At 44.6% G+C, this 114043-nt stretch carries 122 protein-coding genes and 1 pseudogene (1 of these 123 running past the window's edge); 90 read left to right on the top strand and 33 right to left on the bottom strand.

The features are described 5' to 3' along the window. The 35 genes from ACT3IB_RS04860 to ACT3IB_RS04690 form a co-directional block, all read left to right on the top strand. Positions 1–330 carry the 3' portion of a hypothetical protein gene (locus ACT3IB_RS04860; RefSeq protein WP_095606383.1) on the top strand. Its footprint begins 30 nt before the window's first position, so only the last 330 of its 360 coding nucleotides appear in the window; the start codon falls outside the window, past its left edge; its stop codon occupies positions 328–330. Beyond that, entirely contained in the window at positions 302–766 is a 465-nt protein-coding gene (locus ACT3IB_RS04855; RefSeq protein WP_095606384.1) for a hypothetical protein, read from the top strand. Before ACT3IB_RS04860 ends, ACT3IB_RS04855 begins: the two co-directional genes overlap by 29 nt. Continuing rightward, a complete protein-coding gene (locus ACT3IB_RS04850) occupies positions 763–1122 on the top strand; it encodes a hypothetical protein (protein WP_095606385.1) in 360 nt (119 codons plus the stop codon). The genes ACT3IB_RS04855 and ACT3IB_RS04850 overlap by 4 nt, the downstream gene beginning before the upstream one ends. Before the next feature lie 108 nt (positions 1123–1230). Continuing rightward, positions 1231–1701, top strand: a complete 471-nt coding sequence (locus tag ACT3IB_RS04845; RefSeq protein ID WP_095606386.1) for a hypothetical protein — start codon at positions 1231–1233, stop codon at positions 1699–1701. A gap of 120 nt (positions 1702–1821) precedes the next feature. Continuing rightward, positions 1822–3189: a TolC family protein gene (locus tag ACT3IB_RS04840; protein WP_491537883.1), complete on the top strand. Its 1368-nt coding sequence runs from the start codon at positions 1822–1824 to the stop codon at positions 3187–3189. Between the two features lie 29 nt (positions 3190–3218). After that, the gene (locus tag ACT3IB_RS04835; protein WP_095606447.1) at positions 3219–4478 is read left to right on the top strand and encodes an efflux RND transporter periplasmic adaptor subunit; all 1260 of its coding nucleotides are present in this window, start codon (positions 3219–3221) and stop codon (positions 4476–4478) included. A 39-nt stretch (positions 4479–4517) separates the two neighbouring features. Continuing rightward, positions 4518–7622, top strand: a complete 3105-nt coding sequence (locus ACT3IB_RS04830; RefSeq protein ID WP_095606388.1) for an efflux RND transporter permease subunit — start codon at positions 4518–4520, stop codon at positions 7620–7622. A 57-nt stretch (positions 7623–7679) separates the two neighbouring features. Next, positions 7680–8000 carry a P-II family nitrogen regulator gene (locus ACT3IB_RS04825; RefSeq protein WP_095606389.1) on the top strand — a complete coding sequence of 107 codons (321 nt, stop codon included), beginning with the start codon at positions 7680–7682 and terminating at the stop codon, positions 7998–8000. Between the two features lie 81 nt (positions 8001–8081). Continuing rightward, the gene (locus ACT3IB_RS04820) at positions 8082–8648 is read left to right on the top strand and encodes a helix-turn-helix domain-containing protein (RefSeq protein ID WP_491537882.1); all 567 of its coding nucleotides are present in this window, start codon (positions 8082–8084) and stop codon (positions 8646–8648) included. Positions 8649–8847: 199 nt separating this feature from the next. Then, positions 8848–9216 carry a SpoIIAA family protein gene (locus tag ACT3IB_RS04815; protein ID WP_095606391.1) on the top strand — a complete coding sequence of 123 codons (369 nt, stop codon included), beginning with the start codon at positions 8848–8850 and terminating at the stop codon, positions 9214–9216. A gap of 6 nt (positions 9217–9222) precedes the next feature. Next, a complete protein-coding gene (locus ACT3IB_RS04810) occupies positions 9223–11160 on the top strand; it encodes a heavy metal translocating P-type ATPase (RefSeq protein ID WP_255233366.1) in 1938 nt (645 codons plus the stop codon). Positions 11161–11540: 380 nt separating this feature from the next. Then, on the top strand, positions 11541–11876 hold the full coding sequence (locus tag ACT3IB_RS04805) for a hypothetical protein (RefSeq protein ID WP_141239907.1): 336 nt from the start codon (positions 11541–11543) through the stop codon (positions 11874–11876). A gap of 135 nt (positions 11877–12011) precedes the next feature. Beyond that, positions 12012–12512, top strand: coding sequence for a DUF411 domain-containing protein (locus tag ACT3IB_RS04800; RefSeq protein ID WP_491537881.1), 501 nt, complete (start codon positions 12012–12014; stop codon positions 12510–12512). A gap of 8 nt (positions 12513–12520) precedes the next feature. Continuing rightward, entirely contained in the window at positions 12521–12808 is a 288-nt protein-coding gene (locus ACT3IB_RS04795) for a hypothetical protein (protein ID WP_095606394.1), read from the top strand. 84 nt (positions 12809–12892) lie between these two features. Continuing rightward, positions 12893–13474: a TlpA disulfide reductase family protein gene (locus ACT3IB_RS04790; protein WP_095606395.1), complete on the top strand. Its 582-nt coding sequence runs from the start codon at positions 12893–12895 to the stop codon at positions 13472–13474. Between the two features lie 28 nt (positions 13475–13502). Next, positions 13503–15302 carry a protein-disulfide reductase DsbD family protein gene (locus ACT3IB_RS04785; protein WP_095606396.1) on the top strand — a complete coding sequence of 600 codons (1800 nt, stop codon included), beginning with the start codon at positions 13503–13505 and terminating at the stop codon, positions 15300–15302. Between the two features lie 211 nt (positions 15303–15513). After that, positions 15514–17580: a heavy metal translocating P-type ATPase gene (locus ACT3IB_RS04780; protein WP_491537880.1), complete on the top strand. Its 2067-nt coding sequence runs from the start codon at positions 15514–15516 to the stop codon at positions 17578–17580. Between the two features lie 10 nt (positions 17581–17590). Next, positions 17591–17935, top strand: coding sequence for a P-II family nitrogen regulator (locus tag ACT3IB_RS04775; RefSeq protein ID WP_491537879.1), 345 nt, complete (start codon positions 17591–17593; stop codon positions 17933–17935). Positions 17936–18029: 94 nt separating this feature from the next. Further along, entirely contained in the window at positions 18030–18416 is a 387-nt protein-coding gene (locus tag ACT3IB_RS04770) for a DUF302 domain-containing protein (protein ID WP_491537878.1), read from the top strand. A 44-nt stretch (positions 18417–18460) separates the two neighbouring features. Then, complete coding sequence (locus tag ACT3IB_RS04765) at positions 18461–18931, top strand: hypothetical protein (RefSeq protein ID WP_491537877.1); 471 nt, start codon at positions 18461–18463, stop codon at positions 18929–18931. 2 nt (positions 18932–18933) lie between these two features. Continuing rightward, positions 18934–19149: an SHOCT domain-containing protein gene (locus ACT3IB_RS04760; protein ID WP_265767934.1), complete on the top strand. Its 216-nt coding sequence runs from the start codon at positions 18934–18936 to the stop codon at positions 19147–19149. 15 nt (positions 19150–19164) lie between these two features. Then, entirely contained in the window at positions 19165–19353 is a 189-nt protein-coding gene (locus tag ACT3IB_RS04755) for a hypothetical protein (protein WP_265767935.1), read from the top strand. A 14-nt stretch (positions 19354–19367) separates the two neighbouring features. After that, positions 19368–19667, top strand: a complete 300-nt coding sequence (locus ACT3IB_RS04750; protein ID WP_491537876.1) for a DUF5676 family membrane protein — start codon at positions 19368–19370, stop codon at positions 19665–19667. Positions 19668–19727: 60 nt separating this feature from the next. Next, complete coding sequence (locus tag ACT3IB_RS04745; RefSeq protein WP_142715557.1) at positions 19728–21077, top strand: APC family permease; 1350 nt, start codon at positions 19728–19730, stop codon at positions 21075–21077. A 235-nt stretch (positions 21078–21312) separates the two neighbouring features. Next, positions 21313–21465, top strand: coding sequence for a hypothetical protein (locus ACT3IB_RS04740; RefSeq protein WP_185958444.1), 153 nt, complete (start codon positions 21313–21315; stop codon positions 21463–21465). A gap of 165 nt (positions 21466–21630) precedes the next feature. Beyond that, on the top strand, positions 21631–22719 hold the full coding sequence (locus tag ACT3IB_RS04735; protein WP_142715556.1) for a site-2 protease family protein: 1089 nt from the start codon (positions 21631–21633) through the stop codon (positions 22717–22719). 134 nt (positions 22720–22853) lie between these two features. After that, complete coding sequence (locus ACT3IB_RS04730; protein WP_142715555.1) at positions 22854–23069, top strand: SHOCT domain-containing protein; 216 nt, start codon at positions 22854–22856, stop codon at positions 23067–23069. 18 nt (positions 23070–23087) lie between these two features. Continuing rightward, entirely contained in the window at positions 23088–24119 is a 1032-nt protein-coding gene (locus ACT3IB_RS04725; protein WP_142715554.1) for a type II glyceraldehyde-3-phosphate dehydrogenase, read from the top strand. Between the two features lie 51 nt (positions 24120–24170). Then, positions 24171–24824 carry a methyltransferase family protein gene (locus ACT3IB_RS04720; protein WP_491537875.1) on the top strand — a complete coding sequence of 218 codons (654 nt, stop codon included), beginning with the start codon at positions 24171–24173 and terminating at the stop codon, positions 24822–24824. 40 nt (positions 24825–24864) lie between these two features. Then, the gene (locus ACT3IB_RS04715; protein WP_491537874.1) at positions 24865–25710 is read left to right on the top strand and encodes an ATP cone domain-containing protein; all 846 of its coding nucleotides are present in this window, start codon (positions 24865–24867) and stop codon (positions 25708–25710) included. Positions 25711–25718: 8 nt separating this feature from the next. Next, positions 25719–26006: a glutaredoxin family protein gene (locus ACT3IB_RS04710; RefSeq protein ID WP_491537873.1), complete on the top strand. Its 288-nt coding sequence runs from the start codon at positions 25719–25721 to the stop codon at positions 26004–26006. Between the two features lie 106 nt (positions 26007–26112). After that, positions 26113–26946, top strand: coding sequence for a c-type cytochrome (locus ACT3IB_RS04705; RefSeq protein ID WP_491537872.1), 834 nt, complete (start codon positions 26113–26115; stop codon positions 26944–26946). Continuing rightward, positions 26921–27778: a patatin-like phospholipase family protein gene (locus tag ACT3IB_RS04700; protein WP_491537871.1), complete on the top strand. Its 858-nt coding sequence runs from the start codon at positions 26921–26923 to the stop codon at positions 27776–27778. Before ACT3IB_RS04705 ends, ACT3IB_RS04700 begins: the two co-directional genes overlap by 26 nt. A 21-nt stretch (positions 27779–27799) precedes the next feature. Beyond that, positions 27800–28507 (top strand): hypothetical protein, encoded by a 708-nt coding sequence (locus ACT3IB_RS04695; RefSeq protein ID WP_491537870.1) that lies wholly within the window; start codon positions 27800–27802, stop codon positions 28505–28507. Between the two features lie 41 nt (positions 28508–28548). Then, positions 28549–29190: a class I SAM-dependent methyltransferase gene (locus tag ACT3IB_RS04690; protein ID WP_491537869.1), complete on the top strand. Its 642-nt coding sequence runs from the start codon at positions 28549–28551 to the stop codon at positions 29188–29190. On the opposite strand, the gene ACT3IB_RS04685 is transcribed toward ACT3IB_RS04690, so the two are convergent. Further along, positions 29187–30632 carry a sensor histidine kinase gene (locus ACT3IB_RS04685; protein ID WP_491537868.1) on the bottom strand — a complete coding sequence of 482 codons (1446 nt, stop codon included), beginning with the start codon at positions 30630–30632 and terminating at the stop codon, positions 29187–29189. The genes ACT3IB_RS04690 and ACT3IB_RS04685 overlap by 4 nt on opposite strands. Next, entirely contained in the window at positions 30625–31347 is a 723-nt protein-coding gene (locus tag ACT3IB_RS04680; RefSeq protein WP_491537867.1) for a response regulator transcription factor, read from the bottom strand. The genes ACT3IB_RS04685 and ACT3IB_RS04680 overlap by 8 nt, the downstream gene beginning before the upstream one ends. 156 nt (positions 31348–31503) lie before the next feature. Here ACT3IB_RS04680 and ACT3IB_RS04675 point away from each other — a divergent pair, with 156 nt between their 5' ends. The 31 genes from ACT3IB_RS04675 to ACT3IB_RS04525 all read left to right on the top strand — a co-directional run bounded on the left by ACT3IB_RS04675 (position 31504) and on the right by ACT3IB_RS04525 (position 58883). Beyond that, positions 31504–33306, top strand: a complete 1803-nt coding sequence (locus ACT3IB_RS04675; protein ID WP_491537866.1) for a copper resistance system multicopper oxidase — start codon at positions 31504–31506, stop codon at positions 33304–33306. A 64-nt stretch (positions 33307–33370) separates the two neighbouring features. Continuing rightward, positions 33371–34129 (top strand): copper resistance protein B, encoded by a 759-nt coding sequence (locus ACT3IB_RS04670; RefSeq protein ID WP_491537865.1) that lies wholly within the window; start codon positions 33371–33373, stop codon positions 34127–34129. 138 nt (positions 34130–34267) lie between these two features. Continuing rightward, positions 34268–34483 carry an SHOCT domain-containing protein gene (locus ACT3IB_RS04665; protein ID WP_221930077.1) on the top strand — a complete coding sequence of 72 codons (216 nt, stop codon included), beginning with the start codon at positions 34268–34270 and terminating at the stop codon, positions 34481–34483. Positions 34484–34512: 29 nt separating this feature from the next. Further along, positions 34513–36051, top strand: a complete 1539-nt coding sequence (locus ACT3IB_RS04660) for a multicopper oxidase family protein (protein WP_491537864.1) — start codon at positions 34513–34515, stop codon at positions 36049–36051. Positions 36052–36238: 187 nt separating this feature from the next. Beyond that, the gene (locus ACT3IB_RS04655; protein ID WP_491537863.1) at positions 36239–36535 is read left to right on the top strand and encodes an NADH-quinone oxidoreductase subunit A; all 297 of its coding nucleotides are present in this window, start codon (positions 36239–36241) and stop codon (positions 36533–36535) included. Between the two features lie 3 nt (positions 36536–36538). Further along, a complete protein-coding gene (locus tag ACT3IB_RS04650; protein ID WP_491537862.1) occupies positions 36539–38527 on the top strand; it encodes an NADH-quinone oxidoreductase subunit D-related protein in 1989 nt (662 codons plus the stop codon). Then, a complete protein-coding gene (locus ACT3IB_RS04645; RefSeq protein WP_142715539.1) occupies positions 38528–39430 on the top strand; it encodes a complex I subunit 1 family protein in 903 nt (300 codons plus the stop codon). After that, positions 39427–39951, top strand: coding sequence for an NADH-quinone oxidoreductase subunit J family protein (locus ACT3IB_RS04640; protein ID WP_142715538.1), 525 nt, complete (start codon positions 39427–39429; stop codon positions 39949–39951). Before ACT3IB_RS04645 ends, ACT3IB_RS04640 begins: the two co-directional genes overlap by 4 nt. Before the next feature lies 1 nt (position 39952). Further along, positions 39953–40258, top strand: coding sequence for an NADH-quinone oxidoreductase subunit NuoK (nuoK, locus tag ACT3IB_RS04635; RefSeq protein WP_142715537.1), 306 nt, complete (start codon positions 39953–39955; stop codon positions 40256–40258). Between the two features lie 114 nt (positions 40259–40372). Continuing rightward, a complete protein-coding gene (locus ACT3IB_RS04630; RefSeq protein WP_491537861.1) occupies positions 40373–42256 on the top strand; it encodes an NADH-quinone oxidoreductase subunit 5 family protein in 1884 nt (627 codons plus the stop codon). Between the two features lie 36 nt (positions 42257–42292). Further along, the gene (locus ACT3IB_RS04625; protein WP_491537860.1) at positions 42293–43750 is read left to right on the top strand and encodes a complex I subunit 4 family protein; all 1458 of its coding nucleotides are present in this window, start codon (positions 42293–42295) and stop codon (positions 43748–43750) included. Positions 43751–43993: 243 nt separating this feature from the next. After that, positions 43994–45352 carry an NADH-quinone oxidoreductase subunit N gene (locus ACT3IB_RS04620; protein ID WP_491537859.1) on the top strand — a complete coding sequence of 453 codons (1359 nt, stop codon included), beginning with the start codon at positions 43994–43996 and terminating at the stop codon, positions 45350–45352. 89 nt (positions 45353–45441) lie between these two features. Then, entirely contained in the window at positions 45442–45687 is a 246-nt protein-coding gene (locus ACT3IB_RS04615) for a DUF6364 family protein (RefSeq protein ID WP_142715533.1), read from the top strand. Then, positions 45684–46103: a PIN domain-containing protein gene (locus ACT3IB_RS04610; protein ID WP_491537858.1), complete on the top strand. Its 420-nt coding sequence runs from the start codon at positions 45684–45686 to the stop codon at positions 46101–46103. The genes ACT3IB_RS04615 and ACT3IB_RS04610 overlap by 4 nt, the downstream gene beginning before the upstream one ends. 70 nt (positions 46104–46173) lie before the next feature. Further along, complete coding sequence (locus ACT3IB_RS04605; protein WP_491537857.1) at positions 46174–47175, top strand: ion channel; 1002 nt, start codon at positions 46174–46176, stop codon at positions 47173–47175. Positions 47176–47273: 98 nt separating this feature from the next. Then, a complete protein-coding gene (locus ACT3IB_RS04600; RefSeq protein ID WP_491537856.1) occupies positions 47274–48344 on the top strand; it encodes a DUF2231 domain-containing protein in 1071 nt (356 codons plus the stop codon). 16 nt (positions 48345–48360) lie between these two features. Beyond that, positions 48361–48813: a nuclear transport factor 2 family protein gene (locus tag ACT3IB_RS04595; protein ID WP_491537855.1), complete on the top strand. Its 453-nt coding sequence runs from the start codon at positions 48361–48363 to the stop codon at positions 48811–48813. 88 nt (positions 48814–48901) lie between these two features. Further along, positions 48902–49657 (top strand): DUF8832 domain-containing protein, encoded by a 756-nt coding sequence (locus ACT3IB_RS04590; protein WP_491537854.1) that lies wholly within the window; start codon positions 48902–48904, stop codon positions 49655–49657. A 120-nt stretch (positions 49658–49777) separates the two neighbouring features. Then, positions 49778–50122: a heavy-metal-associated domain-containing protein gene (locus tag ACT3IB_RS04585; protein ID WP_491537853.1), complete on the top strand. Its 345-nt coding sequence runs from the start codon at positions 49778–49780 to the stop codon at positions 50120–50122. Between the two features lie 3 nt (positions 50123–50125). Next, positions 50126–50557: a hypothetical protein gene (locus ACT3IB_RS04580; protein WP_491537852.1), complete on the top strand. Its 432-nt coding sequence runs from the start codon at positions 50126–50128 to the stop codon at positions 50555–50557. 34 nt (positions 50558–50591) lie between these two features. Continuing rightward, entirely contained in the window at positions 50592–50801 is a 210-nt protein-coding gene (locus tag ACT3IB_RS04575) for a heavy-metal-associated domain-containing protein (protein ID WP_491537851.1), read from the top strand. 3 nt (positions 50802–50804) lie between these two features. Continuing rightward, on the top strand, positions 50805–53234 hold the full coding sequence (locus tag ACT3IB_RS04570; RefSeq protein WP_491537850.1) for a heavy metal translocating P-type ATPase: 2430 nt from the start codon (positions 50805–50807) through the stop codon (positions 53232–53234). Between the two features lie 23 nt (positions 53235–53257). Next, on the top strand, positions 53258–53827 hold the full coding sequence (locus ACT3IB_RS04565) for a DUF7482 domain-containing protein (RefSeq protein WP_491537849.1): 570 nt from the start codon (positions 53258–53260) through the stop codon (positions 53825–53827). Between the two features lie 70 nt (positions 53828–53897). Then, complete coding sequence (locus tag ACT3IB_RS04560; RefSeq protein WP_491537848.1) at positions 53898–54314, top strand: hypothetical protein; 417 nt, start codon at positions 53898–53900, stop codon at positions 54312–54314. Between the two features lie 25 nt (positions 54315–54339). After that, a complete protein-coding gene (locus ACT3IB_RS04555) occupies positions 54340–55209 on the top strand; it encodes a hypothetical protein (RefSeq protein ID WP_491537847.1) in 870 nt (289 codons plus the stop codon). Between the two features lie 22 nt (positions 55210–55231). Continuing rightward, the gene (locus ACT3IB_RS04550) at positions 55232–55729 is read left to right on the top strand and encodes a heavy-metal-associated domain-containing protein (RefSeq protein ID WP_491537846.1); all 498 of its coding nucleotides are present in this window, start codon (positions 55232–55234) and stop codon (positions 55727–55729) included. A 30-nt stretch (positions 55730–55759) separates the two neighbouring features. Continuing rightward, entirely contained in the window at positions 55760–56218 is a 459-nt protein-coding gene (locus ACT3IB_RS04545; RefSeq protein WP_491537845.1) for a MerR family transcriptional regulator, read from the top strand. A 106-nt stretch (positions 56219–56324) separates the two neighbouring features. Further along, complete coding sequence (locus tag ACT3IB_RS04540; RefSeq protein WP_491537844.1) at positions 56325–56705, top strand: ArsR/SmtB family transcription factor; 381 nt, start codon at positions 56325–56327, stop codon at positions 56703–56705. Beyond that, positions 56702–57319: a mercuric transport protein MerTP gene (gene merTP / locus ACT3IB_RS04535; RefSeq protein WP_491537843.1), complete on the top strand. Its 618-nt coding sequence runs from the start codon at positions 56702–56704 to the stop codon at positions 57317–57319. Before ACT3IB_RS04540 ends, merTP begins: the two co-directional genes overlap by 4 nt. A 3-nt stretch (positions 57320–57322) precedes the next feature. Then, positions 57323–57532 carry a GDCCVxC domain-containing (seleno)protein gene (locus tag ACT3IB_RS04530; protein WP_491537842.1) on the top strand — a complete coding sequence of 70 codons (210 nt, stop codon included), beginning with the start codon at positions 57323–57325 and terminating at the stop codon, positions 57530–57532. Between the two features lies 1 nt (position 57533). Further along, the gene (locus ACT3IB_RS04525) at positions 57534–58883 is read left to right on the top strand and encodes a dihydrolipoyl dehydrogenase family protein (protein ID WP_491537841.1); all 1350 of its coding nucleotides are present in this window, start codon (positions 57534–57536) and stop codon (positions 58881–58883) included. A 718-nt stretch (positions 58884–59601) separates the two neighbouring features. Here ACT3IB_RS04525 and ACT3IB_RS04520 read toward each other — a convergent pair. The 3 genes and pseudogenes from ACT3IB_RS04520 to ACT3IB_RS04510 form a co-directional block, all read right to left on the bottom strand. Further along, positions 59602–59760 (bottom strand): annotated as a pseudogene (locus ACT3IB_RS04520) (nucleotidyl transferase AbiEii/AbiGii toxin family protein); the annotation flags it as partial. A 29-nt stretch (positions 59761–59789) separates the two neighbouring features. Then, positions 59790–60554: a type IV toxin-antitoxin system AbiEi family antitoxin gene (locus ACT3IB_RS04515; protein ID WP_491537840.1), complete on the bottom strand. Its 765-nt coding sequence runs from the start codon at positions 60552–60554 to the stop codon at positions 59790–59792. 121 nt (positions 60555–60675) lie between these two features. Continuing rightward, complete coding sequence (locus ACT3IB_RS04510) at positions 60676–61293, bottom strand: type IV toxin-antitoxin system AbiEi family antitoxin domain-containing protein (RefSeq protein ID WP_491537839.1); 618 nt, start codon at positions 61291–61293, stop codon at positions 60676–60678. A gap of 188 nt (positions 61294–61481) precedes the next feature. Between ACT3IB_RS04510 and ACT3IB_RS04505 the strand changes: the two genes are divergently transcribed. Together ACT3IB_RS04505 and ACT3IB_RS04500 are read left to right on the top strand one after the other, a co-directional pair. Next, a complete protein-coding gene (locus ACT3IB_RS04505; RefSeq protein WP_491537838.1) occupies positions 61482–61763 on the top strand; it encodes a helix-turn-helix domain-containing protein in 282 nt (93 codons plus the stop codon). A gap of 2 nt (positions 61764–61765) precedes the next feature. Further along, on the top strand, positions 61766–62446 hold the full coding sequence (locus tag ACT3IB_RS04500) for a glycine zipper family protein (RefSeq protein WP_491537837.1): 681 nt from the start codon (positions 61766–61768) through the stop codon (positions 62444–62446). Positions 62447–62487: 41 nt separating this feature from the next. On the opposite strand, the gene ACT3IB_RS04495 is transcribed toward ACT3IB_RS04500, so the two are convergent. Then, complete coding sequence (locus ACT3IB_RS04495; protein WP_491537836.1) at positions 62488–63198, bottom strand: hypothetical protein; 711 nt, start codon at positions 63196–63198, stop codon at positions 62488–62490. A 262-nt stretch (positions 63199–63460) separates the two neighbouring features. On the opposite strand from ACT3IB_RS04495, the gene ACT3IB_RS04490 reads away from it, so the two are divergent. Both ACT3IB_RS04490 and ACT3IB_RS04485 read left to right on the top strand, forming a co-directional pair. Further along, positions 63461–63907, top strand: coding sequence for an excisionase family DNA-binding protein (locus tag ACT3IB_RS04490; RefSeq protein WP_491537835.1), 447 nt, complete (start codon positions 63461–63463; stop codon positions 63905–63907). Further along, positions 63876–64463, top strand: a complete 588-nt coding sequence (locus tag ACT3IB_RS04485) for a PIN domain-containing protein (protein WP_491537834.1) — start codon at positions 63876–63878, stop codon at positions 64461–64463. The genes ACT3IB_RS04490 and ACT3IB_RS04485 overlap by 32 nt, the downstream gene beginning before the upstream one ends. Before the next feature lie 27 nt (positions 64464–64490). Here ACT3IB_RS04485 and ACT3IB_RS04480 read toward each other — a convergent pair whose 3' ends face one another. Beyond that, a complete protein-coding gene (locus ACT3IB_RS04480; RefSeq protein WP_491537833.1) occupies positions 64491–64724 on the bottom strand; it encodes a hypothetical protein in 234 nt (77 codons plus the stop codon). Positions 64725–65068: 344 nt separating this feature from the next. Here ACT3IB_RS04480 and ACT3IB_RS04475 point away from each other — a divergent pair, with 344 nt between their 5' ends. Next, complete coding sequence (locus ACT3IB_RS04475; protein WP_491537832.1) at positions 65069–66133, top strand: hypothetical protein; 1065 nt, start codon at positions 65069–65071, stop codon at positions 66131–66133. A 176-nt stretch (positions 66134–66309) separates the two neighbouring features. On the opposite strand, the gene ACT3IB_RS04470 is transcribed toward ACT3IB_RS04475, so the two are convergent. Genes ACT3IB_RS04470 through ACT3IB_RS04450 form a run of 5 tightly spaced genes read right to left on the bottom strand, consistent with a single transcriptional unit; the run spans position 66310 to position 74752 of the window. Further along, positions 66310–67476: a hypothetical protein gene (locus ACT3IB_RS04470; protein WP_491537831.1), complete on the bottom strand. Its 1167-nt coding sequence runs from the start codon at positions 67474–67476 to the stop codon at positions 66310–66312. A gap of 26 nt (positions 67477–67502) precedes the next feature. Beyond that, positions 67503–70643 (bottom strand): type I restriction endonuclease subunit R, encoded by a 3141-nt coding sequence (locus ACT3IB_RS04465; protein ID WP_491537830.1) that lies wholly within the window; start codon positions 70641–70643, stop codon positions 67503–67505. A gap of 52 nt (positions 70644–70695) precedes the next feature. Continuing rightward, on the bottom strand, positions 70696–71724 hold the full coding sequence (locus ACT3IB_RS04460; RefSeq protein ID WP_491537829.1) for an SIR2 family protein: 1029 nt from the start codon (positions 71722–71724) through the stop codon (positions 70696–70698). Between the two features lie 3 nt (positions 71725–71727). Then, positions 71728–73068: a restriction endonuclease subunit S gene (locus ACT3IB_RS04455; protein WP_491537828.1), complete on the bottom strand. Its 1341-nt coding sequence runs from the start codon at positions 73066–73068 to the stop codon at positions 71728–71730. Continuing rightward, the gene (locus ACT3IB_RS04450) at positions 73058–74752 is read right to left on the bottom strand and encodes a class I SAM-dependent DNA methyltransferase (RefSeq protein WP_491537827.1); all 1695 of its coding nucleotides are present in this window, start codon (positions 74750–74752) and stop codon (positions 73058–73060) included. Before ACT3IB_RS04450 ends, ACT3IB_RS04455 begins: the two co-directional genes overlap by 11 nt. A 227-nt stretch (positions 74753–74979) precedes the next feature. Between ACT3IB_RS04450 and ACT3IB_RS04445 the strand changes: the two genes are divergently transcribed. Both ACT3IB_RS04445 and ACT3IB_RS04440 read left to right on the top strand, forming a co-directional pair. Then, complete coding sequence (locus ACT3IB_RS04445) at positions 74980–75732, top strand: hypothetical protein (RefSeq protein ID WP_491537826.1); 753 nt, start codon at positions 74980–74982, stop codon at positions 75730–75732. Between the two features lie 2 nt (positions 75733–75734). Further along, positions 75735–77711 (top strand): 7-cyano-7-deazaguanine synthase, encoded by a 1977-nt coding sequence (locus tag ACT3IB_RS04440; RefSeq protein WP_491537825.1) that lies wholly within the window; start codon positions 75735–75737, stop codon positions 77709–77711. 41 nt (positions 77712–77752) lie between these two features. Here ACT3IB_RS04440 and ACT3IB_RS04435 read toward each other — a convergent pair whose 3' ends face one another. From ACT3IB_RS04435 to ACT3IB_RS04405, 7 genes are all read right to left on the bottom strand, one after another. Then, entirely contained in the window at positions 77753–78883 is a 1131-nt protein-coding gene (locus ACT3IB_RS04435; RefSeq protein WP_491537824.1) for a DUF6161 domain-containing protein, read from the bottom strand. A gap of 19 nt (positions 78884–78902) precedes the next feature. Further along, complete coding sequence (locus ACT3IB_RS04430) at positions 78903–81014, bottom strand: GmrSD restriction endonuclease domain-containing protein (protein ID WP_491537823.1); 2112 nt, start codon at positions 81012–81014, stop codon at positions 78903–78905. Positions 81015–81784: 770 nt separating this feature from the next. Beyond that, positions 81785–82777, bottom strand: a complete 993-nt coding sequence (locus ACT3IB_RS04425; RefSeq protein ID WP_491537822.1) for a DUF6371 domain-containing protein — start codon at positions 82775–82777, stop codon at positions 81785–81787. Between the two features lie 119 nt (positions 82778–82896). Beyond that, complete coding sequence (locus ACT3IB_RS04420; RefSeq protein ID WP_491537821.1) at positions 82897–84333, bottom strand: DNA primase family protein; 1437 nt, start codon at positions 84331–84333, stop codon at positions 82897–82899. Positions 84334–84589: 256 nt separating this feature from the next. Then, positions 84590–84790, bottom strand: coding sequence for a helix-turn-helix transcriptional regulator (locus ACT3IB_RS04415; RefSeq protein ID WP_142715850.1), 201 nt, complete (start codon positions 84788–84790; stop codon positions 84590–84592). An 88-nt stretch (positions 84791–84878) separates the two neighbouring features. Further along, positions 84879–85688: a hypothetical protein gene (locus ACT3IB_RS04410; protein WP_491537820.1), complete on the bottom strand. Its 810-nt coding sequence runs from the start codon at positions 85686–85688 to the stop codon at positions 84879–84881. Between the two features lie 11 nt (positions 85689–85699). After that, entirely contained in the window at positions 85700–86986 is a 1287-nt protein-coding gene (locus tag ACT3IB_RS04405) for a tyrosine-type recombinase/integrase (protein WP_491537819.1), read from the bottom strand. A 584-nt stretch (positions 86987–87570) separates the two neighbouring features. Between ACT3IB_RS04405 and ACT3IB_RS04400 the strand changes: the two genes are divergently transcribed. From ACT3IB_RS04400 to ACT3IB_RS04370, 7 genes are all read left to right on the top strand, one after another. After that, positions 87571–88152 (top strand): TetR/AcrR family transcriptional regulator, encoded by a 582-nt coding sequence (locus ACT3IB_RS04400; protein WP_491537818.1) that lies wholly within the window; start codon positions 87571–87573, stop codon positions 88150–88152. A gap of 108 nt (positions 88153–88260) precedes the next feature. Then, positions 88261–88830: a carboxymuconolactone decarboxylase family protein gene (locus ACT3IB_RS04395; protein ID WP_491537817.1), complete on the top strand. Its 570-nt coding sequence runs from the start codon at positions 88261–88263 to the stop codon at positions 88828–88830. Between the two features lie 261 nt (positions 88831–89091). After that, complete coding sequence (locus ACT3IB_RS04390) at positions 89092–89631, top strand: peroxiredoxin family protein (RefSeq protein WP_491537816.1); 540 nt, start codon at positions 89092–89094, stop codon at positions 89629–89631. A 2-nt stretch (positions 89632–89633) separates the two neighbouring features. Further along, positions 89634–90302, top strand: coding sequence for a cytochrome c biogenesis CcdA family protein (locus ACT3IB_RS04385; RefSeq protein WP_491537815.1), 669 nt, complete (start codon positions 89634–89636; stop codon positions 90300–90302). A 146-nt stretch (positions 90303–90448) separates the two neighbouring features. Further along, on the top strand, positions 90449–90946 hold the full coding sequence (locus tag ACT3IB_RS04380) for an RNA polymerase sigma factor (protein ID WP_491537814.1): 498 nt from the start codon (positions 90449–90451) through the stop codon (positions 90944–90946). A gap of 2 nt (positions 90947–90948) precedes the next feature. Next, on the top strand, positions 90949–91614 hold the full coding sequence (locus tag ACT3IB_RS04375) for a hypothetical protein (RefSeq protein ID WP_491537813.1): 666 nt from the start codon (positions 90949–90951) through the stop codon (positions 91612–91614). Positions 91615–92167: 553 nt separating this feature from the next. Beyond that, the gene (locus tag ACT3IB_RS04370; protein ID WP_491537812.1) at positions 92168–92584 is read left to right on the top strand and encodes a DoxX family protein; all 417 of its coding nucleotides are present in this window, start codon (positions 92168–92170) and stop codon (positions 92582–92584) included. A gap of 62 nt (positions 92585–92646) precedes the next feature. On the opposite strand, the gene ACT3IB_RS04365 is transcribed toward ACT3IB_RS04370, so the two are convergent. The 6 genes from ACT3IB_RS04365 to ACT3IB_RS04340 all read right to left on the bottom strand — a co-directional run bounded on the left by ACT3IB_RS04365 (position 92647) and on the right by ACT3IB_RS04340 (position 97665). Then, positions 92647–93330: a haloacid dehalogenase type II gene (locus tag ACT3IB_RS04365; protein WP_491537811.1), complete on the bottom strand. Its 684-nt coding sequence runs from the start codon at positions 93328–93330 to the stop codon at positions 92647–92649. Further along, the gene (locus ACT3IB_RS04360; protein ID WP_491537810.1) at positions 93327–94631 is read right to left on the bottom strand and encodes a rhodanese-like domain-containing protein; all 1305 of its coding nucleotides are present in this window, start codon (positions 94629–94631) and stop codon (positions 93327–93329) included. Before ACT3IB_RS04360 ends, ACT3IB_RS04365 begins: the two co-directional genes overlap by 4 nt. Positions 94632–94682: 51 nt before the next feature. Continuing rightward, entirely contained in the window at positions 94683–95627 is a 945-nt protein-coding gene (egtD, locus tag ACT3IB_RS04355) for an L-histidine N(alpha)-methyltransferase (RefSeq protein WP_491537809.1), read from the bottom strand. Between the two features lie 199 nt (positions 95628–95826). After that, positions 95827–96582, bottom strand: coding sequence for a flavodoxin family protein (locus tag ACT3IB_RS04350; RefSeq protein ID WP_491537808.1), 756 nt, complete (start codon positions 96580–96582; stop codon positions 95827–95829). Positions 96583–96624: 42 nt separating this feature from the next. After that, entirely contained in the window at positions 96625–97086 is a 462-nt protein-coding gene (locus ACT3IB_RS04345) for a DUF302 domain-containing protein (protein WP_491537807.1), read from the bottom strand. A gap of 18 nt (positions 97087–97104) precedes the next feature. Then, positions 97105–97665 (bottom strand): peroxidase-related enzyme, encoded by a 561-nt coding sequence (locus tag ACT3IB_RS04340; protein ID WP_491537806.1) that lies wholly within the window; start codon positions 97663–97665, stop codon positions 97105–97107. Positions 97666–97847: 182 nt separating this feature from the next. On the opposite strand from ACT3IB_RS04340, the gene ACT3IB_RS04335 reads away from it, so the two are divergent. Both ACT3IB_RS04335 and ACT3IB_RS04330 read left to right on the top strand, forming a co-directional pair. Beyond that, entirely contained in the window at positions 97848–99212 is a 1365-nt protein-coding gene (locus ACT3IB_RS04335; protein WP_491537805.1) for a sensor histidine kinase, read from the top strand. Positions 99213–99236: 24 nt separating this feature from the next. Further along, positions 99237–99722 (top strand): hypothetical protein, encoded by a 486-nt coding sequence (locus ACT3IB_RS04330; protein ID WP_491537804.1) that lies wholly within the window; start codon positions 99237–99239, stop codon positions 99720–99722. A 22-nt stretch (positions 99723–99744) separates the two neighbouring features. On the opposite strand, the gene ACT3IB_RS04325 is transcribed toward ACT3IB_RS04330, so the two are convergent. Together ACT3IB_RS04325 and ACT3IB_RS04320 are read right to left on the bottom strand one after the other, a co-directional pair. Then, positions 99745–99987: a hypothetical protein gene (locus ACT3IB_RS04325; RefSeq protein WP_491537803.1), complete on the bottom strand. Its 243-nt coding sequence runs from the start codon at positions 99985–99987 to the stop codon at positions 99745–99747. Between the two features lie 58 nt (positions 99988–100045). Continuing rightward, entirely contained in the window at positions 100046–100699 is a 654-nt protein-coding gene (locus ACT3IB_RS04320; RefSeq protein WP_491537802.1) for an RNA polymerase sigma factor, read from the bottom strand. 43 nt (positions 100700–100742) lie between these two features. Here ACT3IB_RS04320 and ACT3IB_RS04315 point away from each other — a divergent pair, with 43 nt between their 5' ends. Genes ACT3IB_RS04315 through ACT3IB_RS04305 form a run of 3 tightly spaced genes read left to right on the top strand, consistent with a single transcriptional unit; the run spans position 100743 to position 103428 of the window. Then, a complete protein-coding gene (locus tag ACT3IB_RS04315; RefSeq protein WP_491537801.1) occupies positions 100743–101864 on the top strand; it encodes a DUF3179 domain-containing protein in 1122 nt (373 codons plus the stop codon). Between the two features lie 16 nt (positions 101865–101880). Continuing rightward, positions 101881–102639 carry an alpha/beta hydrolase family protein gene (locus ACT3IB_RS04310; RefSeq protein WP_491537800.1) on the top strand — a complete coding sequence of 253 codons (759 nt, stop codon included), beginning with the start codon at positions 101881–101883 and terminating at the stop codon, positions 102637–102639. Positions 102640–102669: 30 nt separating this feature from the next. Beyond that, positions 102670–103428, top strand: coding sequence for a YiiX/YebB-like N1pC/P60 family cysteine hydrolase (locus ACT3IB_RS04305; protein ID WP_491537799.1), 759 nt, complete (start codon positions 102670–102672; stop codon positions 103426–103428). A 6-nt stretch (positions 103429–103434) separates the two neighbouring features. On the opposite strand, the gene ACT3IB_RS04300 is transcribed toward ACT3IB_RS04305, so the two are convergent. Both ACT3IB_RS04300 and ACT3IB_RS04295 read right to left on the bottom strand, forming a co-directional pair. Beyond that, entirely contained in the window at positions 103435–103644 is a 210-nt protein-coding gene (locus tag ACT3IB_RS04300; protein WP_491537798.1) for a GDCCVxC domain-containing (seleno)protein, read from the bottom strand. Between the two features lie 33 nt (positions 103645–103677). Next, the gene (locus ACT3IB_RS04295; protein ID WP_491537797.1) at positions 103678–105048 is read right to left on the bottom strand and encodes an FAD-containing oxidoreductase; all 1371 of its coding nucleotides are present in this window, start codon (positions 105046–105048) and stop codon (positions 103678–103680) included. 152 nt (positions 105049–105200) lie between these two features. On the opposite strand from ACT3IB_RS04295, the gene ACT3IB_RS04290 reads away from it, so the two are divergent. The 3 genes from ACT3IB_RS04290 (at position 105201) to ACT3IB_RS04280 (ending at position 107325) form a co-directional block, all read left to right on the top strand. Continuing rightward, entirely contained in the window at positions 105201–106034 is an 834-nt protein-coding gene (locus tag ACT3IB_RS04290) for a helix-turn-helix domain-containing protein (RefSeq protein ID WP_491537796.1), read from the top strand. A gap of 248 nt (positions 106035–106282) precedes the next feature. Continuing rightward, entirely contained in the window at positions 106283–106723 is a 441-nt protein-coding gene (locus ACT3IB_RS04285) for a hypothetical protein (RefSeq protein ID WP_491537795.1), read from the top strand. Between the two features lie 44 nt (positions 106724–106767). Next, positions 106768–107325, top strand: a complete 558-nt coding sequence (locus ACT3IB_RS04280) for a carboxymuconolactone decarboxylase family protein (protein ID WP_491537794.1) — start codon at positions 106768–106770, stop codon at positions 107323–107325. A gap of 479 nt (positions 107326–107804) precedes the next feature. Here ACT3IB_RS04280 and ACT3IB_RS04275 read toward each other — a convergent pair whose 3' ends face one another. The 4 genes from ACT3IB_RS04275 to ACT3IB_RS04260 all read right to left on the bottom strand — a co-directional run bounded on the left by ACT3IB_RS04275 (position 107805) and on the right by ACT3IB_RS04260 (position 112637). Beyond that, positions 107805–109028 carry an acetate/propionate family kinase gene (locus ACT3IB_RS04275; RefSeq protein ID WP_491537793.1) on the bottom strand — a complete coding sequence of 408 codons (1224 nt, stop codon included), beginning with the start codon at positions 109026–109028 and terminating at the stop codon, positions 107805–107807. A gap of 211 nt (positions 109029–109239) precedes the next feature. After that, positions 109240–109566 carry a hypothetical protein gene (locus ACT3IB_RS04270; protein WP_491537792.1) on the bottom strand — a complete coding sequence of 109 codons (327 nt, stop codon included), beginning with the start codon at positions 109564–109566 and terminating at the stop codon, positions 109240–109242. A gap of 588 nt (positions 109567–110154) precedes the next feature. After that, the gene (locus ACT3IB_RS04265; RefSeq protein WP_491537791.1) at positions 110155–112164 is read right to left on the bottom strand and encodes a monovalent cation:proton antiporter family protein; all 2010 of its coding nucleotides are present in this window, start codon (positions 112162–112164) and stop codon (positions 110155–110157) included. Positions 112165–112484: 320 nt separating this feature from the next. After that, positions 112485–112637 carry a hypothetical protein gene (locus ACT3IB_RS04260; protein ID WP_491537790.1) on the bottom strand — a complete coding sequence of 51 codons (153 nt, stop codon included), beginning with the start codon at positions 112635–112637 and terminating at the stop codon, positions 112485–112487. A 405-nt stretch (positions 112638–113042) separates the two neighbouring features. On the opposite strand from ACT3IB_RS04260, the gene ACT3IB_RS04255 reads away from it, so the two are divergent. Continuing rightward, positions 113043–113696 carry an RNA polymerase sigma factor gene (locus ACT3IB_RS04255; RefSeq protein WP_491537789.1) on the top strand — a complete coding sequence of 218 codons (654 nt, stop codon included), beginning with the start codon at positions 113043–113045 and terminating at the stop codon, positions 113694–113696. Between the two features lie 109 nt (positions 113697–113805). Beyond that, on the top strand, positions 113806–114003 hold the full coding sequence (locus tag ACT3IB_RS04250) for a hypothetical protein (protein ID WP_491537788.1): 198 nt from the start codon (positions 113806–113808) through the stop codon (positions 114001–114003). Positions 114004–114043 lie beyond the last annotated feature (40 nt).

Raw genomic sequence — 114043 nt, 5'->3', positions numbered from 1 at the left:
CAAAAATACAAGGAACTGATTGTCACCACGATCATTTGCCTGTTTTTGACCGGCATCTACGATTCCATCAATAATCAGACCGCCGAAATTAAGAAATGGTATGAGCTGATGATTGGCATTAACGAGAAAGTGAAGGTACAGGCTGATAACCTAAGCAAATTGGAAAAGAGCCTGGAAACCCATGTCCAGCGTACGGACAGTCGCTTTGACGATCATAACCAGCGAATTCGATCTATCGAATTTGAACTCATCCCACGCCGGATCAACCGATTAAAATCCCCAACCTCAAAAGACACTACTGATGCACAAAATACTAACTCCGATAATTAAGGCGGTCCCCACCTTAATTGGTCTTTTCAAAAAAAGAACGCCCGAAAAAGGTAGGGGAATCGTAAAAAGCGGGATAGCCAGTCTCACCATTTCCGGACTACTGTCGACAGGTAGACTCTCTGCCTCTAGTATTGATACCACCCTACTGCTCATTCTCTCCATCCTGGAGATAATCGGATATCTCTATGGGATGGTCGCTATCTCATCGGGGGCCACGCAGACCTATCCTGTTGATGAGCTACTAAAAGGAAAAGGCGATGGCTTATCCGACCATCAAGCCAAGGTTTTAGGGCAACAGTGGCTAAAACAAATGCAAAAGAATCAAAGTCACAGGATTCCCGGTAACTCCTTGTTTGATGATGACTACTCTGATCTAAAAGTCAAAGTCGAAGATATTTCCCACTACAAATCCCATAAATCAAAGAAAAAACGATGATTACAATTCTATCTTTCTTATTCATTTTAGTTCTACTCAGTACAGATTGGCTATCAGGCCTACTGGTTCCAAATAATTTGGCCGAAATTGGGGTGGTTATCCTCGGCATGATTGCACTGTCTGCCTCGGTTCAAATCCGTGCCTTATTTGAAAAAGCCCAAAGAATTCTTCGCTTGTATGCCCAATACACAGATCCTAAAAGCGAGAAAGGAAGCAAGCTCTCTCCCAAAGAAAAAGGACGCCTGCTAGATCTGTTCCTACATGAACTGCGAATTACAATTGATCAGTTTGGTGGAAAAATATTGATCCGTGTAGGTGGATTAATTCGGAAGGTATTTAATAAATTATTTGGGTGACATAATCCCTTCTTAAAAAAGGCAGTCTCATTTAACAAAGACTGCTTTTTTGCTTTTTTCCCTCTCAGCTATTCCGTAACTTTGGGTTTGATTTAAAAGATTTCACAAATGCAGCAGATTAAATCCACATACAAGAAAAGCCTCAAGGGCATAACGCTTGCCCTCCTTTTCCTGTTTGGATTGCATTTTTTAAGCATCCACGGATTTGTTGATAGCCTTGTTTATTGCTTTGAAGAAGATGGGCAAATCAATATCGAGTCTGAGGCCGGCTCCCTCTTGAGCATTCCTTCTGAAGATGTGATACACGCCAAAGATGCACATCAACATACTACTCCTACTCTAAAGGCAGATCTCGACAACCATCATGATTTACCGTTGTCGCTGAACTGTGCAAAAGAACAACAAACAACACGTTTTGATCAGGAACGCACGCTCAAGTTTCTTGATGGAATTTTGAACAGTAAGGTTGAAAACCTCCCGCAATCACGGGTCTTTCAACTTGTTTCTTACGTCCCTCCCTTGATTGAGGATACGATAACAGCTTCGCTCAAGACGGTTGTCCGTATTCTATACAACTAAGTAGTTCCAGCCCTTTCCATATCGCCATTTCACTTGCAAGTCATGTAATCAGGTAAGGAATAGTTATATCCTGCCGGTTCTGCTTGCCCCTCTATAACAGCAAAAATTGGCTGGAAACACATGAAATTATTAAACCCACTACTGGCCCTCGGCATGCTCGTGCTTGCTGCCGGATGTGCCACAGAAGAAACCGTTATTGAACCACCTTCAGAAAGCACGCTGGGAGACCAAACCTATGAGACGTCTCCCGCCTTAAATCAGAATGTGAACCCACAGGATACCGCATCCAGGGTCACTATTTCGGATACATTGACCTTCTCGGATGCGCTGTCCAAAGCCCTGCTCGAAAATCCCCGGCTGCAAAGCTACGGCTGGCAGGTGCGCGTGAAGGAAGCCGAACGCATTCAGGCTTCCCTGCTTCCAAATCCGCAGCTCAATGCCGAAATGGAAAACTTTGGCGGAACGGGTCCCTTTGAAGGCTACGGCGGCCGAGAAGTGACCGTCAAATTGGGACAGAAAATCCTGCTCGGTGCTGATCGCCTCAAGCGCAAACAATTCGCTGGTGCCACCAAAGAGCTGGCCGGATGGGACTATGAAGCCCAACGGCTGGACGTGCTTACCGGCGTGACCAAAGCCTACATCTCAGCACTGGAAGCTCAGCGCCAGTGGCAGCAGCAAAAAGATCTGGTTGATGTGGCCCAAAACCTGTACAACTCTATCTCTGCCCAAGTAAAGGCCGGAAAAGTCTCCAAGCTGGCTCAGACCAAAGCACAGGTTGAGCTTTCCCGCGCAAAAATTGATCTGGAAAATGCCCGCAACCAATGGGAGTCCGCTCGTAGTTCACTGGCCTCCTATTGGGGGAGCGAGCAACCACAGTTCAAGCAGTTAAAAGGTGAGCTGAGCATGCCTTCTGACATCCCCGAATACGCCAAGGTGCAAACCTATATCCAGCGAAATCCGGATGTGGCGCGGTGGGCTACCGAATTGCAGCAACGCGAATCAGCTCTTGAACTGGCCCAAGCTAGAGGCATTCCCGATATCACCGTGAGCGGGGGATACAAACGTGCGGAGGATTTAGGTGCCAGCGCCGCCATTGTAGGCGTTTCTATTCCACTGCCCTTCTTTGATCGCAATCAGGGGAATATCAAGGCGGCGAAGTATGAGCTCAGTCGCGTGCAGACCCAACGGGAAGCGGCCGTCACCCAAACCTACAAGGCCCTGCAAGCAGCTTACAACCGGCTGGATGCAGCTGCTCACGAAGTCAATCAGCTGCAAAAACAAGTATTACCCGGCGCCAAGACAGCTTTTGAGGCAGCCCAAACCGGCTACCGGCAGGGTAAGTTCGATTACCTGGAAGTACTGGATGCCCAGCGCACGCTGTTTTCGACGCGTACTCGCTACATCCAGGCCTTGGCCGAATACAATCGGGCCGTAGCCGAAGTAGAACGCCTCATCGGCACGCCTCTCTCTGAAATTTCTGCAAACTAATTTTTTGAATGAATATGGAATCACCAACCATGAAGAATTTAACAATCTTAACACTTACCGGACTTCTGTTAGGAAGTCTTTTAACAGGCTGTGGATCTAATTCAGGTTCCCAAGCCCACACGCAAACCGAACAACATCAACAAGAATCTCAAAACAGCGGAGAAACCGAGCAGCATACTGAGGAAGCTGGACAACACAATGAAGAATCCGGACAGCATGCCCGTGAAGTGCATCTAACTCAGCAGCAAGAAGGTAACCTCGGCATCAAAGTGGAAACACTGTCCGAAGGAAGTGCCTCCTCAACCATTTCACGACCCGCCAGCGTTGGATACGATCTGGATCAAATTGCCAAAGTCGGCCCCCGTATTGAGGCAAAGGTTGTTGAAGTCATAAAAGACCTGGGAGAACGCGTCAAAAAAGACGAGCCGATTGCCCTCATGAGTAGTGTGGGCTTGGGGAAAGCCAAGGCCGAATATATTCGACTTCGGGCCCGACTCAAAGCCGAAGAGGCACGCTACAAACGTGAGCAGTCGCTGTATGATCAGGAAATATCTTCACAAGCCGAGCTGCTGGATGCCGAGGCCAATTACCAGGAAGCCAAAGCCGAACTGAATTCTGCGGCTGAGGCTCTACGCCTCTATGGGTTGTCAAGAAAGGACATCGAAAATATACAAGCGGGCAGCGATGAGCCCCTGTCCCACTTTTATCTGACGAGTCCGCTCGACGGAGTGATCCAGGAGCGAGATATTTCGCCCGGGCAAACAATCAGTCCTAGCGAGACGCCCATCCGCGTAGCGAACCTCTCCAAAATGTGGGTCATGATCGATGCCTACGAGCAGGATATCCGGTATCTGGACAAAGGACAAAACGTAAGCCTTTCGGTTCGAAGCATCCCCGGAGAAACCTTTGAGGGAAAAACAGACTGGGTCTCTTATAGCCTCGAAAAGCAGACGCGCACCATGCCGGTTCGCGCAGTTGTTGAAAACCCTAATCGAAAGCTGAGGGCCGGGATGTTCGGTACCGCTCGTATATCAACAGGGAAAGAACGGAACGTAGCCATGATTCCCATTGACGCCGTACAAACGATTGAGGGTGAGCAAGTGGTGTTTGTCCCTGGCAACGAGAATGGCAGCTACAAACCGGTCGAGGTCATGCTGGGCAGTGAAAATGAGGGCTATGTGGAAATTGCATCGGGCCTGAAACCCGGCCAGCAAGCTGTTATCGCCGGAGCCTTTGACCTGAAGTCCGCTCTTACCGCTCAGGGACGAAGCGCATCTCATGGACATTAACTGCTCGTTGCAACATCGAATTTCTTAAATGACAGACTTATGCTTCAACAAATAATAGACAAAGTATTAAAGAATCGTTTGACGATCCTCATTCTGGTGGCGGCCGTTGGCGTCTATGGATACTTCTCTTTTGAGGATGTTCCCATCGACTCCTTCCCGGACGTATCGCCCACCATGGTGCAGGTTTTTACTTCCAGCCCCGGTCTTTCTCCGGTGGATGTGGAAACGCAAATTAGCTACCCCATCGAAATCTCGATGTATGGACTGCCCAAGCTGGATCGCGTGCAAAGTACCTCTATCTTCGGGCTTTCGCGCGTAAACATATACTTCGAGGATGGCACCGACATCTATTTTGCCCGAAGATTAGTCATGGAACGACTCTCCAAAGCAAAGGAATCCATTCCTGATGGGCTGGGACAACCGCAACTGGGTCCTATTACTACGGGACTCGGGACGATCATGATGTACGAAGTAACCAACACTGATACCGCCGACCATTCCCTGATGGAACTTCGCACGGCCCAGGACTGGATCGTAAAGCCCCAGCTGCGAACCGTACCCGGCGTTACCGGCGTGCTCTCCCTTGGCGGAGATGTCCGTCAGTTCCAGGTCAATGCCGATATGAACGCTCTAATTTCACGCGGACTTACCCTTGAGGATCTGGAAAAAGCCATCAACAGTAACAACCGAAATGTGGGTGCTTCTTTTCTGGAACGCGGTGGGGAAGAATACCTCGTCCGCGGCTACGGCTGGATTAAGCCAGACAAGCAGGGGCTGGAGGATATCCGAAACATCATTGTCAAGAACTCTGATGGTACGCCCATTTACGTAAAGGATGTCGCCAAGGTGGAATTCGGCTCCGAGATTAAGCGGGGGACCCTTATTAAAGATCAAGAGGAATCGGTTGGTGGTTTTGTGTTAAAGCTCATTGACACGAACACGCAGGACCTGCTGGCGCAGGTGGATCAAAAGATCGATGCCATTAATAAAGCACTGCCCGACGGCATGGTTATGAAGCCCTTTTACTCGCAGGGACAGCTCGTCAGCAAAGCCGTGGGTACAGTCAGCAATGCTCTGTACATCGGGGCCATTCTAGTGCTAGTCATTCTCTACTTTTTTATGGGGGACCTTCGCTCGACACTTATTATTATATCCACCGTTCCCATTGCATTTTTGATTGCCTTCATTGGGATGAACCTCATGGGCATATCGGCGAACTTGATGAGTCTGGGGGGCTTGGCGATCAGCATTGGTATGATCGGGGATAGTGCCACCGTGATCGTGGAAAATACCTATCGCCTGCTGGAAGAACGGGATACTGAAAATGTATCTCTGGTGCGGGTGGTAGGCGAAGCTGCACGCGAAGTGATACGCCCGGTGATCTTTGCGACCAGCATTATTATTATCGTATTCATCCCGCTCTTTTCGCTGGAAGGCGTCGAGGGTAAAATGTTTAAGCCCCTGGCCTATACCATTACCTTTGCACTGGGCGGAGCCATCTTTCTAGCCCTGACTTACATCCCGGTCATTTCCAGTTTCATCCTGCCGGATAAGGGGATGGACAAAGAGCCGTGGTTGGTCCGCAAGGTGAAAGGATACAGCCGCCCGCTGATTGAAAAAGCCACGAAATTCCCCAAGATGGTCTTTGGTGGAGCTCTCGTGCTGTTTGCCGCAAGTATGGCGGTATTCCCCTTCCTGGGAACCGAGTTTCAGCCGACCTTGCGGGAAGGTACCTTTGCAGTACGCTCTGTACTGCCACCGGGCGCTAACCTTCCGACCACCAAAGAATACACGAAGCGTATTCAGGAGTCGATGCAAACCTTTCCCGAAGTGCAAGGGATCTATTCCCGCGTAGGACGTGCCGAAGTAGGCGGCGATCCCGAGCCGGTGAACGTGGTCTTCAATGTCGTGAACCTAAAACCCCTCGATGAGTGGGAAGCCGGACGCAGCTATGAAGAGCTGCAGTCGGCGATGGCTGAAAAACTGCAGGAAGATCTGCCGGGCGTGGCTTCCAACTTTTCTCAGCCTATCCAGCTTCGTACGGATGAGCTACTCAGTGGCGTTCGCGCCCAGGTCGTTGCCAGCTTGTATGGTGATGATCTCGATACCCTGGCTCAAAAGGCCCAAGAGATTGCGGAGGTTGCCAAAAGCGTAGAAGGAGCCGTGGATGTCCGTGCCCAACAACAGGGTGGCAAACCACAAATCCTTGTGCGACCCGATCGCGAGCAGCTGGCACGACTGGGCATCAGCATCGACGACTTTCTGAAAACCGTAGAAACCGGTATTGGGGGCTCGGTAGCCGGTCAGGTATTTGAGGGTATTCGCCGCTTTGATATCTTCGTTCGCCTGCAGGAAAACCAACGCAAACGCATTGAGCAAGTGCGAGAGTTGCCCGTTCGAACGGCAAAAGGTTCCCTAATACCGCTCTCCCAGATCGCAGATGTGGAGGTCTTTACCGGTCCCAAACAAATATCCCGCAACAAGGCCAGTCGACGTACATACGTGCAACTGAACGTACGCGGTCGGGATATGGGGAGCGTCGTCAACGAGATTCGCCAAAAAGTAGACCAGCAAGTAGATCTGCCCGCCGGGTACTTTACCGAATACGGCGGACAGTTTGAAAACCAACGGCGTGCGATGAACCGGCTGATGGTGGTGGTTCCCATTACCCTGGGACTGATCTTCTTTATGCTGTTTTCCACCTTTGGAAGCTGGCGCTATGCGGTACTTATCTTCCTGAATATTCCGTTTGCCACCATCGGGGGCATCTTTGCCCTCTGGATTTCCGGGCTATACCTGTCGGTACCGGCTGCGGTAGGCTTTATCGCGATCTTCGGTATTGCGGTGCTTAACGGACTGGTGATTGTATCCTATATCAATCAGCTGCGAGAGGAAGGCATGTCCACCGAGAAGTCAGTCGTACGGGCTTCGCTGCTGCGCCTGCGTCCCGTACTGATGACCGCCTTGACCACCGGTTTGGGCCTGTTGCCGCTACTGCTAGCCAATGATATCGGCTCCAACGTGCAGCGCCCGCTGGCGGCCGTGGTTGTAGGTGGATTGTTTACCTCTACCCTACTTACGCTGGTGGTACTACCGACCATCTACAAGTGGTTTGCCGAACCAGTCACCCACGCCGAACTGTAAATTTCTAATACAACTTGGCCAGTTTTTGAAACTGGCCAAGTCTAAACCAAGATTATTATGAAAGAGATCAAAGCTTTTATTCGAACCAACATGATCGATTATGTTATTGACGCCCTTGAAAATCTTGAGGATGCCCCCGGCATCACGCTCAGTGACGTGCGCGGCTGGGGACATGCCCAAGAAAAAGAAGCGGCTCAACTAGTCCAACGCATTAAGCTAGAAACTGTCGTACCCACAAATAGAGTTGATGAAATAATTTCGGTGATCGTTGAAAAGGGGCACACTGGAAACTACGGAGACGGAAAGATATTTGTATCCAACGTAGAAAAAGCTGTACGAATCCGAACCGGGGAAACCGATGACGATGTCATACGATAACCAACGTCCCATCACTATCCCCGAGACTGTCACTGCTTGACCGCAGTGACAGTTTTCTCAAATTATCATACCTTTTAAGTTATGGATCACAAACATTTTCATATTAAAAACATGGTGTGCAGCCATTGTGCTGAAGTTCTGCAGGAAAAACTCACCGATGCCGACTTCGAGGTCCAAAAGATTGAACTCGGCGAACTTTACCTATCCGAAACTGTTACCGAAAAAGATTATGAGCGATTGGTATCCATTATTCGCAATAATGGCTTTGACATCATCGATGATGAAAATAGCCGTACTGTAGAACAGATTAAGCAGCTCATTATTCAGCAAGTTCGGTCAGAAGAACCATTAGAAAAGAACCTGTCGGATTATCTCTCTGAGAACATCCACAAAGACTATCAACACCTTAGTCGCCTGTTTTCGGGAGTCGAAGGCAAGTCTATCGAGCGTTACTTTATACTACAGAAAATTGAACGGGCCAAAGAACTCATCGTTTATGATGAAAAGACGCTTGGCCAGATTGCTCTGGAACTTGACTATAGCAGCCAGCAACATTTCTCCCGGCAGTTCAAAAAAGAAACCGGGTTGTCGCCGTCGCATTTCAAAGAGATCAAAGAGAACAAACGAAATTCAATTGATCGGCTATGAGCAACATTGCTGTTAACAGGATCCGCTTCTGCTCAAACCACTGTCGGGCCTGCTGTCCGCATGACACCTTAAAACCCGCTGTCCCAAACTCATTGTCCGCATAATTTTGCACAAGATTCACATAAAGATGCAAGCACTCTTTGCGACCGGCAGTTATCTTGGAAGTAGAATTTGAAGTCGAAGAAAACAATTTCATGCTATGATTGAAGTAAATGCTCATACTAATGACGATATTCTTGCCATCAAGGCATCCGGCAAGCTTTCAAAAGAAGACTTGGATGACCTAGAACCGGCTTTAAACAAGTTTGCAACTGCATCTGATGACCCCCATTTAATCATGATACTGGAAGATTTTGGGGGATGGCAGGATACCGCAGCATTTTGGAAAGACTTGCAGCTTGATGCCGAATACATTGGATATTTTGATCGAATTGCGGTAGTGGGAGATAAAAAATGGCAAGAGTGGGGTACGAAGCTCGTCGATCCCATCACCAAGGAAGAGATGCAATTCTTTCCCATTGATCAAGCCGAGAGTGCGTGGGAATGGCTCAAACAAAATCACAACTGAATAATCATGACATTTATAAAAAAATATAAAGAGGCCATTGCCAGCGCCCTGTTTTTAGCAGCGGCCTTGATTGTTGAACACGCGTTTTCGTTTTCCAGTCAGGCCTATGTGTATTTGCCACTATATGGACTTTCATATATTGTTGTCGGCGGACCGGTGTGGATGAAAGCGTTCAAGTCTATAAAAAGCGGCACCATATTCAGTGAGTTCTTGCTGATGGGCATTGCCACTGTTGGTGCTTTTGCCATTGGCGAATATGCTGAAGGGGTAGCCGTCATGCTCTTCTACATGGTAGGCGAATACGCCCAGGATGGAGCGGTGAACCGGGCAAAGCAATCCATTAAGAGCCTGATAGATCAACAACCGGACACGGCTACGGTAGAGCGCAATGGGACAACGGAAAGCGTCCATCCCTCCAAGATTGAAACAGGTGAAATCATCCAGGTAAAACCCGGCGAAAAAGTACCACTTGATGGCGAGCTCCTTACCGAAAAGGCTTCCTTTAATACCGCAGCCCTGACCGGTGAATCAAAACCCATGAGTCGGGAATCGGGTGAAGAGGTATGGGCCGGTTCAATCAACCAGGACCGACCGGTCCGCATTAAAGTAACCAGCGGCTATGAGGATACAAAGCTATCCAACATTTTAACGATGGTCCAGGAAGCTTCCAAGCGAAAAGCCCCGACGCAACGGTTTATGACGAGGTTTGCCAGTATCTATACCCCCATCGTCGTTTGGCTGGCGGTAGCTCTTACATTCGTCCCGTATTTTGTGGTTGAAAACTATGTCTTTCAGGATTGGTTTTACCGAGCCCTTATTTTCCTCGTTGTCTCTTGCCCATGTGGATTAGTTATTTCCATTCCCCTCGGTTATTTCGGTGGTATCGGGGCAGCCTCCCGAAACGGCATTCTGCTTAAAGGTTCGGATTTCCTTGATCAGCTGCGAAAGATGAAAACCCTGTTCATGGACAAAACGGGCACGATGACCGAAGGCAGCTTTGAGGTTCGCTATATCCATCCCGTGAATGGATATAGCCAGGAAGAATTGCTTAGACTGGCCGCTTCCCTGGAACAGGACTCCACTCATCCGATAGCAAAAGCGATCCTCAACCGCACCAATGGGCAACAGCTGCACCCCGTAGAAAATCAGCAGGAAATTTCCGGCAAAGGATTAAAAGGCAGCGTCAACGGGAAAACTGTTGTCGTCGGAAACAGTGACCTATTAAAACAGGAGGGTATCAGCATTTCTTCCACCGATGTTGATGATCCTTATACCTATGTACATGTGGCCGAGGATGGCATACATGTTGGTACCATCAGCATTGCCGACCAGATCAAGGAGGATAGCAAGCAAGCTATTGAGGACCTTCGAAAACATGGTGTCAACGAAATCGTGATGCTGTCCGGAGATAACCAAGAAGTGGTCGACCATGTATCTCGAAAGCTGGGGTTGGATCATGCGTATGGAAGCCTGTTACCTGACGAAAAATATCGACACGTCGAGCAAGCGCTAAGCCCATCCAAAACAGTAGGATTTATTGGAGATGGGGTCAATGATGCTCCAGTCATTACACTGGCCGACATCGGGATAGCCATGGGCGGTATTGGATCGGATGCGACCGTTGAAACGGCCGATGTGGTTATTCAAACCGATCAGCCATCCAAGATACCAATGGCTATTGAGATCGCAAACTTTACGCATCGCATCGTATGGCAAAACATCGGTTTTGCGTTGGGGATTAAAGTCCTGGTGATGGTCCTGGCTACCCTAGGAATGGCTACCATGTGGGAAGCTATATTTGCTGATGTTGGTGTAGCCCTTATTGCTATCGGCAACGCCATCCGCATCCAGAATAAGTACTCCGATAAGGGATTTAGCCTTACTGCTAAAAGCGATTCTACAAGTCAAGTAGAAGAGCAAGCTAACGCTTGTTGTGAAATCTAAGAATTTAGTCATTAGGTCTCGGTACTACAAAAAGTACTATATTATCTTGCTAAGATCTTTACTCCATCTATTTATTACTTATGTATTTGATCAATCGATGTTAGAGACCAACTACGCTTAGTATTAAACTGAATAGACCATCTTAGAAACTTTATTCTGAAATTCTCTCCTGAACTAATCCATAGCAAACAGGTTTGGTGTTCCCTCAATTTATTATGGCCACCTAGTTTCTTATCTTCTTGTAGCTATTTTACAACTAACGTAACCTATTGACAGCAAACATCAGGAAATACCGACATGCTATATTGTTCCTGCTGATTACCTTGGCAGCAAATATAGTTTTGCCTTCCGCACTTCATGCGGTCAACCTGTTCTGTCAAATGGCGAGCACGCCACAAGTTGTGGCTAATGTTTCTAATGAGTCTGTAGAATGCTGCCCGAAGATTAACGCAGAAAATACGGACAGTTCCACAAACAAAGATCAGATAGACAGTTGCACCTTCAGGGAAGTTTGCCAGCAAGCTTTCTCCCATTCCTTTATTGACCTGACGAGCCTGTTGCCCGTAGAAAAATTGTTTACTGAAGCTATCGGGCCGATCCAAACAGTTTCCCATCACATTCAGGGTAACGGACTATTCATAAACCTTCCGCTGGATAATTCGTTATCTTATTCTACTCCTCCCATCTTCTTGATAAACAGCACTTTTCTGAATTAGCAACTCTTCTCTAAGCGATACTATTAGGAGGGCTTTCCATATCCTCGCATCTAATTACATAGCCTTAGCTCCTAACCAAATAGTATCCAATCCACCTCACTGATTTTTAATTCAATAACTCTATATCCTTTAAAAATGAAATACAAAATTACACGATCATATTTCTTGGCAGTTCTCGTCCTGTTTATCGGCATTATTGGCTGCTCCCAGGGAAAACAAGATAAAACCAATACAACAGATGATGTAGCCCTTGCACAACCCAAACCGATCAATGTGACGATGTACAAAAATCCGAACTGCAAGTGTTGCTCCAAGTGGGCCACCTACATGGAGGAAAACGGATTTTCAGTGACCGAGCAGCCGACAGATACGCTTGCCTCCGTTAAGAAACAAAAAGGTGTTCCGGATAAACTCAGTGCCTGCCATACGGCAGTTGTCAGGGGATATATCGTAGAAGGGCATGTCCCGGCCAAAGCAGTTCGGGAACTGCTTAAAAAACAACCCAACGCCAAGGGTATTACCGTGCCCGGCATGCCGGCTCAATCCCCGGGTATGGCGGAAGAGCCCGGACCAGTTGACGTATACTTTTTTAATGGGCCCGACCAAGTCGCCTATTTTGGAAAGATTAAACCATAAATGACGCTATGACATCTAAAAACAAATACAAATACCTGTTTATACTGGGAGTGCTCATTGCTGCAGGCTTTGCCCTGGCAGATTCACTGGGCTTTTTTAATCCCAAACCGTACACAGCCGTAAATCACGGCTCACACAATCATTACGTCCCTGAAAACCGAGATTCAGGAGTGGGCATCAACAAATTTCCCATGGAGGAGCCGGGACCCAGAGAGATAATTACGCCAACCGGTCAAATCGTCCGAAAGGATAAATGGGAATCTCAGCAAGCCGATTCGGCAGCCCAAAAACCTTGAGGTCGACAACTTAAACTGCTTATTCTCCCCTTCACTATAGAAATATTGGGGTAATAAATTGTTCAACCGAAAACTGCTTACACTATGAAATACTTTATCTATTCAATGTTGTTGATTGCTTTCACAGCTTGTGGAGCGGAACAGAACGAAACTACAGAACAACAGGGTATGGGAAGTGCCACTGCCAAGAAAGTGGAACACCTTGATCCTGCTTCCGCCCCGTTACATGAGGCTAAAAAAGAAGCCCCCGCCACGGATTTCGAGATCACGCTCCTGAGTGGAGAACCGTTTCGCCTCTCCGATCAAAAAGGAAAAGTCGTACTGATGAATATCTGGGCTACCTGGTGTGCACCATGCCGGGAAGAGACTCCTGATCTTGTTGCCTTATACGAAAAATACAAAGACCAGGGATATGTCACGCTCGGTGTCTCAGTTGACGAACAGGGCGAATCGGTAGTGCGTCCGTTTATGGAAGAGTATAACGTTACCTATCCGATGTACATCGACACCGACGGTACCGTTATGGAAAAATACGGTCCTACGATGGGCATCCCGACGACCTATATTATCGGCCGGAAGGGTAATCTCCGATACTTTGCCGTGGGAGCACTGACCAATAAAGAACTTGAACCCCGTTTGAAAGAGCTTCTGGCAGAAGAAAGGTAATCCTAATCCCCAATTGCCCCTACCACCTATGAACATTCAAAAAAATCTCGTTCCACTACTTTTCACTTTTCTTCTATCCAGTATTGGTCCCCTGCTCCAAGCCCAGCCTGTGGGTAGTACCGGGAAAGTATCCACCGAAGTCAAACTCTCGCAAAATGTAATCCCAGCTGGAGACTCTATGGCTGTGGCAGTAGAAATGAATATCGATGATACCTGGCACGTCAATGCGCAAAAACCCACGCTCGATTATTTGATCGGTACTGAGCTGAGCCTTGATTCTCTTTCGGGGTTCAGTATGAGCGGAATACAATATCCCGATTCGGAACGATTCACCTTTGCCTTTGCCGATGAGCCTATCGATGTATATCAGGGCAATGCCCCAATATTTTTTACGCTCACTACTACCCCCGATATATCCCCCGGATCGTACACCATAACAGGCACCCTGCGCGTTCAGGCATGCAATGATAACTCTTGTCTGCCACCATCAACCCTTGATATTTCCATTCCTGTTGAAGTGGCCGCAGCCAATACCGGATACAAATCCATCAATCAAGATCTATTTGAGGACTATGGGCAAACATCGACAGCCGGCAATTCTTCAACGTTGTTGCCTGACAATTCCATTGCCACTATGTTCAGTGAACGCGGGGCTGTCTGGGCATTCTTAAGTATTTTCCTGATTGGACTGGCGCTTAATCTAACCCCTTGTGTGTATCCCATGCTCTCGGTCACCGTGTCGCTGTTTGGCGGACGTGCTGATCAACAAATAAGTGCATATCAGTCTTTTACAAAGGCTTTAATTTACATATTGGGCATTGTCTTTATGTACAGCGTACTGGGGGTAGCGGCTGCCTACACGGGCAGTCTGTTTGGAAGCTGGCTACAAAGTTCAGTCGTTTTGGCTGCAGTGGGGGGAATTCTGCTGGCTATGGCATTGAGTATGTTCGGACTTTATGAGTTGCAGCCACCACAATGGGTATTGCAAAAGCTGGGTGGATCCCAACGGTCTGTAGGGCCTGTAGGTCTTTTTCTTTCTGGGGTAATGGTAGGTATTTTTGCAGCCCCCTGCATCGGACCACCAGTAATCGCCCTGCTGACATTTGTAGGTGCCCAAGGTAACCCATTGTTTGGCTTTTTTACCTTCTTTGTGATGGCATTCGGTCTTGGGCTTCCGTATCTCGTCCTCGGTACCTTCAGCAGTCTACTGTCCAAACTTCCGAAATCCGGGGAATGGATGGTGTGGGTCAAAAAGGTATTTGGAGTAGTTTTGATCGGCGCTGCCCTGTTTTTCCTTGCTCTGGCCTGGTTTCCTCAATACGTACTGTATATCCTCCCCCCGACACTTATCCTGGGTGGCATCTACCTCGGATTTATGGAATCCTCCGGACAAAACCTTAAAACATTTAACCGCGTTAAACGAATAGTGGGTGTTGCCGGTATAATTGGTGGTGTTCTATTCACTATGAATCTGACAAAACCAACAGTTCAATGGGAATCATATCATCCCGATAAACTGGAAAAAGCGGCCCAGGCAGGAACACCCGTAGTACTCGATTTTTATGCTGACTGGTGCGTGCCATGCCTGGAGTTGGATCGGATCACGTTTACCAATGAAGAAGTTATCTCTGCACTGCAATCCTACCGAACGATAAAAGTCGACCTCACCGATTATGAATCCCCCGAAGCTGAAGCAATACGCAAAAAGTTTGGCGTGGCTGGCGTACCCACGATCATATTTCTGAATAAAAACGGAATAGAAATCAAAGAGTCACGAGTGGTTGGATTTGTAGGAGCTAAAGAATTTCTGAAACGAATACCAGAATGATTCAACCCAATCTCATCCTGTCGCAGCAATCAGCTCGTGTACGTATTCATCAGGAATGCTCAACACAAATTAGTTGTGTTGGGGATTACCATTTTTTAGAAATAAAAATTAAGCTTTTTAAGCTTAATTTAAGCCTCTTCTTCCTATAATACCTGAAAACCAAGGCCCATAATCTATGGGTTACCACAATAAATAGCTTAAGGATGGTATTATGGAACATTCTCACCAAGACATGAAGCACGATCATAATCACAGTGGCAATCAGCATCACGACCATGAACATAACCACGAAAATCATAGAGAACACAAGCACTCCGGTGGGCATGCTGAACACCACGCCCACATGGCCGAGGATTTTCTGAAGCGTTTTTGGATATCCATTGCCCTAACCATTCCTATCCTGATTCTTTCTCACATGATTCAGGGGTTCTTGGGATTAGGAGATACCCTCCAGTTTACCGGTGATACCTATATCTCATTCATCCTTTCTAGCATCGTGTTCTTTTATGGTGGGTGGCCATTTTTGAAGGGCCTCTACGACGAGGTAAGTGATCGCCAGCCCGGAATGATGACCCTGATCGGTGTTGCCATTACGGCCGCTTACGTATATAGCACTCTCGTAGTCTTTGCGGTAGAAGGACAGGTTTTCTTCTGGGAGCTGGCTACGCTGGTGGATATCATGCTGATCGGTCATTATATCGAGATGAAATCCGTAATGAGCGCTTCCCGAGCCCTTGAGGAACTGGCAAAATTGATGCCGTCGGAAGCGCACGTAATTCAAGAAGACGGTTCCACCAAAGACGTCCCACTTGAAGAATTGCAAAAGGGATATAAAGTGTTGGTAAAACCCGGCGAAAAGATTCCGGCCGATGGAATGGTTATTGACGGTAAGTCATCAGTTAATGAATCACTGATGACAGGAGAATCTAAGCCCGTGTCCAAACAAAAAGACGATGAAGTCATCGGGGGATCTATCAATGGAGAAGGATCTCTTACGATTGAAGTTAACCGGACGGGTGAGGACTCCTTTCTCTCCCAGGTCATTGACCTTGTACGACAGGCACAAGAAAGCAAGTCCCGAACACAGGATTTGGCCAATCGCGCTGCATTCTGGCTGACCATTATTGCGTTAGGGGCCGGTGCGCTTACCTTCTTTGCGTGGACCTTCTTTACCACCGAAAATTTTGTATTCGCCCTGGAACGTACGGTTACCGTAATGGTGATTGCCTGTCCGCATGCGCTGGGACTGGCCGTACCACTGGTCGTAGCCGTTTCCACCAGCCTAGCTGCTCAAAATGGATTCCTGATCCGTAACCGCACCGCTTTTGAAGAAGCCCGTAACCTTGGCGCCATAATCTTCGATAAAACGGGAACACTTACCCATGGTGAGTTTGGCGTAACCGATGTCCTGACATTCAATGGCTTCGACGATAAGGAACAACTCTTGAGCCTTGCCGGCTCGCTGGAGCAGAATTCAGAACATCCTATTGCCCGGGGCATCGTAAAAGCCACAGACGGGTTAATGAAAGTAGAGGAGTTTAACTCCATCACAGGAAAAGGAATTGAAGGTCGCGTGGATGGCAAACAGGTCAAAGTGGTAAGCCCCGGCTACCTGCGTGAACATAACATTGACCATCCAACAGAACAGTATGAGCAGCTTTCAGAACAGGGTAAAACGGTGGTGTTCGTGATTATTGATGATCAACTTCAGGGGGCAATCGCCCTTGGCGATAGTATCCGGGAAGATTCCCGCGAGGCTATTCAAAGCCTCCATGATATGGGTATTCAGTGTATCATGCTCACCGGCGATAACCGGCAAACCGCCGCCTATGTAGCCAATGAGCTCGGACTGGATGATTTCTTTGCCGAAGTATTGCCCGAAGAAAAAGCTGCTAAAATAAAAGAAGTGCAACAGCGCGGACTCAAAGTGGCCATGACCGGTGACGGTGTGAACGATGCGCCGGCCCTGGCGCAGGCTGATGTCGGTATTGCCATTGGAGCTGGCTCAGATGTGGCGGTAGAAACCGGTGATATCATCCTCACCCAAAGTAATCCCAAGGATGTAGCTTCACTAATTGCGCTTGCAAAAGCGACCTACAAGAAAATGGTGCAGAACTTGTGGTGGGCTACGGGATACAACGCCTTTGCGATACCGTTGGCTGCAGGTGTGTTATACACTTATGGCATTATTCTGAGCCCCGCCCTTGGCGCTGTGCTCATGTCACTCAGTACCGTAATCGTGGCTATTAATGCACGGTTCCTTAAAATAGAACGCTAAATCCGAGGTTATGATGAAATTAGTCAAAGCATACATCCGACCCATGCTACTGGAAGATGTTTACACAGCACTCCGCAAAGAAGGGCATTGCTGCATGACTGTTTTCGAAGGTGAAGGCACAGGTCGATTTAGTGACCCTAATGATCAGCACGGATCCCTAAATTTCCCGGCCATGCATACGCATGTGGCAAAGATTGAAATTGCAGTGGAATCAGACGATGTAGCTGCAGTCATCGACATTATTAAGAAGCATGGAAAAACGGGTCACAAAGGAGACGGTATCATCTTTGTCACGGAAATTGAGGAGGCAACCCGAATACGAGATGGAAAACAGGGGCCTCAAATACTCAATTAATTAAACTCCACGCTTTAAGGTTGCTTTAAGGGAGGTTGTTGTATGTTAAAGCAGAACATCAAAACCTATTGAATCTTAAAAGACCAAAAATACTATGGAATATTTCACATCACAGAAAGTCGATCTCTCCTATGATCAGGCCATCGAAAAAGTAACCGGCCTACTCAAAGAAGAGGGATTTGGCGTGTTGACGGAAATCGACGTCAAGGATACCCTGAAAAAGAAGCTGGATGTAGATTTTAAAAAGTATAAAATCCTGGGAGCCTGCAATCCAAACTTTGCCCACAAGGCGCTGCAGGCGGAAGACAAAATTGGCGTGATGCTACCCTGTAATGTCATTGTAGAAGAAAATGAAGATGGCACGGTAGAAGTTTCCGCTGTAAACCCGGTGGCTTCGATGCAAGCTGTATCCAATGATGGACTTCAGCCTATTGCTGACGAGGTCCGAAAGAGGTTAGAAAAGGTAATCAGCAACCTATAACAAGAAATTAAACTGAAATTTAATCCAAATTAAAGGTGACTACTATGAAACGCTTAACACTTATACTATCAGCACTTTTCCTTATCACTAGTTTAGGTTTTGCCCAACAGCAGAACAACGATATGCAAAAGAAAAAACAGCAGATGCAGAAAATGATGCAAGATTCCACCATGCGCACTATGATGATGGAGCACATGGCTCAGAATCCCGAAATGCGCAAGAAAATGATGCAGCATATGATGAATTCCGAAGATATGGATCACTCAGCCATGATGGATAATATGGAGAAAATGATGAACGATCCTGAAATGAAAGAGCGCATGCAGAAACATATGGAGATGATGCAATCTATGATGGAAGATGGCGAAATGAATCACTCCAAAATGATGGAGATGATGGGCGAATCATCCATGATGAAGATGCATATGAAATGTATGCAGATGATGGGCGACCAGGGAATGATGAACAAAAAAGATGGCATGAAAGGCAGTAACCATCAACAACATCACAACTAATCATGGACTGGCTAAACGCTCTAAATACGCATTGGGCCCCGGTACTATGGATTTTATTAGCCGGGGTTTTTCTTCTAATCTGGTATCTGGCCTTACGTGGCAAGCACCGGCTTGAAATCAGAAATGCAGCCGTCGAAGTTCACCGTAGACGATTTCAAACCGGTGAGATATCGAAAGAAGAGTTCAACAGGCTCAAAAGTTCACTTACCAACAACTAACCATATCACATAAAAATGAGCAAGCATACCCTTTGGATGATTATTGGTTGTGGTGTTCCACTTCTGCTTCTGTTTTTCGCCCCAATGCTGGGGCTGAGCAGTAATATAACCATCTTTCTATTTGTCGTAGCAATGTTTGCCTGCCACATCCTGATGATTGGGCACCACCGAAAAGGATCCAAACATCAAGATCATCAACATTAAATACGGAGGTCACTATGGAAACGCTAAGCATAAAAAAATTGGGAATGGCCGTTGGCACTACTGGCGCTGTTCTATATATCGGCTGTATTATCCTGATGGTTTCAGTTGGAAGAGAAGGAACCATCTTCTTCTTTAATAGCCTATTGCACGGGCTTGATGTAGAACCCATAATTCGCATGAGTGTACCGCCATTGGATGCACTGTTTGGCCTCATACAAACCTTTATTCTGGGTTGGCTGGTCGGTGCATTGATCGCGGCTATATATAATATCTCTTATTCAAAAGGAGAAGATACCACTCAAAATTATTTTTAATACAGTACATGCAGGCGTAAAGCCTTATTTGGCTTAACTTCGTTAAATCGTTACTCCACAATGAAAAAAATAAACATAGAGAATCAAAAGCTGTCTTTAACAGGTTCTGTATCATTGGGCACGGGAGTAATGATAGGAGCCGGTATCTTTGTACTTATGGGACAAATTGCTGAGCTGGTCGGTGATTTGTTTCCGGTAACCTTTTTAATAGGAGCTGTGGTTGTGGGCTTCAGTTCGTATTCATACGTTAAATTCTCCAATGCCTATCCTTCCTCCGGGGGAGTGGCTAAATTTTTGACAAAAGCATATCAGCCCGGCACGGCGGCGGGCACCCTTTCGCTGCTGATGTATGTATCAATGGTTGTTGCCGAGAGTCTGGTGGCCGGCACCTTTGGCGCCTACACGCTGCGGCTGTTTCCCGAAGCATACGCCGGCTATGCTTCGGCGTTGGGTGTAGGCCTTCTGGCCCTGGCCTTTATCGTTAATGTAATGGGCAACAAAGTTATTGGTGCAACGGCAACCGTCACGGCTATTATTAAGGTTGCAGGCATCGCACTGCTTGCTATTGCGGGTTTAGCCATAGCAGGGTTTCCGGATATTACTGGTAACTTTGTTTCAAAAAATAGCCAGTCGTTGCCGGCAGGTTTAAGTTTTATTGCTGCGCTGGCCCTCTCGATTCTTGCGTATAAAGGCTTTACGACGATCACCAATCAAGGGGATGATATTCAGGATCCGCATCGAAATATGGGGCGGTCTATTATTATTTCAATCCTGCTATGCACGCTGATCTATATCGTTTTAGCACTGTCCGTATCGGCAGGATTGAGCATCCCTGAAATCATTGCTGCAAAAGATTACGCACTTGCGGAGGCTGCACGACCGATTTTTGGAGAATGGGGCACATGGCTAACCATTTTACTTGCCATAGTGGCTACCGTATCCGGTGTAATAGCCAGCGTTTTTTCAGCCTCCCGACTATTGGGAATGCTAAGCAATATGAAACAAGTGCCCAGGCTAAAGGCGGGGAGATTCCAAAATCCGGCCCTTATTTTTACGGTGGCTTTGGCCATGGGTTTGACTATTTTATTTGATTTAACCCGCATTGCTTCTATTGGGGCTATCTTTTATCTGACGATGGACATTGCTATACACTGGGGCCTGCTGCGGCACCTGAGGGAGAAAATTGATTTCCATCCCGCTGTGCCGGTTATAGCCATAATTATGGATGTTGCCGTACTTGGGGCTTTTATTTATATCAAATACCTGACGGATCCCTTTGTTCTTGGGGTAGCTTTGGCAGGGATTCTACTTATTATCCTGGCCGAGCGTCTTTTTATGATATCGCATACCGACAGTGAAGGAAAAATGGATATGGGAATGGATGAGGAAGAGATGAAAGGGAAGATATAAACCGAAATTTCGCTGGAGGAATGGCTTTTTGCCTTTACCTTTGGCATGTACTGGTCCAGCCTGTACGAACACCTCACCTGGCACAGGCTACAACCTGCCTGATGAGTCAAGCCTATTCTGTGTACTGCCAAAATAATTAGAAGAACGCCTTCCAGTTTAAGCTTTATTTCAGCAATACCCTCGTATGTTATACAAAAGAACATGACATCCGTTAATTCAATCAATAATTATTATTATGGAAATACTAAAAAGCCTGCTTCGAAATCTTGCGGATAAACTTGGCGAGCTATTGGATAACGCTCAGCTGCAGGAAGTTCCGGTAAGAGTAGAGACCAAAAATCATCCGAATGCATATAAGATGAATAGGTACCATCATATACGCGGGTAACACTTTGAAACAGACACTTATTTTCAGGACGCTTTGAAATACTTCCTCACAAACCCCTCTTGTCCCGAATCCTCGGGATTAGGAGGGTTTGGGGAGGTCCAAACAAAGGTATTTTAAAGGCCCCTTTTTATTCAATAAATAACCACCAATCGAAAGAACACTGCCATGAAATGGTCACTTTATATCGGAAAACCTGCAGGTATCAAGGTCTTTATTCACTGGACTTTCATCCTGCTGGTTATCTGGCTCTCCTGGATGCACCTGCAACAGGGGCACGGGCTTTTTGAAATAATCATGGGACTCATTTTTCTCGCAGCCCTTTTCGGGTGCGTCACTCTCCATGAGTTCGGCCATGCCCTGGCCGCTCGTCGGTATGGGATCGGGACCCGGGATATAAACCTGCTTCCTATTGGCGGGGTGGCCCGGCTGGAACGCATGCCCGAAAATCCCAAAGAAGAGCTAGTGGTAGCGATTGCCGGACCGGCGGTCAATGTGGCCATTGCCATCGGATTATATATGATCATGCTGCTTCTGGGACAGTCTGATATGGAACTGGGTCATCATATAACCGGCAGTAATTTCCTGGCCGATTTGCTGGTGATCAATATTATTTTGGTTCTGTTTAACCTGATACCGGCCTTTCCGATGGACGGCGGGCGCGTGCTCCGGGCATTGCTGGCTTTCAAGTTAAGAAGGGATCGCGCCACCCGGATCGCTGCTTCTATCGGGCAACTGCTGGCTATCGGTTTTGTTCTCATCGGCCTCTTCTACAATCCGTTTCTGCTGTTTATCGGAATTTTCATATTCCTGGGGGCCGGTGCAGAAGCCCGTCAGGTTTCGATGGCGGAATCTGTGAAGCATCTGACGGCTAAAGATATCATTAAGGGCAACTATCCGGGCGTCACGCTCACCGCCACGGTGGCCCAGGCCGCTTCAGCGATGCTTGAAAGCCCGGCTTCAGAGGTAGTCGTTACCAATGGCGACCGGTTTGAGGGCCTGATCTCCCATGCATCGATTATCAAAGCGTTACAGGAAGGCAAATCTGATCGTCCGGTAGTCGAAATTATCCGGGAAGACGTCCAAACCATTCCACCTGACATCACTTTACTGGAGTTGCTTTCCGCCACTCAGGTCGAGGGGCAATCTATCTACCCGGTGGTTGAGGAAGGGAAGTTATTAGGCGTTATAACAGATCATAACCTGAACGATATCATGCGGGCACGACAAACGCTGTCCGCCCATATCGAAGAATAATTGCCAAAGCAGTGAGAACTACGCCAATTTAAGCTTGTTTTAAGGCACGGGCTTTATTTTACAGACAGCACCTTGCTACAGCTGACAAATAATGGCACAGCATATATTCAACAGTAACATAATACCTTAGCACCATGTTTTACGATCATCATTTTATAGGCATGCACTGGATCTGGTGGCTTATTATGATAGCCATCATCCTGCTGGTAGTCTTCGATATCATTCCCTACCGGCCCCGAACAGAACCGAAAGAGGATGCCTTGGATATTCTAAAAAAACGATTTGCCCGCGGGGAAATTGAACGCGAAGAGTTTGAAGAACGAAAACAGATTTTAAAGCAAAACAAATAACATAAAAGGAATACTATTATGGAAAAGATTAACGTAGCCGTAAACGGATATGGCGTCATCGGAAAACGGGTGGCGGAAGCAGTAACCCTGCAAGAAGATATGGAGCTGGTGGGCATCGGCGATATAGTCGCCGACTGGAGAATAAAGTCGGCTGCTGCCAAAGGATATGCCGTGTTTGCCAACACGGAGGAAGGCCGCAAGGCGATGAACAAGGAGGGTATTCCGGTAGCCGGTGATCTTGACGACCTGCTTGATCTCGCTGACCTGGTGGTGGATTGCGCTCCCAAAAAATTCGGCGCTCAAAATGCTGAGCGATATAAACTTGCCGGGGTAAAATATATCGTACAAGGAGGAGAAAAACATCAAACGACCGGCCATTCCTTTGGCGCCGAAAATAATTATGCAACCGCCCTGGGAAGGGATGCAACCCGTGTGGTATCTTGCAACACTACCTCCATCGTACGGACCCTGAGCGCATTAAAACGGGCGGGACTGCTTAACAAAGCACGTGGTACCCTGCTCCGCAGAGCTACTGATCCGTGGGAGAGCCACAAAAACGGCATCATGAATACGCTGGTTCCTGAACCGGAAATTCCCAGCCACCAAGGCCCCGATGCCCAAAGCGTGGATCCCGAGCTGGATGTTGTAACCGCAGCGGTAAAAGTACCCCAAACACTTTCTCACCTGCACTACTGGACTGTTCAATTGACCCGGGAAGCATCCAAAGAGGACGTGTTGGAAGCTTTAGGCACTTCTTCCCGAATCGCTTTTATACGCATGGATAATGAATTATCAGCAAATAATGCTGTGAAAGAATTAATGCTGGATATAGGCCGTCCTCACGGTGATATGTACGAAGTAGCCATCTGGGAGGATATGCTCAAGGTGGAAGGCGATGAGCTGTACTACGCCTACCTGGTTGATAACCAGGCCATTGTCATTCCCGAAACCATTGATGCGATCCGGGCGCTTACCGGAATTGAACCCGATCCCAACAAATCCATTGAAAAGACAAACCGGTCGCTGGGTATTACACAAAGGTTCTTTTAGACAGACCCTGTTACTTTACCAACATACATTAAAACAAAACGGAATAATAATATGGAAAGAGGAATAGAACATTCGGGGGCCTGGGTGATAGCAATTTTTGTTATCGTTATTGCTTCCTGGCTATTATACAAGTATCTGGCACCCAAATCCTGGCGGGAGTGGGTGGGAGCTGGTTTAATTCAAGGCTTTATCATTGCATTGTATGCAGAGATGTATGGCTTTCCCCTTACTATTTATTTGATGGCGCGATTCCTGGGAATTGACAGTGGGTCTGTAGATGCCAATCTCTGGTCCACATTATTAGGCATGGGTCAGACCGGCATGATGATCTCAATGATTATAGGTTATACCCTGCTTTTTATTGGCTTCGGAATTTTTATCCAGGGCTGGCGTCAGCTTTACCATGCCAAGCAGGAAAACAGGCTGGCAACCGACGGATTATACAGCTTGGTCAGACATCCCCAATACACCGGATTGTTTATCGGGCTTTTTGGAGAGGGTGTCATTCACTGGCCCACTATATTTTCCGTGGGCCTGTTTCCGGTTATCGTTATTGCATATGTTCTGCTTGCCCAAAGAGAAGAGAAGAAAGTAATTGAAGAATTTGGGGAAGAATACCTCGAATACAAGCGGAAGGTACCGGCCTTCCTTCCGGTGAAAGGTAAATGGAAACAGTTTATTCAACGGTCCAATAATACGGGCTAATCAAATTTATAGTTATTCCAATCCAATAATGGTCTAAAGTATGGCACCAATCACAGTCACCAAAGCTTCCGGAGAAAAAGAACCATTTGATGAAAATAAACTTCGCCGTTCACTTAAAAGCGCAGGTGCTGACCAACAAATTATTGATCGAATTGCAAATGCCATCAGTGAGATACTCTATGATGGCATTTCCACACAGGAGATCTATAAAAGAGCTTTTCGACTGCTCAGAAAACATTCCGATCGTTCAGCAGGACGTTATAAGTTAAAAGAAGCATTATTGGAGCTGGGACCTACTGGTTACCCCTTTGAAAAGTTTGTTGGCGAACTACTTAAAAGGTTAGGCTACCAAACTGAAACAGGAGTTACTGTAAATGGTAATTGCGTTTCCCATGAAATTGATGTGATCGCTGAGAAGGATAACAAGCATTTCATGATAGAATGCAAATTTCACAACCGAAAAGGGCATAAATGTAATGTAAAAGTCCCCCTTTACATTCAATCACGATTCCAGGATGTGGAAAGAAACTGGAGCAATCAACCCGGTCACGAAGATAAACAACACCAGGGTTGGGTGGTTACCAATACCCGATTTACCAAAGATGCCCTGCAGTATGGGAATTGTATCGGTCTTAAACTATTAAGTTGGGATTATCCCCAGAATAATGGGCTTAAAGATCTTATTAGCCAAGTGAATCTCCATCCCATTACTTGTCTTTCAACTCTCAGTAAAAAAGATAAACAGCAGTTGCTTCAGCAAGATATCATTTTTTGCCAACAGTTATGTGAGAACGATAAGATCCTAACAAGTATAGGACTGGACAATCGCAAGAAGAACCAAGTATTGAAGGAAGCTCAGGATATCTGTAATATCAATAAAAATTAAGTACCTAAATGAAATACTCAGATGATAATCACGTCGAAAGAAACCCTACCATAATCATTTACTGCAAAGAATGGTGTACCTATTTGCAAAATATGGTTAATTTTCTTCGCGAACGGCAGTGGTCATTCACTTTTGTTAATTTAGAGTTAGATTCTAAAAAAGCTCAAACGTTAATTTCATCTCTTGGAAACCCTTTGATATTACCCGTACTCGAAATTGACGAATTACTTTATGAGAAACCAAACTACAAGGAATTGAAAAGAATATTTTACAATCCAAAAACCCTTGAAGGTTAAAAAAGAAAGTAAGCCAATGTTTAACTTGAGAAAAATACATTTTGTCTTTGTGATTGCAGGGCTGTTACTGGTTTTGTCCTCCTGTCATAGGGACCAATCCAATTACATGACTGAGCAACAACGTGAGCAGCTTGAGGTCGCCTATGATTCATTGCAGACTACCTACAAATCATTAATGGCAGAGTATGAAACAAATTCTGATACCCTGCCCGGGGAGCTGCAATCCCTCTACACCCAAATGCAACAGATGCACAGCGAGATGGATGGCAATCACCGCCAAATGATGAGCATGCACATGGATCGACACATGCAGGGCGATAAGATGATGGCGGAAGGGATGGGCATGCATATGCAGAACAACATGACAGGTGAATGGTACAACCAGATGATGAGCATGCATGATCGAATGGCAAAGATGCACCAAGAAATGGGACAGCAATCGATGGCGGATATGAACAAGCGACTCTCGGAGGGATACGGCAAGATGAGACAAATGACCCCCAGCACAGATGAAACATCGGAAGTCCCCTTCAATGAAGAGGGAGACCCTTCATTGCTTAACGGTGAATCCCTTTTTGCTCAAAATTGTGCTTCCTGCCATGGAAACAATGCCGAAGGTGTTGGCAACGTCTTCCCTCCCTTGGTAGATTCTGAGTGGGTTACCGGTGACAAATCCGTACCTATTCGCATTCTGCTTCATGGACTTTCGGGGAAAATCGAAGTCAACGGGCAATCTTACCAAGGGAACATGCCTTCTTTTAAAGCGCGACTCAGTGCAGCGGAAATGGCTGCCATTCTGAATTATCTAAGAGATGAAAGCGAAGGTGATCATTCAAATATTTCCCAAGAAGACATCATCCGAATTAGCAATACCTACAGTGATCGTATGACTTCTTGGAATGCAGAAGAGTTGAATGTACAAGAACAAAGCAACCAATAATATGCATGCCGAGTCTAATAAAACGGCACTTGTTCTCTGCGGTGGTGGGGCCCAAGGGGCTGCTGAAATTGGTTTCTATCAAGCAATGGTAGAACAGGGAGTAAAGCCGGATTTCATTATCGGCACGTCAATCGGGGCTATTAACGGAGCTTTCATTGCCTCTGGATTGGATATAAGTCAATTAAAAGAACTATGGAAAGGGATTTCAGAACAAAAACTTTACCGATTCAACCCAGAGCTTCTATGGAAATGGGGCAATGCTTCAAGTTTGTTTAAGCCCACAGGCATAAAACATTTCCTGAAAAGGAATCTCCCAGTCGATTCTTTTGAAGAACTCGATATCCCGCTGACCGTAGTAGCAACCGACCTTCAAAAAGCTGGTTCCACCTATATTGATAACGGTAAATTACTACCTGCCCTACTAGCCAGTTGTGCCCTGCCAGTATATTTTCCTCCGCAAATTATAAATGGCAATCAAATGGTTGATGGAGGGATTACCAATAATATCCCCATTGATAAAGCCTATAACATGGGATCTGATACTATTTACTGCATGTTAAGTGATTGCCGGCACCAGTTCAGCAATACCGTAAATGGATTGTTTAATATGATAATACGCACGGCCCAGGTCAGCCAACACCAAAAACTTAGAAACGATATTCAAAAAATTGCTGCCAATACGGAGCTTTATCTCTTGGATCTCTGCATTAATACCCACCTGACCAGCGTGCTTGATTTTAGCAAGACTGAAATGATTATTGAAGAAGCATACCAATTTTCTAAACGAGCCCTGGAACAAGGATATGGATGCGTTCCTTTGCCGATTGAATAACTAAATAACTATACTCGATTAATGCCTGAGAAAAAAACAGCGAACTGCTCAAAACTATTCTTTATCTTGTGTTTGTATATTTTACTTCCGTCATCCGGTTTCGGACAGGATACCCAAATGCTGCTCTTTGAAATTGACGGAAACCAGTACAAAAAATGTAACTATAGCAAAGAGGGAGAGTTGGAGTCGTACCAAAAGCTGATAGTCGGTTCCATAGAACAAAAAGCCAATACCTATCGTCTTCCGGTTGAACTTTATTCATACAATGCTAAAGGGGAGCTACAAGACAGCACCAAAACCCTTTATACCTGCCAACCAGATGAACAAAAAGTTTTGCTAAATGTTTTCCCCTTTACAGATTACGGGAAAGGCAGTGAAATCAAGGTCAACCTGTTGGATACGAATGCTTTTTACCCAACGGCTCCCAAGCCCGGATGGGAGATGGAATCTATTGAATTTGCCTTGAATATTGATAAAGGGCTGGTGGGATTTTTGGGCGGGAAAAGTAAGGTTACTATGAGCGGCCGTCAAGTAATACTCAACGATACCCTGCGAACCGAACAGTATCAGATTAATTCGACCGTGGATATCGGCGTTTATGTGTGGGGCATAAAAGTGAAAGGATTTGGTTATCGCGTTATTGAGATTATAGACAAAGACCGAGGAATTATATGGCAAAAATTTAAAAGCAAAGACGACGGCAGCTATTTTGTAATCCGTTTACAATAATCCGAATTGGAAAACAAATTTAATGCACGGTCTTAATTCGAATGAATAATCCAAATCTTGAACAAACCCAATTTACAAAAAAGCGGTACAACGTTACATCAGTCATTTATAATCTGATGGAGTGGCCGGTCGAACAGCTTTGGTACAAAAAGTGGCGGCAAAAGCTATGGGAGCAAATTCACGGACCAAAAGTGCTGGAAATTGGCGTGGGTACCGGGAAAAACATCCCGTACTATCCTGATAATATTCAGCTAACGGGCATTGACCTTTCGCCCGGCATGCTGAAACGGGCAAAAGGACTGCTGAAGGAAAAACAAAAAAACCATGTTATCCTTAAAGAGATGGATGCCCAAGACATGGATTTTCCAGACAACCATTTTGACGAAGTGGTTGCCACCTTTGTCTTTTGTTCGGTTCCCGATCCGGTGCGTGGTCTGCAAGAAGTCTTGCGCGTCACCAAGCCCGGCGGCCGGTTACATCTGCTCGAACACATGAGGGCAGAACAACCTTTTATGGCCAGCCTAATGAAAAAACTGGATGCTCCCATCCATTATTTAAGTGGCGTTCATATTGCCCGGCAAACCGTAGCTAATGTTGAACAGGCCGGTTGGAATATTGAAAAGGTTCAGGATTTAACTGCGAAAGGTATTTTTAAAAAGATTAAAGCCACCAACCCGCGTTAAATTTCCTTTTCATCTGCCAACGGCAACTCAACCACGAATGTACTTCCTTTCCCCTCTCCTTCGCTGTAAGCTCTAATTCTTCCACCATACAATTCGATAATGGCTTTTACGAGTGGCAATCCCAATCCACTGCCTGGACTTTCTTGAACATCCCGTTGATTAGCCCGGTAGAACCGCTCAAACAAATGCTTTTTGGACTCCTCATCAAAACCAATACCGGTATCGCTCAGGTGCAGCACCGCCTTGCCGCTGCTGCGTTGCAATTGCAGCCTCACCTGGCCCCCTTCCGGCGTGTACTTTATGGCATTTTCCAACAGATTATTGATAACCTCCTCGATATAAGCTTCATGCGCCCGGACTTGCAGGTCAGGATCAATCTGCGTTTGAATTTGGATGTTTTTTGCCCGGGCATTTTCCCGGTGCTGATCAGCCGCTGCTTCTGTAATGCGACTGATACTAACGATGTCCGGTTTCGACCGGTGCACTGACTCCACCCGTGAGAGTTGCAGCAGCAGGTGCACCATTTCGCTCATCTTGCGTACTTCAGTCAGCATCCGCCCAATAGTTTCCTGGTACTCCTCTTTGGAGCGCGGTTTTCGGAGCATAATTTCGGCATCACTGCGCATCGATGACAGCGGTGTCATCAGTTCATGGGCAGCGTCGGAGGTAAAGCGTTTTTCTCGTTCAAAGCCTTTTTGCAGTCGGTTCAACATCATATTGAATGTCTCGGCCAAATCGGTTAGTTCATCTTTCACCTGGTAGTTTACGGGGATACGTTTATCCAGATCCGTAGCAGTAATTGATTTGGCTGCTTCATTAATAGCGGTCACCGGTTTAAGTGCTCTTCGGGAAAGCCAGTACCCCCCAAGAATGGAAAATGCGACGCTTATCGCAATCAGGACCAATAAATATTGCCTGAACCGGCTCAGCTCTTCATGCAGTGTCCACTCAAAACCGGTTACCTCCAGCCAGCCGCAAAGCTGACCACTGTCATCCATAATCGGATAAAACAGCGTCCGTGCTGGCAGGTCCTGCCACTGACTGCTAAAGGAATATTCCTCGGGCCTGTCGGGAATACCGGTATTCAATGGCTGTTTTACATCCACAAAGTTGGGGCTTTTATAAATCAGGCTGTCCTCTTGGTTGTACAATCGAACATAGGTTCCGTATTCCACGCCGCTTTCAAGTGCAGCATTTCTGCTGTAACCTGTAAGATCTATGGAGAGGGAATCTTCGGTGTGGATGTAAGGAATCAACTGTTCCGCCTCAAACCGGAGGTGGCGGTCATAGTTGTGGTGAATGGAATTATGAAACGTCTCGTACAAGAAGTACCCAAACAGGCTGAGCATCACGAACAGACTTAACCCATACCAAAATGCCAGTTTCTTAGAAATGGAAAGTCGGTCAAAAAATGAGGTAACACGCGCCACTATACTATTCATCTGTCTGTGTTAAATTGCTATTAAGGCGATACCCTGCTCCTCGTATGGTTTCAATGACCTTTGAATTATCCTCCAGGAACTCTTCCCCGCATTCCACAAACGATTCAGCCAGCTTTTGTCGCAGCGTAGAGATGGTGGCTTCAATCGTGTTGTCACTGACGTAATAGGCCGATCCCCAGACCCGCTCGGCAATCTGTGTTTTGGAAAAGACGGTCTCCGGTTCATTGAGCAAAAGTTCTAAAAGTATAAACTCCTTAGGTCGCAACGAACGCTTTATGCCACAAACTTTCACCCAGTGTTTGCGCGAATCCAGTTCAATAGGCCCTGCAGAAACAGCTTCATTATTCTGCATCTCCGAGGATCGCCGTCCTAATGCTCGAACGCGAGCAAGCAGCTCCTCAAAAGAAAATGGCTTACCCATATAATCATCGGCCCCGGCATCCAACCCAGCAACCTTGTGATCCAAGTCTCCCAGTGCTGTTAACATAAGGACTGGAAAAGATCGGTCTTCTGCACGCCAATGCTCCAAAATTTGTTTGCCATCACGGTTAGGCAGCCGCCAGTCCAGAATCACCATATCGTAATCATTGACCATCCCCTGTAGCTCGGCCTCTTCCCCGTCGTGCATCACTTCCACCACGTGACCTTCCTCTTCCAGTCCACGCTTCAAATTATTGGCCAGCTGCTTTTCATCCTCCACTAAAAATATCCACATAAAAAAGTAATTCTATTTCATGAAATAACAACTTAAAGATAATAGACACTGACCAATAATGTTTTAAGCTTAATTTAAGGTTCGTTTTGTATGTTTCGGTTCGATATTTGGAAACCGACGCTTTAGCTAATTAAAAACAATAAGGTACGCTGATTTATGAGTGACAACAACAATAACAATATGGACCGTCGCACTTTTCTCCGCTATGCCGGCTCCTTAGCGGCTTTTGCCGGGGCCAGTGCGGTATTGCCGGGCTACGCTTTAGCGGGTTTCGGCAGTGAGAAGCGAGACGTTTTAACCCCCAAAGGCCCTGATAATGTCATTGATCTGTCCATCGGCAAGATGCCGCACAAGGTCGATGGTAAACAGGGCGAAGCTATTGGCATTAACGGCAACGTTCCTGCTCCTCTTATTCGCCTGAAAGAAGGACAGAACGTGTTACTCCGTGTTACCAACGAATTAGATGAGGCAACTTCCATTCACTGGCACGGAATTCTTCTGCCGTTCCAGATGGATGGTGTGCCGGGGGTCAGCTTTGACGGTATTGAACCGGGGACAACATTTGAATACCGGTACCCGGTCCGGCAGAGCGGCACCTACTGGTATCACAGTCACTCGGGCCTTCAGGAGCAACTGGGCCACTACGGACCCATGATCATCGATCCGGCCGGCGAAGATCCGGTGGAGTATGATCGCGAGTATCCGGTGGTGCTCTCCGACTGGACGTTTGAAGATCCATACAAAGTGCTCGAAAAAAATGTTAAGATGGAGGGGTACTATAATTACCAGCGCCGGGATGTAGGCGAATTCCTTGATGATGTAAAGAAGAAAGGTTTTGGGGACGCCACGAAAGATTACCTGGCGTGGGCCCGTATGCGGATGAGTGCCACCGACCTGCTGGATGTCACCGGTGCCACCTATACCTATCTGATGAACGGCCATGGCCCCGACTCCAACTGGAATGCCCTGTTCAAGAAAGGCGAAAAAGTGCGCCTTCGATTCATCAATGCCTCAGCCGGAACTACTGCCTTTGACGTCCGCATTCCCGGTTTGGAGATGACGGTGGTACAAGCCGATGGGCAAAATGTAGAGCCGGTACCTATTGACGAGTTCCGCATCGGTATCGCTGAAACCTATGATGTGATCGTCGAGCCCAAAGAAGAAAAACCATTTACCATTTTTGCCGAATCGCTGGATCGCAGCGGCTATGCCCGGGGCACACTTGCACCGCGCGAAGGCATGTCGGCTCCGGTCCCCGAACTTCGACCCCGTCCCAAACGTACTATGAGAGACATGGGCATGAGTATGGCTGGTATGGACATGGAAGGTGACGGCATGAAGGGGATGGATCACGGAAACATGGATCATGGCGATATGCACATGCCCGCCATGAAGGAGACCCCCGTCAAGCACGGTCCAGACAAACACGGCCCCGGCGCAGCCGCTATCGCACAAAACCAGTTCAACCGGATGGGCGAGCCTGGTATTGGCTTGGGTAACGACGGACGTAAAGTGCTGATTTACAACGATCTTAAAAGCCTGGAGCGTAATATCGACGAACGCCCGGCCCAGCGCGAAGTCGAGCTGCATCTGACAGGCAATATGGAGCGCTATATGTGGTCATTTGACGGCAAGCAGTTCCACGAGGTGGACGGACCCATCGAGTTTAAGCACAACGAGCGCCTGCGGCTGACGCTGGTTAACGACACTATGATGGAGCACCCCATTCACCTGCACGGCATGTGGATGGAGATGGAAAACGGTAACGGGATTTATAACCCGCGCAAGCACACATTACTGCTGCAACCGGCACAGCGCATATCTGCCCTGGTGACCCCGCGTGACAAAGGCCGGTGGGCCTTCCACTGCCACATCCTGTACCACATGGAACGAGGCATGTTCCGGGTGGTGCAAGTCGAAGATGAAAACGGCAGCATTTATGGACAAGATTATACATGAATAAGTGTAACCAAACCTTTACGAACGAATTCTATCTGATATACAAATTTGCATGACAATGACCATGATTAAACGAGCATCAACATTCATTCTTACGACTTTTGCAATCATTGCAATCACCCACAGTTCCGTCCTGGCACAAAAAGCCCCGCCATTCAGCAATGACATCATGATGGACAACCACACCTATGTCTTTCTTATGGCCGACCGGTTTGAGTATAATATGAATAGCGGATTAAACCCACTGGTGCTCGATGCCCAGGGCTATATCGGTAAGGACCTGAACAAGTTTTGGTTTAAGGCGGAAGGCGAAGCATTAACCGCCGAAACTGAAGGCGAAATGGAGCTTCAGGGGCTCTACAGCAAAGCCATTTCCGCTTATTTCGACGTGCAGGCGGGTATCCGGTACGATGTGGCCTACAACGCCGATGGCAGCCAGTCGAGAGGCTTTGCCGTAATCGGCCTGCAGGGACTGGCCCCCTACCTGTTTGAAGTGGACGGTGCCCTTTTTGTCAGCGAAGCCGGAGATATATCGGCCAGCCTGGAAGCGGAATACGATTTTCCAATTACCCAGCGTCTTTGGGGACAACCACGGCTTGAAACCAGCGTGGCCGTACAGGAAGTCGAACAGTGGGGCGTCGGTTCAGGTTTTAACAACGTAGATCTCGGCTTCCGGCTGCGGTACGAAATCCGGCGCGAGTTTGCCCCTTATATTGGCATCTCCTGGAACCGGAAGCTGGGCGACACCGCCGACTTTACCCGTCTCGAAGGCGGGGAAATAAGCACCCTCGGCCTGGTAGGCGGGGTACGCATGTGGTTTTAACCGACTGTATGGCTAAGCCATAAAAATAACACAACAAATAGCCATAATTCTTTAACACCATATTCAGTGGAAATTTTTACCTTAATTATAAACCTTGAACCAAATCGACAATCAAAACAAACCTAACGGTGACTATTTATGCATATGTTTGACGGAATGGGCGGCGGCTGGTGGATGATGATCCTCTGGTGGGTTATTATCATTGCAGCTATTGTACTGCTGGTGCGCTATGCCACCCCAACCGGTTCGCCACCGCCACAGAAATCAGCGCTGGATATTTTAAAAGAGCGGTATGCCAAAGGAGAAATCAGCAAAGAAGAATTCAAGGAAAAGAAAAAGGATCTGCTGGAGTGAAAAAAGGTTAACTTCAAAAGTAAAATGGCATGGATCGCAAAAAATTCCTGAAATATCTTGGCCTCGGCAGCGCAGTAGCAACTCTGCCGTCGGCGCTTCTGGCGTGTAGCTCGGAAGCTAAAGAGGGCTTTGTGCTGCCTCAAAATGCGTTCACTCAGCCGCTGGTATTTCCGGAAGAGATCCGAGCCAACGACTTCGAGCTGGTGGCCGAATCCACTCAAAAAACGCTGGCCGGTGATGCGCCTTCGGATATTTATACCTTGAACGGCGCCCTGCCGAGTCCGACGATACGCATTAAGCGGGGCCAGTCGCTGAATATCAATTTTCAAAATCGTATTACCCAGGAAAGCATCCTTCACTGGCACGGGCTCATCGTGCCGCCCGCCATGGACGGGCACCCCAAAGATGCAGTCCAGCCCGGCCAAAACTATAACTACCGGTTCAACGTCGATCAGCGGGCCGGGACCTACTGGTATCACCCGCATCCTGATCAGCTGACCGGTCCGCAGGTATATCGGGGACTGGGTGGCTTTTTTATCGTGGAAGACGACGAGGAGCAGGCGTTGGGCTTGCCCTCCGGGGACCGCGAGCTGCCGCTGATCGTGCAGGATAAGCAGTTTAACAGCAGCGGGCAGTTAACCTATAATATCGGCAGGATGGATCGCATGATGGGTTTCTTTGGCAATACGCTGCTGGTGAATGGCCGCCCCGCTCCGTATCATAAGGTAAGCACAAACTGGCACCGGCTGCGGCTGCTCAACGGGTCCAACGCCCGTATTCTGGATTTCTCGTTCAGCGATGGACACGCTTTTCATGTGATTGGTGGTGACGGCGGGCTGCTGGAGCAACCGCATGAGATATCCTCTGTTATGTTAGCTCCCGGCGAACGGGCCGACCTGCTCGTCGATTTCAGTCGTTATGAGAAGGGTCAAAAAGTGCGTATGCAGGCCGAAGCGCAGAACGGGGGTGGCGGAATGATGGATATGATGGATGGAAACAGAAATGGCGGGATGATGAATGGCCGGCAAAGCCGCAGGGGCATGCAGGGAATGATGGGCGATCGGGACCGTCGAGGCAGCACATCTGGTGGAGAGGCAGATATCCTTGAGTTCAGAATCGCAAAAGAAAAGCAGGAGGAGTTTGAACTCCCCGGAAGGTTGGCAAAACGATCCTATCCTGACGCATCAGCTGCCGACCGGAGCCGGCGTATCAACCTGACGATGGAGATGATGCAGGGGCCGGCCATCAACGGAAAGTTTTTTGAGATGATGCGCGTGGACCAGAAAGTGCCCCAAGGTGCACTTGAAGTATGGGAATTCACCAATAATACGATGATGCCGATGCCGCACCCGATGCATATTCATGCTACGCAATTTAACGTGCTGGAGCGCAGCGGCGGAGAGCTATCCCCGCACGAGCGCGGCTGGAAAGATACCGTGCTGGTCGGCGCCGGCGAAACCGTGCGCGTGCTTACCAAATTTGATGCCCCCAAAGGCCTGTACGTATTTCACTGCCACAACCTGGAGCATGAAGACAACGGCATGATGGCGAATTTTGAAATTACCTAAAAATAAAGGACGCGCCTTTAGTCGCGGAGGATGTTTGAGGCAGGTTGATACCAAGTTTATGGGTTGCTTTAATCAAAAATCCTGATCATAATATGTTCCATAACAATTAAAGAATGAAATAATGCAACCACTGCAGCAATACATCATCCTGTTCGGCATGCTGGTGGCCACGGCGGGGCTGGCGTGGATGATTTATCTCATCAAGCGTTCGCTGGGTGAGACGGTGGATGAGCCCGGCAAGGATATGCCGGCCCAGAGCGGCCATCCGTCGCCCGAGCCGGCCTGGAATCGCTACCACGTACACTACTACGGTTTTGCACTGCTCTTTCTGGCCTTTGATATGGAGATGGCCTATATGTATCCCTGGGCGGTAGTGTACAAGGAACTGGGACTTGTCGCCCTACTGGATATGGGTTTTTTCCTGGGCATCCTGTTTTTGGGACTCATTTACACCTGGACGCAAAGCGGACTTAAACGACAATAGTTTATGAGCAAACCGGTAATGACATACGGGGCCCGCAAGGGCAAGATGAGCGGGCTGAGGCGCTGGATGGCCAAGGCCTCAGCCAAGGATATCTGTATTTTTCCGGTGCCGGGTGCGGATATTTTAAGGATGTATCAAAATGAATTGGACTCAGACTTCATCATCGCTCCCAACCCGCGCGAAGCTAACGTGCTGCTGGTAATGGGGAACCTGCCCGACCCGCTGGCGCAAAAAGCAGCCGTGGCCTACCAGCAGATTCCGCGTCCCCGCGTACTGGTGGTGGCCGGCCCGGAGTCGCTCCCTTATCTTCCCAAGCCCGATCTTCATGTTGCATTAGCTAATAATTTCCTTGAGGATGCACTCCCCGAAATTCAGGAACTGTTTCAACATCACGCCTGGAGTGAAGACGCCGAGCCCTGGATGCCGGAGTTTCTGGTGAATATGGCTGAAGATTCGGAAAACGGCGGACATGCACATCATCACCATAATCACGGAAACGGGGATGAAGGTGAGCACGATCATAAAGAGCATGAGCATGGACACGAAGAAGATCATGGATCGCACGAATCACATGACGGACATGGCGGTCATAATAATCACGATCACGGTGATCATGAGAACGAAAAGGGTCATAATCACAATCACGGCGGACACGACCATCATCACGGCCACGGCGATCATGAAGGCCACGACCATTCCACCCATCAGCAGGGTAAAGCCGATGGAGGACACAACCATAGCCACGGAAGCCATAAAAATCACGATCATAACCATTCTGATGATACCGAAGCCGGGGACAGTAAAGACTGCCATGGAACACCGGACAAGCACAGCCACGAAAGCCATCAGCACGGTTCCCATAGTGCACATAAGGGCCATCAACATCACGATCATGGAGAACACGCACATGGGCAGGATGAGCATGAACATAACCACGCAGGCCACGGCCACGGCGGACACGACCACGGTGATATGGACTTTATGTCGATGGTGGCGATGACCAAAGACCTTCCGCGACCGAGGGACGGGCTGCCGATGAACCGTAGTGAGGTCTACTTCGGGCCCTTTCACCCCGGCCTGCCCGGCGGGTTGTCAGTATTCATGGAACTGGACGGTGATACCGTCATCGAAGCCCGGGTGGAAGATGATCTCACCGCCCGTTCTTTTGAAGAGCTCTTGCCGCTTGAGGCAACCGAACTGCCCGATCTGCTGGCGGGGCTCAACCCGTTGACGCCCCAAACGTACCGGCTGCTGGCAAAAAAAGCCCTGACAAACGCTTTTGGCAATGATGATTCGATTTTATCTAATGAACTTTGTGCTCTGGAAAACGAACGCATTGCCAGCCATCTGAACTGGCTGGCCACCTTTGCCAAAACAGTAGGCAACGAATGGATGCACCGACAGGCCGCGCGGGGGCATGTGCTTCACCGCACCAAAGATATATCATCTAAAAAACTGATCGCTTTTCTAAATCAGATCCGGTCCATGCTATATTTGCAAACGAAATTAAGCGTCGGAGGAATCATTCCCGACCCCCTGCTGCATCACCTGTCGGGACCGGTGGCCAAAGCCGCGGGAATCAAACAGGATCTGCGCTCGCAGCAAAAGCAGTACCGGGATTTGGGCTGGGAGCCGGTCATCAAAGAGGAGAACAACGGCTGGGGACGGCTGCTGGTGCGCCTGGATGAGATTGAGCAAAGCTTTGCGTTGATTAACAAGGCCGACCAACAACAAGAAAGGAATACGGTTGATTTGTCCGGCTCCGGTTCAGGCTCGGCGCAGCTTGAAAGTCCGCGGGGTACCCTGTCCCTTGCGATCTCAGTAAAAAAAGGAGTGGTAAAGCAGCTGCAATTGGAAACGCCCGCCCAAGCGCTGGCCGCCCTGGTGCCGACGCTCAGCGAAGAAGCGGAGCTGTCGGACGCGCTGGTGCAGATTGTCTCGCTGGATATTTCCCCGTGGGAAGTCGGACTCAAAAGTCCGGAGGTGAAATAGATGAGTACAGCATTAACGTGGACGGCGATTATCATTCTGTTTGCAGCAGGAGTCTATTTTGTGGCCCTGATGGAGCGCTGGTCGTTTAGCGGGCGCCTCGACTGGGCCGGGCCGCTTCATGCATTCTTGCGGGCTTTCGGACAGGAAGAAATCCGTACCCGCCGCTACGACACCGTTTTTTATGAAGCCACGCCGATTATTTTCATCGCCGTAGTGCTGCTGGCGGTCGCCATCCTGCCCTTTGCCCAAGGAACTATTTTGCTTGATCTGGGTACCGCTGCGCTCTTTATCAACGCCGCGCTGGTCTATATCATGGTTTCACTTATCATGGCGGGCTGGTCAGCCAACGGCGCCTACGGCATGATCGGCGGCTGGCGCGCCATGGCACAGCTCATCGCCTATTCCATGGCGGTAGTGATGGCCATTACCGCGGCCGTCATGCGGGCCGAGTCGATGGGGATGCTGGAAGTAGTACGCTCGCAAGCGCCGCTCTGGAACATTATCTACCAGCCGGTGGGTTTTCTGCTGTTCTACTTCGCGGTGATGGCCATGGCCTTTCTGCCGCCCTTTGATCTGCCGGTGGCCGAAGGTGAGCTGGCCGGAGGCGCGTGGGCGGAGTTCACCGGGGCGCGTAAAATTTTGTTCCGCCTGGGCCGCTTGCTGCTGGTTCTGACGCTCGCGCTGGCCGTAACCGTCTTCTTTTTGGGCGGATGGCTCGGCCCCTGGCTGCCCGATTTTGTGTGGACGTTCATTAAAACAGCGCTGGTAGCGGCCTCCTTCTTCTGGGTGGGCCGCTGGTTGCCGCGTATCCGCCACGATCACCTGCTGGAGTGGGGTTGGAAGTACGCCGTGCCGGCCGCCCTGTTTAATATTGTGCAAGTGGGAATTCAATTGCTGCTATGATGGAACTGCAAATCACATTATTAATGGTCATTGGCCTGATCGCCATCTGGTTCGGTTGGCGGGTGTTCCGCACCAACTCGATGGTGCGTTCGGCCTTTTCACTGCTGGCTTCGATGGTGGCCATCGGCGGGATGTTTCTGGTGATGGAGGCGGAATTCCTGGGCGTGCTGCAGATTATGATGATGGGTACAGAGATGAGCATCATGGCCATATTTATGATGATGTATATGATGGATCCCGGCGGGCTGGGCCAGATGGACATGACCCACCAGGAAAAACCGTCCATCGTGGCAGCGGTCGTGACGGGCGGACTGGCGCTGGGGGTGATTCTGCTCACAAATTGGGGCGATATCGTTCCGGCGGCACCCGCTCCGGCGCAGCAAAACCACGATTTGGGCATGGAAGTGATGCAACGCTCGATGATGATCTTTGAATCGGCCGGCACGTCAATCCTGACCGCCATGGTCGCCGCCCTGGCCACGGCGTTGATTATTCACAACAACAATCAAAAGGAGCACTGATATGGTTTTAACGGTCGCCCTTATTATCGGAACCATCCTCTTCGGCATTGGCCTGTACGGGGCGCTGAGCCAGACCAACCTGGTGATGATCATGATGGGCGTAGAGCTGATGCTGGGCGCCGTCATGGTGAACTTGGTCGCTTTCTGGCGCTACTTGCACCCGGAGTCCTATTCCATCCAGATGTTTGTGCTGGTGGTAATGACGGTGATGGCCCTGGAGGCGGCTGTCGGCTTTGCTATCGGCACGCAGCGCTTTCGGACCAAAGGCTCCATCGAATCCGAAGAATCGGCTGATATGAAAGGATGAAAAATATCGAATGTCCAACAAGGAATAACGAATGAAGAAAGAGACTTCAAAATTGGACATTCCTTGTTCATTATTCGGCGGTTTAAGACTTTGACATAAGCTTATTGTAAAAACATGATTTATTTATTACTCATATTCCTCGCCCCCGCCGCAGCAAGTCTGTGGACGCTGTTTGGTGGCAAAAAAGAGGGCTACGTATCACTGGCCGGGGCAGCGATTTCCACGGGTGCATCTGCCGCCCTCTTTTTGAGCGTCGCCGGCGGCTTTGCCGCTTCCTGGAGCTTTGCCGGATTCCCCGGGCTGCCCTTCCGGCTGGAAGTAAGCTACCTGAACGGGCTCCTCTCGCTGGTGGTGGGGCTCGTAGCGACGCTCATTTTTCTTTACGCCATCGGTTATATGGGGGAGCAGAAAGGGAAATGGCGCTTCTGGAGTAGCATCTCGCTCTTTTTAGGGGCTATGCAACTGCTGCTGTTTGCAGGCGACTGGATTCTTTTTGTCATTGCCTGGGAGGTGCTGGGTTTTTGTTCGTACCTGCTTATCAGCACCAAGCACTGGAATGCCGAAACTGGCCGGGCCGCCAACAAGGTTTTTTTGATCAACCGTTTTGCGGATTTAGGATTATATATCGGGGTCTTTGTGATTATCCTCGGCAGCGGCTCCAGCAAAATTGCCGAAGTCCCGCAGGCAAGCCTCTCGCAAGTGGGCGCGCTCGCGCTGCTGTTGGCCGCGGCGGGCAAGTCGGCCCAGGTGCCCTTCCAAAGCTGGCTGGCGGCCGCGATGAAAGGCCCTACGCCCGTCTCGGCGCTGCTGCACTCCGCTACCATGGTGGCGGCCGGGATCGTGCTGCTGATCAAGGCTTTTCCCCTGTTTTCGCCCGGGATGCTGGTCTGGATCGGTGCGGTGGGCGGGATCACAATATTAATGACCGGATTGACCGCTATTTTTTCCGATGATATCAAAGAAATGCTCGCCGCCTCCTCCTCCAGTCAGCTGGGCTTTATGGTGCTGGCTATCGGGGCCGGGTCGCCGGGCGCAGCGCTGGCCCACCTGGTGGCGCACGCGTTCATGAAAAGCAGTCTCTTTTTGGGAGCGGGCATCTGGCAGCACGGGGCGGGCTCCACCCAGTTTGAACAATTAACTGGCGCGGGCAAAAAGTTAAAAGTCACCTTTACCGGCTTCGGGGTGGCTGCCGTGGCGCTGGCCGGCATTCCCCCCTTTGTCGGCTATTTTTCCAAAGACGGCGTGCTTGCGGCGGGGCTGCAATCATCGCTGCCGGAGTGGTATTTCCTCGCGGCCTTGGGAGGCGCGCTGTTGACGGCCATGTATATGAGCCGCGCGCTGGGCATTTTATGGAAGGGCGAAGCCGGAGAAATTCAAAATTCCCGGGGCCTTCGATGGATGCAAGGCGGCTTACTTGCCATGCTGGTTTTTGTCATAGGCGGCGGCTTTTTGCTGCACAATATGATGGAGATGGCAGGTTTTACCCTTCCCAAAGCCCAAGCAGCCCAAATCGGCGGATTGCTGGCGGCGCTGGCCGGCCTTGTCGCCGGCTGGCTGATGGCGGGAAAAACGTACCACCACTCCGCTGTGAAGTTTATCCGAAACAACTATCCGTTGGCCGGAGGATACCACGTCTTGGTGAACCGTCCCGTGATGCAACTGGCCCGGCGTTGCAGGCGGATTGATGAGAGCATTCACCGGGTTGTTTTGCAGGCCGGACGCTCGGCCCTGAAGCTGTCAGAAGCGGCGGGAGTCTCCGATGGGCTGCTTCACCGGGGCGTGTTTGGATTCGGAAAGTTTGGGCTACGGCTGGGCAACTGGTCCCGGCGCTCCGACGAGCGCGGTATTGACAGACTGATTGCCTTTTTGGTCGCAAAGGTGCAGGCGCTGGGCCGCTACGGGCGTCGGATCCAATCAGGACTGGTGCACCGCGAGCTGCTGTGGTCGGTCTGGGGACTGGTGGTCTTTGTCGCGTTGATGTTTTTAATCCTAATGTAAATCTGTTACAACTATTAAAGAAAGAATTATTTAACAATGCCACTATTATCAATTACGACATTTTTACCGCTGTTGGGAGCACTGGTGATACTGGTGCTGAAGCCGAAAAACCCGAAAACTACCTACGGCATCGGTATTGGCACCTCAGCACTCGCCTTTATTAGCTCTGTTTTAATTTGGCTGCGCGGTATCGATGCGGGGTTCAGCCAGGTAGAGCAGCTGAGCTGGATTCCATCGCTCGGCATTGCCTACCGGCTGGGGGTGGACGGAATCAGCTTTCCGATTGTGATACTTACCACCTTCCTGTTTTTGACGGCGCTCATCTATTCGGCCAAAATTGAAAAACGAGCCAATACCTACGTGATGTTATTCCTGATGCTGGAGATGGCTTGCCTGGGCGTGTTTATGTCGCTCGATCTGTTCCTGTTCTACGTCTTTTTCGAAATCACGCTGGTGGGCATGTACTTTATTATTGCCGAATGGGGCCATGAAAACAGCAAGCAGGCCGCACTGACGTTCTTTTTGTATACGCTGCTCGGCAGCCTGTTTCTGCTGCTGGCCTTTTTGTCGCTCTATATCTTTTCCGGCACCTTCGATATGCGCGCGCTCATCGCCAACCCGCCGCTGACCGGACTGGCGGCCGCGCTCACGTTCTGGGGACTGTTTATCGCCTTTGCCATCAAGACACCGTTGGTGCCGGTGCATACCTGGCTTCCGGCCGCCCATACCGAAGCACCGGCCGCCGGCAGCGCTATCCTGGCCGGCATATTGCTGAAGCTGGGCGCCTACGGCTTTATCCGTTTTTCGCTTCAGATGACACCCGGGGCCTTCCAGCAGTTTGCGCCCTATGTGATCGTCATTGCGGTAGTTACGGCCCTGTACGGTGCACTGGTGGCGCTGGCGCAAACCGACATCAAACGCCTGGTGGCTTACACCAGCGTGAATCATATGGGCTACATGATGTTTGGCGTGGCGGCCGCTGCGGCCCTGGGCGCGGGCACCGAAACGCCGGCGCTGGACGGCGCCACGCTGCAGATTATCAGTCACGGCGTGGTAACCGGACTGCTCTTTTTGCTGGTAGGCGCCCTGCAGGATCGCACCGGCACGCGTGAAATGTCCGAGATGAGCGGGGTATTGAAAACGCACCCGGTATTGAGCGGACTGTTTATCCTGGCCGCTTTTGCTTCGCTGGGCCTGCCTGGACTGGCCCACTTTCCCGCCGAGTTTCAGATCTTCCTGGGCGGCTTCGACGTATCTCCCGTCGCTACCGGCTTCATCATCCTGGGGCTGCTTATTACCACGGCCTTCTACCTGCGGGCCATCCAGCGCGTGTTTATGGGCGAGCCTTCCGGAGGATTGGACGAGATGCCCGATTTGGGTGCGCGTGAGTTATGGGCGTTTATTCCGCTGCTTGTGGTTATCGTTTTGATCGGGGTGTATCCGGATTCGCTGCTGTCGATGATTCACGCAACAACTGAACTGATGGGATTTTGATTTATATAGACTCCTTAAAATGTCCATTAATGGAAAAAGATATTCATTTGCGTGTTGTTATTAACCCACCCCTCCGAAGTCTCGGAGCAGGCTTAAATCCCCTCTCAAGAGGGGACTTAAAAACGCTGCCCCTGAAAAAGGAATTCCCCTCCGCGGGAGGGGTGTAGGGGTGGGTTAATACCATCTGTGATTTATAGATTGAAATTTTTCTATTAGCAAGGTTTTTAAATTCTAAATAATTTTATGACCAAAGATTTACTCCTTATACTACCACAGATCATCGTCCTGCTTACCGCCGTTGGGTCGCTGGTGGCCGAGATGATGGGCAGCGCGCGCGGCAGCCTGTGGACGCTCGTCATCGGCATGGTTGCGGCCTCCGGCGTTGCCATATCCAAGCTGGGGACCGTCACCACGGCTTTTTCTAATACCTTCCGGGTGGATTACCTGAGCCTGTGGGCGGTGATCATGCTCTGCCTAACGATTTTGCTGATCGCCGTGATGGCGCGCAGCGAGCTGAAAGATACCTACCGCGAGGGTACCGTTTACAGCCTGTTAATCTTCTCCACATTGGGAGCGCTGCTGCTGGCGGGCGCCGGTGACATTATGTTTATCGTGCTCGGTATTTTGATCGGCACCCTTGCCGGCACGGCCCTTATCGCTTATGCCAAGACGGACCGGGCCACCGAGGGTGCCTTTAAATACTATATCTACGGGTCGGTAACCAGCGCGGTCATGCTGTTCGGGCTTACCTTCTGGGTGGGGGCGACCGGCACCACCTATCTGTCGGCCTTACATGATCCCGGCCTGGGATCTGCCGCCGCTATTTTCGGATTCGGGGCCCTGCTGGTCGGCATCGGCTACGCGGGGTCGCTGGTCCCCTTTCACTTCTGGACGCCCGACGCTTTTGAGGGCGCACCGGTCTCCATTGCGGCCTACCTTTCGGTCGTGCCCAAGGTGGGCGCGGTCTTCGGGTTGGCGCAGGTGGCGCGAGAGCTGCCGGCCGAGGTGCTTAACTGGCCCCTTGTGGTAGCCGCGGTGGCGGTGCTCTCCATGACCTTCGGTAACGTGGTGGCCCTGTGGCAGGATAATGTGATTCGGCTGCTGGCCTATTCCACTGTTGCACAGGCCGGATATTTTATCATTGGGGTCGTCGGCATTCAGCAGGGCGGGCTGGCCGTGAATGCCCTGGTCGTTTTTGGTATCGCCTACGCGGTGATGAACACCGGCGCTTTTGTGGTGACGCAGTCCTGTGGCCCCCGGTTGCGTGATTTCAACGGGCTGGGAAAACGACATCCGGCCATGGCGGTGGGCATGACCATCTTTTTGCTTTCGCTGGTGGGCGTGCCGCCGCTGGCGGGCTTTGCCGGCAAGTTTTTGCTGTTCGGCACGGCCATCGGCAGTGGCTACACCTGGCTGGCGGTGGCGGCCATCATCAACAGCGTGATTTCCCTGGCCGTGTACCTGCGCATCATCATCCCGATGTTCTTCAGTGAGCCTGAAGAAGCGCCTGCAGCCGTCAAACCGGGCATCCGCTTTGTGTGGATTACGACCTTTATTTTAACCATCGGCGTGGGGCTGGGTTTGCAGTGGTTTTTGGTGTGAGGCAGGATGCCTGTATCAGGCAAACGAAATTTTTCTTGCTTGACTGCGTTGGAATGACGTACATTTAATTAAAAATAATACGTCTAACTATGAAAAGTAAATTAACGCTCCGATTAGACGACTCGTTGATTAAGCGGGCCAAAAAACGAGCCAGAGAAAAAGGAACCTCGGTTTCTCAAATGGTAGCTGATTATTTTACGCTTATTGAAGCCGAGCAATCGTCCTCTCACCAAAAATTACCTCCTGTTACCGCTTCTTTGGCAGGTATTTTAAAGGATACAGATATTCGAGAAGAAGACTATAAAAAACATTTGGAAGATAAATTTCTGAAATGAAAGTTCTTTTCGATACGAATGTATTATTGGATGTATTATTGGAACGAACTCCGTTTTTTGAAGCCTCGTCACAGGTAGTAGGATTGGCCGAAACGAGTGAAATAGAAGGCTGGATTTGCGGAACTACCGTAACCACTATTTTTTATTTGCTGGAAAAGGGATTGTCCCGCGAGAAAGCAGAAAAAAACATCAGGAAAATGCTTAAAATTTTCCATATTTCCAGCATTAATCGTGTAGTACTGGAAGAGGCGGTGGATAGTGATTTTAAGGATTACGAAGACGCCGTACTGTATCAATCAGGGGTACATGCTAATTTAGAAGTAATTGTCACCCGAAATCAAAAAGATTTTAAAGAAAGTGCCCTTCCCGTTTACAGCCCGGCTGAATTTCTAATTGCATACGATATTTTAACATAACTCGTGTCGAATTATCAAGCGTTTTACAGGATCGGGGCTCATTATCTGAATGCGTAAGCGAGATTAAATAATGAATGAACTTTACCTCATTCTCGGAATTCTGATAACGGTTATCACCGCCTTCGATTTTTTCTATACCACGGTCTCCTTTAACGGGGCAGGAATGATAGCACGGTACGTATCATCGGGCATTGCCGGTGTATTTCTGTGGGCAAACCGCAAGACCCGCAGCCGGTGGCTGCTGCAGTTCTCCGGGATGACCCACATCCTTGTCCTGGTGACCCTCTGGCTGGCGCTGCTTTGGCTGGGCTTTTTTCTGGTGTTGATGGGGGATCCCCATTCCGTCATCCACGCCGAGAGCGGTGCCACACCGGGCATTGCCGCCAGGATCTACTTTAGCGGATATACGCTTTCTACGATGGGCAACGGCGAATACATTCCGGGCGGCGGTATCTGGCAAATGGTGGTAGCGGCGTTTTCTTTTGCCGGGTTTATTTTTATCACTACGGCCATGACCTACCTGATAAGCCTCACCTCAGCCGTCATCCACAAAAAGAACCTGAGCTTGTTTATTTCGAACGTAGGTGAAACGCCTGAAGCCATCGTCAAAAACGCATTCAATGGCGAAAACTTTGAGCAACTGGGAAAGATAGCTCCCGAGCTGCAAAAGATGATCAACAAGCATAACCAGAACCATTTTGCGCATCCCGCCGTCCACTATTTCTACAGCCGTAACCGCTCCGAGTCGCTGTCAATTAACCTCACCAATTTGGATGAAGCTCTGACGATTATACAGCATCATGTGGACAAAAGCGGCCGCCGGGATCAAGGGCTGCGCCTGCTGCGCGATGCGATCAGCAAGTTTTTGAACACCATCAAGCATCATTTTGTGGCGGCTCACGAAGGGGATATCGAAAATGGGCTGGAATTTAAGCACTTGCAATCCTCCGATGTTCCGCTGGCAGAGGGCCCGGATGGCCAGCTGCCCGAAAAGAAGCGCCGGGCCCTGCTGGCCGGCTTGCTGCGCAGCACCGGCTGGAGCTGGCAGGAGGTGTATTATTCGGAAGATTGAATTTATGTACTGCATTTAAGCTCAATTTAAGGTTGACGAGGTATATTATATTGGATTATCAGTAACCAATTAGTAAATCACACAAAACGGAGGGCTTTATGAGTCTTATACCCGAATGGGCACCCAACATCCACTCGATGCTGGTTCACTTTCCCATTGCTATTATTCTGTTGGCAGTATTGATGGACTTGCTAAACTTCTTTCTACCCGATAAATGGTGGGATGATCTAAAATCTACAATCCTATATAGTATTGGTGCAGTATCAGGTATAGCCGCTTACTATACCGGGACCTGGGCGGCCGACAGCGTGTTTTTGCCGTCGGGAGCGCAATCGGTTTTGAATGAACATGCTGATTGGGCCCTGTGGACCGTCTGGTTCTTTGGGATCTATGCCGTTCTGCGAATGCTACTCCACTGGTATCAAAAGATGGATCAGCAAGCGGTTAGGATTGGGCTGTTTGCCCTTGCCTTGCCCGGAGTGTTCTTTCTCTATGAAACAGGAGATCATGGTGCTGAAATGGTTTTTGGTTATGGGGCGGGTACTGGTCAACTGGTAGAACAACAAAGTAATGCCTCATCTTCCACGGACAGTCTGCAACAGGCCGGTTCAATGTTCACTGTCAGTGATAATGGCAACTGGTCATGGGAGGTTGGTCCGAATGGCGTAAGCACGTTGCTTTCCCGCTTCCGGTGGCTGGAAGGTTCTGCCTCCCAGCTGCAGCCAACCGTTGTTAACAGCGGCGATAATCACCTGCTTAAGGTCTCCGTCGATTCTACCTCTAATTTCTTTGTTGGAAAAGACCCATTCCAAAACGTGCAGGTCGATTACTACTTGGATCTCTCAGATTTTGAGGGAGACGTTTCACTAGTCAATCACGTGCAGGACGCCCAAAACTATGATTTCGTGACCCTGTCTTCTGATGGCACTATATCCCAGGGACGGGTCAGCGAGGGTAACCGTGAAGTATTCGCCGAAGAATCCTATTCCGCTTCCGGCATGCTGTTTATTCGCACGGTCGGTAACGGGACTCACTTCCGAGGTTATATCAACAAAGAGATGGCGGTGCATGGCCACGGTGATGCCCCAGAGGCCGGAAGCGTGGGACTCCGGCTGAATGGAAGTGGAACGGTGCTGATCGATAGAATTTCCTTAACACAACTCAATTAATCATTAAACTAACATTATGTTTACTCGAATATCATTAACTGCAGTTTGTCTGTTTATAATCGGAACATCCATATCTGTAAGTCAGCCTTCTGCTTCAGAAAAAAATGTAATTAAGACGCTTGATGCATTCCATCAGGCTATTATTGAGAATGACAGCCAAGCGGCTATGGATCTACTCTCAGAGTCTGTCCGAATCCTGGAAGGTGGGAATATCGAAACCAAAAAAGAATATTTGTCCCACCACTTTCATTCTGACGGGAAATTTCTGAGTGCCATGAAACGGGAAATAGAATCACGAAATGTCACGATTGAAGGTAATACTGCCTGGGTTTCAACCCAAACACATACCTGGGGTACCTACAGCGACAGAGAATTGGATCTTAACAGCCTTGAACTGGCTGTTCTCAAGAAGGAAGGAGAAAACTGGAAAATCACCGCGCTTCACTGGTCGTCACGAAGTAAAAATTAAATATCATCAACTTAATATACTTCCCATATAGATAGCAGCGTTTTTTCCTTATAACAAACGGGAATTAACGTCATAAAGAGAGGGAAAATTGGAAAAGAAAATAAAGGCCGAGCTCAGAACAAATCCATCTGTAGCTAAGGCCAATAAACCTGTAGAACTTATTGTAACTGTCAGAGATAGCGATGGGTCAGTTTTACGTGACTTTGTACTCAGTCATGAAAGGCTCATGCATTTCCTTCTGGTATCTAATGATCTGCAAAATTTTGATCATCTGCATCCAAAACAAAACCGAGATGGGAGTTTTAGTGTAACACATACGTTTCAGTACGGCGGAAATTACTGGCTATACGCTGATTTTGTCCCGTCTCATGAAATAGGGCCTTCGATTGAACGTTTTGACCTTTGGGTAAAAGGGGACAAGTCATCGTACCAAGAACTGAAAAGTGAGACTAATAAAACCGGCAAAGCAGATGGTTTGGTTGTATCCTTAAAACACGACATGCCCTTACATCCCAAAAAGGAAATGCAACTTTCCATGCTCGTGACTGAAGAACAAACAGGAAAACCTGTCAAAGACCTCCAACCTTATTTAGGAGCCTTAGCTCATATTGTAATTATCAGCCAAGACGGTTCTGAATTTCTTCATACCCATCCCATAGAACATGCTATGGCGGATCACGGGCACCAGTTACACTTCAAACACACTGCTAGTCATCAAAAAACAGATTACCAAATTGGCACATTAACTCAATTCCCAAATTCCGGGATCTATAAAATGTGGGTACAACTCCAGCGGAATAATAAAGTGGTTACCCTGCCTTTTGTATTAAATGTGAATGAGTAAATAGAGCAAAAAATATTTGACTCTCGACCATGGTACAGGCCTTATATTATAGGTGAATTAGGTTTTATAAAGCCAATAAACCTGTTTTTGAAAACAAATTGCCATGCAAAGGAGGTAAGTATGAAAAAAATTGCATCCATTCTATTGATATTAGTAGGTGCCATTGCACTCAATGCCTACGGGCAAGCAGACACTACAACGACCATACAGCAAGATAAGGCCATTACGCTACAAATTGAGGGCATGTCTTGCGAGTTCTGTGCACGAGGGCTGAAAAGCTCACTGGAAAAGTTGGATGGCATTTCCATTCATGAGATTGCCCCCAAGAAAGGCTTTGCCAAGCTGTCGTTCAAACAAACCCATATACCCTCGGATGAAACCCTGAAAGAAACCGTAGAAAATGCCGGTTTTAAATTGGTGAAGGTTCAGCGGGACACGATGGATGATTCTGACCAAGACTCTTGAGTAATGTCTCTTGAATTAGTGGTATTTCTTGCAGCAATAGCGCTGCTATTACATACCCCTTGGGAGCTGGCCCAAACCAAAGCCCTGAGCACATGTGCTGGTAAACCATGGCACATTCGACTACGGAATTGTTCCATAGGTATAGTATCGGACGTGCTATACACCGTAGGCCTGTTCTATCTAATCGGCTGGTGGCTTTCGGACTACCAGTGGCTGAGTATGGCAGGTATTGCTCACTACAGTTTTGTGTTTCTGCTAAGTTTTCTTGGAGCCTATCTGACTGAGCTCGTAGCTCAGCGGTTGGGCTGGTGGCACTTTAACCGAAATGTGCCTCACTTCCCGAAAAGCCTAGGTGATGTGGCCGTGACTCCGGTATTGCAGCTACCCGTTCTGGTAGTAATAACTTATTTGACAGCTCAATTTATGCTTTTATAAATCAACAACTAACCTGAATACAAGTAATGACATTATGAAAAAACTGACATTCAACATTCCCGATCTGCACTGCGAAGGCTGCGCCGACCGTTCAACCAATATTTTGGAGCGACTGGATGGCGTTCATCAGGCAAAGGTAACCTTTGACGATAAATCTGCCGAGGTTGAGTTTGACTCAGATAAAACCTCCTTCGATGAGATGAAACAGGCTCTGGACAAAGCAAACTACACAGCCGAAAGATAACCTATGCAAACCCTTCAACTCCATATCGGCGGGATGGCCTGCTCGTTTTGTGCCCAGAGTATCGACAAGGCTATCGGGCAGCGGGAAGGCGTTGCAATAGTCAACGTGAGCCTGGCTCATGAGCAGGTACTGATTGAGTATGATTCGGGCGATATAAAAGAAGCGGACCTGAAGCAGATCCTGCTGGACCTGGGCTATACCATCCGGGATCCCGACAAGGTCAAAGCCTTCCAGGAACAACAGCAGGAACTAAAAACGCACCGCAACCGCCTGCTGGTTGCTTCGGTGTTGACACTGGCTGCACTCAGCATCATGTCGATGATGTGGGCGGGCATAATGGCTTGGTGGCACCCCTGGGCGACCTTCGGGCTAGCGCTGGCTACCATGTTCGGTCCGGGCTGGTACATCAAGAAAAAGGCCTGGCAGTCGCTGCGCCGGGGCATTCTCAACCAGCATAACTTACTGGAGTTTGGGGCTTTTTCGGGACTGATCGGCGGTATCGTCGGTCTCTACAACCCGATTTTTCCGGCCACGGAATTTTTTGGCGTCTCCGTCTTTATCACCACCTATCACATCTTGTCCGGCTGGTCAGCCAACAAGGTACGGGCCCGAGCTTCGGAGTCGGTGCGCAAGCTGCTAGACCTGCAGCCTGACACAGCCCATCGGGTGGATGAGAGTGGTTATGAGCAGGAAGTCGAACTGGACCAACTGGAAATCGGAGATCGCGTGCGGATCCGTCCCGGCGAAAACATCCCGGTGGATGGAAAAATTATCGAAGGCCGATCCGGGGTGGACGAAAGCATCGTGACCGGTGAATCCATCCCGGTGGAGAAAAGCAAAGGCGATGAGGTTGTGGGCGGATCCATCAACCAGACCGGGACGTTGCTTGTAAAAGTGACGGCTCTCGGTGATGATTCCTTCTTGCAGCAGATCGCCCGGCACATTGAAGAGGCCCGTGCCATGAAGCCGGGCATCATCCAGCTGGTGGACCGGGTACTCAAATACTATGTGCCGGGGGTTGTTGGTTTTGCGATTGTTTCCATACTTATTTGGACGCTGGGTCTATGGCTGGTAACCGGAGAAACCAACCTGCCGCGCGGCATCTTTGCCATGCTGGATGTCTTTGTGCTGGGCTACCCCTGTGCCCTCGGCATGGCCACACCGCTGGCGATGATTCGCGGCGGAGGCATGGCCGCTGACCGGGGCATCCTGATGCGCTCGGGGGAAGCCTTTCAGATCATGAAGGACATCGACACGGTGGTGCTGGACAAAACGGGTACGGTTACTATTGGCGAACCTAAGGTTGTGGATGTGTTTACCACCGATCAGATGCCTAAAAATGAATTTCTCAGGCTGGCCGGAGCCGCCGAGCAGCACTCCGAACACCCGCTGGCAGAAGCTGTCCTAGAACATGCAAAGACCGAAGTGGAAGTTTTTCCCGAAGCCGGCGAATTTGACTCCACAACCGGAAAAGGAATCCGTGCCAATATCGAAGGGCAAACCATACTGCTGGGAAGCCTGGAGTATTTGGAGGAAGAGGGTGTGGATATACAGCTCAACTCCAACTGGATTTCCAGCCACGAAGAGCAGGGTCATACTGTCATCAGTATGGCTGCTGACGGACACTTGTCCGGGCTGTTTGCCTTGGCCGACACGCTTAAAGAGGATGCCAAAGAGACCGTCAGCCGGCTGAAAGATCAGGGCAGTAATCTTGTTTTGCTCACCGGGGACAACGAGCGCACCGCTCGCGCCATCGCCGATCAGGTGGGAATCGAGCAGATCGAAGCCCGGGTAAAACCCGACCAGAAAGCCGAACGCATCCGCAACATTCAGGAGGAAGGAAAACGCGTAGCGATGGTCGGCGACGGCATCAACGACGCCCCGGCCCTGACGCAAGCCGATGTGGGTATGGCTATCGGCACGGGCACCGATATTGCCATTGAATCGGCGGATGTGGTCTTGATGGGCGAACGGCTGTACGCCTTGGTCGAAGCCATTGAAATCGGGGAAAACTCCTTCAGGAAAACCAAGCAAAACCTGTTGCTGGCTTTCAGCTTCAACGGCATCGGGGTGCCCCTGGCGACCACCGGATTGCTGTATCCGGTATGGGCGATGATCGCCATGGTGGCCAGCGTGACGGCCGTACTGGCCAACTCCTTCTGGGGACGATTGATCTCCAAAGCTTCCCGGTTTAGAGAACAGCCGAAAAGCCGACAGCAATCCATTACCTATCACGTCCCCAACATGCACTGCGAGCACTGCGAAGAAACCATTATCAACACGCTCAACAAGCGATTTGAGGATATTACCGTAGAAACGGATCTGGATCAAAGCGAAGTTACAGTCGTATTCACCAATGGCAACGTCAATGATTCCAGCCTGCGCGAGGCACTGGTGGAAATGGGATATAAACCGGAATTGGAACACCAATAACTTCTATTAAAAGCTTATTTATTATGATCAGATATTCAATCTTTGTTTTTATATCGCTCGCAGTTTTATTCTCGGGGTGTGAACAAAACTTCGTTAAAGACTGGGATAAAACCCCACAGGATATGACCGCGGCAATGGGCGTGGTCCCCGACTCCCTGCAGGCCATGAACCTGGCGCCGCTAGTCAAGGCCTATCACGATGGTGGAGACCTTTACTTTATCCACACCGAGGCCTCAGACTCTTCGGTAGCCAATATGCTGACCGAAATGATGGGACCAAAGGTCGTGCATATGCCGAAACTGGCACAAACCCCTGATACATTGCTTGCTGATATTTACGTCTTTAAAAACGGCATCGAAGGACACGGTCCGTTTGGATTCCAACCCGATATCTTTGGTTCCGTACCCGGCGATCCCGGCTACAGTCCGCTGCGCTCCATTCACTTGGTACACTGGAACAAAGAGGCCGAACCCCGAGAACTGAAAACAGCCGATGCTCTCATGGAGGCCCGATCTAATGGAGAACTTACGATTGAGGAGGCTGGCATTGTGGTCAATATGCCCGTATTAGTCTGGCCCGGTGGATACCGGTAAATTATTACTTGACTCTGGGGTATGGTACAGGCCTTATATTGTATGATAGAATATAAAACAGTGATTAATTATGGATTCGACCCAAACCACTAAACCCAACAATCAAACCTGGAAGCAGAAAGCCTCCAGCTTTGTTGCCCTGTTTACTTCTACCGGCACATTAATTTGCTGTGCCCTGCCTGCGGCGGTTGCTGCTTTTGCCGGGGGTGCGGCCGTGACCTCCATGATTTCTACGTTTCCCTGGATGGTTACACTGTCTGCCTATAAAGAATGGATTTTTCTTGGATCCGGAATTCTGCTGCTTATAAGTGGGATTCTGGTGTACCGGCCAAGGGGAAAAATGGCATGCAGCATCACCGGAGGTCAGGGGTGTGAAGTGGCAGGCCGATTTACCAAAGTTATGTTTTGGTCTTCGGTCATCATTTATAGCACCGGAGCTTTTTTTGCCTACGCACTGGTTCCAATTATGAGGGTTCTGGGAATATAACCATCTATTTAGTCAGCCAAATACTATGAGTACTCGCTTTCCAAAGATTGTTATCAGGTTACTATTAATTATCATTGTTGTCGGACTGTCGCAGGTAGTTGCCAGTAATACCTATGCCCAAGGTGGTCACGGTCCGGTATTTACGCTGGCTACCCCCACCCTCGGACAGGGGGAACTCAGCTTTGACGCCATGGTCATGTCCACCCGGCAAGGCAACTCGGCATGGATGCTCCGCCAGAACTGGCATTACGGGCTGACCGAAGATATTCAACTGAACATATCGGTTCCCACCCCTCTGCAACAAATAGCCAATCCTCCCCAAGGCCGTCTCGGTACCATGATGGGCAGTTACGGTGACCTGGAAGTATCGGGATTGTTCCGTCTTTTTAAAACCTATCCCGGAGTAGGACAACGGTTTGAATCAACGCTGCTGCTCAGTGGTTCCGTCCCAACAGAAGACAAGCGAGGAGGCCTTCATGTAGGGCCAAGCCTGCACGGCGGGCTCGTAACCGGCTATGCTTCCCGGACCTTCTACGGGTGGGCCGGGGGTGGTTATCAGTATTACACCGAACAGCACAACGACCGGCTGGGAGACATTGCGTATGTCACCGGCGTGATTGGCTACCGGCCGCCGGTGTTTCAGCACGACTATCCCAAACCCGACTGGCGCATCTTTGTGGAAAGCGTTACGGAATGGGTGGGAAATAGCACACTGAATGACGCTGAACAGCCAAATACAGGTGGCACAAAATCGTTGCTCGGTCCCAGTGTATTGGGATTATATGGTAAGTGGGGACTGTCCGGCGGTATTTTATTCCCGGTATATTCAAGCTTTTCCGGCACGCAAGACTCCGAATCGTATCGAATGAACTTTGTACTGTCATATTGGTTTTAACTATAAAAACGTGAGGTTTAATATGAAGAATTACATCTTATTATTTCTAATCGGTCTTTTCCTGATCCCGCTGCAGGGTCAGGCGCAACTACTGCAAGTCAAACAAACCGTCTTTGGCATGGACTGTGCGCCCTGTGCATACGGACTGGAAAAGCGCATCAACCAGCTTGACGGTGTTCAGTCCGCAACGGTAAGTCTGAATGACGGACTACTGACGGCAAACCTGAACAATGAGAATCAGCTAACGCTTCAACGCATTCGCAAAGCCGTGGAAGAAAGCGGATTTAAAGCTAAGGAAGCGAACATCACTGTAACCGGAACGGTGACCAAGAATGAATCAGGCAGTCTTGTTTTGGAAACAGGGGTGGGAGAGCATTTCATATTGGAAGCTGAAAATGAACGCAAGCTTGAGGATATTTCAAATACCAAAGGCTCTCTGACCATAACCGGTAAAGCGGAAACAAGTGATGAATTCGGGACTAAGTTGTGGGTAGCGAGCATTGATAAAGCAAAAGCTTAATTCTCTTTTATCTAAACAGATTTCGGTATTATGAGACAAAACATGGATGAGAAGTATAAAGACATCACCACTTTTAAGATCGGTGAAGTGGCCCGCAGAGCTTCCGTGAATAAAGAAACGGTGCGGTACTATGAGAAACGAGAACTAATCCCAAAACCTGACCGCCGCCGGTCCGGCTACCGGATCTTCACTCAACGCCATATCGATCAGATTAAGTTTATCAAGCGATCACAAGAACTTGGGTTTACCCTTAGCGAAATCAGAGAGCTGCTGGAGCTGCGTATGGATGAAGATACTACATGCTCGGAAATTAAAAGCGAAGCACAGGAAAAATACCAGGATGTGGTTGAAAAAATCGAAGATCTACAGCGAATCAAAAATACCTTGGTAGATTTAATTGATTCGTGTGCCGGTGAAGGACCTAAGGGAGATTGTCCTATTCTTGGTGCCTTGGAAGGAGAGACTGATACAGGACAGAATTTAAGATAATAGTGACCAGAGATATTTTTTATCTTTATTTAAGTATTTAATTAAATAATACAATTATTATATGTTGCGTTTATAACACAAACAATTAATCATAGACTAAACTACTATGAGCAAACAAGAATGTATTCGTGAGGTTGCCGACCTCAATCAAATCAACAGGTGTATAGAGTCTCTGGATGAGGTTGATGGATCGATTAACCGGCTGGTGGACATCCTTAAGCTGGCTGCCAATGACGTACGTCTAAAAATCCTTTACCTTCTTAACAAGGAAGATAAGCTTTGTCCCTGCGATCTGAGTGATATTCTGGACATGAGCGTCCCTGCCGTTTCCCAACACCTTCGCAAACTCAAGGATGGTGGACTGGTGGAGACCGAGCGGGACGGGCAAACTATTTTTTATTCGTTGAATCCGCTATTTAACAGGATTCTTTCACCAAATTTCGATCAAATCAAAGATAACAATATTTTAGAGGTATTAGCCGCATGAAGGAGCAAAACCAAGATAACACTGATACAAAGTGGATGGGTGCCGGCCTGTTTGCCGCGTTTGTAGCGTCCCTTTGTTGCGTAACTCCAGTGCTCGCATTTCTGGCAGGTATCGGCGGTGTGGCATCCACCTTTTCGTGGATTGAGCCCTTTCGCCCGTACCTGATTGGGCTTACCGCTTTGCTGCTGGGCTTTGCTTGGTACCAAAAACTTAAACCCCAATGGGATCCGGAGTGTGCCTGTGAGGAAGCCCCCTCGTTCTGGAACACCAAGGGGTTTTTAGGTATCGTAACCATACTCGCCGGACTGCTGCTGGCTTTTCCCTACTACTCGGATGCCTTTTTTCCTAAACAGGACAAGCAGGTCGTGTACGTGCAGGAAAGCCAGGTGCAAACCATCACCTGGGATATTAAAGGGATGACCTGCACCGGCTGTGAGGCGACTGTCGAAAATGCGGCCAGCGGTGTAGATGGCGTCCTTGAAGCGGATGCGTCCTACGATACCGGTAAGGCGACCATTAAATATGATAAGAGCAAGACCAACCGGGAGGCAATTATAGCTGCTATTAATAAGACCGGATTTACTGTAGCCGATAATGTAGAACTGAACAATTAATCTATGTCAACAATTACTAAAATATCTACGATCACATGTCCAAAATGCGGGAATCAATCAGAGGAGGAAATGCCCACCGATTCCTGCCAGTTTTTTTGGGAGTGTCCGAATTGTGGAGAAGTGCTGAAACCTCAAAAAGGCGACTGTTGCGTATTCTGCTCATATGGGGATACCCCGTGTCCGCCTATTCAAGAGAATAACTCCTGTTGCTAATATGGCTAAACAATTTGATCTCATTGTCATTGGTACCGGATCAGGCGGCTCAACGGCCGCCGGTAAATGTGCCAAAGCAGGCTGGAAGGTTGCCCAAATTGACTCCCGGCCCTTTGGTGGTACCTGTGCCTTGCGCGGTTGTGATCCCAAAAAAGTACTGGTTGGCGCGGCGGAACTCATTGACTGGAACCGCCGGATGAAGGGGCACGGAATTTCCAGTACGACAGAGATCGATTGGCAGGAGTTGAGGGAATTCAAACGTACCTTTACCGAACCAGTCCCGGAAAATCGGGAAAAGGGCATGGAGAAAATAGGCATTACTCCTATCCAGGGTCGAGCGTCTTTTGTTGATGAAGAAACCATCGAAGTAAATGGCGAAACACTGAACGCCAAAAACTTTGTAATCGCCGCCGGAGCCAAACCAGCTCCTATCCCCATTGACGGTTTTGAACATCTTACGACCAGCACTGAGTTTCTGGAGTTGGAGGAGCTCCCTGAGACCATCGTGTTCGTTGGTGGTGGGTTTATCTCGTTTGAGTTTGCCCATATTGCAGCACGAGCCGGAAGTGAAGTGCATATTGTGCACCGCGGGGAGCGTCCGCTCGAAAACTTCGAAGCAGATATAGTTGATATCCTACTCAAAAAAACTGAAGAGTTAGGGATCCGTGTTCACTTAAATTCTGAAGTGCAGTCGGTAGCCCAAGCCGACAGCGGCTTTACCGTTACTGCTAAAACGGATATAGAAACACAGAATATAACAGGTGATTTGGTTGTACATGGCGCCGGTCGTATTCCCCACATCGATGACATGAACCTTGAAAGGGGAAATATAGAACGGACTACAAAGGGAATTATCGTCAACGACTTTCTGCAGAGCCCTAGTAATCCCCGGGTGTATGCCGCCGGGGACGCCGCTGACACCAACGGTCTGCCCTTAACCCCGGTAGCCGGTTTTGAATCTCATATTGTTGCTTCAAATTTGCTGGATGGAAATCATAGGGAAGCAGAATATCCCGCCCAACCCACCGTCGTATTTACTGTACCTCCTCTGGCAATGGTCGGCTTAACCGAACAACAGGCTCACAATATCGGTTATGACATAAAAGTTAACTTCAAGAAAACAGACGAATGGTATTCCTACCGGCGAACAAATGAATCGCCTGCTGCTTTTAAAACCATAATCAACAAGGAAAACGGACAAATTTTAGGTGCGCACGTGCTGGGCAGTAAGTCCGAAGAAATCATCAACCTGTTTGCCATGGCCATGAACCAGAACCTGAAAGCAACAGCACTAAAAAAGATGGTATATGCTTATCCTTCTCATGCTTCCGATATTCCGTATATGATATAGTTGCCTTACCTTTGCCTTTAACTCACGATCACTTCAAGTTGATTAGTAACTATGGAATATTCCATTATCTGGATTTCGAACCATATACATAAGTAGTCTTTTATGTACAAGTTTTATTGCCACTAATGGTAACGAAAAGTTCTATGCGCATATTTTTTTAAATCTTAATTAGGTCTAATCCACAGGTTTGAATTCTATCAAATTTTATCGAACTTCATTATGCGCTACTCTCAAGTAGCGTCTCTCTTGATGAATAGTCAGGGCCCTAGCTTTGAACGGCTAGGGCCTGTTTATTTTGGGCTAAATACTTTCCTACAATTCTCCTGCAAAACTTAATGCCGATTACATTAGTAGAAATGAATCGTTTTCACAGGTTTCCTTACAGTTGTTACATATGATGTAACATGACAACTAAAAATCAGCTCTTATTAAGCATAAAGCCACATATCAGTTTGTCTTCGGATCAGAAGGCTGAGGGTTCGAATCCTTCCGGGCGTACTCCTTATAAGCCCATGACTCGCAAAGAGTTATGGGCTTTTTTATTTTCAATATCTGGGGTAATTCAGGAGGGAGAATTCAAATTTGGGTAACATTTGGGTAACAGGATTACGTGTGTACACAAGTTTTAAAGATTGAATGGATCATAATCTTGTGCATCTAATGATCTCATATATTTGAGATATAATTAAAAAAGCAACTATACAATTACTCCCTTTCTAATTTCACTTAATGATTCTTCTCTATTTTTAATCGGGATGTACGTTAGGTCAATATCAACGGATAGTCGCGGAAAATCGCGCCAGAAGAAATTAATAGCAGTTCCACCTTTGAGAGCAAATCCTCTAACTTCTACTACAATAAGTAGAACTTTTAACAATAGCCGTACTTGATTCCTATATCGATCTTTTATTGATCCCCCCTGGATAACTCTGGGACTACTATCTTATATTTTTTGTTCAGTTTACCCCCTTTCATTATCTCCCTTTTACCTTTTCCAAAATCTATTTTTGAAGAGTCTAATCTCTTGAGCCAACTATGTTGATGACGTTCAGCCATATACATAAATAGTCTCTTTACTCGTACCGAATTACACGCTTCAAGCAAATGCTGTAGTACATTTGGGCGTAATGATCCAAACCCCTCCATGATGTAATTAGCCTCATCAAAGCCTTCCTTCTTCGGTACATCATAAAGATACTCCAGTATCGCTTGTTCAGCAGATGATATTCGGACCTCTACCTCTCGTACTGTTGCATCAGAAAGCGCATTTACTTCGATTGAAAAAAGAGTAACAGACCGTATATCTAATTGGTGCTTCCACTTGTCATAACTCTTAAACCACGACGGTAATCTTACTTCAGGTGTTTTCCATAATATTACCTTGTCACGATCAGCCATTTTGATATAATGGCCATAACCCTGCAACTCTAATGCTGTTTTACCTCCGACATGTACAGGAAGTTTTCCAAGCTTCTGCAAGGCATATAGGGCCCCTGGCCACGATATTTCATCACCTTTTCTTTTATATGCTCCTTGACCTATCCGTTCTAACCATCCACTGTTTTTGTAATTATCAACGGATTGTCGAGATACGCCCTGACTCTTTAACCAGCTAGTGGTTATGACAGTACCTTGAGGCCAATTCTGTAATATTTGGTTTATTTTTTTCAATATTTGTCAATAAAATATAGACAAATATTAACTTTTTTAAACTGATTAGCCTTATGTTCATAAATTTACCTTGTTCACGAAACGTGAACAGTGACAAAAAATGAACAAGATAATTGGGAATTCAACTATGTGCTATTGTTTCTGCATAAGGTCGAATCACATTGTGTACTCTACATATCTTAGCAAATTTATCAATCTCATTAAATGAAGCTTTATTCTCTCTGATCCCATCTTTTAGAGCTTCTATCGCTACATCAAGACCAATCTTATTCCGGAATTTAAAACAATCAGCGATGGTCTTAGCCGGGTTATATACCTGAATCTCTACACCATCTATCTCATGGATTTCTATGCCTTCGGTAAGACTATCTCCTGAAAACCGGTGAACTTTAATAGGAGGATAATCTAGCTTGGGATTTCGCCTGGTTCTGCAAAGAGCTATATGAACTTTATGAGGAATTTGTGTTGTCATATCATGAAAGTGCAGTGCTGAAATCAGGCATATCGTGGCCGCCGGAATTTTCGTGCCAATAATAACAAGATCCGGATTGGACAACGACTCAGTTGCACTAATTTTATATACTCCTCGTTCAAGCTTGTCCAGATATCCATGGTCGCGCATCCAATAAAGAGTTCGACTGTGAATACCTTCTTCAAGTGCTTCCGAAGTACGCATAATTCCCCCGTTATTTTCAAACACGGAAAGCGCTTCTTTTATCTTTTCGTTGGATACAGACATAATTATAATTTAGCATACATTTATATATAAGTGTATGCGATTTTATCTACATAAAAACTACTGGAATCAATTCTAAACACCTAATTTCTCACCCTAATTAGCCAAATTAGGCCTAATTTAGGTTATATTGTTAACTTAGTTAACAACTTAGATGATTTTTATCGGAATTTTTCGTATGTTCTATCTATATGGAACCACAAGAAATCAACCAATTACGAGAACGATTAGGGTGGAGTTTAGCCAAATTTGGTCGCTATTTTGGCGTTACCGCACAAGCTGTTCTTAAATGGGAACGAGGGACGGCCCAGCCGAATGATTTTGCTCTAGCTACAATGATCCAGCTAAGAAAAAGATTAAATGCAGTTGAGGGGGAACAACAAAAACAAAAATTCATAAATGGACTGAAAAGCGCACTTCTTACCGGAGGTATTGTTGCCTTATTAGCCTATTTATTTAACCAAGATGAATAACTATGGAAACCCTATCTACAAATGATACCTCTCTTACGGACAATTATATCTTCTTAAATGGAAAACAACTAGCCGAAGTGTTAGATGTTACTGCCCCTTCTCTTTCTGAAGCTGTTAAAAAGAGATACAATTGCGGGGGATATCCTGTATATGAATGGGCCGTTGAAACAAATACTGGTCGCATTAAAGGATATGAAGTTCCTGAATTTTTGGTCTCTGGAGAAGATCAATTACAAGAAAAAAGGCAAAATCCAATTGATGAAACCCCTAATAAACTAACTATTAGCCCTAATAAGGGTAAAAACAGATCAAATAAGCCGGAACAGATCATCAATAACTATTCCCTCTTGCCGGAAGGAGAAGACTATGTCCGCCCCGCAGGAATGGTTACCCTTCCGTTGGTACTAAAGAAAGCACTTGATCAAGACACGCCGCAAAGTCGCGCCGTTATCGGAGCTATCATAGCCATGTTGGGTGCTATTACTGGGCATGCTGTTTCTAATAATTCCACGGGAGCAGGAATTGGGGCCATGGCCGGATTTGGAATAGCTATTTATATGTATAAGTATTCCAAGCCAGTTAACATTAACTACCAACCAGCGTTAACTCAATCAGTCAATAACCGAATGTTGTTAAAAGGCTATTCAGAAAGTTCTAATCAGTCAGGCTTTTTGCCTAATTAGGGTATAAAACCAGTAAATTGTTAAGACCACAATTTTAAATCTTAATACTCTTCCTCCATATAGGGATTCTTGATAGTTTCTATAAATGTTTGTCCCCCTAATTTATATCCAAGTGAATTCAAGTTTTGAATCATTTCTGTAAAAGCATTATTGGCTAATTCTGCCATTCTGGCCAGTCGTTCTTCAGTCGTATAATGAGTTTCAAAATAATAGTCTCTTCTATCCTTTAACTCTTTCTGCAAATACTTTTTCCAAGGAGCTTCATTCTCTTTAAATCCCGGACTTATAACACCCAGACTAATACCTTTAAAAGTTGTTGAACTTTGGTCTGCAGGAGTAATATCCATTCTTCGGTGCGGTTCAAATCCTTTGGAAGTTGTTAAAGTATATCGTTTCAATTTACCATTCATATATCCAAACGTTTCAATTACTGGTACAGGTTCATTGTTCCCTTCACCCAAAAGTAATTTTTGCAAACCCTCATCTTCTGTTGTTTTATTCTCTAGCCCTTCACCGATTTCACAAATCGTTGTCCTTGGACCATCCCCTTTCACATGCTCAGCAACAAAATTCCATTCATTACCAGAAAATCCCATACCAATCCATGTAATAATACACCTTTCTGATACTTTATATACTTTTCTTGCTTTTAAACCCTTAACTATTCTACCCTCTGTACCTAATTCCGTTCTCGCTCCCTCAGATAATACCACTATCCCTAAATCCGTTGCTAAAAAAGCTATTGCGCTCATAATTTATTTTATTCCAACCTAGAAACCTCTTAAACTTTCGATGTACGTTACAAGAATATTAGAAAAGTTAATAGAGATAAAACGGATCGCATATTAATAACATAATGTTTAATAAAACCAAGAGTCCAAGTTTCGCTTCTAAGAGTCTGTCCCTGAATAATCATTTCAAATCAGCCGAAAGAAATAACTAAATAATATATTTAGCGTTTATAGCGTTTATTTTATATAATGAAGTAAATAGAGATCAATCAATCCTACTGCTATGGAACGTCGTCTTGAATCATCCTCACTGGATGAACATCAAATGGAAGAGTTAGAGACTCTTCTGAAAAGTGAAAAACTTCCTGCTTTAATCGATTCTTCCGGTAATCGAACAGAGCTTCCCAAACCTATATTTGAGATGCTTTCCGATATTGTTCAGCACGTGAAACAAGGGCACTCAATATTTATGATCCCGGAAGATGAGACATTAACGACCCAAGCAGCAGCCAATTTCCTAGGAGTTTCAAGGCAGCATTTAGTTGATTTACTTGAAAAAGGAGAGATTGACTTTCACTACGTTGGCACCCACCGCAGAGTATATTTCAGAGATCTTAAGAAGTATGCTGATAAGAGAGATAGCAAGCGTAAAGAAACCTTGGACGAACTTTTTGACAAGGTAGCGGATGCCGGAAAATATGATGCAAGCTATCAGGGTGATGATAGCTGATTATAAGATCTTACTGGATGCCAATGTATTAGCAAATTATGCTGTCTGTAACCTTTATCTAAGACTAGCTGAAAAACCTCGACTTTTCTTACCTAAATGGAGTCCGGATATTCTTGATGAAGTATTTAATACCCATGTCAATAAACTGGATTGGCCTAAAGATTTGGCAGACTCTTTTCAAGATTCAGTACAAGAAGCTTTCCCGGAGGCCATGATAAACGACTACCAGGAATTGATCCCGGCCATGACCAATGATGAAAAGGATCGACATGTCTTAGCTGCAGCGGTTAAAGATAAACTGAATCTCATTATTACCTTTAATTTAAAAGATTTCAAAGAAGAGGATTTGGCTAAATGGAACATTGAGGCCATGCATCCCCAAGACTATTTACTCACGCTTTATTCCATGAAGCCCGGAATTGTGATGATGAAACTGTCTAAAATTGCTCAAAGGAAGGATCAAGATCTGGAGGATCTTATTCTCGACTTTGGCAAAAGTCTTCCAAAGTTTTCAAAAAAACTATTGGAAGATATGGGTGAAGACACTACCTATTAGGTTGGTAGTGTAAATTAAACTGGGAATCTACTCCCCAAATATATTTTGATACTTCTCTTCTAACATAGCTACTTCCTCATCCGTCAACGGCTCAAACTCTTTTGTACGAACACGCTTGGATAACCGGCCATTATTCTGACGTAAAAAACCAATAAGGTTCTCCATAATATAATTCGGCATATCAAAATGCTCGTCAATGAATGTTCTCATCTTTTCATGCCGCTCCTGGTACTGTACTTCCAAGCGATTATTTTTGGACATACTCTGTAGTATATCGATTATCAGTTATTCTATCACCAAGATTACAAAATTCGATTACATTTAATAAAAAACGTTTATTAGGCGGGGTATTTTCTTTAAAACGATTACTTCTGGCTATGAGCATCGAGCAAATAATAAAGTCCTTCCTAATAGCCCCTCTTATAAAATATCCCCGGTGAATAAGTCTATAAAAAAACGGCTTCCATATTTCCTTTCTAACGCCCGATCTTCTTCGGCAACGTATGAAATCATTAGTCTTTTATCGGTTTAGATATTGATTATTATCTCCATCACTCAGGATATTTAGACAATCCAATAATTGATCGATATAAAAAGGGGTACAAATGAAAAAGATTACTTTCGAACGAAATGAACTCTATGAAAAGGTTTGGGAAAAGCCAGTATCTCGCTTGACTGAAGAGCTAGAGATAAGCAGCCATAAACTTTACAAGGCTTGTGAAGAGCTAGACATACCAACACCATCTGCAGGATATTGGGCAAAGCTGAGACATGATAAAGAAGTCAATAAACCTGAGCTACCTGAGTCAGATAAGGAGTCGTTTACTTTAACGATTCGTGAAGTGAATCGAAGGCAGAAACAACAAACTAACCCAACTAAAGAAATTTCTGTCTCTAAAAGGCTAACCCAGCCTCATCCATTGATCAAACAGGCACGCAAAAATATTGATAAAACATTTCTTAACCGCTACAACCGTGTTAGTGGCGGTGCTCCCCTGGATTTCTCAGTTGGACCCGACAATGTTGAGAGAAGTTTACGAATACTAGACGCGTTATTAAAAGAGATAGAAGAACAAGGCTATAACCTGAGGACTAAAAGGAAAAATAAATCCTACTGGATGTTGGTTGGCGATGGTCAAGACGAGGTCTATTTTCAATTAAGAGAAAAAGGAAATAGAACTGAGGTTTCTAATGATCAACGTTGGCCTGAGTACGAATATACACCTACAGGTGAACTGCAACTGGCATTATTTAGAGAAACTTACGACCGGACGGGAAAAGTACTATCAGATACACAATCTGAGAAATTAGAAAACCGACTAGGTGAATTCTTTATAAAACTTGACCAGGTTATAGAGCAAGTAAAAAAGAAGCGTTTAGAACGAGAAGAATACCACCGAAAGCAAAGGAAAAAGAGGGAAATTAAAGAGGCAGCAAAAGAGCAACAAAATGAAGAAAAACAACGCCGAAACAAACTTGAAAAACGAGCAACCACCTTTACCAAATCACAATATATTTATGATTTTATAGCTGAAATAGAGAAACAACAAGCTCAACTGGACCTAACCAGAGAAGAGGAACTGAAATTTGAAGCATGGATTATTTGGGCCAGAGATCATGCTGATCGCCTAAATCCAGTTAAGCAAACAGTTAATGAGATATTGAAATGAATAAAATGTTTCCCTTTGACAATAAATGACAATGTTTGGGACAAGTTGGGACGTTTCTAGATGAAATGGATTTCAGGCCTCAACATCTGCTAGATTCGCCTCATCATCTGAATTTTTAATATCTTTTTATCATGAATACTCTGGATTAATTTTAAGCAACCATAATCCGGAACGTTTCACTTTATAAAAGTTAATATTTCTTCTTCGTTTACCTCTTCAAACCACTTCTCAACAAATATCATTTTCCCAGAGCCAATTAATGGTTTCACAGTATGATTTGTAAGATATCGAGAATTTTCAATTAAACTTTCTGGGTCTTTATGGAATATTAGTAGCTTAGAATCCTCATTTCTTAACCAATCTAATATTTTCCGATTCAATGGAAGATCATTCCACCCATATCCTGACATGATCAAATAATCGGTTTCTTTAAGCGCTGTCGTAAATCGATATTGAAGCTCTCCAAAAAATCCATCGTTATAGTGAAGTAACTTATTTATGCCGGTTAAAAAGTTATTGTCATCTATTAACATTTCGACATTTCGGCCGCTATCAGTTTTAATATTCCAAATATCATTACCTGAAAAGATAGCATAGCCCTGCTTACCTGTATCATGATTAATTACCCAATACCAGTCTGTACCTCCATGTAACTTATAAAGCTTAACTTTAGATTCTTGGTCGTATAAATTTGAGTCAGCAAATCTAATTTCTCCATCGGGTTCCTGAAAACCATCAATAATAGGCACTTCCTCTCTTTCACAAAGCTTTTCTATAAGATTGTCATGGTTTAAGGAAAATATTTCAACAGTTGATATTTTTTTATCTTTAAACAGGTCTTCCAACACACTTAAGCCTTCTATTTGCTCAACTTCAACATAGTGACGAATTACATCTTCAATAAAATGCTTACATATTTCCGTAAACTTTCTAAATCTGGTTGGCTTAAGGCTATTACTATGTCTATCCCTAAATTCTTCTGATAAGCCTCGATGTCTTTCTACAAAATCTGTGACAACGTAGTTGTCAGAAACGGTCATCTCTTCACGTTCCATTTGATCGAGTATTGAGTATAAGTCTTCGTAGGAGGTTCGCTGATGGTCTCCAAGACGATCTTTTATATAGGTTTCATGTTCCTCTGCTAATAATTCTAAGTAGTCTTGAATAGGCTTAGCAGATCTCCATTCATCTAATTTACCACCTTTGTCCTCATCCCAATACTCAAAAAATTCATCGGCCAATTCTTGGTATGTTTGATCAAATAATCTCTGAGTAAGATCACTTACCCTTGGTACTCCTGATTTTATTGATATGCCCGAACCAACAAATAGTGTTATATTCATTTTTTACCCACCCTTTATAACTTATATCATTTACTTGACCACTGATCTGCCAACGCTTCTGCCTGCTCCATAACCAATTTCATTGCCTCTTTTTGCTTATCCGGTGGATACTTATATCGCTGAAGCGTACGACGGACCAATATTCTAAGTTTAGCTCTAACGCTTTCCCGTTTCTGCCAATCTACTGTCGTTGATTTACGCAGTTTTTGGGTGATTTCAACGGCAATCTCTTTCAATACTTCATCCCCCAATTCCCTCACGGCGCTCTCATTTTCTGCTAAAGCATGATAGAAAGCTACTTCATCATGGTTAAGTCCAAGATCTTCTTCTTGTTCAATTGACTCTTTGAAATCTTTTGCCATCTCTATCAGCTCTTCAATTACCTGAGCCGTTTCTATGGCGCGGTTGTGATACTTTCGCATTGTCTCCAAAAGTCGATCACTAAACTTCTTATTTTGAACAACATTGGTACTGGTTCTGGACTTTATTTTGTCCTTAAGCAGCTTTTCCAAGAGCTCCACGGCGAGGTTTTTATATTTCATCTTTCGCACATCTTCCAAAAACTCATCGTCAAGCAGGCCAATTTGTGGTTTTTCCAGTCCCGCAACAGAAAAAATATCTTCTACACCTTCTGCAACTACTGCATTGTCTAAAATCTGTTTAAGTATTGAATTTTTCTCTTCTTCTGCTCTCTTTTTTTCAACAGTGCTAAATTTATTAATAGCAGACTTCACTGAATTAAAAAAGGCAATCTCTTTTTCTAATTCTTTTGCCTCATCGAGGGTACCGCATAACGAATGTGCTTTATTAAGAGCAAGAATCGTATCCATAAACCGCTTTTTTCCATCTTCGAGACCAAGGACATGATTGGCAGCGGGGACGACCAACTCATGACCTTTTTCTTCAAAATCAGAATAATCAAACCCATTCATCATACCACGAATGATATCCAACTTTTCAATAAGTATACTATATGCTTCCTCTGCTTCAAGGGTCGGCTTTCCTTTACCTTTTGAATCGGTATAGGTTTTTAATGCTTGTTTCAGTTCATTAGCAATGCCAATATAGTCTACAACAAGACCACCTTGCTTGTCTCTGAAGACCCGGTTAACACGCGCTATGGCCTGCATAAGATTGTGTCCCTTCATTGGCTTATCAATGTACATGGTATGGCAACAGGGAGCATCAAAACCTGTAAGCCACATATCACATACAATGACCATCTTTAACGAATCGCTTGGATCTTTAAAGCGTTTTTCTATTCGTTTTTTAACTCTTTTACTGTGAATATGTGGTTGATAATGTTTCGGATCAGAAGCAGAGCCAGTCATCACAATTTTAATAGCTCCCTTTTCAGGCTCATCATCATGCCAGTCTGGGCGCAACTCTGTAATTGCGTTATACAAGCGAACACATACTTCCCGACTTATTCCTACTACCATTGCCTTTCCCTCAATTTGGGAAAGACGCTTCTCAAAATGTCCTACTAAATCTTCAGCAACCTGTTTAATTCGGGGTTCTGAACCAACTAACTTTTCAAGAGTTGCCCATTTTCCTTTGGTACGCTCTCGTGTTGCCTCATCCTCATAATCTTCAACTACTTCTTCTACCTGGTTACTTAATTCCTCTATTTCATCCCTGTTCACATCAAGCTTAGCCAAGCGACTCTCATAGTAAATGGGAACAGTGGCTCCATCTTCAACGGCGTCTTGGATATCATAAATACTTACATAATCTCCAAATACCGCCTGAGTATCCCGGTCTTCCATGGAAATGGGGGTACCGGTAAATCCAATAAAAGTAGCATTAGGCAATGCATCCCTCATATGGCGAGCATACCCATATACGTATCGGTTCTCGGATTCTCTGAATTTTGCTTTTAACCCATATTGGCTCCTATGTGCCTCATCTGAAATAACAACAACATTATGTCGATCACACAAGGAAGGGTGACGGTTTTCTTCTCCTTCGAGCGAAAATTTCTGAACTGTAGTAAAAAAAATACCCCCTGAAGAACGTGAAGAGAGTCGCTTTCTCAAATCTTCTCTACTATCCGCCTGAATAGGTTTCTGTTTCAATAAATCTTTTGCAGCAGAAAATGTTTGGTAAAGCTGACCATCCAAATCATTACGGTCGGTTACAACTACAATAGTTGGATTCTTCATTTCTGGCCGTTGAAGTAGTTTTCCTGCAAAACATACCATTGAAATACTCTTACCCGAACCTTGGGTATGCCATACTACTCCTCCTTTTTTTGAACCTGGCTCAACCTCATCTGCATAGCTGGTCTTAGGTTCTTCAACTTTACTCTCATCAGCTTGAGAGGCTGTAATTACCGCTCTAACAGCTTCTCTAACAGCATGGAATTGGTGATATCCAGCAATCTTCTTAACTAAGTTATCGCCCTCCTCCTCAAAAATGATAAAATGACGAATATAATCTAACAATAGTTCCGGCTTGAAAAACCCTTTTACCATTGTTTGCAACTCAAACTCAAACTGTGGTTTATCGTCTTCATGCTTTATTGTCCGCCATGGCATATACCATTCGGTGTTAGCAGTTAATGAACCAACTCTTGCTGTATAGCCATCACTTATTATGTTCGCTACATTATAATCAAACAGGTCAGCAACCTGATCTTTATACGTTTCGATCTGGTTAAACGCATCCCATACATCAGTATCTTCGTTATCCGGATTTTTTAATTCTATGACCGCAATCGGTATCCCATTTATAAAAGCAACTACGTCGGGACGCCTGGGCTGCTTAGTTCCCTGAATTGTAAATTGATTGACCGCAAGAAAACTATTTTGTGATTGATTATTGAAATCAATTACACGTACGGGTTCCATTTCTTTTTTTCCATCACGTTCTACTTCTACTGGTATGCCATCAACAAGCATCTGTTGGAACCTACGGTTACGATAAACTGGTACTGGATGGTCTATCGTGCGAAGTTTATGGATTGCCTCCTCTATTTCTTTATCCAACAGAGATGGATTAATACGATTTATGGCTTCTCTCAAAGGCTGTTCTAATAGTACCTGGGAATAGCTCTCTCTTAAAGAATTATTAGCATCTACATCTATATCTGTACCTGATGATGTTTCCCATCCATTACCTTCAAACCATCCAATAGTTAATTTTTCTAATTTGTTTTCAGTCATTTTAATGATTAGACAATTATAAACTTCGACTTATTTAATAGGAAAATATTCTTTATTCCTTGCAATAAATTAGTTCTCTTAAAATTGACTCTATTGATTCATCATGAGTGTTTTCTTGGTACCATATCGGGAAAATATTTGCTGATGCTAAAGACCTTGTTCTTTCATTAATATCTATATCATCACCATTAGCCATCAAAGCATAATGTTTCCCAACTTGGTTTGCTCCAAATTCTTCTACTACTTCTTGCATAACTCTTACAGGCCTATCATTGTTTAAACTGCAACCCAGAAAAAGTAATGTTTGGTTTGACAATGTTTTAAATAAAGATTGAATGATATTCTCTTTTAAATATACTTCGTCATATTCCGTCTTGGTTAACACTCTATTTTTTGCTCTTATAGATGTTCCGTGAAGCTTTACCAAAAGGTTTTCACCATACGATATGTACCTTCGAATTTCCTCTATCTCATTTCCACATAACTTCTCTAAATGAGCCTTAGAATATTGACTGAATGATCTTTCTATTACAGTGTCGTAATTAGTCGTAATCATTAAGCCATCAAATATTTGTGGAACAAGCTGAATACAACCTCTTAACTCATTTTTTACATCAAACCTGTTATCAAATAATTCATAAAAAACATTATCACCTAAGTCGTTATAAACTAATTCTGCAGCCTCCTCATATAATCCATCAGAAATCATCTCTTCAAATTTATCCTCATCAACTTGTGACTTACTTTGTAAAGTGAATAAAAAGTTTGTCCATCCCGGGTAATTACTTGGTATTGACATACCCGCGCCAATAAATGGAACAACCTTATTATTTACATAAGCTTCTTTTAAATTTCTTAGTCGATTTTCATTCTCATCTATCTTTAATATCTCCTGATATAATTCTTTTAGCGTATCTTTTCTTCCCTCACACCAATCATCAAAAGCTAAATTATATGTATTTCGATCAACTGCCTTAAGTACTTCATGTCTTTCATATTCAAAGTCAAGAATTTCTACAGTTCCCTCTTCTCCCAGATAATCATCAAATTCGTTTTTTAAGTAACTAAAGTAATCAGCCATAATTTATGTAGTAATCTCTCCACTAATTAAGCGTGGCAAAAGCAAATCTCTTAACTGCATTAATTGTTGATTCTCTTTAGTAGATATGACCCATTTCTGGAATAGTGGATCTACAATCCTTAAAAATCTCTTTATTATTTCCTTACTTGGAATAATCATACTTATTGATTCAATACCACTTGCACTAATATTCGGTTGAGCACTTCCTCTGGCAACACTTTCCACTTTCTCTCGAAGATTTGTTGCTAAAAAAGCTGAATGGATAAACCAGTTTATATTTTTATTAAATTCTTCTGATGTGAATTTTGCTACTCTCTGATTCAATAGAACCTTATCACTATCTGAAACCACTATACCTGTTTTCCCAACTGTAGCCCCAGTCATTGCAATAACATAGTCTCCATCTGTTAATTCATATCTTTCTTTTCCGGAAATATCTTGATCAGAAAGATATTGGCAATCTTGAAGGTCAACACTAAAGTTTTCTTTTATATTTTTAATTTTTACGACAGGATTGCCTCCATGATCATTAAATAGTTTGCTTTTAAAAGCATAACCCCCTTGTGCACCACAGAGCTCACCCACAGTTCCAACATGCCACCCTTTAGGAATTTCTCCCAATTCGGAACCTTCAAATTCATTAGGGAAAAAGGTAGCCGTCTGTTTGAGTTCATTAAGCTGAGATTCAGTCATATCAGATAACTTTTGCTTCAAGTCCTCTTCTATATTCTCCCAGTCTTGATCTAAGGATATACCTGTAATGGCCGCAATGGCCGCTCGAACAGGATCATTGCCTTCATTATTCGCATGAATTTTAGCTTGTACAGGATCAAAATCTACAAACCAGCTTTTAAAAATTGCTTGTGCTATAGATTCAAGATTTTTTTTAATTTCCTGATTAAGCTGAATTTTTTGGTCGAAAAGATGTAAATAGCGTCCAATTTTTTTCCGAACTTGTATATCTGCAGGTATTTTAATTTCTACAGAATGGGCTCTGTCTCTATTTAGTCCAGGAACTGCGCTATCAGAGTTCATGGTGTTTAAACCCACACTTTGTAATAAATAGTATGTAAACCAAAGTTCTTCCAAATCACTTTTAGTCACATAAAAAGTTGTATCAATAGGCCAAAATGGCACATCACTCAAATGAACTTCTCCTACACTCCCCTTTCTGCCTATAATAATTCCAGCTGACTCTACATAATCTTCGTTGTGTGTATCAACTTGACCATTAGATCCATATACAGGGACCTTACCTTCTTCTCGCAAATCACTTTTTAGGCCTTTTCCATAAGTAAATGGAGCAAAATCGCCTATTGTCGTTTCAATCCATTCAGACTTCATATCCAAATCCTGCTAAATTTTCTTTGATCTTTGATTCTAAATCATCACTCTCATCGAACTGTGTTTTTAGCTTACCAGTAAGTTTTTCCATCTTTTCCGCAAACGGGATCCCATCTTCTTGGGTTTCAGAAGTACCCACATACCGCCCAGGTGTTAGCACATAGTCATTCTTTTGAATCTCTTCTAAAGAAGCTGACTTGCAATACCCAGGGATATCCTGGTATGCCTCATTACCCTTTTGCCAGTCAGTCAAAGTTTGGGCAATCTCATTAATCTCTTCTTCTTTAAAGTCACGTAGTACCCTGTCTTTCATATAGCCTTTGTCACGTGCATCAATAAATAGAACTTTACCAGCCCTATTGCCACGAGACTCCCCATCCGGAGTTTTTGTACCGTTCACCTTGTTATTTGTCAAAAACCAAATACAGGCTGGAATTTGTGTATTGGTAAAAAGTTGTCCCGGCAGTGCAACGATACACTCTACCAAATCGGCTTTCAGTAAATTCTTTCGAATTTCCCCCTCACCACTGGTCTGCGAACTCATCGAGCCGTTTGCCAGTAGAAGGGCCAAACTTCCGTCAGGTGCCAAGTGATATAACATGTGCTGCAACCATGCAAAGTTAGCGTTACTCTCAGGCGGTGTTCCGTACTCCCATCGTGGGTCATCGGCCAATTTCTCGTCCCACCAATCACTTACATTAAAAGGAGGGTTCGCCATCACATAATCGGCACGTAAATCCGGGTGCTGGTCGTTGGTAAATGTATCAGCTGGACGCTTTCCAAAATCAAAATCAATCCCACGAATGGCCATATTCATAGCAGCTAATCGCCAGGTTGTAGGATTGCTTTCTTGCCCATACACCGAAATCTGTCCAATTTTACCTCCGTATTCCTCTATAAAATCTTCGCTTTGCACAAAGAACCCACCGGATCCCATTGCTGGGTCATACACCCTGCCTTCAAAAGGCTTTAGCATACGAACCATCAACTTCACAATACTTTTAGGTGTGTAATACTGTCCGCCTTTTTTACCTTCGGCAAGAGCAAACTCACCCAGAAAATATTCATAGACATGTCCCAATATATCTTTGGAATCAAGCTTAATTTCCTTGCCATCATATTCATCAGCATTAAAATCCGTATCAGAGAAGAGGTCAATCAACTCTCCCAATTTCCCAGGTGGAAGCCGTAGCTGTGAATAGGTTTTATTGAGTATATCTTTGAGCTTTGGGTTTTCTGCCTCAATAGCCGCATTGGCATCATCAATAAGGCGAGCAGTATTTTTAAACTCATAAGTTTCACCATCCGGGAGTTCTATTTCTGTACCTGGTGCTACTTTATTGTACTCTCTAAGGGTTTCCCAACGTGCCAGTGCTGGAACCCAAAAAACATTCTTCGCGGTGTAATAATCCTGTAGCTCTAATTCTGCTTCTATAGCATCTTGGTATTCCTCCTCTTCATCAAAATGCTCCCGAGGCATATAAAAATCATGTTCCGGATCTTGGAAATGCTCTCTCAATTCTTGGCGCCGATTCTCAAAAGCATCAGAAACATACTTAAGGAAAATAAGACCTAATACGACATGCTTATAAACAGCGGCATCCAAGCTGTTGCGCAGCTTATCCGCTGCCGACCATAGTTTCTTTTCAAGATTTTTTAAAAACTGCTGTTCCGCTTTATCCATTGAGACTGTTAATCTTAGTTTTACAATTTTGTCTAAAAATAACAGAAGTAACCGAAATGAAAAGCGTTAAGATATTTATAAACAAACCGGCATAAATAGAACAGAAATTCACCCAAGCTCCCTAATAGTTGTTATACAGCTTCTTACAAGCATTATTTATATTTTGCTTTTGGTTAATTAACCACAAAGATTAAAAGTCAAGAGATCGAAAACTAAATTTTTATAAAATGGGGCATGAAAGACTAGGCGCATTACCTAGATCAAAACGTTGGCAAGAGGTAGTTGACTACTTATCAGAGTATTCAGAAACTTCTGATGCTGAAGTAAAAAAGATTGCTTCTAAAACTATTCAGAATGTAAGGCTACGCATTCCAAATCTTAAATATGACCAGGGTATAAAAGCAGCTTTTGAGTTTTTAGTACAACTTTCGCTACAGCCACGAAAAGAAAGCTTAAAACATGAATCGATTAAGATCGATTTACCTGAAAACCCAACACCTCTAAAACTTACTCAAACTGCAAAAATATGGATTGAACAGAATACTGAGTCCGAAGAATATAGTAACCTGGCTTTTGATGCCCTTACTGATACTATCGTAGAATGGAATAAGAAACACCGAACTAATCAAAGTACTTTATTCGAAAATGATGATAATAACTATGAAGTTTGGAAGGAAGCAGGAAAAGGCAGTGGCTTTAGCGAGCTCTCACGTTCTTTTTTCTCCAACTTTATAGAAGATTATCTCAATTACTTTCTTGAGCGTGAAGCCTCTCATAAAATTAATTCGCTTGAAAAAAGAGAACAATTTTCAGATCAAATATCGAGACATTCATATGAGACTTCTAAAATAACACAATCCCTTGCAGCTGGTTGGTTCAATAAACATGCAAAAAATACCCTTCCAGATGATGAAAAGATCAGCAACTTTTTAGAATACGCCTTCGGTAAGATTAATGAAGAGCTGTTAAGGGAGGAATAATTATGGATAAATCAGATCCTCCACAAATAGTTCTTTGCAATTCTGCCAGTATTCCAGAAAAGCTACAGGATATTGACCGGGAGCCACTAACACTTGAGTACAGGGATGATGCAGATAATAAAAGGAATATTTCATTAGGATTACCCGACTTTGTTCGCCAGGCTTATCACTTGCCCAACCGAATACTGGATTTACTTGAAATAGCTACTTATATCTTCTCTGCTGATAGATTAGTTTCTCGAGGAGCTAAAGATGCAGTGGAATACCACAGTTGGTCTCGAAAATTCCATTTTGTAGTAAAAGTTCGGGACATCGACTTTTGGCAACAAGCAGAAGTTAAAAATACACTTACTGAAGCACTGACTTTTATGTCAGGGGATGAATCATATGCTTTCACATTTCAAAGAGGTCATTCTACACCACGAGCAGATCTATTTGATACTGATGAATTCGAACTTTCCAAAAAGTCAGAAACATCTACACTCTTATTTTCAGGTGGTCTGGATTCACTTTCCGGAACCCTAAAACATTTAGAGCAAACCTCCGATGATGTATGTCTTGTAAGTTATCGGTCTCAAAGTGTAATGATGAGGACACAAGACCAATTAGTTAAGGCAATCTCAAAGAAATATCCTGATAGATTAAAACATTATACATTTCGGTGTAATCTAAGCAAGACAAAGGCCAGGGAAGAAACACAACGCACTCGTTCTCTACTTTTTACAGCAATAGCTTTTTCAATTAGTTATGTGCTAAAACAAGAAGATTTTTATGTATATGAAAATGGTGTGACGAGTTTAAATTTTAAAAAGAGGCAGGATCAATTTAATGCTCGTACAAGTCGCACAACCCATCCGAAGGTATTATCTTTACTTGAAAAATTATTTCAATTCATAAATGAAGACAACTTTTCAATTGAAAATCCCTTTCTATTAAAGACAAAAACGGATATAGTCAAGAATATATCCGACCTGGGTTACGAGAAGTTAATCCCAAGCTCAGTATCATGTGGAAAAGGACGCTTGAACTTTGAATATGGAACACATTGTGGAGGCTGTTCTCAGTGTGTAGATAGAAGATTTGGCGTTTATGCCTCAAATACTGATGAATGGGATGAAGCCAGCAAACTTTATGACTTAGACTTCATTAATGAGCCAGTAACTACTCATGAGGCTAAAACTACATTAGTAGATTATATACGACAAGCGCATAAATTTGACAGTTGGAGTTTAGAAGATTTCCATGATAACACCCTCCCAGAGCTTGTGGATATAGTAGACCACGTACCGCCAAAAAATGATCAAGAAGCAATTGAGAAGCTTTTTAAGCTATGTAGCAAACATGGCCAACAAGTAGCATCTGCAATTCAAAAAATGCGTTCTAAACATGATGACCCTTTTGAGAAAATAAACGAAGATTCACTACTCGATCTGCTTCAAAATCGGCCATATCTTAAAACTGATGCTACAATCTATGATTTAATCAGAAATCTAAGAGAATTACCTTCGGGAAATAACCATGCAAAAAAGTATGAAAAATTAGGTATAGAAATACTTCAAAAACTTTTTGACCCACATTTGATTGATCCAAAATCGCAAGTTAAAACACATGATGGCAGAGAGATAATAGATATTACCTTCCAAAACACCGCGGATAAAGGGTTCTGGAAAGACATCAAAGAAAGACATGGAAATATTGTTGTGATATTTGAGCTTAAAAATATGGAGGATCTATCTAATGAGGAGTTCCACCAAATAGCTGGTCGTCTAAATGACAAAAAAGGTCGAATGGGCTTTCTTGTCGCGCGATCAAAGGATGGTTTAGATGATCAAAGGGCATATCGCAAACTTCAAGATGATAAAATTATTATCACACTTACAGACAATGACTTAATTGATATGGCAGATTACCTTGCAAAAGATGAATCACCAACAAAATATGTCAGAGAAATGTATCGTGAGTTTATTGAGCAATCTTAAGTGCTTTACACCCCGAAAAGCTAACATTATTAATTATAATCTTATTGTTGGGTTAGTTTATCCCAAAAAGTACTAGGCAACTTATCTTCCTTAAGAATTCCCGTAGAAGATGGTCGGAATAGTGTGGCTAAGATGGCCTTTTTATCTTCCTTTGATATAGCATCTTCCCTTCTCAATAGAGATAGAAACGTAAGTATTTTTACTCTTCTTTCCTCAGCATCAGCTTTTAAATGGATGTTCGATAAAAATATTTTCGCTAATATTCTAGCTATCCAAATGCAACCAGCTCCAGTAAGAACTACTATAGCTGTAACCCAATAAGGTGGTGCATTTTCTATTCCATAGTCTCCAAGGAAGAAATAAAATTCTGCAGCTAAAATAATAACTGTAACTAGTAAGCTTATACCAAAATATCTTTGATAGTCTTCAGATAAGTTTTCATGGCTTTTTCCTTTGGTCTTCCAATACCTTACAGAAGATTGTAAGGCTAATTTCTGGTCGTAAACATTTTCTATTCGCGAAAGTTCTTTTTCTGAGTTCTCAATGACATTATTGAACTCTTTTTCTTTCTCTGTTAATGAAGTTCTTTTATCCTCTATTAAGGATTCAAGAGCAGACTTCTTTTCATTGATTACTCTTTTAAAATCCTCAACATGTTCTTTTAATGAGATTTCTAATTCTTGTATAACCTCCCTATTGCTCTCATCAAATGCATTAATATCTCTGTCATATAAGAATCCATGAAGTAATCCAATTATATAATCACCACTATTGCTATTGATATTAATGTCATAAAAATAAGATAAAGTATAAGATGCCCTTACCTTATTATTATTTTTTAGTTTATTGACATATTTAGCTTTAGGATGAGATGAATGAAAAATGTTATTGTTACCGTATAGGCTGTTTATTTGTTTTTCTACCCGACTTAATCTCTCATCAAAATCATCTCTATCCCGATCTAAATTGTTTATTTCTTTATTGAGATTTTGAATTGGCTTGAAATGCTTCTGGATTAAATCTCTTTTCTGATTAAAATTAGTATTAGGAACCCAATTCCAGTACTTGAGTTCATAAGTAATCCACTCTTGAATTTTATCAACAGAATAGAAGTACTTTCGCCCACCATTCTCTCCTAAGCTAACAATAAATAATGCTTTCTTTGCACACATGAGTATTCTGTATTAAAAACTAAAAGTTTTCATCTTGATATTTTCGGGCTTCTTCTACGTCTAATGAGATGGAAGAGCTGCCTTGACGGACAATAAACTCTTTCCTTCCATTTTCCTCAAAATATACAGGATCTGGACTTTGCTCTACTGTTATTATAGCAAGCTGACTCCCATTTATGTGTTGAAATTCTAAATCTGTATAAACAGAGGTATAAACTTTTCCTAATCGATTTCGTAATTCTTGATTTAACTGGAGTTCAAAATCATCTAATCCATCCTTCATTAAAGCCAAGTCCCTGTCAATGCTAACAGCTTCTTTTTTATCATTTACGCCAATTATAACATTGCCTCCATTTTTGTTTGCAAAAGCACATACTTCTTTAGCTATTTCTGTTTTTAAATCCTTATTTGGTTGTCCCCGATAAACATCCCAAAGTAATGTTTCTTTTAATTCTACTTTTTCATTTTCTCCTTGCGATATAAGGTTTTCGATAGTAGGTTTTTCCCCGCTTACATCTTCCCCTTCAACTATACTTTCCATAAAGTTATTTATAGCATCTGCAAGAAGTTCCCTTCTTCGTTTTAAAAACTCCTCATAATATTCCAGCCTCCATAGCTCTTCATTCTCAGGAATGAATTGATTTTTTAATGCTGAAGGGTTTTTCTCTTTGATTTCAGGTAGATATTCAGAGGGATGATTACCCCCAATAATTTTGTTACTTCTTGGAGTTATAAAAGCTCTATTAGAAATTTCATTTACTAATTTTCTGTGTTCAGAATTCATTCCATCATATTTGTCGTATAAGATATTTTTAGGAAAAATATGATGTGACTCTAAATCAAAAGTACCCTTAATTGGATGACCCGTTGCCCAATCAATGGGATCATTTGCTCGTATTACAACTCTTACCATATTGTAGTAATGTTTGCTGCGCTTGGTACTCATTTCAAGATCTGAGGCTTCTATTTTTAGGCGACCTCTTTCAGATCTAATTTCTTCAAGCAGTTGATTAGTAGGATTTACTGTCTTTAGTAATGATAAATCAGATTCAATGGTAGAGTCTGCTGAGCCTCCATATCTGCGCCACATTAAAGCAGAATAAACCCAGCGCAGGAAAGCCTTTTTATCTTTCTCACCTAGCTTACAATCCTGCTGATAAATATACGTAAGGAAGGGGATGAGGGTATCTCTTGTAGTGATAAAAGATGAATCAGGCATATAGCCTTGATGTTCAAGAACGTCGAAAAGATAATCAAATACGCCATTTTTACGAGAGAGTTTTTCCCAACTGGCTTTAAGTTCTTCCTCAGGAGTGTCATATATTTTTTCATAAGTCATGGACTCCGTAACAACGGCTATCATTGCTTTTACATAGAAATTTAGCTTGAAATCATAGCCCCGCTTTTTAAGTTCATTTTGTTTCTCCTTTATTTTTCTTCTTACATGGGGCCATTGGGCTCCCATATGAGCTAATGCCAGTTCGGCATCACTTAAAGGAGTTCCTTGGGAGTTAATAAGATCAAAAAGGTCAATAGCTTCATGTATATCTGCTGATTTGGGAAGGGATTCTACAGGAATACTTCTATTTCGTATTCGATGAATTTTCTTTAATTGCTTATCATAAAGGTCTGCGAGATCAAATTTATCTGCACCAATCTTATTAATTTGATCGTCCGACATTCCTCTTACTATATCAGTACCTCCCAAATCATTTTGGAAAATCTTGGTAATTCGAACCCACTCAGGATCGTTTCTTACAGGTCTATTCTCAAAATGAAATATCCCTTTTCGTACATTAAAAAAGAGATTTCGAGGATCTGTATGAAGCTCATCTTCTGTATAGTAAGGCGGTACTTCACCCTTGATAAGGAGATATAAAACAGTTAAGCGTTGTTGACCATCAAGTAAAACGTTAAACAGTTTATGTACATCTTGAGCTACAGCATCATTTTTAATTTCAGGAGGATTTTCTGTCTCCCAAACTAATAAACTCCCAATCGGGAACCCTTCATAAAGAGAGTTTATTAGCTCCTTGGATTGACTCTTCTTCCAAACAAACTCTCTCTGAAATTCAGGTAGTACAATTGCATTTTCTTCGATGCGGTCAAGTAGTTTTTGAATTTCAGGCATTATAGAACCTCATATGTGTTTTAAAATGAACAGACAACGTTTTTGAAAACTAAACTAATGTACCTTTGCTGTTAATTCAATTAATTACTGTAGCAATTCCATATTTCCCATTTATAACTATTTTGGAGATCACTGTCCCCTTTCGTAGAAAATTTCTGCCCCATTTCACTTACACAATTGTTGTACTATCCATTAATCCTTAATATTTCCGTTCCGACACTCTTCATATCTTGAGTAAAATCATAATACTCTCCTTATTTTTTGTCGTCAGTCTACAGTAATATTTACAGAAATACTTAAGACATGGCATCATATTAATCTGATCACTTTAGCTATCACCTGCAAAATGGGCGGAAGTTCGACCCCTTTTGCAGTTAATAACTAAAACTGGTCAAGAGTTTAAATACCATTCACTAATGACATTACTTATGTCATCATCAAAATATTATGTCATTGGCATAGTCAATCATATCTATATTTCGGCATTATTCTTTGTTTACTGCCAATAATTAGAAATATAATTGCCTGGAAAAGAATCTTGTACCAATACTCCAGAATTTTATAAGAGGTTATGAGCTTGGGCCCCTTATCAAATAAGCTAAAACACCCTTTATGCATTGCTAAGAGGACTTTTAAGAGCATGGCCCCTAGCTTGTACCCCTGCTTGGCCCCAACTTGGGCCCCTGTCATTTTAATTGAAAAAAAATGGACCTGAGCAAATGGGAAGAATTACCAACAAACAATAGCTTTAGCCCAATTTTAAATAACTATCAAAGATCATCCCAGGAAGCTGGATATCCCTTTTCATTTAGTACAACTTCGATATTAGTGTTAATAGACTCTGCGGCTTTAAGAAATCCATCAACCTTATACTGAATCAAATAATCAGCCAAATCATATCCTTCTTCTTTGTCATTACTATCAGCACTTGCTTCAAGGATATCCGAAACTCCAATGTCACAAAAGTATGATAGACTTTCGGCTTTCTGTTGCCAATCCTGGTAAGCTCCTAAATCCGGAAATAGCGTCACACTTCGTCCCATCAATGACTTGCAACGTTCAGGTTTAAGATTAGACTTAGATCCTGCCGCCAGCCAAATAAATTCTGGGAAATATACGCTACTAATTATTGCTGTTTTCTCACTTTCAACAATAGCGACAGGAGTTCTTTTATCATCCGAGAGCAGATGCTCCCCAAACAAGCACTGCTGAAGATTGTAGCTATCATATAATAGACTATGTACCCAATGAATATGTGGATAAGGGTCTTTAACTCGATGGCCAGAGGTATCATATAACATTACTTTACCAGTACAGATCCTACCCCGGATATCAGTCTGCCAAAAGACCGTTGCTCCGTCCCAATGTTTGGAAGTGCCAATATGGTAGGTGTTTATGAGCTCTTGAACAACCTCTCTGCCAAAAAGCGAGTGCAGATATTGGATAAAGTGATTTTGGTTATAGCCTTTTAAACTGGCCGTAAAAAACTTTTGAGGTATGTGGTCGATACATTGGGGTTCTGCTTTTAAAACGCTTCTTTCGTGCCAATAGGAATCATCCTCTTGCCCATAGCCATTCCTGTACGGATCTCTAAAATACCCACAGCTGCTTTCCCTATCACAACGTCCATATTCATCATCAAAATACTTATCGGTTTGATAGTCTTTGTATCTAACAAACCGCTTCTTTCGGCATTGCGGACACTGGAACTTCTTACTACTCTCGTCAAGTCTGTAACGATATGTTGTAATATCCTGTCTCATAAAAAAGTTTTTTATAGAGCTGCATTTCTTGCATTTCCTACATCCAAAGGGCTTCTACACCGTCTAAGTCAAGGTACTGTGTAGCTGATGTAGCAAATGCAGGTTCAAAAGAAAAGTTTTTATTGTTGGGGTTTTCTTAGATAAACAACATTGCCAACCGATTTCCGCATCACCTTGATTCCGCTATTTTCAAGTCGCTTTTTAAATTTACTCTTCCCAACCGGGTAGTAACCATCTTCACCGCAAAACCCTTTATATTCACTAAAGATCTTTGATAGCCTTACATATAATTCAATAGACTTCACATATTCACTTTCATTCAAAAACTTCAGCACCGAATCTGACTCCATGCGATACTTTTCGTTTTGTTGCTCTACTGTTTCGCAGGATGTGAATCCTCTTTGCTTTAAAAGCCTTTGAAGTCCATCCAAGACCCAATTAAACACCCCTGAAAGCTCGTCCCGAATAATCTTAGCGGCTAACTCTTTATCCTGCTGATCTTCGGGTATGGTTTTGTCAAAAGGAACAATCATAAATCGCCGAAAAAAGGCATTGGTATGCTCAACATCGATTGGTAGCTCGTTGCAGTTAAAGATGAGCTTGGCATAATCGGTGAGTGTGAAGGGTTCGCCGTAGGGCAAGCGAGCTTCAACAGGTTCTCCCGAGACCAATTGCTTGAAAAGAGACGTCTCCATACTCCCATTGATCTCACTCGCATAATTAACCAGTCGGTTAGCTAACTTTGCCCGATAATACCCAGACTTGTCTGTTAACGACTGGAGGGTATAGGTGGAGACGTTTTCATTACCAAGGAGGGCATTGACAATCTCAAAAAACACGCTCTTGCCATTCCCACCCGGACCAAGTAGTATTAACGCTTTTTCAAGCTTAAGTGTAGATGTATTAACAAAAACATACCCAACAAACTCAGCAAGCAACTGCTGCATATCCCTATCAGGTAGTACCTCATCCAAATACTTGGTAAATCTTGGCGAAGACGCCTTATTATCATATCTGAACGGAAGTTGATATGTTAAAAAATCCGCTTGCTTGGGTGGGCGAATCTTAACCGGCACTTTGCTCGCTGGATTAATTTCAACGGTTCCATTCTTAAGGTTTACAAGAACAAGCTCGTCCGGCTTTTCTGGAGTTGGTAGATGAGCAAAACTCATAAATTGCTTGAGCAACTTTTCACGAAATTGATAGTAATGGGCATCAAATTTATTGACCCCCATTTTTCGGGCTGCTTGACCTAAGAAAGTTTCCAATTGGTCTTCCTCAAGCTGATTCCAGTAAGCACCATTGTACAAGTAGATAAAGTCATGCTTTTTGCAAAGACCCCAATTATTGTTTTCGGCCAGCTCTAATATTTTCTCAATAGTGATTACAACATAGTGCTTCTTATTGGGCTTATCGGTTCCAGCTTCCTGGTAAAAGTTCACGTCCTCTACCATGCCGAGGAGTCTTTTGAGTACTTCTTCGTGAGGCGTAGGGGAGGGTGGTTTGGCATGTTTTAGCACACCATTCTTTAATATTTCAGGTGTTAATTGCTGCATTTTAAAAAGTAGTTTTGTATTAATTTTCTTATTTCAGGCCATTCAAAGGCAGGATAATTTTCCCTTACGTATGATAGGTTTGGCTCAAATGCATTAGGCTGGTCACCTAGTTGACGATATAACTCAGCAATACTTTGGGCATCCTTATGTACGTAATCCGGGAATTCAGGTAGGCTTACCTCTTCACCATTTTTGTTGTTTGCCTCTATGGTGATGGTATTAGAGATCACACCTACCTATAGTAGATCTGACCTCATTATTCCACTAATTTATGAGTTGCTTTATTTTCGGTATTAGCTTCTATCCATTCCATGATTTCAGACTCACGGAACCCAACAGCATTTTTCGAGATCTGGACTTTTCGAGGAAAGTCAGGCTCCTTCATCCTGTCATAAAGGGTAGATAGGCCGATTCCTAATTGGTCTGCGAGTACTTGTGGGCGTATTAATTTTTCCATAACGGTCAATTACTTTTAGTGTTTTCGTTTGTAACTGACCGCATGTTACCGGTACTGCACGTAAAAGATTAAGAAGAGTAAGTACTATTCATGTACTCTTCATACCCTCGCTTATTTTTTTAATATGCCCATGAAGTCCTCTCTCTCCATAACCATGCTTGTCGGCAAACCACTTTTGAGAAACAGCATATCCTGCTACGGTAGTATGCTTAATTGTACCATCTTTATGAAAAAACCGGGGTTGTGTCTGAATAGTATCAATAACCTTCTTTAAGTCCTCAACTAACCCTTCACGAGTATTATGATGAGGCAAGTACTCTTCAGAAATCTCTTTCTTTTCCTGTTCTTTTAGATCTATATAATCCTTTAGCTCTGTAGGATAGTCTCCATCAATAATTTTATTCGTAACTGCCTTTATCCCTCTAAGATGGTAATAAGCTTGCTCATATTCCTTTCCGTAAAAAGTTATAGCTTCCAAGGCTCTGTTCGTTTTTTGCTCTTGTCCATGGTGTTGATAAGCATTGAAAACTTTATCAATCTGCCTATAATTTTGATTGATAAAATCATTTGGTTGGGAAATATGTAAGAAGTGGCCTACCTCCCATTTGATATGCTCAATGATATTTTCTACAAGCCTTACATGGTTGGATGCTACCAAATCCTCTTCTATGTTCTCTCTGTCCGATGAGGTAGTAGAATCGTGCATTTTCTCCAAATAGTATTCTATATCATCAATAAATAATTCGATCTTTTCATCTAACTCTTGGAGTCGCTGTTGGAGACCTTCTTTTATTGTCAATAACTCAGCATAAGTACCAATAAGATTGTTTGACTCATTGTAATGCTCAACATAGCGATCATATTTTTGTTGTATGATACCCCGATCAATTAAATCCATTCCTATCCCTGTTATCCTAATTTATGAATCTTTGTTTCTGCTTTCTCTCCAGATATGATGTTCCTAACTCTCCAATTCCAGCGATTTAATGCCTCAAGCTTTCTATCATTATAATTGTACCATTGGTAATGCCTGCCTGTAACTCCTTCAATCTTATGATTCATGATTTTTTGAATCACAATTTGATCAACTAGGCTTTCTTCCAATTTAGTTGCTACCGTACGCCTTAAATCATGAATCCGAAAATCTGAAATATCCGTTTCTTTTTGAATTTTCTCGTCCGTACTCTTAACACTATTTAATGGCTGACCTTTGATACGAGGTGACTCAAAAACATACTTACTATCTCCGGTAATTAGCTTTAGCTTTTCCAATATCTCTTTAACCATATCAGATAAAGGTACATCGGTCTCCTCATTATTTTTTGCCCTTTCTCCTGGTATTGTCCAAATATCCGCTAAAAAGGCTTCTTGTTTAGGCTTTCCATCTTCACCGATTCTTATGCGCTTACACGCTTTATTCCAGCTTATTTCTGCCCATTCCATAAGCATCGTTTCGGTTTTTCGCTGCCCTGTTAAAAGCAATATTTTATAATATGATTGGATCGGCTCTGGCTTCGTCTCCCAGTACTTCCACAGCTCCTTAATTTCTTCTTCGTTGTAAACACGATCCCTCACATTCTCACCTTGGTCAAATACGGGCGTATTCTCTACTGGATTTCTTTCAAGCTTTATTCCCACATTGGTTAAACCGAAATCGAAAATTTTAGATGCAGTCGACCTAATGCGATTGGCCATAGTAAATTTACCCTCTACCTGACCCTTTTGATTTAGAACCTCCCGTACATGTTGACTGGTAAATTCAGAAACAGGTATCTCACCCCAATTGTGATTGTCTATTAACTCAACATCAATATGGCGCTGATATTCAGCTTGTGTTCTTTCTGCAAGGGTAGGTAAGTGCTGTTTAGAAAAGATATCGGCAAGCTCCCTAAAAGTTAATTCGTTGGGCTTGTATCTGCGCTTCTCTTTTTCAGCCTGAGGATCTATGCCATCATTAACCTTGACCTTTAACTTCATCACCTTGGCCCTTGCATCAGCAAGACCAACAGCAGGAAATCTGCCTATAGTAAATCGTCTATTTTTACCAGCGAAACGGTATCTATATGCAAAGGTTTTAGAACCGGTTTTCGATAGTCTTAAAATTAATCCCGTCTCTTTTTTATCATAATATTCTATCGTTTTTTTCGGGGGTTTTAATCCTTCGACAAATTTATGAGTAAGCTTTTTTGAAGGCATAGCAGTTTTAAAATTAATAACCCTGTTATGTCTGACCATAAATCAGACATGCCAGGGTAGAAGTTCAGCGTTTTATTTCCTGTTACCCAAATCGAAATTTGGGTAACATTTGGGTAACAGAATACTTGGCTTGGCCCGTAAATGACCGTAACCGCCCGGGAGTAGATTACGCTATAAATTCATGATATGCAACGATTTACCGAAATATTTGTACGTGCTCGGAAACCCACGGAAATGGCTTAAATATGACTTCGGATCAGAAGGTTAGGAGTTCGAATCTTCTCGGGCGTACAATCGCATAAGCATTAGACTCGCAATGAGTTATGGACTTATGTATTTTTTATATTTGATACAGCAAGCAAACGTGCGGGAAGTCAATCTGACCATAGAGCCTTAAAAACAATTAGTAAGAAAACCAATCATCTGGTGAATACTCCACTCGAGAAGTGTTTAAGCCAAGAGAGCTGGAGTTTGAAACAAATGGGTAATAACCATTATGAATAGAGTTTTTTGAATTTGAACGTATTTGTCTAAAACTTAATTATGTTACCTCATTATGCGTTAATTGGAAAAATATATAAAGTATGCCCCGAAAAAAAGAATATGATCCAAGCGAAGTCCTTCAAAAAGCGATGTATGTATTTTGGCAAAATGGATATCGCTCTACTTCGCTTCGCATGTTAGAAAAGGAGCTGGGAATCAATCAATTTTCAATTTATTCCAGCTTTCAAAACAAGCATAATCTTTTTGTAGAAGTGCTGAAAAAGTATCGCGAACACATGCGTGAGGGAATTGTTCAAATCCTCATAAATTCAGAAGGAGATCTTAAAGATATTGAGCATTTTTATAAAGCCTTTATTGATGCTGTCCAAAATGGAGAGTCACCCAATGGATGCCTTGTTGCAAATACCGCTGCCGAGATTGGATCATCAGATAGTCAAATACATGAAGCACTTAAAGCATATTTTGGGATGATGGAAGAGGCCTTTTATGAACTCTTGAGAAAAAGTAAGGCTAAGGGGCAGTTGGACGAGGATATCGATCCGCGTGAAAAGGCAAAGTATCTCGTGACTTGTACCGAGGGGTTGTCCCTTTCTTCCAAAGTCATGGACGAGTCTGATCTCCATTTATTTATTTCATCTGTGGTAGCTTCATTGCAACGCTAATTTTTTTGGACTTGAATCTAAGTGAACGCTTAGAAAAGGACTACTGTTAATTTTTTCTTATTTCTAAGCAATCGTTTAGTAATGTCAAAAATTAAATCGATTAATACTATGAGTAATACAGAATCAATATCGCTCGAACCCGCTACACTTGATAATGCACCTGAAAGCTCGAAAGAAATACTAAAAGAAGCGAAAGGGAATCTTGGATTCATTCCCAATATGTACAAGTATATGGCTCAAAATCCATCGCTTCTGGATTCATACTACCATGCTTATAATTCTTTTCGAGAAAAAGCAGGTTTTTCTTCACAAGAACAAGAAGTGATTTTATTATCCATCAGCTATGAAAATGGGTGCCACTATTGCATGGCTGCACATAGCTTTTTAGCAGATAATGCTTCCAATGTGCCAGAAGATGTAACCCGTGCTATACGCAATGGAGACCTTGTGCCAGATACCAAATTGGCAGCCTTGAGTAAATTTGTTCGCACTATGGTAGTGAACCGTGGAGAGGTTTCCGATGAGGAACTGGCAAACTTTTTGGATGCCGGCTACGAAGAAAAACATATTCTTGGTGTGATCACCGCTATAGGCGTGAAAACGTTGTCAAATTATATGAACCACGTTACCAAAACGCCCGTCGATGATGTTTTTGAGGGACACTCATGGAGCAAATAACCTGAATTACTAGGCAAAGCCCCGGCTAAAATCCGGGGTTTTTAAAAAACTGTAAGAAGAATTGGTTACAGGGCGTCAAAATTATCATAAGCGTGGAGAAATAATTTGTTGCCATTCAAAAGTGATAGCGTATTGTTTTATATAGTTGATTTGAGAAATCATATACGCTCTCTGTTAAAAAACGACCTCAACAATTTCAACATAACTCTAATGACAACCCCTGACTAACGTCAGTAAAATAAAAGCCAAATGGTTACATCAATGAATAAATTCACAATTCTAACAGCACTTTTAGGTCTATTACTTATAACAGCTGCATGTTCATCTGAGAAATCAGATACGGCTAATCAGACACAACAAGCTGATACTAATTCGACATTGCAGGAAGCTCCTGATTTTCAGGTTACTACTATTGAAGGTGACAGCGTTAGTTTAGACCAGTCGATGGCCGAAAATAAACCCATGGTCGTCTATTTTACAGCCTCGTGGTGCCCTATTTGTGCTAAAAACTGGCCAGTCCTATCGGAAGTGTATCCCGATTACGAAGATAAGTTAAACCTTATTGCAATTGGTATTGATCCGACTGACACGAAAGACGTGATGACAAAGCTTGCCAAGGAAGAGGATTTCAAGTTTCCTACTACTTGGGGACATCCGCAGATTATGGTGGACTTTGGAGTTGAAAGTCAGGCGACAACGGTAGGGATCAACCGCGATGGGAAGATTGCCTTTCAGAAAAATAAGACGGCTCTTAGCGAACAGCAATATAGGCAGATTTTTGACCAGTTAGTTAGTCAATAATTATGGAATTTATTTACTTCTCCTTTATACAAGGGGTATTTGCTTTCTTGGCTCCCTGTGCGGTAGCATTATTGCCGGGCTATATCGTTGCCTTTATTTCACGTAACTCGCAGCACGATCTTGGGGTGAGCAGGCGGCTGTATCGAGGAATAAAATTGGCACTGTTGAGTATACTAGGAATCCTGGTGGTCTATGCCCTTGCCGGCGGTCTCATCATCGTAGCAGCGCAGGTGCTAAAGGATTACATGAAATGGATTACCATGGGAATGGGAGGTGGGTTGATCATGATGGGTTTATTCATGATTGCCGGTAAAGACTTTTCGTTTTCCATCAATATGAACAATCCTACAAATCAGACAGAAGCGGTTGAAGCTTTTATGTTTGGGGTTGCCTATGCCATTGGGGCACTGGGCTGTTTGTTTCCACTATTCCTCGTAGTCGCCACACAGGCAATGGCTGCTCCTTCGGTTTGGATGGGTGCTTCTTATATAGGGGCCTATTTTGTGGGGATCAGTGGAATGATGATTGGAGCTATTTTACTGTCCACCTTTGCAAAAAATTGGCTGATGAAATACCTGCGCAAAATCCTGCCGCACATGGAACGCATAACCGGCGGATTGCTCATCTTGGCCGGGGCGTATGTGATCTATTATCAAACTGCGCTGCTTTGAAAGTATGTTCTAATAGCCCTGAATAGATCGTGTTTCTGCATTTCGAGTCTTCCTTGGTACATTTTAAAAAAAAAGATAAAACTGTAATTCTGATCTTTAGTAGGTAACTAATACCTTAGAGCATCTAATGCTAACAAGTAGCCGATTTGAACAAAAAAAGACTTGAACAGAAGTTTATCGACCAAGTTATGGATGCACAGGGGATCATCCATAAAGTGTGTGGTATGTATTGTGATAACGTAGAGGACCGGAAAGACCTGTTTCAAGAAATCCTTATCAACTTGTGGAAATCGTATTTATCGTTTCGCGGCGACTCAAAGTTTTCAACCTGGATGTATCGCGTAAGTTTGAATGTGGCTATGCAACGGCTAAGAAAGGCAAATAAAAAGAAGGAAGATGTTACCCTACCTGTAGATTTTGATGAGATAGCGTATCCCCCTGAAGAACCTTTGCCGGAAAAAGAATTAAAAATGATGCATGCAGCCATCAACCAGTTAAGTGATGTCGAAAAAGCCATCGTGATGTTATACCTGGAAGAAAAGGGTAATGAGGAAATTGCTGAAATCATGGGCATCAGCCAGAATTATGTGCGGGTGAAGATGACGCGTATCCGGAAAAAACTTAAAAAAATGGTGGAGGCTTAACCATGGAACTTGAGCAACTAAAAACCGTGTGGAGAAAAACGACCGAGCACGAAGTTGAAGGTTACTTTGTAAGCAAGGAAGAAATTCAGCGGCTGATCGGCAAACGATCAAACACCACAATTTCTCAGATAAAACGGAAGATCAGGAATAAAGTATTGATGGCCGGCGGTATTGGGTTGCTGCTACTGGCATTTGCATCGTATGCGCTAGTCACTAAAGAACCCGTCTTCGATTTTTTTGAATTCATTTCTGACTCGAAGCCAAATATAGAGGTTGGAATTTTTTACCTGATTTTTGGGCTGGTGATTTGCTTCATATCGGTATTTAATGCATTTAGCTATCGCAAAATTCTGAATATTGAAAAACGGGAAAGCGATTTAAAGTCGTCCATAAATACTATTCTGGCGATCGTAAAAAAAGCCATGAAGGTTAAAGTATACTCAGATTCTCTCGTTGTGCCCGGCACCGTTTTGGCACTTGTAATTATTGATTTAGTACACGGAATTGGTCTATTCCCAAATGTAACTACACTTTTGCTATTCGTTTTAGGGGCAATAGCTTTTACCGCATTTTCTTATTTCATAACCAGATATAGCCAGTATAAAAGGTATGGCAGTCAAATTCGTGCCTTGGAAGAGTGTTTACAGGAGCTTGAAGAAGAGGGATAGATGAGTAAAAAGTTTCCGATACCGGCATTTTGAAATCCTACCTGAAGCAAACGTAAATTGGTTTGTAAACCGGTTTAGTAATATGGGTAGTCGTGTAGATCAGCGTTTTTGCAAAAAGTTTAAGCATGAGTGTAATTCTGAAATACTTTTCTGCAACTAACCCTGTGAACCCAAAAATATTCTAATCCAATACCCGAGAAAATGAATCTATTACAAAAGATTAAAAAGCAAACGTTTGCTCAATTAGTGGGAGGCCTGTTCATTTTGATAAGTGGCATACTCGTGATAGCAAGAATATCCGGTGTAGTCCCTGACTTTGACCTAATTAAAAATAAGTGGTCATTCTACGATAACTGGCCTTTTATTTTCCTGATAGGTGCCTTTCTGTATTGTTCCCCCAAAATTATTAGGAAGCTAAAAAACTTAAAAGGAATTTAGTTACCCATTAGCAATCAGGAGGCTAAAATTACTGCGCTGATTTAAAAGTAAGAAAGTATATCCTGCCATCATCAATAGGTATCACTCTTAACATTTAAATAATAGGGATATACATATGGATCAGCTAAATAAATTATCGGGAATAGCACACTGGTTACCACGCTTATCATTGGCGGCAATCTTTATTTTTCACGGATTTCCAAAGGTAGCCATGACAGGAGATGTAGCAGCGATGATGGGGATGCCATTTATTATGGTATTGATGCTTGGCCTTGCCGAAATAGGTGGAGCGTTGCTCATGCTTTGGGGTGGATTTGGTCCAGATTGGGCAACACGTGTATCGGGACTTCTTTTTAGTGCAATTATGATTGGCGCTATCGTGATGGTTCATGCCCAATATGGATGGAATTCGATAAATATGGGTAACAATGGTGGTCGCGGAATGGAGTTTCAGGTACTCATTATCGCTGTTTCGCTGCTTTACGCCTTTAAAGGAAATGCAATTCAACAAAAAGTAGAGGTAGCTAACTAGACCGACTTACCATACCCATCCCATACCCGATAGGGGAAGGCTGGAAATGTCTTCCCCTATTTTTATTGATTGGCTGTCAACTTCGCAGCTAACTGTGCCAAATTTGGTTCAATATAGTGCGGGTCTGGTGCCAAAGGATACAACTGTTGCCCAGGCCGGTTCAGAAAAGCCGCGTTCATTCCTGCCGACATAGCTCCCGCGACATCCCAGCCGTGAGCAGCAATAAAAAGGCAATCTTCAGGTTGCATCTCCATTTGTCGTACGGCCCATCGATATACATGCCGATCAGGCTTATATAATCCGATATCCTCGACGCTAAACTGTCGTTCAAAATAGGAGCTAATGCCGGCACTATTCAACTGTTGTTCCATCCCATCGCGCGGGGAATTGGTAAGAGCTGCTAATCGATATCCGTGGTTTTTTAACTCTTTAAGGGCTTCGGGCACTTCAGGATGAGGCGGCGCAGTGCGAATTGGTTGCAATACCTCCCGCGCGGTTGCAGCATTCATAGCAATGCCCCTTTGCTTTGCCAGCATTTGCAGCACTGCTGCTCCAATATCTCCAAAGTTGTGATATTCATCGCTGGCGTTTGCAACTAGCGAGTAATGTAGCATCATCTCAAACCAGAGCGATACGACTTCATCACCGCCCTCCAATGCCTCTGCAACAGAATTACGGACATCGGTTAGATCAAGTAGCGTTTCATTAACATCAAAAAAGAGAACCTTTCTATGATGAGTGTTCATGACAGGGATAATTTATTCTCTGGGACTTGGGTTCCGGTCTCAATGGGATTTTCAGGATCATTGCACCACTCAAACCATCCGCCATCATAGACCGAAACCTTGGGCCAGCCCATCAGCCAGGCATTCATAAAGGCCTCGCTGCCCCGCCAGCCGGTACCGCAATAAAAAGCCACATGTTTGTCGGGGGTAATCCCACCTTCTTTCCAAGCAGCTTCAATTTCCTGGTATTCCCGCATAGTGTGATCAAAATTGCGATAATTTTCCATGTGGTAGGCGTCACTTCCGCAGTTGCCGAAAATAGCGCCTGGAATTCGGCCCCTCCTTTCGATATAGTGATAGCCGCTGCGGTTACCGATAAACTCTTCCCAGCTTCGGATGCTGACCAACTCTCCCTCAGTAGATTTTAGCAGTTTCTTAGCTTCAGGGGTATCTATCATATATCGTGGGTGACCAGGAATCTCCTTCCCAAAATCCTCAATGGGAGTCGATTCATGTTCTTTAGTTGTTAGATCATAGCCCTTGGTTTCCCAGCTAGTGATCCCGCCGTTAAGTATGCGGATGTCTTCGACCCCGGCATAGAGCATGATCGCGGCACAGCGAAGTGCGCCAAGATGCCCCGCACTTTTTCCGGGAAACTTCTCCTCATTATAAACTGGTGAAGAAAAACGTCCGTAGATTACCACCATAGTATCATGACGAATGCCCAGTTGTTGGAGCGTTTCACGCAGTTCTTCAGGCGAACGACGATTCCACGTTTCGGTTGATTCCAAGCTGTTGGTATCTAGCGGAATGGCACCCGGAATATGTCCCTTGTGATAGTCTTCGATGTGATCGTAATGGGAGTGACAAACTACATAATCATCATTATCAAAGTGAGGCGGTTGTTGTCCATCAATGAGCTTTTTTACCCACTCTGGATACACCAGATGCTTAAATCGCGGTAATTGATCCAGGGGAAAGTCGGAATTGCCGGCCCATCCATCGATAAAATCGTTGTATAAATTGACATCGGAATAGCCAAGGTCAGTTAACTTGGTTGCCATTTGATTGCTCTGCTCATCATCATAACCGTACACCACAACCGGCTGTTCTTTGGTGATATTTTTTTCTTCAAGCACCTCCACCCAATCCATATACTGGGTCCATGGCAGGGGAATACTTTTGGCTCCAGGGATATGTCCGCCGCGCTGCTCGTTTTGTAGTGTCCAACCATTATAAGCAGCAATGGGCCGGATATCGATTAGGATAGCATTGGTTTCTTCAATCTTGGAAATGAGTTCTTGAGTAGAAAGTGTATTCATGAGTAATATTGGATTTGTGTAGCCTCCAGTGGCTGTTAAAAATGATGGGAATTACTTTTTCTGCAGGTATTGAATTGAAAAATAGTCGTTAGCATCGGTCCATATCTTTTCCACCGAAAACCATTTGCTTACTAAGTTGTCAAATTCTGCAATATTATATTTGTAGGAGTTTTCGGTATGGATAGATTCTCCCTTCTCAAAGGGAAACACTTTTCCTTTAATTGTTACCGTTTGATTTAAGCTGGAAATTAAATGCATTTCTATGCGCCCTTTCTCCTCGTTGTAAAATGCTTTATGTCGAAAATTGCTCAAATCAAAGTTGGCATCCAGCTTATGGTTTATGTGCCGAAGTATATTTTTGTTGAATTGTGCCGTCACTCCCTGACGATCATTATAAGCAGCTTCCAATACACTGATATCCTTTTTCAGGTCAACGCCAATTAATATAGCATCATCAGTTTCCATTAAATTCCCAATAGTCTCCAAAAATTGTTGGGCTTCACTGGGACGAAAATTGCCAATCGTCGATCCGGGATAAAATACGATTAGTTGAGTGTACGGTTGATTGATTTCCGGAAGGTCAAAAGGCTGGGTGTAATCAGTGCTAATCGGTTTGACAGTTAAATCTGGATAGCTTTTGCTCAAATTCTGGACGACCGATTCCAAAAACTGCTCCGATATTTCTACAGGTATGTATGCCGTGATACAGGAAAGGTGATCCAGAAGTAACCGAGTTTTCTTACTGCTCCCGCTGCCGAGTTCCATTAAAATCACATCATTGCCAATGGTACGGATGATATCAGGCATGTTGCTCTGCATAATATCGATTTCGGTGCTTGTGGGATAATACGCATCAAGTTCAGTAATTTTTTCAAAAAGCGCTGATCCTCGCTTATCGTAAAAGTACTTGCTGGGTAGTGACTTTTGCTCTCTTTTTAATCCATCTAAAACCTCTTCTAACATTTTCGGAGAGCTCACTGCAATTTGTTCATCCATAGAAAACCTACACCAATAATTAATGCATTTAGCGAATAAAAGACTTACATGTCATCCTGAACTTGTTTCAGGATCTCATTTGGATCTACCCACGTTGTTATAAAGTTGCATCAGTTTAGTATTTGTGAAATTCATGAGATCCCGGATCGGGGTCCGGGATGACACCGAGTATGCTTATTAAGTTTATAGTTCTTGGATACTAACGATGTTCGGGATTGGGGTGATCAAACCTGCAGCCGGCCTCCCATTCCGAACGCTGGTTGCCATGAGCTGGTATGCCACCCGCCTGGTTAAGCATGTGGGCCATGTGCATCAGGTTCCAGGTCATAAAGGTGGTGTTGCGCTGGGTGAATTCATTATCGAATCCCACGGGCCCGCCTTCTCCATCGTCGCCATAGCTCGGGCCCGGGCCTGCTTCACCAATCCAGCCGGCATCAGCTTGCGGAGGAATAACATAGCCCAAGTGCTGCAGACCGTAGAGGATGCTCATCGAGCAGTGTTTGATTCCGTCTTCATTGCCTGTGATTAGGCATCCACCCACGCGTCCATAGTAGGCATACTGGCCTTTATCATTGAGGTTGCCGGAGTAGCCATAAAGCCGCTCAATAACTTTGGTGGCTACCGAAGATTTTTCGCCCAGCCAGATCGGAGAACCAATGACCAGAATATTGGCATCCATCACCTTTTGCTGGATGCCGGGCCAATCGTCTTCCTCGAAACCATGCTCAGTCATATCGGGATAAACGCCCGGGGCAATGTTGTAGTCCACGGGACGGATGACTTCGGTGGAGACATTATTCTTTTCAAAAATGGATTGCGATACTTCGATGAGCGTTTCGGTATGCGAGTCGTTGGGATTCGGTTTGAGCGTACAGTTTAGAAAAAGGGCACTCAAATTGGAAAAATCCGTTTCGTTCTCGTCGCAAAGTTGCTCTTGTTTTTCTGATAAGGCCATGGTAATTCAGTGTTATTTAATAATATGGTTTAATAGTGTCAGTTAATTCCCTACCGCGGTTTGGGCAAACTTTTTGAGGGCGCCGCTTATCTTTTGGAGCTCTTGGTCACATCCCTTTATATTGTGTCGCTTTTTCAGGTAATCTGGAGAATTATACCCTACCTGGACCTGTCCATCTTGATCTTCCCAAATCAGCATTTTTTGCGGGAGATCAATAGCAACCGTGGGTGCGCATTGCATCAGTGGCGTACCGAGTTTCGGATTGCCAAAAATGAGTAGTGTTGTTGGCGGTAGCTCCATATCTACTGAGGCTGCGCCTTTCTGATGATCGACTTTCCTGAAGATGGTAAGTCCGTTTTCTGTCAATGCATGTTCAAGTCGGTTGGTAGTTTTTTCGACAGAGTAATTGCTTTCCAGCGTAACCATACCATCTTGGGCTATGCTTTCGCTGATAAACAACCCTGTTAAGAGTAGAAATGTTAAAAATGAAGTGATTTTCTTCATGATAGCTTGGCTCTTGAATTAATATTTATATCCTTGCATTTCTTCTTCACTAGTCTCTACGCCGAGTCCCAAGACCATGCGATTTACAAAGTTGAAATAACTGATTACCAAAACGGCATCAAGAATAGCTCGGTCTGAAAGTCCAGTATTTTTCAGAGGTTGCAGATACTTGTCCTCCTCCATCTTATCAGGATGCTTGGTTAATACTTTGGCCAACTGGCATAGCCGTTTATCCACATTGTCCAGATCCAGTTTGTTGTAATCTTCGCAGAGTTTTTCTACGCGCTCACGATCTTTCCAGTAGTGGTTTAGGGCCTGTCCGTGATGTTGTTGGCAGTACTCACAATCATTTGCTGCCGAAACGACCACCGCCATCATTTCCCGCTGCACTCTGCTTAAGGGCGATTGGCTAAACATGACCGACATATATAGATCCATGTGTGCCGTTATGGTCTCCGGGTTTAGACTCTGGATTTTATGAACCTGTGCCAGTTTGCCCCGCTTCTTTTTAAGATTCTCATAAATTTCTTTGAGTGTTCCCGTTGCATCCTCTGGTTCGATGATATCGATAAATGCCATTTGTAGTATTTTTTATAGTAAGATCGACAGAATTATCCATCCATATTCAAAGATGTACTATAAGTAAGCGTTCTTACGAAGATTGTAAAAACGGTATCCAATCTTTGATATATGGTATTTCGTAAGATTATTAGTGGGTTATTAGTCAGTGTATCTAAAAAGTAACAGATGGGGTATAGTTAATGGATGAAGATCAGCTAAAAGAGAATCGCTTTTATTTGAGCCGCAAGCTTATTGTAGTGGTGGGTATATTTATCGTTGCCGCTAGTGGACTGACGGTGCTCACTAATTTTTCTATCAATATCATTGCGGCAGCCGGGAATTATTCAACCTTACTTTCACAGTGGAACCGTCTTCACTACCAGTCTGCTATGCATGTAGAGCGATTGGCTCGAACTGGTAATCCGGAGCATTTCAAATCTTACCAAGAGATACAGGTTCAAAAGGATTCGCTACAGCGGACCGTGGACGAACTTTTTTCAGCTGATCCTGATGTGGCAGGAATATTTCAGACTTTTGATAATGAACAAATAAAACCCAACGAAATTAGCAGCCTGATTACCATCCTCGACTATTTCCACTCGTCGGATCAAGTCAGGGGGCTAAACCGCCAATGGGAAACCCTTAAAGAAGTAGAGAACCGGCAGCATACGTTGGTCAAAGAGTGGTACAGAAATATCCAAGACAAGGAGGTAAGTAAGAATCACATCCAGACAAAGCTAGAAAACTATAATGCCTTGCATGAGCAATGGACTCAGCGCAGCAAAACACTGATGGCTTCCGTCGGTGATGCGTCGGGCGTAATCAAACAGTTTGGGCTATGGATAAGCGTTATTCTGGGCATTCTGTTGGTACTGATTGGGGTAGTATTTACAGTGCGTGCAAATAAAAGCATTGGTCGATGGGAAGAGGCGTTGTATGAAAAAGATGTGTTGCTTGCTGAAATCCACCATCGCGTTAAAAATAACATGGCCGTTATTTCTGGAATGCTGGAGTTGGAAAGTATGAATGAGGGCAATGCAGATCGGGCATTGCGGGAAAGCCGTGATCGCATCAAATCCATGGCGCTGATTCATGAAAAATTGTATCAGTCAGACTCGTTTTCTGATATCGATCTGGCGGTCTATTTAGAGGAGCTTACGAAATATATCTGCAGCACGTATATAGGACATCAAATGAAGATTACCGTTGAGACTAATTTTGATGCTGTACAGTTAAATATTAACCAGGCCGTGCCGGTGGGACTTATCATCAACGAATTAATGGCTAATGCCATAGAGCACGGCTTTAAAGAAAAGGGTACAGGTACTATTACCGTTACGGTTCATGAAATTGAAGACAAGGTGCAAATCCAGATAAGTGACGATGGGGATGGGGTACCTGGAGATGTGGACTTCACCAGCTCCGATAGTACGGGATCTGCTATCGTAGGTGCCTTAATTCAACAAATAAATGGCGACTTGACGGTAGAAAATAACAAAGGGCTGAAGGTGAAAGTCCTTTTTCAAAAATCGGACGCCTCCGGGTCGAGTAATGCCTTATTCTAACGTTATCTAAAACAGGCTATGGTTATGAAGAATAGTATAAAGCGAATGTTTAACATCGCCTTAACGGGCTTTATGGCCAGCTTAGTGATGTTTCTGTTCATTTATGTAGGAACCGATGTCACAGGCATTGCGCCATTTAATGTGGCCCCATCCTATGCCTTCTTATATAACTTAGGGATAGAAGAATTGGGCTATGCTCTGCTGCTACATTTTTGTTATGGTATTTTATGGTCCTACGTCTTGGTGTACACCTTTGATGACCACCTTTCAATTATGAAGGCTATCATGTTGGCCATGGTCCTCTGGTTGTTTATGATGTTTGTGTACAGCCCGTTAATAGGCTGGGGTGTGTTTGGATTCGGCTATGCCCATCACCTGCCATTGAATCATCCGCTTTATTTGGAAGGAGCGCTTTCTTATATCCTGATAACGTTATTCGTTCACCTGGTGTACGGATGGGTACTGGGATACATAAGCAGTCGGTGGCTTGGGAGAGGGTATTCTCGGTAAGTTCTATTCTCTTATACGGTCATTACTTTCCATTTTCAAATGCTCGAAGGGCTTCGAGCAATGCCTGGTACTCTTCGCGACAACTGCCGCATTTGTCAAGGTGATCCTTGACCAACGGTTTAGCTTCTGCTGGTGATTTGCCCGCCAGTTCCAGTTCGGCAAACTCATGGAGCTCATCAAAGCAATCATCGCAGCCTATCTCATGGTCGGCCGCCATTTGAGCCGATTTAATCAGGCTTTTTAATATGTCGGGTGTTAATTTCATCTATGATTAGTGATAACTTCTTTATTTATAGCTACTGATGAGGTTAACTCCATAGTTCTTACAGTTTATTCAGCATCTCATCGGGATCGATCCCTTCAATCTCCAACTTGTTCTTAATCTTAAGTCGTGCATCGTGAACCAATTTGTAGAGCGCATTCCGATTGGTATCCATTTGCTTAACAACGACCGGAACGGGCAGTCCCTGGATCATGAGGGCATTAATGGCTCGTTTCTGTTTATCGGTGAGTTCTTCGTTGATGATGGTCATCACTTTATCGACTAAATCCGATTCGTGTAATGAACGGTCGGGGCTGATTTCATTGCCGGTCACTGTAAGGGAAAAGACTTCACGGCTGTCATCATCCGGCTTCAAATCTTCGATTGAGATATCATCATAACGCTTGAGCCGGAGTTCGGTAAGTCCTTCGCGAACGGCAATCTTCATGGCCCAGGTCAGGAGTTTGCTATCGCCACGAAAGGAGTCGATGTTGTCCAACACTTTAAGCAGTGCATCCTGTGCAACATCCTCAACAAACTGGTCGAGTTCGCGATCCACATACTTATGCAATGCCGGTTTAAGTCCCCGAATTAACTGCTGGCGAAGCAGCTTTACCGCACGCTCATCTACTGGCGGTTTGAGCGCCTCGATCCACTCTTCGTTTGTCTCGTAAGAAGCTTTCTCCTTACGACGTCTTTTAAACCAGTTAAGCATATAAAATTGCTGACTAAGATTAAGCCCGTAAATAATAAGAGCTATGCTTTCATTCAACCCCGTTCGGCTAAGTTATATAATAATCCTGTGGTTTGGAATTGCATTCATAAATGAGACGAATGCCCAAAAATTGCAGGGATGGGAAACCAATACCGAGAAGTCATTAATCAACCTTGATGAACTTAAACAAGGAGGCCCGCCTAAAGATGGTATTCCTTCTATTGATGATCCGAAATTTGTATCCATTTCGGATGCAGCTTCGTGGATATCAGCACAAGAACCGGTAATTTCAATTGAGTACGAGGACGAAGCTCGTGCTTATCCTTTGCAAATTTTAATATGGCACGAGATAGTAAATGATAACATTTGCGGTGATCCGCTGCTGGTTACTTTTTGCCCGCTCTGTTATTCGGCGCTGGTGTTTGATCGAACAGTAGATGGAGAGGTCTTGGAGTTTGGGGTTTCCGGCTTTCTGCGTCATTCCGATCTGGTGATGTTCGATCGCAAGACCGAGACTTTATGGCAACAGTTTACCGGCAAGGCTATTGTCGGTGATTATGTGGGGACGACCTTGAATCAGGTGCCAAGTCAAATTATCTCGTTTACCCAATTCCGAGAAAACTATCCCGATGGGAAAGTGTTATCTCGTGACACCGGATATGACCGAAACTATGGAGCCAACCCATACACCGGATACGACGATATTAACAATACGCCCTTATTTGGGGCGGGCAATGACGACGGGCGCCTGCCACCCATGGAGAAAGTAATAGGCGTAAGGATGGATGAACAGCAAAAAGCGTATCCTTATTCTATTACTCGAAAAGAGCACGTAATTAATGATAAGATTGCTAATACTCCGGTGCTTATTATTCATACGGATGGGGCGACCTCAGCTCTGGATGCGACCCAAATAGCAGAATCCAAAGAGTCGGGATCGACCGGCGTTTTTAAACGAACACTCAAGGGCCAAGAATTATCATTTGCAGTGAAAGATGGGAATATTGTAGATGTGCAAACAGCTTCGGTATGGACCGTAACGGGCAAAGCTGTTAAAGGTGAGTATAAGGGGCAACAGTTGGAGGCTGTTATCTTTGGAGACTATTTTGCGTTTGCCTGGCTGGTGTTTTGGCCAGAAACAGAAATTTATACTAACAATAATTAATACTAAAATTTTATCTATGGAAAGTAGAAAAATTGAATTCCCGGGAAGTCAGGGAGTAAAGTTATCAGCCCGAATTGATGAACCAGATGAGGGCAATACCAAAGGAGCAGTGTTGTTTGCTCATTGTTTTACCTGCAGCAAAAATCTGCGAGCTGTGGGACATATCAGTCGAACATTAACAGAGCACGGCATGGGGGTGTTTCGCTTTGATTTTACTGGTCTGGGCGAAAGTGAAGGCGACTTTGCTGACACCAATTTTTCATCCAATATCGATGACCTGCAAGCAGCAGCCCGGTATATGGAAAAGGAGTGGGCGGCCCCGCGAATGCTTATCGGTCACTCGTTAGGAGGAGCCGCGGTCCTTCAGGCAGCCCATCATATTTCCTCGGCTGAAGCCGTAGCCACGATTGGTGCTCCGTGTAATCCGGAGCATGTCACGCATCACCTGATGGATAAAATGGATGAGATTGAGCAAAAGGGGGAGGCCCGTGTTAAGCTGGCCGGACGTGTGTTTACGATTAAAAAACAGTTTCTGGATGATCTGAAAGAGCAGGCAATGAATAATGTAATTGAAAACCTCGACAAGCCCCTGCTCATTTTTCATTCACCCATTGATCAAACGGTAGGAATTGATAACGCTGCCCATATTTATAAGCTGGCCAAACACCCCAAAAGCTTTATCTCATTGGATGATGCTGATCACCTTCTTACCAACGAAGATGATGCCCAATACGTCGGTTCAGTAACAGCTGCCTGGGTGGACCGTTATTTATGATTTAGAAAATAACTTTTAAATAAATTCCTGATGATTCCTGTATTAAGTGGTTTAGGCTATCGATTAGCGCGGTTCCTTACTCAGCCAGACGAAGAACAGGAATCTGTAGCTACTTGTTCCAGAGAAGCCTTGGAGAAGACCTTGCAACCGGGAGATGTGTTGCTAATTGAGGGCAGCAGTCGAATTAGCATGGCCATCAAATATATCACGCAATCAACGTGGTCGCATGCTGCCATTTTTATAGGAAAAGTTGAATCAGATGGGGATTTGGGTACCAAGCCGCTGCTTATCGAAGTGGATGTTAAGGAGGGCGTTCGAACGGTACCGCTTAGCAGGTATTGTCAAAACCATACCCGGATTTGTCGTCCTGTGGGGCTAGCTCCCCAAGAGATGAAGCAGGTAATAGATTTCATGAAGGAGCGGCTGGGCTACAAATATGATTTGAAGAATATCTTTGACTTGGCTCGCTATCTTATTCAAACCCCACCGGTCCCGCAAAAATATCGTCGGCGGCTGTTGGCGTTGGGCAGCGGGGATCCTACAAAGGCCATTTGTTCTTCATTGATTGCCCAGGCGTTTCAGTCAGTAACGTATCCCATCCTGCCAAGTATTGATATTGATGAATCCAGTAGTAAGGCCGAAATAAGCTCTCAAAAAGAAATTCTTCATATTCGTCACCACAGCCTGTTTGCCCCGCGTGATTTTGATGTGTCGCCCTATTTTGAAATTGTTAAGCCCACCCTGCAGAGTAAATTTGATTATCGGAAGCTACGATGGGCCAATAGGTGACACATTTTAGCAACAATCTTTTTCTTGCTGAATAGGTGGGCACGGATGGTCTCCAAAAGAACAGAAAACACAGCAGTCTCCCTGTTTAGCTTTTAGAAGCTCACCGCAATGGGGACATTCCCAAAAATATTGACACGAATCTTCCGGCATAGTTTCTTCGGTCTGTTTCTCACAATTAGGACAGGTTATTTTAGATGTGAGTGAAATCTCATTCATAATGCATCATAGTGGTAAAATTTAAAGCTTCATTTAATCCAAAGGTTCAAGATTCTCCAGCATTGTGGGGATAAGCTCTGAAACCGTCGGGTGGATATGAACCGCATCTCGGATTGTGGTGTATGGTTCCTCGGCGTACATGATATCAATAATGGAATGGATTATTTCATCGCCTTCGATACCCAAAATAGCAGCCCCAAGTATTTTTTCGCTATCAGCATCAACAAGTATTTTCATAAAGCCCTTGGTTTCTCCTTTCTCTTTTGCCCGAGCGATGCGGCTCATCGGACGCATACCGATCAGTACATTTCTATCGGATTCCTTGGCTTGGGCTTCGGTCATTCCCACGCGACCCAAGGCGGGATCAATATACAATCCATAACACATAATGCGGTCGGACAGCCGGCGGGGATTATCATCAAATAGGTTGGCAGCTACAATTTCGAAATCATTATAGGCTGTGTGGGTGAATGCCCCTTGGCCATTGCAGTCGCCCAAGGCCCAAATATCTTCTGCGGTGGTTTGCAACTGATCATCAACTTGGATAAAGCCTCGTTCGTCGGTTTTAATCGTGGTATTTTCGAGTCCCAGATCATCGGTGTTGGGTCGGCGTCCGGTTGCCAACAGCAGGTGCGACCCTTCCACTTTAGGAGGACCCGCTTCGCAATTTACGTTCACAACCACCTGCCCGCTCTCATTAGTTCCCCCGATGCATTCGGCTCCAAACCGAAAAGTAATGCCTTCGTCTTCTAAAATATTCTGGATAGCATTTGATACGTCTTCATCCTCTTTGGGAAGCAGGTGATGGCCCTGCTCAATAATGGTAACCTCGCTGCCAAATCGGCTGAACATCTGTCCGAATTCGAGACCAATATATCCGCCACCTACGATAATCAAATGCTCAGGCACTTCATCCAGCTCCATAATGCTGGAGTTGGTAAGATAATCCACATCTTCAAACCCATCGGGAATAAACGCACGTCCGCCAACATTGATGAAAATCTTTTCGGCGGAAAGCTTCTTGTTACCCACAGAAAGAATTTTTTCATCTTCAAAGCGCGCATGTCCTTCGTACACCGTAAGGTTTTTAGTGCTTTTAAGCCAGTTCTCAACTCCTTCCGTCGACTCTTTCACAATAGCATCTTTCCGGGCTTTTACTTTCTCCATATTCACAGAAATTGATCCGTCGATCTCAACGCCGAAATCGTTCATCCTGTTAGCCATATGTGCTGCACGGGCACTGGCAACCATCGCTTTCGTGGGAGTACATCCCGTGTTTACACAAGTTCCCCCAAATTTATCACGCTCAATAACTGCTGTATTCAATCCCTCTTTGGCACAGCGGGCTGCAAGAGAAGGTCCTGCCTGTCCGGTCCCAATAACAATAGCGTCAAACTGTTCCATAGTTGATATAGTGGTCTGTTTATTTAATGGATTTCATTTCCGTAGATGGGGCTTATTCCGATATTCTTACAAACTTGTATTTCTTATCGTAAGAATGTTGAGGGTATAGCTATCTATAAGTTCGATTAAATGTAATTACTACTAAGTAGCTAATGATTAAAACCTACCGAGATACCGAGCTCGACAGCCGGATTGTGTTAGCCGATCAGGAAGCGGACCTTCATCGATTTGTAGGAGAAGATTTTTTCAGAGTGATCTGGAATCGCGGGACGAAGATGACGCTCGATATTGACGGCGAACAGCTGCCACTGGAGCGGGATCAGATGATCTGCCTTACGCCCATCCAAAACCCCAACCTATCCGACCTTGGAGGAGATTACTATGTACTCTTGTTTAATCGGGAGTTTTACTGCATCCACGAGAATGACCATGAGGTCTCCTGCGAAGGTCTGCTCTTTTGGGGATCCTCTGAACTGCCGGTAATACAGCTTGAGGAGGAACAAAAACCGAAATTCGAGTCGCTATTTCAGATACTTATTGATGAAATGGAAACGAAAGACCGAATCCAGGGAGAGATGCTGCGGATGTTGTTAAAACGTTTGATTATTAAAGGAACGCGGCTGGCCCGCAAGCAACTATTTCCCGAATCCGTGGGAACCAAACAAACAGAGCTGATCCGCCGGTTTAATATTTTGGTGGAGCAGCATTTCAGGGAATATCATCAAGTGAGTGATTACGCCGAGATGCTGTATAAATCACCGAAAACCCTGTCGAATGTATTTGCGGATGCCGGGCATAAGACGCCCCTGGAGATGATTCACTACCGCATTGCCCTCGAAGCCAAGCGTCAACTCTCCAAAACCGATAAGTTCGCCAAGGAAATTGCCTTTGAATTGGGCTTTGAAGAGCCCGCTCATTTTAGCCGTTTCTTCAAAAAAGAGACCGGCCTGTCGCCGTTGCAGTATCGCAACAAAGCTGATATGTAGGGTTTAAAAGACTCTTTAAAATAGAAAGGAGTTCCTCCTTGGAGAAGGAGGTCAGGAGGATTGACACTTCTGCCTACTCTTACCTCACTGTTATGCTTTATCATTATTCGTTTTTGTAGCCTCCCATCTCGAAGCATCTTCAAATAAGGGAAAAATTGATAAGGATACGGGAATAGTGGTCATTCGCCTTCCGGTTTGTTTCAGTCATATTGGAGCAGAATCAAAATTGAAACAAACCAACTTGTGCTATGAAAGAATTAAACTGGAAGAAGGCGATTATCGCTGGAATAATCGGAACTATTTTATTTGATATCGTTGGCTTTCTCTTTACCGGCCAATGGTGGGACATCCCCGGTCTGCTGGGGCAAAAAACAGGACTGGGATTTGTCTATGGAATTTTTGGTCATTACGGAAACGGAATATTACTGGCCATTCTTTACACCGCCATTGCTCCTCACCTGTGGGGTCCATATTGGGTGCGACCGCTCATCTTTGTAACAGCAGAGACCATTGCCTTGGTCTGGCTGTTTATGCTGCCCCTACTTGGTGCGGGTGTCGCCGGTATTAACCAATCACCGATGACGCCAGTTGTAACGCTGCTGCGTCACTTCGCTTTTGCCCTGCCACTGATCTTTTGGGTGAATCAAGAGTTCACCAACCCACCCAAACAGGCAAAAGCTACCGCATAAGAATTTATCCACTAATAACAAGTAACAACAAACCGAATACTATTATGAATTTTCCAATTCACAATATTGATAATGCACCTGAAGACGCTAAACCACTCTTAAAAGCAGCCAAAGAAAATTTCGGATTCGTCCCCAACCTGTTGGGCGAATTTGCCGAAGCTCCGGCTGTGTTGGAAGGGTATCTCACATTGAATGAGATTGTCGGCAAAACCGACTTTTCGCCCGTCGAGCAGCAGCTGGCAATTTTGGCCGTAAGCATTGAAAACAAATGTCATTACTGCTCGGCCATCCATTCTACGATTTTGAAGAATCAGCTAAATGTTGATGAGGCGATCGTAAATGCAGTACGTAATGGTGATCCAGTGCCTGATGAAAAACTCAATGCTCTGGTTACTTATGTCACAAAGGCTGTTTCAAGCAGAGGGTTCGTAGATGAGGAGGATCTGCAGGCATTTATCGAGGCTGGATACAGCAAGAAAAATGTGCTGGAGGTCAACCTGATTATTGCGTTAAAAACAATCAGCAACTATACCAATCATCTAGCGAATACTCCGCTCGATGAAGCCTTTGAGGCGGAAAAGCTGGAGTTTCAGGCAGCTTAATTCTGATTTATTGGCAGATTAATGAAAGGGGGCTTACCTTTGAGTTAGCCCCCTTTTACTTTATAGTAAGTGTTTTTAATCCATCATCTTGAGGGTAGTAAATTAATTTAAATCATATAGTTCATTTTTGGTGATACATCAATCCCTATATATTGACCTAATAGACTATAATAGCCGTTTCTTTTATAACTTTGGATCAGAAGGCTGAGGGTTCGAATCCTTGCGGGCGTATTTTTTTAAGCCTTTAATTCGAAATGGGTTATGGGCTTATCTATTTGAATGAAAGTCCAACAATAGAAGCAGGTCACCTAAATTGAATAACAGAGCTAAGAACTTCCAACCAATATTAATGCAGGGTGTAAGGTGCTCTCTAGTTGCGTTGCCACTTTGGGGAGCGAGCGGGATGTATCCTGCCCCACTGCATATTGTTAAGGCAAGAAATTCAGTTACGGTTTCTCAAAATACAGAAAGGATCTGTGCTACACCCATGGAGATTGATCGGAGGCCTGGGCAATTTTTGCCGTGTCTATGGCAATAACCAACTCTTCATTGGTGGGAATGACCCAAACTTCTGTTTTGGATGAACCACTGCTTATTTTCTGCATCTTGCCCGATTCCGTTGATTCATTTTTTTCAGGATCAATTTCAATACCCAGTGCTTCCATTTGCTCAAGAGACTGCCGGCGGACCATTGCCGAATTTTCTCCGATTCCGGCGGTAAAAATAATGGCATCACACCCGTTCAAAGCAGCAATATACGATCCGATATATTTCTTTAAGTCATAGCAGAATACATCAATTGCCTGCTGGCAGCGACGGTCTCCCCGTTTTGCTTCTTCAGTGAGTTCTCTCATATCTGCTGCATAACCGCTCAGTCCCAATAAACCGCTATGCTTGTTCAACAATGCATGTAGGTTATTGAGAGACAGTTCTTCTTTTTCAACCAGGTAAAAGAGGATAGACGGGTCAATGTCACCTGAACGGGTGCCCATTACTAATCCTGACAGTGGAGTGAAGCCCATCGACGTATCAATCGACTTGCCGCCTTTTACAGCTGCAACGGAAGCCCCGTTTCCCAGGTGACAGGTAATCACCTTGGTATCCTCCACGGATTTGTCGGTGACATTGTAATATTGTCGGCTCACATAATAGTGTGATGTCCCGTGAAATCCATATTTCCGAATTTTATAACGGCGATATAGCCGGTTTGGAATGCCGTAAAGATAAGCTTTGGCAGGAAGTGAGTGGTGAAATGCCGTATCAAATACCGCAACATGGGGTATTTCAGGCAGATACTTCATTGCGGCTTCTATTCCTTTTAAATTCGGGGGATTATGAAGCGGAGCCAGGTCGAATGCCTGCCTGATAGCATCCTTGACATCTTCATCAATGAGAACCGAGTCTTTGAACATTTCACCGCCGTGAACAACCCGGTGACCAACAGCTTTAATATCATCCGTCGATGAAATTGCCGTATTGTCTGAATCCATGAGAAAATTCATAATTTCCTCCAGAGCCTTCACGTGATTTTCGATCTTACGCGTATCTTTTACTGATTTAAATCCTGCAGGCTCATGTTTAACAATGGAAGTGACCGCACCGATACGTTCCACGATACCGGAGCAGATCTCCTTTTGGTCCGAGGTTTCAATGAGATTGTATTTTACGGATGAACTGCCGCAATTGATCACAAGTACGATCATTATATTCTGTATCTAGAGATTGAGCAATTGATTTGAAAACAACTTAATATAGTGAAGGGGAATGAATGTTTAATAAAGGTTGAAGGATTCAAGTTGCAATGTGGTGATTTTCGCAGGTTTTAGAAGTTTGAAACGACTAGGTAGTCAGGTAAAAATATTACTGTTCTATTTTCATCTATTTGAAAGCCACGAATATATTTTATTAGTAAATTCATCTGTCAGACAGGTGTTTCAGCGCCCATATAACGGCCAAAGCAATAAGTAAGGCTAATGCTGTAAGCACAAGTGTTGTGATTGGCATAAACGGCCCCCAAACCAAGGAGGAAAGAACGACGACTGCTACCAGCGTGATAGCCCAAGCCACTCGAACTGGCTTTGCCCATTCCTGCCACCAGAAGATTGTCAAAACGGTTAGTATGCAAAAAACTCCAAGCGCGAGTTGTATAATAGTCTCAACTTGTTGTCCCATGGTTTTTGATCGCGGGTATTGATCTATACCGCCCGATAATGCCTCCCATGCAAGCAAAAGAAGTAGCACGGTGACGCAAATTAACAGAAAACGGTTCATGTAGACTTTAATATTCATCGTAAATCTCTTCAAAGCTAAACGTCTTGTGCTTATAGCGTCTTAAATATGTGCCTGCCAACTAAATAATAAACGATTAGAGTAAAAGCGAGATATCATTTCTATCTAGTGTTTTGAGAAGACAGGAGGTCTTTAGTAAGTCAGTCTCCGCCTTTTGGCTTTGCCCAGTGGTTCTCTCCTTCTTTAAGCAATAATAAGTTTAAAAGTATATTTACTTTTAAATATCAGATCTCTACATTGTTTTTAGGTTTGTCAATCACTTCTTAACCAAGAGAGCATGGAAAATTATTATGTTAACACTAAAACAAACGTCAGAGGCAATACAGAAGTACATAATTCTGATTGCAAAAACTTGCCTGGCAAAAATCAATTGTACGATTTGGGACTTCACCTTACTTGCACCAGCGCCGTTTTAAAAGCAAAAAGTGTGGGATTCATTTTTTCTAACGGATGCAAACATTGCATTGAAGAATGTTACTCCCATTCGAATAGAAAAAAAGGGATGGTTTATTAATTTGATTACATATCCCCATAGTAAATCTAGCCTCCCTGAGGCACCCTGAATAGCTCTGCACATTCTGCAAAGCGTTCTGCCAAACCTACTATCACCAGTCGGTCGCCGGCGTGTAGTTTAAAATTCCCGGCGGGATTGCCAATAGTTTTACCATCCCTTTTAACAGCCAGTACGGTTAAATTGTAATTATTACGAAGCTTTAATTCTTGCAACGTTTTCTCAGCTACCGGCGCCCCCTCTCGTATAACAACTGCCCGCGTATGCAAACCTTCATCATCCAGTCCCTGAAGCCCCATCAGATGAGCATCCTGAACACGATTCCTCAGAATTTCATAATCATGCGCCCGCAGAGTTTTGATATAATCTTCAATTTCATCCTGCGGTACTCTATACGCTCCCAGCACCTGTGAGAAGATGCGTACCGTGGTCTCCATCTCCTCCGGGATTACGTTGTCGGCTCCCAAGCTCTCAAGGTGATCGACATCTGACAGGTACCGGGTACGCACGATTATTTGAAGCGTTGGATTTTGATGGCGTGCTATCCTGATGATTTTCGGGCTTGTCGAAGGATCGTTGGTGGCAACGACCACTATCTTGGCCTTGTCGATGCCGGCCTTTTCAAGTATGTGGATGCGACCCGCATCTCCATAAATAGCAGCAATATCATTTGCTCTCATCTCTTCAACCGAATCAGGATTCATCTCAATAATTACATAGGGAATTCCGGTTTCATGCAATACCTGCTCCAAGTGACGGCCGGCAGGCCCATATCCGACAATAATTACATGATCCTCCAGGCTTCTCCGACTTTTTTTGCTCTCCCCTTTTGAATCCTGACCCAATTTATCTAATGCGGTACGCGATAGTAATTCACCCAATTTTGGACCGGCATTAAGCATAAAAGGGGTTCCAATCATTAATAATACTGATACAGCAATAAATATTTGCGAACCCAATTCCCCGGTCCCGGCCGGAGACATTCCGGCTACTCGTCCTGCTCGCTCGAGTACAAAAGAAAATTCACCAATTTGTGCCAGTGCCAATCCTGAAGCCGCCGCGATGCGTACAGGGTAACCGAGCGTTAGTAACCCAGCCGAAGTAATAACCACCTTTAATAAGATCACAAAAGCTGCAATTCCGAGCAGCAGGAGAGGATATTCTATCACATAGCTAAGGTCAAGCAACATCCCTACTGAGACAAAAAACACGGCATTGAAAATCGTACGCAGCGGTAGTATTTCGCTGAGCGCCTGCTCGCTGAATTCGCTTTCACTCACCACTAATCCGGCCAAAAACGCCCCAAGCGCCAGACTCACATTTGCCATACTGCTAAGCGCGACGGTACCAAAACAAAACGTTACTACTGTTAATAAAAACAGTTCCTGACTTCTTGTTTTTGCTACTTTCTCTAGTATCCATGGAACAATACGTCGAGCCAAGATGATAACGACTAAAATGAGGAGGACAGCTTTTCCAAGTATCCAAAATACATCATATCCCGTTTCGGATTGTCCGGCCAGAATTGGGACCAGCAATACCATTACAACAATTGCTAAATCCTGGAAAATAAGTACGGCCAACGAAAGCTGACCGGTGGGAGTATCGGTTTCTTTGCGCTGGGCGAAGAGTCCCAACACAATGGCCGTACTGCTCAGTGCTACCAGAAATCCTGTATAAATGGATGTGTTTAATGATACCTCAAAAAACGACAGTAAACCTACGACGACCAACGTAGTGACAGTCACCTGAAATCCGCCCCCTATTATGATCGCCTTCCGGATGCGATTTAATTTTTCTAGACTGAATTCTATACCAATGGTAAACAACAATAGGATCACTCCTATCTCAGCAAGTATATCTACGAGTTCTTGGTCCGGGACCAACGCCAGGGCATTGGGCCCAATTATTACACCGGCAATCAAAAATCCAACAATCGGCACCAGGTTAAGCTTATAACACAGGTAGGCAATACCCACACTCACCAGGAAGAGTGCCACAAGCTCATTTAAAAACGGAAGCCCTACAGCTAATATCATATAGATAAATTTGTCACAGTAATCCCTTGCTTAAGCATGCCTTAATATACTATTGCGGCAAATCTAAAAAAATAACTCCCGGTTACTATTTTAAAACCCAACTTAATCTACTTCAAAACCCCTGTAATTAAATAGCTTGAGGGAAAATCAATTATATGCTTGCACATACAATGATTAGTATTAGTGCAAAAATCCACCTATTCCGATTGAGGCTTGTCGTCCGGATCACTTATTCATGGTCCTGAAAATAGTTTTGAGCTCCTAACCGGGGTAGGGTATAGCTGGAACCTCATACCTCGTAATGCGGATTTAAAATAGTTTTATAAATAACGGTCGACCCAGGCTGCAGCCACCGAACCCACATATTTGGCATCCTCTTCGTTACTTAACAGGTGGTCGGCATTGTCCAGCGAAATGAAATTTTTTGGATGCTTTGCCAACTTGTAGATATGGGCCGCATTATCAATGCCCACTGTTTGGTCAATGGGGGGAACAAAAGATCACCAACGGCTTTTCAAGGTTTTCAACTACCGTGTTCATTGCTTGCTCTTTCCAATCATCCAAAAACTGCTTCTTAATAGTAAAGACACGTCCAGCCAACTTGAGACGGGCTTTCCCCTTCTTCTCGATCTCATCTTTTCATCCATGAGAAGATGGGCCACATGTTCAGAATTACTGGGTGCGGCGATCGTTGCCACCGCTTCGGCCGAAGAAACATGGTGTGCAGCCTGGAGCACTGCCGCGCCGCCAGATTTACATTCTGACTTCACTCAAATCCTATTTTTCATAGCCTGTTTGATTTGGAATAATTTTTCTTGTTGAATACGATCACAACTATATTTATTTATATACGCTCAAAGGCAATTAATATATGCAATATGCTCAATTGGTTTAAGAGATATCGTAAGAGTAACAAATCTTACGATACAAATGAAGAATGGGTTGAAGCCCTGAAACCTCCCGCAGATGAACAAGCTGTGGAATTACTGCGGGAAAAGTTAGTCCGTGGCCTTAAACCGGCGTTGCATAAATACGTTGACCGTGAACTGGATCAGTTTGTTGAGGATGTAGCTCAAGATGCATTGCTCAAAATTCTAGATAATATCGACACCTTTCGCGGTGAGAGCAAGCTCATTACCTGGGCTATGAAAATTGCAGTGCGTGAAGGGCTTACCGAGCTCCGCCTAAAGCGTTATGATGATATTTCGATTGAAGATTTAAAACCCACTGATGAAAGTCGTGAAGTCTTCTCTCTCTCAGTAGCCAGTGATGATACCAGTCCCGACCGCTCACTGCACGAATCGCAGTTGGTGGACAAGGTGATGCAGATCATCAATCAAGAGCTCACCACCAAACAGAAGAAAGCCATAAACGCTTTGATGATTCAAGGACTTCCGGTACCCGTTGTTGTCAAACAGATGGATACCAACCGAAATGCCTTATATAAGCTTGTCCACGACGCAAGACTCAAAATAAAAACAAAATTAGAGCTTGAAGGTATTGATCCCGATAAAATGCTTGATAAACTGTAAGATTTAAACACTTAATACCATCAGTGATGATGAGTAACAAAAGATATCACCAACTTATTATATGGAACTGACGCCCGACATATTAAAGAGCCTGATCAAATCAGCCCAGATGGCGACTGAACATGAGATCGGCTGTGATGAATGCTTTGAGGAGCTCCATGAGTTTGCCGAAATGGAGCTGGCCGGCAAATCGCCCGCCGAAGCCAAGCCCCTGGTAAAAGATCACCTTGATAAATGCGGCAGCTGCCGTGAAGAATATCAGGCGTTACTTGAGGCACTCCGAAATATTGAAAATGGTCAGGACTAACCTTATGAGCACTTTCTAAGGTCAGATTCTTTTTCAAACA

The sequence above is a fragment of the Fodinibius sp. GM21 genome (genome assembly GCF_058386955.1).
Note: the sequence above shows the minus strand (reverse complement) of the source record. Positions and strands in the feature narration are given on the sequence as shown.

Bases quoted from the DNA above. Each gene is read 5' to 3' on its own strand.
- ACT3IB_RS04795 (WP_095606394.1), top strand. From the start codon at position 12,521: ATGACATCTAAAAACAAATACAAATACCTGTTTATACTGGGAGTGCTC.
- ACT3IB_RS04275 (WP_491537793.1), bottom strand. From the start codon at position 109,028: ATGATCGTACTTGTGATCAATTGCGGCAGTTCATCCGTAAAATACAAT.
- ACT3IB_RS04845 (WP_095606386.1), top strand. From the start codon at position 1,231: ATGCAGCAGATTAAATCCACATACAAGAAAAGCCTCAAGGGCATAACG.
- ACT3IB_RS04470 (WP_491537831.1), bottom strand. From the start codon at position 67,476: ATGAATATAACACTATTTGTTGGTTCGGGCATATCAATAAAATCAGGA.
- ACT3IB_RS04440 (WP_491537825.1), top strand. From the start codon at position 75,735: ATGGATAAATCAGATCCTCCACAAATAGTTCTTTGCAATTCTGCCAGT.
- ACT3IB_RS04760 (WP_265767934.1), top strand. From the start codon at position 18,934: ATGGACTGGCTAAACGCTCTAAATACGCATTGGGCCCCGGTACTATGG.
- ACT3IB_RS04640 (WP_142715538.1), top strand. From the start codon at position 39,427: ATGATGGAACTGCAAATCACATTATTAATGGTCATTGGCCTGATCGCC.
- ACT3IB_RS04360 (WP_491537810.1), bottom strand. From the start codon at position 94,631: ATGAATACACTTTCTACTCAAGAACTCATTTCCAAGATTGAAGAAACC.
- ACT3IB_RS04725 (WP_142715554.1), top strand. From the start codon at position 23,088: ATGGAAAAGATTAACGTAGCCGTAAACGGATATGGCGTCATCGGAAAA.
- ACT3IB_RS04475 (WP_491537832.1), top strand. From the start codon at position 65,069: ATGAAAAAGATTACTTTCGAACGAAATGAACTCTATGAAAAGGTTTGG.
- ACT3IB_RS04545 (WP_491537845.1), top strand. From the start codon at position 55,760: ATGAGACAAAACATGGATGAGAAGTATAAAGACATCACCACTTTTAAG.
- ACT3IB_RS04670 (WP_491537865.1), top strand. From the start codon at position 33,371: ATGATTAAACGAGCATCAACATTCATTCTTACGACTTTTGCAATCATT.
- ACT3IB_RS04820 (WP_491537882.1), top strand. From the start codon at position 8,082: ATGGATCACAAACATTTTCATATTAAAAACATGGTGTGCAGCCATTGT.
- ACT3IB_RS04325 (WP_491537803.1), bottom strand. From the start codon at position 99,987: ATGAAATTAACACCCGACATATTAAAAAGCCTGATTAAATCGGCTCAA.
- ACT3IB_RS04525 (WP_491537841.1), top strand. From the start codon at position 57,534: ATGGCTAAACAATTTGATCTCATTGTCATTGGTACCGGATCAGGCGGC.
- ACT3IB_RS04455 (WP_491537828.1), bottom strand. From the start codon at position 73,068: ATGAAGTCTGAATGGATTGAAACGACAATAGGCGATTTTGCTCCATTT.
- ACT3IB_RS04770 (WP_491537878.1), top strand. From the start codon at position 18,030: ATGGAATATTTCACATCACAGAAAGTCGATCTCTCCTATGATCAGGCC.
- ACT3IB_RS04415 (WP_142715850.1), bottom strand. From the start codon at position 84,790: ATGGAAAAATTAATACGCCCACAAGTACTCGCAGACCAATTAGGAATC.
- ACT3IB_RS04580 (WP_491537852.1), top strand. From the start codon at position 50,126: ATGTCTCTTGAATTAGTGGTATTTCTTGCAGCAATAGCGCTGCTATTA.
- merTP (WP_491537843.1), top strand. From the start codon at position 56,702: ATGAAGGAGCAAAACCAAGATAACACTGATACAAAGTGGATGGGTGCC.
- ACT3IB_RS04810 (WP_255233366.1), top strand. From the start codon at position 9,223: ATGACATTTATAAAAAAATATAAAGAGGCCATTGCCAGCGCCCTGTTT.
- ACT3IB_RS04400 (WP_491537818.1), top strand. From the start codon at position 87,571: ATGCCCCGAAAAAAAGAATATGATCCAAGCGAAGTCCTTCAAAAAGCG.
- ACT3IB_RS04630 (WP_491537861.1), top strand. From the start codon at position 40,373: ATGATTTATTTATTACTCATATTCCTCGCCCCCGCCGCAGCAAGTCTG.
- ACT3IB_RS04565 (WP_491537849.1), top strand. From the start codon at position 53,258: ATGATCAGATATTCAATCTTTGTTTTTATATCGCTCGCAGTTTTATTC.
- ACT3IB_RS04735 (WP_142715556.1), top strand. From the start codon at position 21,631: ATGAAATGGTCACTTTATATCGGAAAACCTGCAGGTATCAAGGTCTTT.
- ACT3IB_RS04790 (WP_095606395.1), top strand. From the start codon at position 12,893: ATGAAATACTTTATCTATTCAATGTTGTTGATTGCTTTCACAGCTTGT.
- ACT3IB_RS04555 (WP_491537847.1), top strand. From the start codon at position 54,340: ATGAGTACTCGCTTTCCAAAGATTGTTATCAGGTTACTATTAATTATC.
- ACT3IB_RS04285 (WP_491537795.1), top strand. From the start codon at position 106,283: ATGAAAGAATTAAACTGGAAGAAGGCGATTATCGCTGGAATAATCGGA.
- ACT3IB_RS04695 (WP_491537870.1), top strand. From the start codon at position 27,800: ATGCCTGAGAAAAAAACAGCGAACTGCTCAAAACTATTCTTTATCTTG.
- ACT3IB_RS04265 (WP_491537791.1), bottom strand. From the start codon at position 112,164: ATGATATTAGCTGTAGGGCTTCCGTTTTTAAATGAGCTTGTGGCACTC.
- ACT3IB_RS04710 (WP_491537873.1), top strand. From the start codon at position 25,719: ATGAAATACTCAGATGATAATCACGTCGAAAGAAACCCTACCATAATC.
- ACT3IB_RS04855 (WP_095606384.1), top strand. From the start codon at position 302: ATGCACAAAATACTAACTCCGATAATTAAGGCGGTCCCCACCTTAATT.
- ACT3IB_RS04815 (WP_095606391.1), top strand. From the start codon at position 8,848: ATGATTGAAGTAAATGCTCATACTAATGACGATATTCTTGCCATCAAG.
- ACT3IB_RS04610 (WP_491537858.1), top strand. From the start codon at position 45,684: ATGAAAGTTCTTTTCGATACGAATGTATTATTGGATGTATTATTGGAA.
- ACT3IB_RS04765 (WP_491537877.1), top strand. From the start codon at position 18,461: ATGAAACGCTTAACACTTATACTATCAGCACTTTTCCTTATCACTAGT.
- ACT3IB_RS04805 (WP_141239907.1), top strand. From the start codon at position 11,541: ATGGCGAGCACGCCACAAGTTGTGGCTAATGTTTCTAATGAGTCTGTA.
- ACT3IB_RS04740 (WP_185958444.1), top strand. From the start codon at position 21,313: ATGGAAATACTAAAAAGCCTGCTTCGAAATCTTGCGGATAAACTTGGC.
- ACT3IB_RS04850 (WP_095606385.1), top strand. From the start codon at position 763: ATGATTACAATTCTATCTTTCTTATTCATTTTAGTTCTACTCAGTACA.
- ACT3IB_RS04755 (WP_265767935.1), top strand. From the start codon at position 19,165: ATGAGCAAGCATACCCTTTGGATGATTATTGGTTGTGGTGTTCCACTT.
- ACT3IB_RS04250 (WP_491537788.1), top strand. From the start codon at position 113,806: ATGGCGACTGAACATGAGATCGGCTGTGATGAATGCTTTGAGGAGCTC.
- ACT3IB_RS04750 (WP_491537876.1), top strand. From the start codon at position 19,368: ATGGAAACGCTAAGCATAAAAAAATTGGGAATGGCCGTTGGCACTACT.
- ACT3IB_RS04495 (WP_491537836.1), bottom strand. From the start codon at position 63,198: ATGAGCGCAATAGCTTTTTTAGCAACGGATTTAGGGATAGTGGTATTA.
- ACT3IB_RS04255 (WP_491537789.1), top strand. From the start codon at position 113,043: ATGCTCAATTGGTTTAAGAGATATCGTAAGAGTAACAAATCTTACGAT.
- ACT3IB_RS04345 (WP_491537807.1), bottom strand. From the start codon at position 97,086: ATGAAGAAAATCACTTCATTTTTAACATTTCTACTCTTAACAGGGTTG.
- ACT3IB_RS04390 (WP_491537816.1), top strand. From the start codon at position 89,092: ATGAATAAATTCACAATTCTAACAGCACTTTTAGGTCTATTACTTATA.
- ACT3IB_RS04650 (WP_491537862.1), top strand. From the start codon at position 36,539: ATGAGCAAACCGGTAATGACATACGGGGCCCGCAAGGGCAAGATGAGC.
- ACT3IB_RS04295 (WP_491537797.1), bottom strand. From the start codon at position 105,048: ATGGAACAGTTTGACGCTATTGTTATTGGGACCGGACAGGCAGGACCT.
- ACT3IB_RS04645 (WP_142715539.1), top strand. From the start codon at position 38,528: ATGAGTACAGCATTAACGTGGACGGCGATTATCATTCTGTTTGCAGCA.
- ACT3IB_RS04780 (WP_491537880.1), top strand. From the start codon at position 15,514: ATGGAACATTCTCACCAAGACATGAAGCACGATCATAATCACAGTGGC.
- ACT3IB_RS04550 (WP_491537846.1), top strand. From the start codon at position 55,232: ATGAAGAATTACATCTTATTATTTCTAATCGGTCTTTTCCTGATCCCG.
- ACT3IB_RS04720 (WP_491537875.1), top strand. From the start codon at position 24,171: ATGGAAAGAGGAATAGAACATTCGGGGGCCTGGGTGATAGCAATTTTT.
- ACT3IB_RS04435 (WP_491537824.1), bottom strand. From the start codon at position 78,883: ATGTGTGCAAAGAAAGCATTATTTATTGTTAGCTTAGGAGAGAATGGT.
- ACT3IB_RS04605 (WP_491537857.1), top strand. From the start codon at position 46,174: ATGAATGAACTTTACCTCATTCTCGGAATTCTGATAACGGTTATCACC.
- ACT3IB_RS04685 (WP_491537868.1), bottom strand. From the start codon at position 30,632: ATGAATAGTATAGTGGCGCGTGTTACCTCATTTTTTGACCGACTTTCC.
- ACT3IB_RS04830 (WP_095606388.1), top strand. From the start codon at position 4,518: ATGCTTCAACAAATAATAGACAAAGTATTAAAGAATCGTTTGACGATC.
- nuoK (WP_142715537.1), top strand. From the start codon at position 39,953: ATGGTTTTAACGGTCGCCCTTATTATCGGAACCATCCTCTTCGGCATT.
- ACT3IB_RS04365 (WP_491537811.1), bottom strand. From the start codon at position 93,330: ATGAACACTCATCATAGAAAGGTTCTCTTTTTTGATGTTAATGAAACG.
- ACT3IB_RS04375 (WP_491537813.1), top strand. From the start codon at position 90,949: ATGGAACTTGAGCAACTAAAAACCGTGTGGAGAAAAACGACCGAGCAC.
- ACT3IB_RS04465 (WP_491537830.1), bottom strand. From the start codon at position 70,643: ATGACTGAAAACAAATTAGAAAAATTAACTATTGGATGGTTTGAAGGT.
- ACT3IB_RS04340 (WP_491537806.1), bottom strand. From the start codon at position 97,665: ATGGCATTTATCGATATCATCGAACCAGAGGATGCAACGGGAACACTC.
- ACT3IB_RS04600 (WP_491537856.1), top strand. From the start codon at position 47,274: ATGAGTCTTATACCCGAATGGGCACCCAACATCCACTCGATGCTGGTT.
- egtD (WP_491537809.1), bottom strand. From the start codon at position 95,627: ATGGATGAACAAATTGCAGTGAGCTCTCCGAAAATGTTAGAAGAGGTT.
- ACT3IB_RS04745 (WP_142715557.1), top strand. From the start codon at position 19,728: ATGAAAAAAATAAACATAGAGAATCAAAAGCTGTCTTTAACAGGTTCT.
- ACT3IB_RS04575 (WP_491537851.1), top strand. From the start codon at position 50,592: ATGAAAAAACTGACATTCAACATTCCCGATCTGCACTGCGAAGGCTGC.
- ACT3IB_RS04540 (WP_491537844.1), top strand. From the start codon at position 56,325: ATGAGCAAACAAGAATGTATTCGTGAGGTTGCCGACCTCAATCAAATC.
- ACT3IB_RS04335 (WP_491537805.1), top strand. From the start codon at position 97,848: ATGGATGAAGATCAGCTAAAAGAGAATCGCTTTTATTTGAGCCGCAAG.
- ACT3IB_RS04660 (WP_491537864.1), top strand. From the start codon at position 34,513: ATGGATCGCAAAAAATTCCTGAAATATCTTGGCCTCGGCAGCGCAGTA.
- ACT3IB_RS04775 (WP_491537879.1), top strand. From the start codon at position 17,591: ATGATGAAATTAGTCAAAGCATACATCCGACCCATGCTACTGGAAGAT.
- ACT3IB_RS04320 (WP_491537802.1), bottom strand. From the start codon at position 100,699: ATGCTTAACTGGTTTAAAAGACGTCGTAAGGAGAAAGCTTCTTACGAG.
- ACT3IB_RS04460 (WP_491537829.1), bottom strand. From the start codon at position 71,724: ATGGCTGATTACTTTAGTTACTTAAAAAACGAATTTGATGATTATCTG.
- ACT3IB_RS04315 (WP_491537801.1), top strand. From the start codon at position 100,743: ATGCTTTCATTCAACCCCGTTCGGCTAAGTTATATAATAATCCTGTGG.
- ACT3IB_RS04585 (WP_491537853.1), top strand. From the start codon at position 49,778: ATGAAAAAAATTGCATCCATTCTATTGATATTAGTAGGTGCCATTGCA.
- ACT3IB_RS04700 (WP_491537871.1), top strand. From the start codon at position 26,921: ATGTACAAGAACAAAGCAACCAATAATATGCATGCCGAGTCTAATAAA.
- ACT3IB_RS04425 (WP_491537822.1), bottom strand. From the start codon at position 82,777: ATGAGACAGGATATTACAACATATCGTTACAGACTTGACGAGAGTAGT.
- ACT3IB_RS04290 (WP_491537796.1), top strand. From the start codon at position 105,201: ATGATTAAAACCTACCGAGATACCGAGCTCGACAGCCGGATTGTGTTA.
- ACT3IB_RS04620 (WP_491537859.1), top strand. From the start codon at position 43,994: ATGACCAAAGATTTACTCCTTATACTACCACAGATCATCGTCCTGCTT.
- ACT3IB_RS04445 (WP_491537826.1), top strand. From the start codon at position 74,980: ATGGGGCATGAAAGACTAGGCGCATTACCTAGATCAAAACGTTGGCAA.
- ACT3IB_RS04730 (WP_142715555.1), top strand. From the start codon at position 22,854: ATGTTTTACGATCATCATTTTATAGGCATGCACTGGATCTGGTGGCTT.
- ACT3IB_RS04825 (WP_095606389.1), top strand. From the start codon at position 7,680: ATGAAAGAGATCAAAGCTTTTATTCGAACCAACATGATCGATTATGTT.
- ACT3IB_RS04450 (WP_491537827.1), bottom strand. From the start codon at position 74,752: ATGGATAAAGCGGAACAGCAGTTTTTAAAAAATCTTGAAAAGAAACTA.
- ACT3IB_RS04505 (WP_491537838.1), top strand. From the start codon at position 61,482: ATGGAACCACAAGAAATCAACCAATTACGAGAACGATTAGGGTGGAGT.
- ACT3IB_RS04715 (WP_491537874.1), top strand. From the start codon at position 24,865: ATGGCACCAATCACAGTCACCAAAGCTTCCGGAGAAAAAGAACCATTT.
- ACT3IB_RS04490 (WP_491537835.1), top strand. From the start codon at position 63,461: ATGGAACGTCGTCTTGAATCATCCTCACTGGATGAACATCAAATGGAA.
- ACT3IB_RS04560 (WP_491537848.1), top strand. From the start codon at position 53,898: ATGGATTCGACCCAAACCACTAAACCCAACAATCAAACCTGGAAGCAG.
- ACT3IB_RS04675 (WP_491537866.1), top strand. From the start codon at position 31,504: ATGAGTGACAACAACAATAACAATATGGACCGTCGCACTTTTCTCCGC.
- ACT3IB_RS04800 (WP_491537881.1), top strand. From the start codon at position 12,012: ATGAAATACAAAATTACACGATCATATTTCTTGGCAGTTCTCGTCCTG.
- ACT3IB_RS04570 (WP_491537850.1), top strand. From the start codon at position 50,805: ATGCAAACCCTTCAACTCCATATCGGCGGGATGGCCTGCTCGTTTTGT.
- ACT3IB_RS04310 (WP_491537800.1), top strand. From the start codon at position 101,881: ATGGAAAGTAGAAAAATTGAATTCCCGGGAAGTCAGGGAGTAAAGTTA.
- ACT3IB_RS04510 (WP_491537839.1), bottom strand. From the start codon at position 61,293: ATGTCTGTATCCAACGAAAAGATAAAAGAAGCGCTTTCCGTGTTTGAA.
- ACT3IB_RS04655 (WP_491537863.1), top strand. From the start codon at position 36,239: ATGATTTATCTCATCAAGCGTTCGCTGGGTGAGACGGTGGATGAGCCC.
- ACT3IB_RS04330 (WP_491537804.1), top strand. From the start codon at position 99,237: ATGAAGAATAGTATAAAGCGAATGTTTAACATCGCCTTAACGGGCTTT.
- ACT3IB_RS04625 (WP_491537860.1), top strand. From the start codon at position 42,293: ATGCCACTATTATCAATTACGACATTTTTACCGCTGTTGGGAGCACTG.
- ACT3IB_RS04350 (WP_491537808.1), bottom strand. From the start codon at position 96,582: ATGGCCTTATCAGAAAAACAAGAGCAACTTTGCGACGAGAACGAAACG.
- ACT3IB_RS04595 (WP_491537855.1), top strand. From the start codon at position 48,361: ATGTTTACTCGAATATCATTAACTGCAGTTTGTCTGTTTATAATCGGA.
- ACT3IB_RS04705 (WP_491537872.1), top strand. From the start codon at position 26,113: ATGACTGAGCAACAACGTGAGCAGCTTGAGGTCGCCTATGATTCATTG.
- ACT3IB_RS04485 (WP_491537834.1), top strand. From the start codon at position 63,876: ATGATGCAAGCTATCAGGGTGATGATAGCTGATTATAAGATCTTACTG.
- ACT3IB_RS04395 (WP_491537817.1), top strand. From the start codon at position 88,261: ATGAGTAATACAGAATCAATATCGCTCGAACCCGCTACACTTGATAAT.
- ACT3IB_RS04430 (WP_491537823.1), bottom strand. From the start codon at position 81,014: ATGCCTGAAATTCAAAAACTACTTGACCGCATCGAAGAAAATGCAATT.
- ACT3IB_RS04300 (WP_491537798.1), bottom strand. From the start codon at position 103,644: ATGAATGAGATTTCACTCACATCTAAAATAACCTGTCCTAATTGTGAG.
- ACT3IB_RS04370 (WP_491537812.1), top strand. From the start codon at position 92,168: ATGGATCAGCTAAATAAATTATCGGGAATAGCACACTGGTTACCACGC.
- ACT3IB_RS04480 (WP_491537833.1), bottom strand. From the start codon at position 64,724: ATGTCCAAAAATAATCGCTTGGAAGTACAGTACCAGGAGCGGCATGAA.
- ACT3IB_RS04280 (WP_491537794.1), top strand. From the start codon at position 106,768: ATGAATTTTCCAATTCACAATATTGATAATGCACCTGAAGACGCTAAA.
- ACT3IB_RS04385 (WP_491537815.1), top strand. From the start codon at position 89,634: ATGGAATTTATTTACTTCTCCTTTATACAAGGGGTATTTGCTTTCTTG.
- ACT3IB_RS04500 (WP_491537837.1), top strand. From the start codon at position 61,766: ATGGAAACCCTATCTACAAATGATACCTCTCTTACGGACAATTATATC.
- ACT3IB_RS04530 (WP_491537842.1), top strand. From the start codon at position 57,323: ATGTCAACAATTACTAAAATATCTACGATCACATGTCCAAAATGCGGG.
- ACT3IB_RS04690 (WP_491537869.1), top strand. From the start codon at position 28,549: ATGAATAATCCAAATCTTGAACAAACCCAATTTACAAAAAAGCGGTAC.
- ACT3IB_RS04615 (WP_142715533.1), top strand. From the start codon at position 45,442: ATGAAAAGTAAATTAACGCTCCGATTAGACGACTCGTTGATTAAGCGG.
- ACT3IB_RS04785 (WP_095606396.1), top strand. From the start codon at position 13,503: ATGAACATTCAAAAAAATCTCGTTCCACTACTTTTCACTTTTCTTCTA.
- ACT3IB_RS04680 (WP_491537867.1), bottom strand. From the start codon at position 31,347: ATGTGGATATTTTTAGTGGAGGATGAAAAGCAGCTGGCCAATAATTTG.
- ACT3IB_RS04410 (WP_491537820.1), bottom strand. From the start codon at position 85,688: ATGGATTTAATTGATCGGGGTATCATACAACAAAAATATGATCGCTAT.
- ACT3IB_RS04405 (WP_491537819.1), bottom strand. From the start codon at position 86,986: ATGCCTTCAAAAAAGCTTACTCATAAATTTGTCGAAGGATTAAAACCC.
- ACT3IB_RS04835 (WP_095606447.1), top strand. From the start codon at position 3,219: ATGAAGAATTTAACAATCTTAACACTTACCGGACTTCTGTTAGGAAGT.
- ACT3IB_RS04420 (WP_491537821.1), bottom strand. From the start codon at position 84,333: ATGCAGCAATTAACACCTGAAATATTAAAGAATGGTGTGCTAAAACAT.
- ACT3IB_RS04665 (WP_221930077.1), top strand. From the start codon at position 34,268: ATGCATATGTTTGACGGAATGGGCGGCGGCTGGTGGATGATGATCCTC.
- ACT3IB_RS04840 (WP_491537883.1), top strand. From the start codon at position 1,822: ATGAAATTATTAAACCCACTACTGGCCCTCGGCATGCTCGTGCTTGCT.
- ACT3IB_RS04305 (WP_491537799.1), top strand. From the start codon at position 102,670: ATGATTCCTGTATTAAGTGGTTTAGGCTATCGATTAGCGCGGTTCCTT.